The sequence below is a fragment of the Glycomyces xiaoerkulensis genome, assembly GCF_002798405.1.
GTDB classification, from domain to species: domain Bacteria; phylum Actinomycetota; class Actinomycetes; order Mycobacteriales; family Micromonosporaceae; genus Glycomyces; species Glycomyces xiaoerkulensis.
In genome coordinates this window covers 57,672-157,976 of the sequence record NZ_PGGV01000014.1, presented here as the reverse complement: position 1 = coordinate 157,976, position 100,305 = coordinate 57,672, and the positions used below count along the sequence as shown (strand labels likewise).

The following is a 100,305-nucleotide window of genomic DNA, read 5'->3' as shown; positions in this document are numbered from 1 at the left end:
GTGTCCATGCGCGCCACCGGGCCTACCGGTTCCGGTGCTACCCGACCCCGGGCCAGGCGGCGAACCTGGCCCGGACGTTCGGATGTGTGCGCCTGGTCTACAACAAGGCGCTCGACGCCCGCACCAAAGCGTGGTATCGGCGCAAGGCGCGGGTCACCTATGCCGACACCTCGGCGCTGCTGACCAAGTGGAAGCGGCGGAACGACCTCGCGTTCCTGGGCGAGGTCTCCTCGGTCCCGTTGCAGCAGGCCCTGCGACACCTCCAGAAAGGCTTCGCGAACTTCTTCGAGCAGCGCACCGGCTACCCGTGCTTCAAACGCAAGCGACACCTGGTCGGCTCGGCCGAGTACACCCGCTCGGCGTTCAAGTACACCGGCGGCGAGCTCACGCTCGCGAAGCACGATGCGCCGCTGCGCATCAAGTGGTCCCGGCCGCTGCCGCACGGGGCGGCCCCGTCGACGGTGACCGTCTCCCGCGACGCGGCCGGGCGCTGGTTCGTCTCGCTCCTGATCGCAGAGGACCTCCCGACCCTTCCAGAGAACGACACGGCGGTCGGGGTCGACGCCGGGATCACCAGCCTGCTGACGCTCTCGACCGGCGAGCACCTCACCAACCCGCGCCACGAGGCCCGCGACCGGGCCCGCATCAAGCGGCGGCAGCGTGAGCTGTCGCGCAAACAGCAAGGCTCCAACAACCGCAGGAAAGCCCAGGTTCGCCTGGCCCGCGCGCACGCGCGGGTGTCGGATCGGCGGCACGACCACCTGCACAAGCTCACCACTCGATTGGTTCGCGAAAACCAAACGATCGCGATCGAGGACCTGAGCGTGCGCGGGATGCTCTCGAACCACACCCTCGCCCGCGCCATAGCCGACGCCTCCTGGGCCGCCTTCCGCCGCATGATCGAGTACAAGGCCGGGTGGTACGGCCGGGGCCTGGTCGTCGTCGACCGGTTCCTGCCCTCGTCCAAGACCTGTTCGGCCTGCGGCACCATGAAACCTGCGATGCCGCTCGCCCAGCGGGTCTTCGAGTGCGCCGCCTGCGGCCACCGCGAGGACCGCGATGTGAACGCGGCGAAGAACATTCTGGCCGCCGGGCTGGCGGTTGCGGCCTGTGGAGCCGGTGTAAGACCTCAACGGAAACCTCCGGGCGGGCAGTCGGCAACGAAGCAGGAAACCCAGCCGGCGACGGCTGGAACCCCCTCCCTTTAAGGGAAGGGAGGAAGTCAAAGCGTTCCCGCCTGCTGATGTGGAACTTGCCTCGTATGCGGCGGCGTTGGCGGTACCGGACACCGGGTTCATCGTCCGACAAGACGATCGCGAAGTCGTGATGCGTACCTTCTCGCCTGTTGAAGAACTGGCAGTGCCTGCAGACGTCGCTGGCGGCCGGCGCCGTCCTCTCCTCGGAGTTGGAGGTGACCGCACGCACTCCGCTGGTGGTGCGGCACGAACAAGGCGAATCCCTGCTGGTCCACTGCGAGGCTGCGTGTGTCTGGGCGAGGCAGATGGGCGCCGGTGCACCGGTGCAGGAGACCATTCGAACTCCGGTCACGTTGCGCCCCTCGCTTGAGGAGTATCCCACCGCGACCGTCTTGAGGCAGGCGAGAGGCCGCATCCACCTCCACCTGCCGGACCCTCGAACCGTTGAGGCAGTCGACCTCGACCCGGAACAGGTACTCGCCGCCTGCCGGGAGACCGGTACGCACGGGGTCGTGCTCTGGTCGGCCGCAGGTGCTGGTCGGCTACGAGTCCGAGTCTTCACGACCTCACTCGGCGGAGCCGAAGACACCGCGACCGGTGGAGCGGTCCTCGGTGTGGCCCGGCTTCTCGGTGCCGACGGAGCCCGTGGCGAGTACCTGGCCCTGCAAGGCCCTGGGGACGTTGAGCGGCAGGGCCACCTCCGAATCCGTATCGGTGACGACGGAGTGCTCCTCGGCGGAGAGGTGCTCGCGTTGATGTCCGGTGAGCTGAGGGCGCAATGAGCTTCTTCGGGCTAGCCGGTGCGCACGGAGCCTGGTCGAAACCCGTCGAGGTGCAAAGCAACCCATTGGGAGACACTGGTTCTGCTTCGAATCCGCGCTGATTGCGTCGGCTCCGGGAAAGAGGGCCTCCGAATGCGGGCGGGGGGCTCGATTCGGAGCGAGCCTATCGATCGCGTGCACGGGGGTCATGCACGGCCTTCGTCGTCGCGGTCCTCGGCCTGCTCTCCCGGGCCGGGCCGCCACATGAGTACCGGGTCGCCGTCGGAGGCGGTGTGCAGGAAGATCGCGTCGATCTGCCCTGCGGCGGGGTCGGGCTCGTAGCCAAGGCGGTGGGCGTATTCCTCGACCGTGTAGCCGGACTCGGGCGCCGACCAGAAGTCCAGCAGCCGCCGGGCGTCCTCGGGGTCGGTCGTGACCGCCCACCGTTCGACCGCGCCGGAATGCGTGTCGGGTGGGGCCACGAGGTCGCCCCAGACGTCGGTGTCGTCGTATTCCTCGTCGTCGTCGGCGACCTCGTCCGGGGCCGGGGTGGGGAGCCCGATCGTCCACACCAGCAGCGGAGGACCCTCCTGGCCCGGCCGGGTGAATTCGGTGATGCTGTGGCGTCGGCCCTCGACGTGATCGGGCGGGTAGAGGCCGCGGCTCATGGCGTAGTCGGCCAGACCGAACGAATCCAATCGGCCGCGCTGGGCGTGCAGGTCGGCCAGCAGGCCGGGGTCGGTGGTGACGATGTAGCGGTCGAACTCCCTGCTCATTTCAATGCCTCTCCGGTCCCCTGGTAGGCATTGTGCCAGTGGTTGCCGCGTTCGTCGTGGACGTGAACATGGAGCGTGTACCCCTTTGGGAGGACTTTCGGGAGGTTTTCGTGGCAGCCGTTCGCATCGGGTCGCCCCGGGCCGCCGCAGGAGGGCACGTTCAGCCACAGCGCCATGGTCGGCGTCCGGGTCCGTCGCATGTAGGCGGCTACGCCGCCTTCGATGTGCCAGGAGGTCGCGACCTCGCGGGTCCGCCACCGGTCCTGCAGGTCCGGGGCGTGGTAGACCTTGTCGCCGCCGAGCGCTTTGAGCGGCCGGTGGAGGACGGGCCGGCCGCGGTCGTCGTACAGCAGACCGCGGGCCTTGATCCGGCCGGTGGCGTTCCTCGACCACCCGAATCGCTGGATCGCCTCCGCGTGCCCGGAATTATGGACGGTGGGGTCGTACGTGTTCGCTGCACGAGCCGACGGCACCGGCGGCGCCGCCCGGCCGCTCCCGGCTGATCGGCTCTCGACCAAGGCGATGTACTCCTCGCCTTTGCGGGCCCCGGACTCGAAGAGCGCGGCGGCTTCACTGAGTGCCCGGTCGCCCCGGCGCCAGTGCGCTAACGTCTCGCCGGGCAGGACGCTGCCGGTTCCTTCGGCGGCCGAGCCGACGCCTTCGGCCGCAGCCTCGGCCCGGGATCGAGCGGCTTCTGCGGACCGGCCGGCCTGCCGAGCCTGTTCGATGATCGTGCGCAGCCGGGTCACGAGTTCCGATGCGAGGGACATGGTGGGGGTGCTCCTCGAGATGGGGACCCCCTGAGATTAAGGGCTGTCGATACCGTTCGGTAGGAGTCTGTCGTCAGGTCGACAGCAGTCGTTCCCGGCTCACCGCCGCCGTGGGGGGACACGAGCGGACCGCGATCGAGCTCGGTCGGCTTCGGCCATTGCTCGCGATCTCGCTCGTGCCCCTCGCATGTCGCCGGTAACGAGACTGACGCCCGCTTGCCGGGTGGGCGCCCCGCCGGTGGGTGCGGCTCGCGTCGCCTCCGGGCGCTAGCGCGAATACTCGGGCTTCTCCGGTGCGACCTCCGCCTGCCGTGCTTGGGCCTGAGCGACGGTGACCGCCGCTGCGAGCACCGCCAAGACGGCGGCGGGTACACCCAGCAGGGTGATCGACAGCCAATCCTGGGACAGGCCGCCGAGCACGCCGCCGACCGCGACCCCGACGTAGATCGCGGAGGAATTCAGGCCGAACAGCAGCGGTGCGGAGGCGGGCGCGATCATCACCAGCCGATGTTGCTGCACCACCGAGGCCATGCCGTCCGTCGCTCCCCAGATCGCGGCCCAGACCGCGGCGAGGACCAGGTCGCTCACCGTCAATGGGCTGATGGCGAGCAGCACGGCGCCGCCGGCGAGCGCGGCCAAAGCGACCCCGAGCGACGGCAGCTTGTCCACCAGGTACCCGGCCATGAAGTTACCGGCCAGGACTCCGACGCCCCAGGCGAACAGGATCAGGGTGAGCGCCTGGGGGAACGATCCGGTCGTGGCGTCGTGGGTGACGGCGCCGATGTAGGTGTACACGGTGTAGTGGCCGGCCATCACCAGCACGGTGGCCGCCAGGATGGTGAGCACCTTGGACTGCCGCAGCGGCGCCAGGCGGGCGGTCAGGCTGGTCGCCGGCAGTGTCACCGGCGGCAACGACATCGAGATGCCGATCGCTGCGAGGACGCCGAGTCCGGCCACGGCCCACAGCGTGAGGCGCCAATCGATACCGCCGATCACGTTGCCCAGTGGCATGCCCAGCGCGGTCGACAGCGTCAATCCGCCGATGACCAGTGCTATCGCCCGGCCTCGGCGTCCGTCCGGTGTGATCGCGACGGCGGCGCTCGAGGCGGTGGAGGTGATCGTCGCGGCACCGAGAGCGGTGATGATCCGGGCCGCCAGCGCGAGCGGGTAGGTCGGGCTCAGTGCGGTCGCGACATTGCCGATGACGAACACGGCCAGCGCCAGATGCAGGGCCTTGCGACGATCCAGCGGGCTGAGCAGCCAGCTCAGCACCGGGGCCGCGACGGCGAGCGTCAGCGCGAACACCGTCACCAACTGCCCGGCCGCCGGGGTGCTCACGTCCAGGTCGGCACCGATGGCCGGCAGGAGGCCGGCGATCACGAACGCGTCGGTACCGACGGCGAAGGTGGCCAACGCCAGCGGCGCCAACGGCTTGACCATGGGTCGGGACTCGGCGGCCGATCCCTGCGGTTCCGGATCGGCGACGTCGGTGCGGGTCAAGATTCGCCTCCGCCCTCTTGGAAGAGGCTGAACTCCACACCCTGATCGTCGGTGCAGTGGGCGAAGACCCCGGACGGGATGGCGACCGGATCTTCCGTGGTGCCGCCGAGCTTGCGCACGCGTGCGACGGCGGCGTCGAGGTCCTCCACGGCGAAGTAGATCCGCGGGCGGGGCGACGATTCGTCGTGCGGTGCGCCGCCCATCGGCTCAGGGCCCTGGATCATCGAGTAGCCCGGGAAGTTGCCCTCGTAGAACGTCCAGCCGAACAGCTCGCTCCAGAACCGTTCGGTGGCTGCGATGTCGTTGCCGGGCACCTCGAAGTAGGTGACGTTGCCGCTCATTTCCGTTCCTTTCATGTCAGTGTGCTGACATCAAGCGTATGTCAGACTACTGACATGAAGCAAGAGACGGTCGGCGACCTGGAGCTATCACTGGGCTACGTCCTCAAGCAGGTGCACGCCTCGATGCGGACCGCGATGGACGAGGCGCTGCGGTCACTGGATCTGACCGTTCCCCAATACGCCTGCCTCGAACTGCTCGGCCAGGACCCCGGACTGTCGAACTCCGAACTCGCCCGCCGCGCCTTCATCACCCGCCAAACGATGAACCTGATCGTGCGCCGATTGCAGGAGCGCGGCCTGCTCACCCGGCCCGATCAGGCGCCCCGCGGACGGGCGCTGCCGACGGAGCTCACCCGGGACGGACGAACGCTGCTGCGCGAGGCCAGCGTCGCCGTCCGCGCCGTTGAGAGGCGGTTGTTCTCGCCGCTGTCCCCGGAGCGGCAACGCCGACTACGCCAGGACCTCGCCGCCTGCGTGGCCGCTGTCGCAGAATCGCCCGACGCCTGACGTGCCGCGCCGGGCATTGAGGGACCCGGAGGCTCGGGATCCCGCACGCGATCGGTTCCTCGTATACGCCGTGGGAGGTAGCCGTACTCGTTTCTCACATCCCCGAGACGATGCGCCGCTGGTGTTCTGCTCATTAGCGTGGGTCCGGCCTCCAACCAGGAAGGAAGCGGCCCATGACACAGGCCGAACAACGACCGGTGACTCGGAGCGATCGTCTCGCTCGCAACACGGTGGTGCTCGGAGCCCTGGCAGCGGCGGCGGCCATCACGGCGGCCGATGTGGCCAACCCGCAATTCGATTTCATCGCCGTCACCGCCAGCCGCTACGTGAACGGCAACGCCGGCTGGCTGATCCCGACCGCGCTCGTTCTCATCAGCGCCTCCTCAGCTCTGGTGGCCTGGCGGCCGGCGCCGACGCGGCCGAACCGGGCCGGGATCGCGGCGCTCCTGGTGTGTGCTGCCGGATTCGCGGTCGCCGCGGTGTTCCCAGCCGACCCGCCAGGGCAATGGGACCGACCCTCCACCGCCGAGATGGTGCACGGCCTGGCCGGATGGACGGCGTTCCTGGCCTTTCCCATCGCCGCGGTTCTCTCGGCACGGTCGGACCGCGCGGCGGCCGGTCCTCGTCGGGCCGTCCTGGCGGCCACCGGATTCTCCGTAGTGACCACGGCCGTATTCGCGGTGGTCCTCGTGGACACGATGGACGGCCCCTCGATTCGGTTCGGTTCAGCCGAGAGCCTGGTCGGGTTGTCCGAACGCCTTGCGCTGGGGGCCGACCTCGCATGGCTCGTCGTTGCGGCGACGGCGGCCCCCACGTTGCGTCGGGGCGGCGCCGAGCGCTCGTGAGCGACTTCTTGCATCCGATCGAAGCGAACTCAACGCACGGCGGTGTCGGGTCGGGCGGCCGACCCGCGAGGCCGCCCGATGAAGGCTCGATCGCCCGCTTCATCGGCTCATCCCGACAACGCCGGGGCCGGGAGCCTGCGGGCCGCGACTCCGACGGCGAGGGGCCCGCGGCGAAACCGCCGCGGACCCCTCCTCAGTTGTCGGTCGGATTAGTTGGGTGAGTGGACGGTGCCGTCGTCCCAGTTGCGGGTGGCGCCCCGCAGGAACCAGTCCGAACCGCTGTTGCCGGCGAAGTACTGCTCGATGGAGCCTTCGAACGGCGTGGTGGACACGTTGCCTCCGTAGGCGTCGGTGTAGACGGTGGTCGGACCGTTGGTCTGCACCAGGAAGTCGCCCGGCCGGTACTCACGCTCGGTCCCCTTGAACGGAGAGCGGGGGTCGTCCCAGTCCAGGCGCTCGCCGTTCCCGGCGTCGAGAGCCTCCTCGCAGTTGAAGCCGCCCAGGAGGTCGGGCTCGTAGCACAGGTCCAGCACCCGGCCCATGTTGTTGGGCTCGTTCGGGTCGTAGTAGCGCTGCGAGTCGACCACGTAGAACAGCGGCGAGATGCTGAAGTTCACTCCGGCGCCGTTGATCTGCGAGTTGCCGAACCAGAAGTCGTCCATGTCGGAGACGCTGAACGGCTGCGGTTCGGGGTAGAGCGGGTCGAAGTGGGTCTCGCCGTTGCGGATCGCGTCGATGCAACCCGACTCGGCGATCAGCCGGCCCAGGGTCTCGTACTCCGACGGCGAGTCCGCCGGGACCGGGGTCCCGACCTCGATGCGCTCGCCTCCGAAGCCCGGGCATTCGGACGGACTGAAGCCGCCGGCCTCGCCGAACGGAATCATCACGGCGATGTCGGCCTGAACGGTCTGCCCGTTCGCAGTGCACCTGATGTTGCTGATCAGCTCGTGGACGTTGTTCGTGAACGCGTCCGGCGAGTGCGTGCCCTGGTGGATCTTCAGCAGAATGTCGCAGTTGGCCAGGGAGTTGCCGTCGGGCGGGAAGAAGCTGGACCCGTCGTCGCCCTCGATGACGTCGCTGTTCTCGGCGAGCACCTTGTGCCCGACGTGGTCCTCGTGCCGCTGGCTCGACTCGGGCAGGCTGTCGGCCTGCACCTCGCTGACGTAGCCGAACGGCGGGAAGCCGCTCTCGTCGAACAGCGCCGAGTCCCGCGGGTCGTCGCCGTGCTCGTGCCCGAACGCGCAACCGCTGGGGTCCTGCGGCGGGTGCCAGGTCGGGTAGACCTTGCCGTCGGGGCCGTAGGCCCAGTACCGGGCGTGGACGTCGTTCGAGCACTCACCGGACCGCGGCTCGTAGCCCTTCGGGTCGGACTCCTGGATGAGCTCGTACGCCCTGCTGAGCTCGGCGTCGGCCGGCGGCGGACCCTCGCCCCATTCGGAGTTCGTCGGGGGCGGGTCCGTCGGACCGGGGTCGGTCGGCCCCGGGTCGGTCGGCCCGGGGCCGGTCGGGCCCGGATCGGTCTGGCCGTCGCAGACGTCGCCGTTGATGGAGATCTGGCTCGGGGCGGCGGTGGTGCCGCTGCCGACGAATCCGAACACCTCGCGGCTTTCGCCGGAGGCGATGGAGCCGTTCCAGCCGACGTCGTTGCCGGTGAAGGTGGATCCGCTCTGGCTCCAGTCGACGTTCCAGGCGCTGTCGACCGAGGCGCCCGAGGGGAAGTCCCACTGGATCTGCCAGCCGTCGATGGGCTCGTCGGCGGTGATGGTGATGTTGGCCTGGAAGCCGGAGCCCCATTCGTTGGTGACGTTGTAGTCGACTTCGCAGCCGTCCTCCGCGAAGGCCTGGTTCGCCGAGACGACCGTGAGGGCGCCCGCGCCGAGGGCGGCGACGGCCGCGCCGGCGATCGTCAGTCTTCTTCGCCTTCGATGTCCTTGCATAGCTAGGTGTCCTTTGCTGTTCGTGGTATCACCACTGCAGCGGTGCTCGAAGGGGCTCCATCGGGTGCCTTCGCCGGTGCGAAACCGGTGTGATGACCGTTTCGACGTGGAAAGCGCTCCCAATTAATATATTGATACTCTCCAATGTTTCGATAGATTGTCAAGGTTTTCGAGCTTTTTCCGGAAGTTTTTCATTAGCAAACGCTTGTTTTTTATGAAACCGCTCCCGCACCGTCGCCTCCCGAACCGGGCCCGATGCGTCCACGAACGACCCGGTTCCGAGGCGGACGAGGCCGGTGATTCCCCTGCGGCGCCGGTCGACCGGCCCGAGGGCGTTCGCCGGCGGCGAGGCTATCCTCAATGTACGGGACGGACCGTGGCGCCGCGGCGGCCCGTCCGGTGGAACCCTCCGGAAACGAACAGGATGGACCGTCATGCCAAGCTACGCCCAGGTGCCCCTGCCGCAGTCGGACGGACCGGAGGCGGTCATCGCGGGCATCGCCGACTGGATCGGCTCGGAGCCCGTGCGGGACCTGGCGGCGGCGTTCGGCGGCGCGCTCCCCGGCGGCACCGCGGCGAACCTGGACTACCTGGAGGCGTTCTCGGCCGCGCACTGGGACTTCCGGGCCGGGCGCGAGCGATTCGAGACCGGCGCCGAGCGGTTCGACCCGTCCACCGAGCGCCTCGTCCGCGAGGCGGCTCTCGCCCTCGGCCTCGGCGGCGAGCCGAAGCCCGGGCGGCAGCACTACACCCACGTCCTCATCCTCGGCGGCCTGGTCAGCTCCTGCCTGTTCCGCACCCGGTTCGCCGCCGACCTGCTCGCCGACTCCGTCGCGGCCGAACAGGTCACCGGCGTCGGCGGCTTCCGGCCGTTCAACCACAGGGACCGCGAGTTCGCCGAACTGACCGGCGTGGCCGCCGGCCGTTTCGAGGTGGACGCCATGGCGGCCGGCCTCGAACTCGCCTTCGAACCCAAAGGCGAGCCCGAAGTCGAACGGGGCGGCGACCCCGACCGCGACCCTAACCGGGCCTGGAAGATCACCGCCTACACGGCCGAAGCGCTGACCGTCCGGTCGGTGGCCGCGCCCTCCTCCGAACCCGAACAGCGCCGCGCCGACACCGCCGACACCTGCCGGTTCTGGGCCGACCACGTGGCCGACCTGGGAACCGGGGACAGCGTCCTGGTCGTCACCTCCTCGATCTTCATCCCCTTCCAGCACGGCGACGCGCTGTCCTACATGGGCCTGCCGTACGGATGCGAGGTCGACACCGTCGGAGTCGACACCACCACCCTGCCCGAGACCTACTTCCGCAAGGAGTACACCGCCAGCGGCTACCTGCAGGAGATCCGCTCGGCGATCCGCTCGATGCGCCGCCTGCACCGGGTCGCGGCGGCCGTGTAGCCGATACCGGGAGCCGGGACGCCTCCGCAGGCCCGCGTGCGGCCCGAGCTTGCTAGTTTGGAGACCTCCCACGCCTTCATCTATGGAGATGCTTATGCGCCAAGCAGTTCCCGTCACGATCGGCTCCGCCGAGCTCCTGGTGGAGACCGCCGAACCCTCTCAATCCTCGGAATCCGGCGGCGGGCTCACCCCCATCTCAGCACAGCAGGCCGATATGGACCAGACCTTCGACCGGGTCCGCGAAGCGATCGAGGCCGTCTCCGGGGAACTGGTGTCCGCCTGGGAGAAGTCCCGGCCGACCGAGGCGACCGTCGAATTCGGCATCGACGCCGACCTCAAGTCCGGCAAGCTCACCGGCATGCTGGTATCGGGCGGAGCCGCGGCCTCGCTCAAGGTCACCCTCAAGTGGGCCTCCGCTCCCGACGGCGAATGACGGGGCCGACCGAATGCCGACCGTCACCGTCGTCGAGGACGAGCGCCTCCATCCGTTCGCGCTCAAGACCTGCGCCGACGGCGCCGAGGAGGTCTTCCTCGGTTCGGGCTTCGTGGCCGCGCCCGGATTCGCCCTCACCTGCGCACACGTGGTCGCGGGCCTCCACGACCGAGCCCGGATCCGCGTCGTCTCCAGCATGCCGCAGCTCCGGGGCGCCCGGGCGGTCGTCCGCGCCCGCTCCCCGCTCCGAGCCGGACCCGACGGACTCTGGCCCTGGCCGGACCTGGCGATCCTCGAACTATGCGACGCCGAAGGGCGGCGGCTCACCGACCACCCCTGCCCCAGAGTCAGGATCGGATCGCCCCCGCCGCGCGGCCCGGAACCGCTCCGCGCCGTCGTCGCGGCCCGCCTGAACCCGGACGACGAACGGTCCGAAGTACACCTGCGCTCGGTCGGATTCCGGTGGGAGAGCGTGGACGACCACGGATTCTGGTGGCTCAAGGGCGGACACGCGCTCTCGGGCATGTCCGGGTCCATGCTCCTCGACGACGAGCACCGCGCCGTCGTCGGCGTGGTCAACAACAGCCGCAGCCGCTTCACCGACGTCGGGGCCGTCGCCGTCCCCCTGAACGCCCTGCTCGACCACGACCGCCACGACGACGACTTCGCTTCGGCGGCAGGCGAGCTGCGAGAAGCGATCCGGGACTCCGGGCGGCGCGCCAAGCCCGAATGGGACGGCGCCTTCACCCGCCGCGAACAGTTCGAATGGCGCGACTACTGGGCGCCCGACACCCGCGGCGACCACTTCGTCGGCCGCCGCGAAGAACTCGCCGAACTCGAAACCGCCCTGGAGCAATCCCACGGCATAGCCGTCGTGCAGTCGATCGCCGGCTTCGGCGGCGTCGGCAAGACCGCGCTCGCGGTCGCCTTCAGCGAACGGTCGCGCGGACGGTTCCCCGACGGCAGGGTCTTCCACGATTTCCACTCCTACCGCGGCGGACGCTCCGACACCGCCACCGAAGCGCTCGGTTCGATCCTCACCGCCATCGGCGCGGTCAGGGTCGACGAGGTCTCGAAGCTGAGCCATTCCGAACGAGTGCACCGCTGGCAGACGGTCACCGCGGGGCGACGACTGCTCATGGTCTGGGACAACGTCGACGACAAGGCGCAGCTCGACGGGCTCATCGTCGACGCCGAGGGATGCGCCACCATCGTCACCAGCCGCGACGCGGTCCTGGGCAAAGGCAGGAACCACCTGGCGCTCGACGTGCTCGACCCGGACGACGCGGTCGCCATGTTCTGCGAGATCGCCGGATACGACCACCCGCCGGAGCTGGTCGAACAACTGGTCGGACTCGATCTGTACGTGCCGGTCCTGATCCGGACCCACGCCACCGAGATCGCGAACGCCGTCAGCCGGCTCCGGGAGATCATCAACGACCTGCCCGAGCCCTCGCAGGCCCGCCACCGGTCCGACGCCGACCGCCAGCGTGACCTGTTCGGCCGCCTCCACGGCTCCTACCGCCGCCTGACCGACCAGGAGCGCCTGGCGTTCCGAGTCCTCGGCGCCCACCCCGGGTACCGGGCGACGACCGGCAGCCTCACCGCCGCGATGGGCTGCGATCCCGACCAGACCCGGCGGCGCATGGGCGCGCTGATCCGGGCCGGCCTGGCGACCAGCGACTACACCGACGACCACGACGAGCCGGAACTGTGCACCTACCGGGCGCACGACCTCATCCGCGCCTACGGCGCCCACCTGGCCGAGCACGAACCGGCCGCGGCCGCCGACGGCACCGCGGACACCGAACTGGCCCGCGTCCACACCGCACTGGTCGACTACTACTTCGAACACATCGGCGGGCCCACCCCGAGCAACCGGCGCGACTGGTTCAGCGTCGAGGCCGACAGCATCCGCGACCTCGTCCTGGCCGGCGACGGCGAACGAACCGGCCACCTGGCCCGCTTCCTCGGCTACCGCGGCATCGTCTTCAGCCGCTACGACGCGGCCGAAGCGGGCTTCCTGCACGCCAAGGCGATCGACGAGCGCCGCGGCGACACCGCCCGCACCGCGCACTGCCTCTGGGGCCTCGGCGAGATCGCGCGCCTGCGCAACGACCTCGACCTCGCCCGGCGGCGGTACGGCGAGGCGCGGGCGCTGTCACGCCGCGCCGACGACCCGGGCGGCATCGGCAACGCCGAACGCGGCCTGGCCGAAGTGGCGCAGTTCCGCGGCGACGCCGATGCCGCCCGGACCCACTACGAGGCCGCGATGGAGGTCTACCGGGCGGCGGACAACCGGCACCGCATCGTCTACGTGCAGCGGGGCCTGGCCCGGGTGGCCGAACTCAAGGGCGACCACGACCTCGCCCGCGACCTGTTCGAGACCGCCCTGGCCGGATCCCGGGAAGAGGGCGACACCGTCGGCGCCGCATCCGCCGAACGCGGCCTGGCCGACGTGGCGCTCGCGGCCGGCGACCTGCGCGAGGCCGAAGACCGCTACCGCGCCTCCCATGCGGGCTTCACCGATGCCGGCGACCCCGTCAGCGCCGCCCGGGCCACCCAAGGCGTCGGCAGGGCCGCCCTCGCCCGAGGCGACCGGGCCACCGCCCGCGCCCACTTCGAACAGGCCCGGGAGGTATTCGACTCCTACGACGCCACGATCTGGCTCCAGCAGGTCCAAACCGACCTCGACGGCCTCGATGCGCTGGAGCCCTAGCGGTGTCGACGCCCCGGAAGACCGCATTGGCTAAGATGGACCGCATGATGGTGACGCTCGATCACAGCGGGGGCCCGCATTGCTGAGCGCGCTTGTCCAGACCGCAGGCACCGTCATCGCGGCATTCATCACCCCGCTTTTAACAGTATGGCTGTCTCGCAAGGCCCTCCGAGGCGGCGATTCGAGCCGCCCCTGGAGCCGCGGCAAGGTCGCGCTCGTCCTGGCGGCACCGGCCACCGCCGTCACCGTGACGATCGCCCTCGCCGCCGGGTACTTCATCGGCGGCGGATTCGACGACCGCGGGCCGCTCATCACACCGTCCGAAACCGAGGCCCGCGGCCCGACCGCGGACCCGACCTCGAACTCCGAATGCGACCCGGACCGGTTCGAAATCCCCGCCGGGTACCTCGGAGTGGCCTCCTTGTGCGCGCTGACCCGCGCGCCCGAACAACTCGCCGAATGCGCCCCGCCCGGGGGCGCCACCGCGCTGGCGGTGGACGCGCACACCTTCTGCTATGAGGACGAAGAGGGGCACTACTCCGAACTCACGGTGGGCGTCTGGGACGTCAGCGGTGTGGTGCTCGACCCCGACGACCTCGAAGGCACCGCCGAGGCGACCGTTGCGGCCTGGGCCGACACCGCCGACTTCGAGCACGCCTCCGGACTGGAGATCGATTGGACCAGCACGAGGGCGACCCCCTTCGACGTCGACAAGACCGGGGTGATGAGCGCCGCGGGCTTCGAATGGGACGGTTCGACCCGAACCGACGACACCTTCGCCGTGGTCCAGGTCGTGATCGTCGAGCTCGATCGGTCCACCGCATGGATCGGCCTGATGAACCTCGCTGGGAGCCACTTCGATGAATTCCTCGACCCCGTCGGCGCCGCCATGGTCAACACCACCTTCGCCGAATAGGTCCCCGATGCGATGGTCCTCGAAGTACTGGCCGGTGGGGCTGGCCGTGGTCGCCATGACGGCGCTGGTGCTCGGTTCGGTCCTACTCGGGGCCTGGTGGGCCGCCGGAGGCGAGCCCGACCTCGGCATCACCACCAAGCGGCCCGGCGACCCCGGCACCGAGGCGGACAACCCCCGCCCCGGCGAGGGCGACCGCTGCGTGCCGTTCGAACCCGAGTACACCTGGCCCGAACTCGATTACGTCGACTGCGATTCGCAGGAGGCGTACTGGATCGTCTACGCCTCGCTCGACGACGCGGGCTTCGAGGTCGACGAGCACGGCGAACTCTACGACTACACCCCGGTCTACGAACTCTGCGGCGAGGACTACGGGGAGAATCTACCGGGTCAGACCTGGCACGAATCGGCGCAGGTCCGAAACGACGGGACCGTCGACCAGTTCTACTGCTACCGGGCCATCCCCGAACCCGACGAGGAGGGGCGCCTGCCGGTGCTGCCGACGGTGGGGGATTGCTTCAACGAGGATGAACTATGGACCGTTCCCTGCGACCATCCCGACGCGACCGGCGCGGTCACGGACGTGATCATCACGCCGAGGGGACCGGTGCTGTCCGACGACGACGTCCGAGTGCTGGCCGACTTCTGCGAAGGCGGCTGGTATCTGGAGATCGAGGGGATCGAGGGCGGGACCTCCTACCTCCTCTGCTTCGACCCCGTCTGACCGACGACCGGCCCGCGGGCTAATCCGGAGCCGCTCGGCGAGGGCGCGCGCGTCCTGGCTCCGATGTAGGACAGGCGCAGCCCGGAGGACGCCTCGGCGGTCCCCGTCTCGCTCTGCCAGAACCTCAATCCGTCCCGCGCCGCCCGGGTGTCCGGATGGTCGGGACCGAGCGCCCGGAGCCGGCCGTCGAGGACGGTCCCGAACGCCTCCACCGCCCGCTCGGCGTCCCCCGCGGCCGCGCGCCAGACCGCCTGGTCGTAGCAGGCTTCGAGCGTGTCGGGGTGGTCCGGCCCCAACAGGAACGCAGCCGTCTCGTAGAGGCGGCCGAAGTGGCCCGCCGCCATGGTGACCTGCCCGTGGGAGCCGAGGCTGTAGCCGGCCCGGAACAGCACCGGGTGGATCGCGGGCGTGAACAGGGCCTCGGACGCGTCGCGCTGCAGGTGGTCGAGGTTCGAGCGCAGCGCCGCGCTCGGGGCCGGACCGGTCTCGGACCGTGGCCAGACCTCGGCCACCGCATCGGCGGCGACCCGCGGCAGCAGCCTGCGGCGCGAACGGTCGAACCGGTCGACGACGGCCCGCTGGACCATCGGGTGGACGCGTATCCGGGCGCCGTCGAAGTCGAGCAGGCTCAACCGGTGCATGACGCCCAGCGTCCGCTCGACCACCGCCGGCGTCAGCGCGTGCGAGCGCCTCCGCCGCCCGGCCGACGTCTCGAGGGCCAGATGCTCGAGGACGGTGGCGCTGGTGAGCAGTTCGAGCGGGATGCCGCTGGGATCGAGCACGCCGGCCAGCCGCAGGATCGCCAGGGCCGCCCCTTGCGGCGAGCGCCGATCGGCCGACTCGGTCGCGAGCGACCAGGTCTCGGCCACCGTCCGCTCGTGACCGCCGGACGGATGGCCCTCGGCCCCTTCGGCCCGGCGCCGCGCGCGGTCCTCGAAGCGCCGTCGGTACGTTTCGCAGCTCAGGCCGGGCTGGTCGAGGAGATAGGCCGCCGCCTGAGACAGGGCGAGCGGCAGGTGGCCCAGGGATTCGGCGAGCGCCGCGGCCCCTTCGAGCTGCCGCGGACGGTGCCCGAGCCGCTCGGCCAGGTACCCGGCGGCCTCGGCCGCGGTGAAGCCTCCGACCTCGACGCGGTGCCGACCGGTCCCGTTCGGCGCGGCGTCGGGGTGCCGGGTGGTCACGATGGTGCGGCCGTTCGCGGTGTCCGGGGGCCACAGGCCGACCAGATCGGCGGGGTCGGCCAGGTCGTCGATCACGATCAGCCATCTGCGGCTTCCGGGGAGGGCCAGCCACGACAGCAGCCGGGTCGCCTTCTCCTCGTTGCCGCCCTCGGAGGGGTGCAGGAGTTCGTCGGCGGCCTCAGCGAACGCGGCGGTCACGTTGGCGCGGGTGGTCGCGTCGACCCACACCAGCAGATCGAGTTCGCGCCGTTCCCATCGCCGGCGGGCGTAGGCGGCCGCGGCCTGGGTCTTGCCCACTCCTGCGGCGCCGACCGGCTTCGGGCAGAGCACGGCCGTGCCGCCGCCGTGCAGCGCCGACGCGAGTTCGGCGTCGGCGGGCCGGTCCCGCCCGGCCCGCGCCGGCGGGGGAGGAGTGCCGACCTGCAGCGGCCGGTTCGCCGGTGCCGCGATGGGCGGTCCCCCGGGCGCGGGTTCCGGGGCCGGACGGCCGATGTGCGATGCCCGGCATCGGCTGCCGGGGCCGCCCGGCGGCGTCTGGAAGAGGCCCTGCCCGTATTCGACCACCCATCGGCGCAGCTTGGCCGCGGGCCGGATCCCCAGTTCGGCGGCGACCTGCCGGTAGGTGGCGCCGTTCGTATTCAGATACCGTTTGACCGCGCTGGACTTGAATTCGTCGGAGTGCTTCTTCGACACCGCATCCTCTTCGGTGCATCGCGGCGGCCGTCACCGGCGCCCGCTGCTGACAGTTCGGTATTCGACGGGCGGCGGTCCATCATGGATCGATGGAGGGCCGCGCGCCGCGGTTTCGTTCTGATCTGGTGTCCGGCTCCCGAGCGCGCCGAACGATGTGCCCCGTAGAGCGTCATAGTCTCACATAGCCGGATCTCCCGCTCACCGCCGAACGCCGCGGGGATCGGCGAGGTCACAGCAGCCCCGCCTGTCGGTGCCGGTGCGGGTCAGCCCCGGTGGGGCCCGGGGTCCGGCCGGGGCTCGTCGCGTTCGTCGTAGCGGCAGCGCTCGCCCAGCGGCGTCCCCGTGCGGTGGAGCGCGCGGCCGATCGCGTGCCCGGCCGCCGGGGCCGTCACCGCCAGGAGCCAGGCCGCCAGGGTCGCCTCGACGGCCGCGTACCAGCCGGGCTCGGACAGCCACGCGCCCGCGAGCACGAGGAACAGCGCCAGGGTGGCGGCCTTGGTGACCGCGTTGAGCCGCGAATACGCGTCCGGCAGGCGGACCAGGCCGATGGAGGCGATGGCGATGAGCAGGACGCCGAGGCCGAGGAAGACCCCCGACAGGACCGGCCACGCGTTCATCGCTCCTCCTCCCGGTCGAGCAGGCGCGCCCAGGACAGCGAGGAGAGGAAGCCGATCAGGGTCGCCACGAGCACCAGCGTCAGGAACGAGGTGCCCGGCAGCCGGACGCCGATGACCGCGGCGGTCGCCACGAACGCGAAGTAGGCCAGGTCGCCGGCCACGACCCGGTCGGCATCGGCCGGCCCGCGCACGATCCGGACGGCCGTGAACGCGAACGCGGCGGCCGCCACCGCCAAGGCGATGTCAAGCGGCTCCATCGCCGGCCTCCCGCTCCGCCGGCATGTCGCCGCGGAGGCGGACCGCCGCGAGCATCCGGTGCTCGAAACCGCGCAACTCCTCCCGGAAGGACTCGGGTTCGGGCGCGAACATGCCGTGTACGTACAGGACGGGCGGTTCGCGGCGGACCTCCAGCACCAGCATGCCCGGCGTCAACGAGATGAGATTCGCCAGCAGCGCGACCTCGAACGCGGTGCGGCAGCGCAGCGGGAAGCGGACCACCCCGGGCGTGACCCGGGTACTCGGGGTCATGATGTCCCAGGTGAGTGCGGCATTGGCGGCCAGCAGCTCCCAGGCGAAGTAGACGGCGAAGCCGGCCAGGCGCCCCGCCTGGAACAGCGCCGCGACCGTGCCTGGTCGGTTCGTCATGGACCGAGCACCGCCTCCACGTAGCCGGTCGGGTCGGCGAGGCCGCGCCCGGCGACGTCGCACAGCGCCAGCAGCCATTCGCCTCCCGGACCGAGTACCACCGTGACGGCGCCGAGAATCAGCGCCGGCGCCGCCAATCCGAATCCGACCGGTGCGACGGGTGCGCGGGCCCGCTCGGGGTCGGCGACGAAGGCCCGCTGCCAGATCTTGACCATGGCCGCGAGGGTGAGCAGGCTCGCGGCCACGGCGACGCCGGCCGCGAAGTGCCTGCCCTCGCTCATCGCGGCGCGCACCAGCGCGAATTTGGCGACGAAGCCCGAGAACGGCGGCATGCCGGCCAGGGACAGGGCCGGGACCAGGAACGCGAGCGCCACCACCGGTTCGCGCCGGGCCAGCCCGCCGAGCCCGGCGAGGCGGCCGGTCCGGTGACGGTGCTCGACCGCGCCGGCCGACAGGAACAGCGCGCCTTTGACAGCGACGTCGTTGAGCAGGTAGAAGATCCCGGCGGCGAGGCCGACCGGCGCCGAGAGCGCGGCGCCGAGGGCGATGTAGCCGTTGGTCGAGACCATGCTGAACGACAGGATCGGCCGCAGCTCGCCCGGGCCGAGGGCGGCGACCGCGCCGACGGCCATGGTCAGGGCGCACACTGCGACGGCGACCGGCCCGAAGGCCGGATCGCCGTCGAGCATGAGCGTGTAGACGCGGTAGATCGCGTAGAGGCCGACCTTGGTGTGGAGGACCGAGAACATGGCGGCGACCGCGGGCGAGGCGTACGGGTAGCTCTGGGCGAGCCAGCCGTGCATCGGGGCGAGGGCGGCCTTGACCGCCAGTGCGGTGAGCAGCACCGCGCCGGCGGCCCGGACCTCCGCGGGGACGAGCGCGGCGAGGTTGGTGGTGCCCGCGGTCCCGTAGGCGAGGGCGACGCCGCTGACGAAGAGGGTGGAGGCCAGCAGGCTCGCGGTGATGTACACGCGCGCGGCGGTCCGGCGGCGCCGGTCGTCCGACATCATTATGAGCACATAGGACGGCACGAGGGACACTTCGAGGAAGACGAAGAGATTGAACACGTCGCTGGTGGACAGCGCCCCGGCGACACCGGCGGTGAGAATGAGGACGAGTGGCGCGAACCAGCGGCGGTCGTCGTCGCCGGAGGCGGCGGCGAAGGCGGCGCACAGGAGGGTCGCCAGGGCGGTGGCGCTGAGCATGAGGGCGCTGAAGGCGTCGACGGCGAAGGTGATGGCGACCCCGCCGGGCCACCCGCCGACGGCGGTCGCGAGAACGGACCCGTCTGCGACGGCCGCCACCAGCGCGGCGTAGTAGATCGAGAGCGCCGACAGCACGCCGAACAGCACGGCGCGCCGCACGACCGGACGGCGCACGGGCATGAGCGCGGCGGCGGCCAGCAGCGGCACCGCGACCGCGAGCGGGAGGGTCGGCGCGCTCACGGGTCGTCCTCGGTGTCGTCGTCGCGGTCGGAGCGCGCCAGTGAGAGCAGGTAGACGGTGATGCCGAAGGAGATGACGATCGCGGTGAGGGCGAACGCCTGCGGCAGCGGGTCGGCGGTGTCGCCGGCCCCGGCGGTGCCCGGCAGCGGAGGGTCGCGCCGGGCCATGCCCCCGGAGGCGAGCAGGATGACGTTGGCCGCGTTGCTGAGCAGGACGAATCCGAGCGTCAGCCGCACCAGGCCGCGCTGGAGGACGAGGAAGACGCCGCCGGCGACGAGGACGGCGACCGCGACCGCGGCGCTCATCGGACCGGCTCCACGGCCCGCCGCGGACCGGGCGGGTCGGTCTCGTGGTACGCGAGGCGGTTGAGCGCGGCGGCGGTCGTACCGAGGACGATCAAATACACGCCGACGTCGAACACCACCGAGGTCGACAGCGACAGATGCGCCCCGGCGAAGTCGATCGCGGCGTGCAGCGGCGTGAGGAACGGTTCGGCCGCCGCCAGGGAGGCGAGACCCGTGCCGACGGCGACGGCGAGGCCGCCCGAGAGCAGCGGCGTCTCGACCGGAGGGAACTGCGGCCGGCCGGTGGGCGGGCGGGCCAGGCGGGCGAGGGCGAGCGCGCCGCCGGCGACGAGCCCGGCGATGAAGCCGCCGCCGGGCGCGTAGTGGCCGCGCACCAGCAGGTAGATCGAGGCGACGGCGAACACGGGGACCAGCAGGCGGCGGACTACCTCGAGGACGACGAGGCTGTCGCCGGTGCGGTGCTCCCCGCGCGGCCGGGTCCGCGGTCGGGCCTGGTCGGCGATGGCGGCGACGCCGAGTGCGGCCGCGGCGAGCACGGTGACCTCGCCGAGGGTGTCGAGGGCGCGGAAGTCGACCAGCACGGCGTTGACGGCGTTGGAGCCGCCGGTCTCGGGTTCGGTGTGCTCCAGCAGGTAGTCGGACACTTCGGACGGGCCGCGGCGGCCGGTCAGGTAGTAGACGCCCCCTCCGGCCGCGACTCCGGCGGCGACGGCGAGGGCCGCCGCTGCGGCGCCGCGGACCCGGCCGGTGCGGTGGAACCGGCGCGGCAGGGCACGCAGGACCATGACGGCGACGACGACGATCATGACCTCGAACAGGACCTGGGTGATCGCGAGATCGGGCGCGCCGGCGCGCAGGTACCACATGGCGACGGTGAGGCCGGACAGGCCGACGGCCGTGACCGCGGCCAGGCGGGAGCGCCGGGTGGTCGCGGCGGCCACGGTCACGGCCAGGACCGCGACCAGGATCCAGTCGGTGCCGCGGGTGACCGGTTCCGGCCGCTCGGGCGCGTCGACGCCGGTGAAGGCGAAGGCCGCGGCGATCGCGGCGACCGCGAGCAGCGGGACCGGCAGGTGCCGGACCGGCCTCCCGCGCTGGGTGAGCCCGGCCGTGCGCACCCCGGCGGCGGTGGCGGCGCCGTAGCAGCGGTTGAAGGCGCCGACGCCGTCGAAGGGCAGGCGGAGGCGCTGGAGGACGCGGTCGACCGGGTCGCGGGCCAGGAAGAGACCGGTGCCGACCGCGAAGGCCGCCGCAGTCATGGCCAGCGAGGGGGAGAGGCCGTGCCACAGGCTCAAGTGCACGGCGGCGGGCTCGGCGCGGGCGGCGACGGCGGCGCGCTCGATGAAGGGGCTCAGCGCGCTCGCGGTGAGGCCGAGTCCCAGGCCGGCGAGCGCCGCGACCGCGGCGGGCGCCAGGAACGCCGGGGACGGCTCGCGCAGGCGCCGCTGCTCGGTCGGACCGCCGAAGGCCCCGGAGACGATCCGGAGGCCGTAGGCGAAGGTGAGCGCGGCGGCGGCGACGCCCGCCGCCACGACGGCGGCGCCGACCCACTCGGGACCGGGCATCTGGGCGAATGCCCGGTACATCTGCTCCTTGCTGACGTAGCCGAGCAGCGGTGGGAGGCCCGCCAGCGACATGGCCGCCAGTCCGGTGACGGCGGCGGTGACCGGCATGGCCCGGCGCAGCCCGGTCAGCTCCCGGATGTCGCGGCTGCCCATCTGGTGGTCGATGACGCCCACGAGCATGAACAGGGTGGCCTTGAACAGGGCGTGGGCGAGAACGTGGACGGCGGCCGCCGCCAGCGCGGCGACGGTGCCGATTCCGGCGAGCGCCACCAGGAAGCCGAGCTGGCTGACGGTGGAGTAGGCGAGCAGGACCTTCAGGTCGTGATGCTGGAGGGCGAGCAGGGCGCCGACGATCGCGGTGGCGAGGCCGACGGTGATCAGGGTGCCGCTCCAGAGGGGATCGTCTGCGAACGCCTGTGCGCATCGCATCAGCAGGTAGACGCCGGCCTTGACCATCGCGGCGGCGTGAAGGTAGGCGCTCACCGGGGTGGCGGCGACCATGGCGTCGGGCAGCCAGAAGTGGAACGGGAGCTGGGCCGACTTGGTGGCGGCGGCGAACATGATGAGCGCGATCGCGGTCGTGGAGGCCGGGGAGCCGTCGGCCGCCGCCGGGTCGGCCAGGATGCCGCTGAGGCGGGTGGTGCCGGTGTGCACCGACAGCACGACGAGCCCGGCGAGGAGGCCGAGCCCGCCGACGGCGGTGGTGAGCAGGGCCCGGAAGGCCGCTGGCGCCGGGCCGGGGCGGGTGCCGCCGATGAGGAAGAACGAGCAGAGGGTCGTCAGCTCCCAGGCGGCGAACAGCAGCAGCACGTCGTCGGCGAGTACCAGCACCAGCATCGACAGTGCGAACAGCACCATCACCGTGTAGAACCACGCGTGCGGCCCCCGGCCGAAGTAGCGGGCGCAGTAGGCCATGACCAGCGCGCCGATGCCGAGGATCACGAGGGAGAACTGGAGCGACAGACCGTCCAGGCGCAACCGGAACGAGGCGTCGACGGAGTCCAGCCACGGCCAGGCGACCTCGATGGGGCCGCCGTCGGCGATCGCGGGGGCCTGGGCGGCGAACAGGACCGCCAGCACCAGGAAGACCGCGGCCAGCGGCCAGCCGGTGTCGCGGCCGAGGCGGCGGTGCAGCGCCGGGACCAGGGCGGCCAACGCCGCCAGCGCGAGCGGCGCGAAGGCGGGGAGCAAGGCGATCGGTCACCCCCTCCGACCGTCGTCACCTGCGGAAGCGTTTGAGCCTTCGGCGTGCGGGTACGTGGACCGCCATGAGCAGCCGCGACCGCATCGCCGAGCCGTGGGGGCCGCGTACCCCGTATGGCGCCGGGGAACCATGGCCCGTCCGGGTGGACTCGTACCTGGAGGGCGGTGCGGCCGAATCCGAGGTGGACCGATGGGTGCGGTCGGCGTCGGTCCTGCATTCGAACGGGGACGGGCTCGACATCGCCGTCAGGGACGGCCGCATCGTCGGAGTGCGCGGCCGCGCCACCGACCGGGTGAACCGCGGCCGGCTCGGCCCGAAGGACCTGTTCGGCTGGCAGGCCAACCACTCCGCCGACAGGCTCACCCGGCCGCTGATCCGGCGCGGCGGGCGGCTGGTGGAGACCGACTGGGACACCGCCATGGAGGCGGTGGCCGGTCGCACCAGGGAGCTGCTCCGGGACCGGGGTCCGAGCTCGATCGGCTTCTACACCAGCGGGCAACTGTTCCTGGAGGAGTACTACACGCTCGCGGTCCTCGGCCGCGGCGGCATCGGCACCAATCACATGGATGGCAACACCCGGCTGTGCACCGCGACCGCGGCCGCCGCGCTCAAGGAGACGTTCGCCTGCGACGGCCAACCGGGCTCCTACACCGACGTCGACCACGCCGACGTCATCGCGCTGTACGGCCACAACATGGCCGAGACCCAGTCGGTGCTGTGGAGCCGGGTCCTGGACCGCCTGGCCGGCCCCTCGCCGCCCCGCCTGGTGTGCGTCGACCCCCGGCGGACGCCGGTCGCCGCCGCCGCGGACGTGCACCTGGCCCCGCGGCCGGGCACCAACCTGATGCTGATGAACGCGCTGCTGCACGAGCTGATCGCGGCCGACCGGATCGACCGCGCCTACATCGACGAGCACACCGTCGGCTTCGGCGAGCTCGCCGAGCGGGTCGCCGACTGCGGCCCCGAGACCGCCGCCGGCGTCTGCGAGGTTCCGGCCGACCGCATCCGCGAGGCGGCCCGCCTCATCGGGGACGCCGAACGCCTGCTCTCCACGGTGCTGCAGGGCTTCTACCAGTCTCACCAGGCGACGGCCGCCGCCGTCCAGGTCAACAACGTCCACCTGATCCGCGGCATGCTCGGTGCGCCCGGCCGCGGGATCCTGCAGATGAACGGCCAGCCCACGGCCCAGAACACCCGCGAGTGCGGCGCCGACGGCGACCTGCCGGGCTTCCGCAACTGGGCCAACGGGGACCACGTGGCCGACCTGGCGCGGGTCTGGAACGTCGATCCGATGCGGATACCGCACTACAGCGCCCCCACGCACCTGATGAAGATCATGCGGTACGCCGAGGAGGGCTCGGTCCGCCTCCTGTACGTCAGCGGCACCAATCCGGCGGTGTCGCTGCCCGAGCTGGCCCGGGTCCGCGACATCCTCACCCAGGAGCGGCTGTTCCTGGTGGTGCAGGACATCTTCCCGTCCGAGACCGCCCTGCTGGCCGACGTGGTGCTGCCGGCCGCGACCTGGGGCGAGAAGACCGGCACCTTCACCAACACCGACCGAACCGTCCACCTGTCGGAGCGGGCGGTGGACCCGCCCGGCCGGGCCCGCCCGGACCTGGACATCTTCCTCGACTACGCCCGGCGCCTGGACCTGCGCGACCAGGACGGCTGGCCGCTGATCAAATGGGACGACCCCGAAGGGGCGTTCGAGGCGTGGAAGGAGTGCTCGGCCGGACGCCCGTGCGACTACACGGGCCTGTCGTACGCGCGCCTGCGCGAGCAGGGCGGCACGCAGTGGCCGTGCGACCACGAGCACCCCGACGGCACCGAACGCCTGTACACCGGCGGGCGGTTCTGGAGCCGCCCGCAGGACTGCGAGAGCTACGGCCGCGACCTGGTGACCGGGGCCCCGCTGGAGCCCGACGAGTACCGGTCGATGAACCCCGACGGCAAGGCGGTCATCAAGGCGGCCGCGTACTCCCCGCCGCACCAGGCGCCCGACGCCGAATTCCCGTTCACGCTGACGACCGGACGCACCCTCTACCACTTCCACACCCGCACCAAGACCGGCCGCGCGCCGCAACTCCAGGACGCCGCACCCGAGGTGTGGGTCGAGATGGCCGCGGCCGACGCCGACCGCGAAGGCTGGAGCGAGGGCGACCTGCTGCGGGTTACCACGCCGCGGGGACGCGTCGAGGCCCGCCTGCGGATCAGCGGCATCCGGCCCGGGGTGGTGTTCCTGCCCTTCCACTACGGCTACTGGGACGCGCCGAGCGGAGACGCCTCGGCGGGCGGACGCGAGCGCGCCGCGAACGAGCTGACGGTCACCGAGTGGGACCCGGCCTCGAAGCAACCGCTGTACAAGACCGCCGCCGCGCGACTCGAACGGGTCGCCACCGGCGGCGGCAGGCCCTCGCCGGCGCCCACCACCACCGCCTCCGAGCCGGTCGCCGGCGGGGTGCCCGGCACCCGGGGCGGCGGCGCGGCCATGGCGGACGACGACGCCACCGATGCCCGCGGAGGCGCCCGATGAAGCGCGTGGCCACGGCGATCGAGGAGCTGCACCGAGCGGAGAACGAGCTGGCCGAAGAGTTCATCGCCGTCTCCGACCGGTACCGGGCCGACCACGAGCTGTTCTACGTCGGCCGCGACCTCGCCCGCTGGTCGCAGCGGCACGCGCGCGACCTCGCCGAGACCGGCCGCGACCACGGCCTGCGCCTCGACCCCGAACCACCGGACGACGACACGATCCTGACCGCGGTCGGGCAGCGCGCCGCCGAATCGCTCGGGCGCCTCGGCGACCCCGGCATGCTGGTGCTGTGGGACCTGCGCCGACTCCACCGCGCGGCCGCCGGGGTGTCGCTGGACTGGGAGGTCATCGCCCAGGCCGCGCAGGCGCTCGGGGACCGGGACCTGCTGGCGCTGGCGGAGCGATGCCGCCCCGACACCCTCCGGCAGCTTCGATGGGCCGACGCCCAGTTGAAAGTGAACGCCCCGCAGATCATGACCGAGCGCTGACCGCCGCCCGATCCGGTCGGGACCGAGCGGCCGGAACCCTTGGCATGCTTCGGCAGCCGCGCTCCCGGCCGGGGCCGGTGCCGCGAGATTCCGTACCATCCCCTGTGAAGCCCTTCACATCCGAGAGGACGCCATGGGTCGGACCACCCCCGTCTTGAAGCTGTACAACCTCGCCCTCTCGCCCGCCCTGCGCTCCCGCGCCGACCCCGACGCCGCCTGGGACAAGGCGATCGCCGCGGCCGAGCGCACCGCGGGCCTCCGGGTCGGCGACGAGGACCGGTCCTGGATCGAGGATTTCCGCTTCTTGATCAACTGCGTCGCCGAGGTTCCCGGCCTCACCCCGATCGGCTGGATGACGACCACCATGGACGCCAAGCAGCGGCTGGTCAACCGGCTGCGGATCCGGAACCTGCACCGCCAGAACCCCGAGATCGGCGCCGAGGCGATCCGGCGCCCGATCTTCGTCGTCGGACTCCCGCGCACCGCGACCACCCTGGCCCACAACATCCTGGCCGTCTCGCCCCACCACCGCGGGCCGAAGCTGTGGGAGATGATGCACACCGACCTGCGGCGCGGCACCGAGGTCGAGCAGCGGCGCATCAAGGCCGTCCGGCGCCAGTTCAACACCACCCGCTTCGCCCCGGACTTCGACTTCATCCACCCGGTCGACGCCGAGAAGCCCGAAGAGAGCATGTTCCTGCTGCCGCAAGGGGCCTACCACCTGCTGTTCCACGCCCCGATGCCGCGCTACCGCGCCTGGTTGGACGAACGCGACCCGGTCGAGGACTACCGCTTCCTCAAGGAGGCCCTCCAGGTCCTCCAGTACGGCCGCCTCGCCGGGCGCTGGGTGCTGAAGTACCCGCTCGACCTCGCCCACATGGACACCATCCGCGAGGTCTTCCCCGACGCGACGTTCGTGTGGACCCACCGGGATCCGTCCACGGTGATGGGTTCACTGTGCTCCCTGGCCGACCTGGCCCAGAGCCTGTTCGTGCGCCGGGTCGACCGGGACGAACTCGGCGGGTTCGCCTTGGATCTGATGGCCGAGACCGTCGAACGCGGGCGCGGGTTCCGGCAACGCCACCGGGACGCGGTCATCGACGTGCCCTACCACCGGCTGGCCTCGGCCCCCGAGCGCTACGTCCCCGAACTGTACGAGCGGCTCGGCACCGCCTGGACCGACGCCGACGCCGAACACCTCGATCGCGCCGTGGGCAGACCCGTGCGCGACCGCAAGCACGAGTACTGCATCGGCGCCTACGGGCTGACCGAGGACCGGATCCAGCGGGCCTTCGGCGACTACGTCCGGATGGTCACCGCCGTCAACGGCTGACAGTGCCGCCCCGGCCCGCGGTCAGGCCTCGCGGCGGGCTCCGCGCCGGTTCGGCTCCTCGATCGGCGCGGCGTCGACGAACGTGCGGGCGCGGACGGCGTCATGTTCGTCGAGCGCCCAGAGCATGAGCCTGGCCGGCCCCTGCGGGGCCGCGACCCTGACGCCGACGGCCTCCGACAGCACGAACGGCTCGGCCTTGAACGGCGCGCTGACGTGATCGGCGCGCACCTCGGCGAGGCGGGACGGGGTGCCGCCGGGCACCCAGGCCGCGACCACACGCCCGGAGAGCAGCGCCGCCCCGTGGTGGGACACGTGCGCCTCGAGGGTGAACGGCTCGGCCGGCACCGGGATGTCGGCGCCGGCGGCGGCCGGAACCAGGTTCACCACGAGGACCGTCTCGCCGTTGACGTCGCTCGGATCCAGGCCGGCGATGTCCTTGGGCCGGCGCTCGGCGTCTACCAGGCCGGCCATCTCGTGCTCGACGTCGGCCAGTTCGGTGTAGACGTACCCGTTGAACCGGTCGTGCCGCCGGATCTCCTGGGTCTGCCAGCGCAGGTGCCAGCCGCGCTCCAGGCTGGTGAACCCGGCGCCGTACTCGCTGTTGAGGATCGGTACGCCGGTGCGCGGGAAGTCGTCCGAGCCGTAGAACGACTTGTCGACCACGAAGTCGGGGCCGAGCTTGACCGGGAAGTCCTCCCGGTCCCCGGAGGCGAGCGAGGCGAGGGTGTCGGCCCAGGTGCGCGGGTCCTCGTCGTAGTAGTGCCAGTCGACCAGGTCGCTCTTGACGTGCGCCCAGCCGGAGTTCTCGACGACGGGGCGGCTCCGGTCGAGCGCGCGCAGCGCGTCGTAGGCGGCGGCCGCGGCCCCGGCGCGCTCGGGGCTGCCGGGGATGTCCCAGTCGAGCCCCCATTCCTCGTTGTACAGACCCCAGACGACGATCGACGGGTGGTTCCGGTCGCGCTCCACCATCGGCGCGAGCTGGGCGGTGAACGCCGCCGCCGACCGCTCGGTGTAGCGGCTCGGGGCCGGCGGCTCGGCCCAGACGAGCATCCCGAGCGTGTCGGCCCGGTGCAGCCAGCGCGGGTCCTCGAGTTTGAGGTGCTTGCGCACCAGGTTGTAGCCCAGATCCCGCGCGAGTTCGAGGTCGGCCACCAGCCGGTCGTGGTCGGGCGCGGTGAGACCGGACCGGGGCCAGTAGCCCTGGTCGAGGACGCCGCGGACGTAGAGCCGCTCGCCGTTGAGGCGCAGGTGCTCGCCGTCGGTCTCGATCGAGCGGAGACCGCCGGTGACGGTGAGCCGGTCGGGTCGCGCGCCTTCGGCCGCGACGGCGACGTCGACGCGGTAGAGGTGGGGGTCGGCCGGCGACCAGGGGCGCGGGGCCTCCAGGCCGAGGCGGCCCGCGAAGCGGCCCGCGGCGTCGGCGGCCAGTTCGACCGCCTCGCCGGTTCCCCGGACCCGGAGGCGGACCGCGGCGCCGGCCGGCGCGTCCCCGGCCAGGCGGCCGGAGACGTCGAATCCGGTCAGCGACTCGCCGTCGAGGTGGATCTCGGTCACGTGGGTCCTGCCGCGCGCCTCGAGCCATACCGATTGCCAGATGCCCGAGGTCGGGGTGAAGGCCACGCCGTCGTAGTCGTCGCGGGGGATCGACCGCTGTTTGCCGTGGGCGATCTCGCGCTTGTCGGACGGGGCCGCGACTTCCACCCGGATCTCGGCGGTCGATCCGGGCGGGAGGGCGTCGGTGACGTCGAACTCGAACGAGGTGTGCCCGCCGGTGTGCTCGCCGATCGGCCTGCCGTCGACCAGGACGCGGGCGTGGTGGTGGACCGCGCCGAAGCACAGGAACGTCCGCGCACCGCCCCATTCGGGCGGTGCGGTCGCCGAGCGGCGGTAGGTCGCCCGTTCCAGCCAAGTGCGCCCCACCCCGGAGGCCGCGGTCTCCCAGGCGAAGGGGACCGTGATCGTGGCGCTCCCGTCGGCGCTCTCGAAGTCCCAGGGCCCGTCGAGCGGGATCCAGGCGTCGGACCGGTCCCGGTCGGGACGGGGGTAGTCGGGATGAGGCAGTGCGGTCACGTGAGGAACCTTTCGCATGGTGGTTCAGCCCTTCATGCTTCCGGCGAGGATGCCGTTGATGAAGTGCTTCTGGAGGAACACGAAGATGATCAGCAGCGGGATCATCGCCACCGAGACGGCGGCCAGGAGTTCACCGGTCACGGTCGCGTAGTCGGCGCCGATCCGGTTCCCGGTGATGTTCTGGGCGAGGGTCGACAGGACCACCTGGAGCGTGGCCATGCGTTCGGAGCTGGCGACCACGACCGGCCAGACGAAGTCGTTGTAGATGTTCATGACCGTGAGCACCGCGAGGCCCGCCATGGCGGGCTTGATGACCGGCAGGACGATCCGGGTGAAGATCCCGAATTCCCCGCAGCCGTCGATGCGGGCGGCGTCGAGGAGCTCGTCGGGGATCTCGGCGATGACCTGGCGCATCCAGAAGATCGCGAACGCGTCCACGGCGCCGGGCAGGATGAGCGCCTGGTAGGTGTTGACCCAGCCGAGCTCCTTCATCTCCAGCAGCAGCGGGATGATGAGCACGATGACCGGCAGCATCAGGGTGATCAGGACGGTGCCGAAGAGCAGGTTCCTGCCGGGGAACCGGTACTTCGCGAATGCGTACCCGGCGAGCGGGGCGCAGAACAGGGTGATCGAGCCCTTGGCCGCCAGGACGATCGCGGTGTTGACGAAGCCTTGCCCGATCGGCACGTCGGCGAACATCAGCTTGAAGTTGTCCCAGGTGAGGGTGCCGATGTCGAGCCCGAGCGGGTCGGAGACGATCGCGGTGGCGGGTTTGAACGCCGACACCACGGCCCAGACGACCGGCGCCAGGAACGCGACGGTGAGTACCCAGAGGAACGCCTGGGTTCCGGCGGTCCGGACGCCGGCGGTGACCCGGGGCGGGCGGGGACGGACGCGGACGCGGGTCGCTGCGGTCATCGGTCAGTCCTCCGTTCGGAGCAGCCGGACGAACAACAGGGACATGAGCATCACGACGATCACCAGGAGGAACGAGTTGGCGGCGCCGGTCCCGAGGTCGGCCCGGTTGATGTGGTCGTACAGGTACAGGCCCGCGGTCGTGGTCGAGCCGTACGGCCCGCCGTCGGTCACCACGTAGGGTTCGGCGAACATCTGGAACACCGCCAGCGTCTGCAGGACGACGACGAACAGCAGCGTGCGTTTGAGCAGCGGGACGGTGATCGACCACAGGCGGCGGAGGCGGTTCGCGCCGTCGATCTCGGCCGCGTCGTAGACGGACCGGTCGATCGCCTGCAGCCCCGAGAGCAGGATGATGACCACGAACCCGGTGGTCTTCCACAGGAACAGCAGCGCCAGCGTGGGCTTGGCCCACGCGCTGGTGGTGAGCCATCCGACGTCGGGCAGTCCGACCAGGCCCAGGAGTCCGTTGACCACGCCGTAGTCGCGGTCGAAGATCACCACCCAGATCTGCGCGACCGCGACCAGCGGCGTCACGAACGGCACGAGGAACGCCACCCGGTAGAAGCCGCGCAGGCGCAGTTTCGCGTTGTCGAGTGCGACGGCGATCAGCACGCCCAGGACCAGTTGGGCCGGGACGATGAGCAGCCACAGGACGCCGGAGTTGGCCATCGAGCCCCAGAAGGCCGGGTTGGTCAGCAGGTACGTGTAGTTGTCGATGCCGATCCAGGTCGCCGTCCCGGAGCCGCGCCAGTCGGTGAAGCTCAGCCGGAGGGTGAAGATCATCGGGTAGACGCCGAAGGCGGCGAACACGGCGATGAACGGCAGGATGAACGCGTAGGGCGCCAGCTGGCGCCGCAGCACGGCGCGGCGATGGCCGCGCTGCGGCGCCGGGTCGGCTGTGAGTGCGGTGGTCGTCAAGGGGTTTCCTCAATCGCGGTGGTGCGGCCGGCGGCTACTGGCGGTCGATCAGGTTCTCCTGGATGTCCTCGCTGGACTGGGCGAGGACCTCTTCGGGCGTCATGTCGCCGTCGAGCATCCGCTGGATGTTGACGCCGAGGTAGTCGACGGCGCCGTCCCACCACGCGGGGATGGGGGCGCCGCCCGGGATCTCCTCGCCGGCCTCGACGGCGGTCGACCACAGGTCCTGTCCGCCCATTGCCTCGATCGGCCCGAAGAGCGGGTCGTCGGGGTCGGCGGCCGGTTCGTAGGCGGGGATGGAGGTGTTGAGCCCGTCGGGGTAGATGTCGTTGGGGCCGTAGACCGCGGTGTAGCCGGCCTCGTCGTACATCAGGAATTCGTAGAACAGCCAGGCGAGGTCGGCGTTCTCGCCGTCCTTGGGCAGGACGAACGAGGAGCCGCCCATGGCGCCGCCGCGGGCGCCGCCTTCCTCCCACGCCGGCAGCGGCATGGCGCGCCAGTCGCCCCGGGTCTCGGTGAGCTGCTGCTGGGGCGCGAAGTTGAACCAGATCGCCCACGGGTAGAAGACCTGGTCGGTGGCCTCGAGCGCGCCGACGTCCGACGGTGAGAGGTATTCGGCGCGGGTGCCGAGCCCTTCGGATCGGACGGTGTCGAGCCATTCGAGGATGCGGAGGTACTCAGGGGTGTCGAGGCGCAGTTCCCCGTCGGCGTCGGCCAGGCTCGTGGCGAGCTGGCCGGCGAACATCTCGAGCTGGAGCTGGCCCAGGAACGCGCTCTGCTCCAGGTGGATGGGCCCGGAGCCGGGCTCGGCCTCCTGGTATTCGCGGGCGGCATCGAGCAGGTCGTCGTAGGTCTCGATCGAGGTGGCGTCGACGCCCGCCTCGCTCAGGGCGGCGTCGTTGTAGAACAGCAGGCCGGGGTTGAGGTCGAACGGCACGCCGTAGATCGAGCCGTCGAGGCTGTTCACGTCCACTTTCTGCGGCGCTATGTCCTCGAGGTAGGGGTCGAGGACCTCCCGCAGGTCCCACAGGTAGTCGGCGTAGCCGCCGACCTTGGCGTCGTCGAGGAAGACCCCGTCGGGCACGTCGCTGCCGGTGATGAGCGTGTTCTGCAGCTTGGCGTCGATGTCCACCGTCTGGTGGTCGACCTCGATGTCAGGGTAGACCTCGTTGAAGTCGTCGATCGCGGCGTCGAAGACGTTGTACAGGTCGCCCGAGCGGTTCCAGATGGTGATCTCTCCGGACGGGGAGTCCTCGGAGGGCGCCTGCAGGGCGTCGCCGGCGTTCTCCTCCTTGCCGTCGCCGCCGTCGATCGACGGCCCGCAGGCCGCGAGGACCAGGCCCGCCGACAGTGCCCCGGTCGCCAGTACCAGGCGGTGTCGTGGTGTGCGTCGCATGAACACTCCTTCGTGTTGAGGGGCTCGACCCCGGTCGTCGAGTGACGGCCGGGTTTTCCATCGTGTGCAAAACGTACCCCACGTTTGCACACGATGCAAGGATCCACTCGCAGGCGATATGCTACTCGCGTCGAGAGGAGATTCGATGGCAACCACGCTGCGGGACGTCGCCGAGCACGCCCAGGTCTCGGTGCGGACCGTGTCCAACGTCGTGAGCGGATACCCGCACGTGAGCGAGAAGATGCGCGCGCGGGTCGAGGCCGCGATCGAGGCCCTCGACTACCGGCCGAACCCGGTCGCGCAGCGGCTGCGCACCGGACGCACCGGCGTACTCGCCCTCGTCGTTCCCGAGATCGACCTGCCCTATTTCTCCGCGCTGGCCCGCGAGGTGATCGACGCCGCCGCGCTGATGGGCTACCGGGTCATGATCGACCAGACCGGCCACGACCACGAGCGCGAGCGCCAGCTCCTCACCGGCGGCGAGCGCACGATGCTGTTCGACGGCATTCTGTTCAGCCCGCTGGTGACCAAGTCCGAGCTACTCGAAATGGAGCGACGCTCGACCATTCCGCTGGTCCTGCTCGGCGAGTACTCCTTCGACGGCCGGTTCGACCACGTCGCCATCGACAACGAGGGCGCGGCGCACGACGCCGCCGCCCACCTGGCCTCGCTGGGGCGGAGGCGCATCGCGGCCATCGGCGCCCAGCCGGCCGAGACCTACGCGACGCCGCAGGAGCGGACGGCCGGGTACCTGCGCGCGGTGGACGAGGCCGGACTGGACCGGGACGAGTCGATGATCCGGCCCGCCGCCAGCTACCGCCGTGCCGACGGGCACGCCGCCGCCACCGAGCTGCTCCGGTCGGCCGAGCCGCCGGACGCGATCTTCTGCTTCACGGACCTGCTCGCCCTGGGCGCGATGCGCGCCGTGTTCGACGCCGGTCTGAGCGTCCCCGAGGACGTGGCGATCATCGGCATGGACGACCTCGAGGAGGGCCGCTACGCCCGCCCGAGTCTGACCACGGTCTCGCTCGACACTCCCGACCTGGCGCGGCAGGCCGTAGAGCGGCTCCACGCGCGGATCACGGACCCGGAATCTCCCGCGGCCGAGGTGACCGTGCCCCACCGGGTGATCCCCCGCGAAAGCACCGGCGGCCACTGAGGGCTTGCAACGTATGCAAATCTCGGGCATCCTGAGTTTGCCATCGTGTGCAAGTGCACACCCCTCTTTGCGTCGAAGGAGCCGCAATGAACCGAACCAGACCAGCGAGGCTCGCCCTCGCGCTGCTCACAGCGCTGGGCCTGCTCATAGGCACCGGCGCGGCCCTCACCGCGCCGGCCGCCGCGGCCGGTCCCGGCGAAGTCCTCTACTCACCCGGAGCCTCCGGAACCGCCGGCTACCCCCGCGCGATCCGACTCGACCACGACGGATCGCCCGACCCGACCATGCTCGCCACGTTCGCCCGGAGCGGCCACGGCCAGCCGGGCGACCTCCCCGTCTACCGCAGCACCGACGGCGGCCAGTCGTGGGCCCACCTCTCGACGGTCACCTCGAACACGCCCGGCTGGGATCTCGAGGCCCCGACCCTCTTCGAGGTCCCCAGGTCGATCCCGGGCCTGAACCAGGGCGACCTGCTCGCCTCGGGCACCGCCTGGGACGTCGGCGACTACACCGCCCAGAAGGTCGAGGTGTTCAAGAGCACCGACGGCGGACTGACCTGGCAGTACCTGTCGAACTGCACCGAGACCTCCGGCATGCCGGACACGTGGGGCCACGGCATCTGGGAGCCGGTCTTCCGAGTCGGCGATGACGATTCGCTCGCCTGCTTCATCTCCGACGAGCGCCCCGAGAACAGCCCCACGAACAACCAGATCATCGGCCACTACACGTCGGCCGACGGCGGACAGACCTGGAACTCCCAGATCACGCACGACGTCGCCTTCCCCGGCGACCCGTACGCCCGCCCGGGGATGCAGACCTTCGCCGACCTGCCCGACGGGTCGGTGGTCATGGCCTACGAGCGGTGCCGCGACGCGACCGATCCCGATCACGCCTGCGAGGTCTGGGTGAAGAAGAGCCCGGACGGGATCGACTGGTCTCCGGCCGATGATCCGGGCACATTGGTGACCACCGCCGACGACCGCGAACTGCTCCACACTCCGTACGTGTCGTGGGTTCCGGGCGGCGGTCCGAACGGCACCGTGCTCATCTCCGGCCAGCGGGTCGTCTCCGGACCCACCGGCGACAAGACCGTGCTCTCGGAGTCGGGGACCGTCCTGTTCGCTAACACGAACCTCGGCGACGGGCCGTGGACCGAGCACGCCGCGCCCGTGACCGTCGACCCCACCGGCGGCTACAACTCCGGCGAACCGTCCTGCCCGGGCTATTCCACCCCCGCGATCCCGCGCGAGGGCGGCGGCTACCTCTACCTAGCCGCGACCTGGCTCGGCGACGGCAACCGGTGCGAGGTCCGGTTCGGCATCGGGCAGGCGCCCGGACCGACCGGCCAGGTGCCCGGCCCGGGCGGCAAGTGCCTCGACGTGGACACGAACACCGCCGACCGGGGGAACGCCGTGCAACTGTGGACCTGCGGGGACGCCACCGGCCAGCGCTGGGAGCTCGCTCCCGATGGGACGGTCCGGGCGTTCGGCAAGTGCCTCGACATCGACGGCAACGGCACGGCCAATTTCACCCCGGTGATCCTCTGGGACTGCAACGGCGTCGGAGGCCAGCAATGGGAGGTCCAATCCGACGGCTCGCTCCGCAACCCGCAGTCGGGCCGCTGCCTGGACGCCCCGGAGGGGCGAACCGACGACGGCACGCAACTGCAGATCTACGACTGCAACGGCCTGTGGACCCAACAGTGGACCTGGCCGTCCTGACCCGGTGAGCGACCGGCGGTCCCGTGCAGCCTCCGCTGTGCGGGACCGCCACCCGGATAGCTACAGCGCGGCCCTCCGAGTCGGGACGTGGTGTGGTGGCGCCTGAGCCTGGGGAGTTCGGTATTGGTGGTGGGTGTGTGGGCGGGGTGTCGCGCCGGGATGGCCCCGGTGTGCTGGGGCGGCGACGTAGGCGGGGTCGGCCGGTCGGGGTGGTCGTTCGGGGCCGGGTGGCGCGGTGCCGGTGAGGGATCCTCGTGTCCGGTTGTGTCGCAGGGTGTCCGGTGGCGAACGTGAGTGTTTTCTCCCCCTTTCGGGTGATGCCGAACGGGTGCTGCGCTGGAACCATGGATATATAGCACGAACAAGCCGAAACCGGTGGTTTGTTCGAACCGAGCGGCGCAGCGGGGGTGCGAGGGTATGGCCGGTGGCGACGACCGGGAGCGGTCCGAGCGGGCCCATGCGACCCGGGCCCGCCTGACCGAGGCCGCGGCCGCGGTCAACGCCTTCCACGCCCGGGCCCTGGCGGCGGTGATCGACGCCCAGACCGGGCGCCTCCACCGCGAGGCCGACGGGTTCTCCGGGCTGCGGGACTGGTTGCAGGCGAAGTTCGACTTCCATGCCCGGGTCGCGGCCGACCTGGCCGCGGTCGCCCGCTGCGCCAAGAAGTTCCCCGCCTTGGCCGAGGCGGCGGTCTCGGGGGCGGCGCGGATCGATCCGGTGGCGGCCACCGTCCGCCGCCTGGAACGCACCCGGGCCCTCCGGGTGTACGCCAAGACCCCCTACCGGACCCCCGAACCGTCCCCGTTCGACCCCGAGGCCCACTGCGCCACCCCCGAGGAGCTGATCGGGCAGTACTGCCGCCACGCCCCCGAACGGCTCACCGCCCACCTGGAGGAGCTGGAGGCGGCCCTCGACGACGGTGAGGCGCTCCTGGACGGGCTGGCCGAGCAGTCCCTCCAGCGCCTCGATCTGGTCGAGCTCGAGGGCGGCATGTGGGCCGTCTCGGGGATGCTCGCCTCCGAGACCGGGGCGATGTTCGCCAAGCTGCTGACCACGGCCGCGCCCCCGCCCCGCCAGGACCAGGCCGACGAGGACGGGCTGCTGCCGGCGGCGGCCAACGACCGCGCCGAGGCCCTCCACCACATGCTGGCCGTCTACGGCACCGACCCGGCCGCCGCGACCCGGCACGGGCACACCACCCTGCTGCACCTGACCGCCGACCTCGACACCCTCCGCGGGGTCGACACGGGGCGGGTGCCGACCCTGGAGGGCCGCCCGGTCAGTCTCGAGTCGGCCCGCCGGGCCGCCTGCCAAGCGATCGTGGTGCCCAGCGTGTTCGACTACGGCACCGGCGAGTCGCTCGAGCAGGGCCGCCCGGTCCGGGTGCCGGGTGCGGCCCTGCGCCGCAAGCTCGAGCTCGAGCAGCCGGGCGGGTGCGCCTGGCACGGGTGTACGCGGCCGGTGCACTGGTGCGAGGCCCACCACATCGTCCACTTCGTCGACGGCGGCCCCACCGAAGCGTCGAATCTGATCCTCCTGTGCCGATTCCATCATGGACGGGTCCACACGCCTGGATGGTCGGTGGCCAAGACCGGCCCCGGGCAGGCCCTGATCGTCCACCACGACCCGGCCTGCACGGCCGGGGACGTCACCGCCTGCGGCTGCGCCGACCACCGGACCGACACTGATCTGGAGGCCGGCTTCGCGCACGATGTGCAGAACCTCTTCCCCACCGGGCTGTATCCCCAGGAGTGGTCCGAGCGGTACCGGGAGGAGCTGGACGGGTGGGCCGAGCAGATCAGTCTCGAGGCCGACCTGGCCGCGGCCCGAGCCGCCCGCCGGCGGGCCCGCGCCCGCTACCGGAGCGAGACCGGCCCCCAGGCCACCGGCGGACCCGAACCGACCCCGCCCGCACCCACCGAGCCGGAGCCGACCGGTTCGGCCCCACCGGAGACCGCGCCACCAGCCATCACACCACCACCGGCCGCCGCCGTCACCGTCGCGGCACCGCCGCCGGATATCAAGGGCGAGTTGCACTCAAAGCACGATCCGATCCCGTTCTTAGCCGGCCCGCCGCGGGCGACCGCGGCGGGGAGGAGCGAACCGATACAGGCGAGCCCGAACCGGAAGCGGCCGGTCGGGCACCTCCCCATGCCCACCCGCACCCACTACCTCCTCAGTCGCAACCGCCCCCGTTCACCGCCACAGCCCGGCCACCACGGCCACACGCCCACCCGATCGGGACCCGGCCACGAACACCCGCCCCACCGGCCTCCCACCTCTTCATCGCCGCCATAGCGCACCGCGACCGGCCACCAGACTCCGCACCCGCCCACCCACGCGCAGCCATTGCCGGGCCCACCAGGCGGACCCGGTCAGACCGTTTCGATCGCCTCGGCGACCGCCTCGACCGCCAGGGCACGGACGACGTCGGACGACGCCTCCACATCACCGGTCGCGGCGGGAGTCCGCTGAGTGCCCGACCGGGGCCGACACCGGGGACCCGGCCGCAGGAGCGGTCCCTGAGATCGCTTCAGCTGTCTCCCGGAACCGAGGGTGGGTCGGCCGTGCTGCCCTCTTGCATATAGGCCGGGCACGTGGCCTCGTCTGCGTCAGGCAACGAATCCTCGAAGTGCGAGCGTCGATCCTCGATGTCGTCGCCGCGGACAACCCCGGGGGCCTCGTCGTTGCGTTCGTACACCAGCAGCAGTAGGTGCTCTCCAGGCGTGAGCGGGTCGATCTCATCGGCCACGACGGGATCGAGAAATTCGAGTTCGACGATTCCGGACGCCTCGGCGGGCGCGATGGCATCCTGCACGTCGAAGGTCACGACGATCCGGTCCGGGGTATCGGACTGCTCCACCGCGACGATTTCGCCTTCGGCGATGAGGTCGGAGCATGCGATCACCTCGGCGGTGGACAGGGCATCGCTCGCCTCATCGTTGCCATTGTCGTCCAGGTCGGTAGCGATGAGGCCGAAGATCAGCAAGCCGAGCGCCAGTGTGGCCGCGGCACCGGCCAGTGTCGGGCCGATCCTGAGGCGTCGACCACTGCCAGTGCGGTTGCTCGGTGCTGGCGAAGCATTGGAGCGGCTGGCTTCGTCGCCGATCGTCGTCGGTGCTCGGCGAAGCCGTTCCTCGTTCGGTTCGGTCGGCTGTGCCATCGTCAGATCACCTTCTCATCGTCCATACGGGTGCGAAGCGCGGACGGTGCCGAGTGCAAGCGGCTCTCGACGCTGTCTCTCCCACCTCTTCATCGCCGCCGTAGCGCACCGCGATCGGCCACGGTCCCCGCACCCGCCAACGCACGCGCAGCCATTGCCGGGCTCACCAGGCGTCTCGGTCGCACTCTCAGCGGCAGCGGATCGACACCGGGGTTACTGTTCGGCGCCGTCGAAGTCGGACCGGCTCTGCCGGATGTCGTCGGCGTTGTCGCGGATCCAATCGAACATGGCCGCCAGCGGTTCGCAGACGCCCCGGCCGAGATCGGTCAGGCCATAGGTCACCTTCGGCGGGATGGTCGGCTCCACCCGGCGCCAGACCAGGCCGTCGCGGACCAGGTGGCGCAGGGTCTGGGACAGCATCTTCTCGCTGATGCCCTGGATGCGCTCGCGCAGCTCGAAGAACCGCAGATCGTCCTCCCGCAACCCGATCAGGACCCACACGCCCCAGCGGCTGGTGACGTGGTCGAGCACTTGCCTGGCCGGGCAGTTGGAGTGAAACACCTCACGACCGTCCGGCGGTCCCCATGCGGCGACCTGATTTCCTTCCGCCATGCCCTGAGCTTACTTCGGGGTACGTACTTCTCGAACGTGTAAGTCCGGTTCCTAGCTTTGGTTCCGCAGCCGAAGCGAAAGGAACCGATCATGATCGTCGTTACCGGCTCCACCGGCAACGTGGGCCGACCGCTCGTCGAGAAACTCACCGCCGCAGGCGAATCCGTCGTCTCCGTCGCCCGCGGTGCCGAGGGCCGCGCCGGTGCGGAGCATCGGCCGGCCGACCTCACCCGGGCCGAGACCCTCAAGCCCGCCTTCGCCGGCGGGAAGGAACTGTTCCTGCTCACCGGTGATCCCGGGCTCGACCTCGCGCCGGTCCTGGAGGAGGCGGCGTCGGCAGGGATCGGCCGGGTGGTGCTGCTGTCCTCGATCCGGGTCGCCACTCGGCCCGAGGAAGGGCTCGGCGGCTTCGAGGACGCCGTCAGAGAGTCGGGTCTGGAGTGGACCATACTGCGGCCCGGCGGCTTCTTCTCCAACGCGCTGCTGTGGGCCGAATCCGTCCGCGCCGAGCGGTCGATCGCGGCCCCGTTCGGCGATGTCGGTCTGCCCCATATCGATCCGGCGGACGTCGCTGAGGTCGCCGCGCGGGCGCTCCTGGAGCCCGCCTACGAGGGCGGGACCTACGACCTGACGGGCCCGGCGCTGGTCACCCCGCGCGAGCAGGCGCGGGCGGTGGCCGAAGCGCTGGGCGAACCGGTCGATTTCGTCGAGCTGACCCGGGAACAGGCCCTGACCGAGTTCTCGAAGGTCTGGTCCGTGCTGGTCGTCGAAGGCGCGCTGAAGGCGCTGGGCGAGCCCAACGAGGCTGAACTTCGCATCAGCGCCGAGGTCGAGCGGATCACCGGCCGACCGGCTCGGAGCTTCGCAGACTGGGCCCGGCGAAACGCCGGGGCCTTCCGGTGAGGCCCGATCGGCGGGACCGAGGCCGACTGGAATACTGAGCCGGATTCGAGGTGCGCGCATGGCGCGTACCGGGACCGTTGGGCGCGATCGGTGGTGAACAGACCACTGACGTGTGCAACGGTTCGCAATCCACATCTGTCCGACAGTTCCCTTGGATCTGTCATAATGCGGCGATGCCCGGCGTATAGTCGGCATTCGGCCGCGGTCGAGTCGCGGCGACCACCGTTGCGGTGTCGGCCCTCAACCGGTTTCGATTCGTTATGTGAGTGGAGCGCTCCCTCTCCATGTGATCGATAAAATATGTCGTGTAGTGAACGCTAACATGTCGACAGTGGACATGACCCCTCGCCATCGATCACTCCCGAAAGGCGGCAGAACAGTGGTGAAGCGACCCCTGGCGACCATCGCGACCGCCCTACTCGTACTGTCATCGGCCGCTTGCGGACTCCGCGGCGGAAACGACCACGATTTCGGCGGCACCGACGACCGCCCCGTAGTGGGATTCGTCCAAGTGGGATCCGAATCCGCCTGGCGCAAGGCCAACTCCGACTCGATCCAGGTCGCGGCGGTCGACGACGACCGTATCGCCTACCTCCAGTTCGCCAACGCCGAGCAGGATCAGCAGCGCCAGATCGAAGCGATCCGCGAACTCATCGAGGACGAGGTCGACGTCATCGTCCTGGCGCCGGTGGTCGAGTCCGGATGGACCGAAGTGCTCACCGAGGCCGACCGCGCCGGCATCCCCGTGATCCTCGCCGACCGCGCCATCGACGAAGCGGACGAGCACCTGTACGAGACCCGCCTGGGCTCCGATTTCGTCGAGGAGGGCCGCAAGGCCGCCCGGTGGACGGTCGAGACCTTCGCCGGTGAGAACGCCGGCCTGGTCGAAATCGGCGGCACACCCGGCTCGGCGGCCGCCGAAGGCCGCAACGTCGGATACTTCGAAGTGCTTGAGGACGAAGACCTGGACTACGAACTGGTCGACTCCGAGTTCTCCGACTTCACCGTCGAAGGCGGCAAGGAGGTCATGGAGGGTTTCATCGACGAACACGGCCTTGACCGGATCGACCTGCTGTTCGCCCACAACGACGAGATGGGCATCGGCGCCGCCGACGCCATCGAGGCCGCCGGCTACGATCCGGGCGACGACGTCCAGATCATCATCGTCGACGGGTCCCGGGCCGGGTTCGAGGCGGGCGTGGCCGGCCGGCTCAACTACATCGTCGAATGCAACCCCTCGTTCGGCCCGCAACTGATGGACCTCGTCGTGGACGTCCTGGACGGCAAGGATGTCGACAAGTTCACCCCGGTAGAGGAGGGCGCCTTCGGCCCCGAGGACTTCGAGGACGAAGTCAACCACCGCGACTTCTGAGCCGGGCCGGGCCGGCCTCAGTACGTGGCGCGCCCGCCGCTGATGTCGTAGACGGCGCCGGTCGAGAAGCTCACCCGGTCGGAGCCGAGGTAGGCGACCAGTTCGGCGACCTCCTCGGGACGACCGACGCGCCCCATCGGGATCAGGCTCGTGAGGTGGGCGAGCACCTCGGGCGAGGTGTTCTCGTTCATGGGGGTGGCGATGACGGCCGGCGCGACGGCGTTGACGAGCACGCCGCTGGTGGCCAGCTCCTTGCCGGCGGACTTGGTCAGGGCGATGACGGCGGCCTTGGAGGCGGAGTAGATCGACAGGTTCGGGTTCCCGTCCTTGCCGGCGATGCTCGCGAAGTTGACCACGCGGCCCCAGCCGCGCTCGCGCATCCCGGGGACGAACCACCGCATCGTGTTGACCGTACCGACCACGTTGACGTCGAGGACGCGCCGCCACTGCTCGGGCTCGGTCTCGGTCAGCGGCCGGTTGGGGCCGATCAGGCCGGCCGAGTTGACCAGCACGTCGACCGGGCCGATCGTCTCGGCCGCCTCCCGCAGCGCCCGGTCGTCGGTCACGTCGATGTCGACGTCGGCGCCTTCGAGGTCGAGTGTGGTCACCTGCAGGCCGTCGGCTCGGAGCCGTTCGGCCACGGCCGCTCCCAGTCCGCCGGCGCCGCCGGTCACGAGTGCCCTCTCGGCGGTCATGTCATCGCTCCTGTCGGTCGTGGTCGGGGGTCAATGCGATTCACGGTGCACTTCCGAGCCGCTCGATCCGGTCAGGAAGTCCAGGTCGGCGCCGGTGTCGGCCTGGCGCACGCGGTCGACGTAGAGCCGCTCCCAGCCGCGGGCCGGTGCGGCGAATCCGGCGACGGTCGCCTCGTCGGGCGTGCGCCGGGCCAGTTCCTCCTCGGGCACTTCCAGCTCGATCCGGCGGGCCGGCACGTCGAGGGCGACCGTGTCGCCGGTGCGCACCAGCGCGAGCGGTCCGCCGGCGGCGGCCTCGGGCGCCACGTGCAGGACGACGGTGCCGTAGGCGGTGCCGCTCATGCGGCCGTCGCAGATGCGGACCATGTCCCGGACGCCCTCGGCGAGCAGTTTCTTGGGCAGCGGCATGTTCGACACCTCGGGCATGCCCGGGTAGCCCTTGGGGCCGCAGCCGCGCAGGACCAGGACCGAGTCGGCGTCGACCTCGAGGTCGGGGTCGTCGATGCGGTCCCGGAAGTCCTCGATCGAGTCGAACACGACCGCCCGGCCGCGGTGCCGCAGCAGGTGCTCCGAGGCCGCGGCGGGCTTGATGACCGCCCCGTCGGGCGCGAGGTTGCCGCGCAGGACCGCGATGCCGCCCTCGGCGACCAGCGGTTCGTCCCGGCCGCGGATGACCTCGCGGTCCCAGATCCGGGCGTCGTCGAGGTGGTCGGCCAGCGGTCGGCCGGTGACGGTGAGGGCCTCGGGGTCGAGCAGGTCGCGGACCTCCCGCAGCACCGCGTGGAATCCTCCGGCGCGGTGGAGGTCCTCCATGAGGAAGCGGCCGGCCGGTTGGAGGTCGACCAGGGCCGGGACGCGGGAGCCGATGCGGTCGAAGTCGTCGAGCGTCAGCTCGACGCCCAGGCGCCCGGCGATCGCCAGGAGGTGGACGACCGCGTTGGTCGACCCGCCGATGGCCGCCAGCGCCACGATCGCGTTCCGGAACGACGACTCGGTGAGGAAGGTGCTCGGCCTGCGGTCGGCTCCGACCATGTCCACCGCCAGCCTGCCGGTGCCGTGGGCGGCCTCCAGCAGGCGGCTGTCGGGGGCCGGGGTGCCGGCGAGGCCGGGGGTGACCATGCCGAGGGCCTCGGCGACCAGTGCCATCGTGGAGGCGGTGCCCATCGTGTTGCAGTGGCCGCGGCTGCGGATCATCGCCGATTCGGACCGGGCGAACTGCTCGGGGGTGAGGGTGCCGGCCCGCATCTCCTCGGAGAGCCTCCATACGCCGGTGCCGCACCCGAGCGGCTCGCCCCGGAAGGTGCCGTTGAGCATGGGGCCGCCCGGGACGACCACGGCCGGCAGGTCCACCGAGGCGGCGGCCATGAGCAGTGCGGGGATGGTCTTGTCGCAGCCGCCGAGCAGGACGACGCCGTCGACGGGGTTGGCGCGGAACATCTCCTCGGCCTCCATCGCGGCCAGGTTCCGCCACAGCATCGCGGTGGGCCGCACCTGCGTCTCGCCCAGCGACATCACCGGCAGTTCGAGGGGGACGCCGCCGGCCTCGTAAACGCCGTCGCGCACCGACGAGGCCACTTCGGACAGGTGCCGGTTGCAGGGGCTCAGGTCCGAGGCGGTGTTGGCGATGGCGATCTGCGCTCGCCCGTCGAAGGCGTCGCCGGGGACGCCGCGGCGCATCCAGGCCCGGTGGATGTAGGCGTTGCGGTCCCGCCCGGCGTACCAGTGGTCGCTGCGGAGCTTCACGGGCGCCTCCCTGTTCACGTAGGTTGTCCGCTCCAATCTACGGGCGAGGTCGGCCCGGAGGCGAACGCCTCCGGGCCGACCGGTGCTACGGCTCGCTCAGGCGGCCGCGCGTGACCAGTGCTGGTTCGCACTGCCGCTGACGCACGGCCATTGGACCAGGTCGCCGCCGTTGTCGGTCGACCAGTTGTAGACGTCCAGGCACTGGCCGCTGTGCCGGGCTCGGAGTTGCCCGTAGCCGTCGCCGACGTCGACCCACTCCCATTGCTGGTTCTGGGCGTCGGAGATGCATGCCCACTGGAAGACGTTGGCGCCGTCGGCCGTGGAGCCGCCCTCGACGTCGAGGCACTTGCCGCTGTTCCGGTTCACGATGTTGAAGTAGCCGCTGCCGGCGTCCTGGAACTGCCACTGCTGGTTCTCGCCGGACAGGTACTCCCATTGGTGCACGTTCGCGCCGTCAGAGGTGGAGACGCCCTCCACGTCGACCGAGAGGCCGCTGTGCCGGCTGAGGATGCGCTCCCAGTCGCCGCTCGGGGGCGGTGGCGGCGGTGTCGTGCCGCCGTCGGACAGCGTGATGCTGTCCAGCTCGGCGTAGCCGACGCCGCCGTCGAAGTTGGGCGATCCCTTGGCGAGTCGGATCGTGTTGTAGCCGGAGTCGAGGTCCACCGACACCTCGGTCGAGTCGAACTGGCCCCAGTCGCCGGTGGGCGGGTAGGTGACCGACTGCCATGCGCCGCCGTTGTAGGCGAGCCCGTGCGTCGCGTCCGACCCGTCGCCGTTCGCGTAGCGGATGGCCATGGTGTATGTGCCGGAGCTGGGGACTTCGACGAGGAAGTCGACGAAGCTGTGCGTCCGCATGTCGGTGTCGTTGTCGATCTGACCGACGTAGTAGCCGTTCGAGGCACTGCCCGAGGAGAGCGTCTCCGCGAAGTTCACGTTCGCGCTCTCCGCCTCGTACGTCCGCTGCCAGGAGGGCGCGCCGGAGGCGGGCGTGATGAGCAGTTGGTAGGCCGTCTCCGCGTCCATGTCCGGCACGGCCACGTCGATGCTTCCGCCCGAAACGGTGTAGTCCTGGGTCGACACCACGATGTTGTTCGGCTGGTTGGTGTGCCGGCCGGTGTCGTTCGTGCGCGAAAGCTGCACGCTCACTTGACCGCCGAGTTCGCCCAGACCGTCGACCCGGACGTTGTTGGTCCCGCTGTCGCCGCCGAAGATGACGTTGACCCGTTCCCTGCTGGCGTCGTAGGAGGCGACGCCGTCGAGCCAGGACTCGGGGACGGTCTGCACGATCCGGCCCGACATGTCGGCGTACCAGCGGTAGACCCAGTAGGACGCGGTCGGCTGGCCGTTGTGGAACAGGCCGTTGAACGTGCCGGCCTCGAACCAATAGGGCCGCATCGCGTCCTGCACACCGTGCCGTTCGAGAACGGACAGGTAGTGCACGGCGATGCTGGGGATGTCGACCTGATCGGACGAGGCGTACTCGTTGATCGAGATCGGCAGCGGGCTGATGCCCAGTTCGTTCTCCAGGGCCCGGTAGTCGTCGACCTCGGAACCGAGATCGTTGTACGAGTGCTCGCCCAGACTGTGCCAGACCATGACGTCCGGCAGGGTGTCGGTGTCGCGCGCGTGGATGAGGAAGTCCCGCATCTTGCCGTTCTCGTACCACGCCCAGCTCGGGCCGGCGATCGGCGTCGTCGAGTCCAGGCTGCGAATGACGTTGTGCGTCTGCGTCCAGAACTGGTTGAACGTCATGCCGCGGTCGGAGTCCCAGTTGAGCTCCGGCTCGTTCCACAGCTCCCAGCCGGCGATGTTCGTCGTGCCGGTGGCGTCGAGGCGGTCCTGCACCATGTCGCGGACCTTCGCCTCCCAGTCCGCCCAGCCGTCCCACGGGTAGGGGAACGACGGGTAGATGTCGGGCATGCGGATGTACTGCTTGGCGCCGGCGTTGGTGATGTCGTCGGCGACCTCGAGCGAATCGCAGCACGGTTCGGTCGCGCCGTTGCCGAGGTGCGGCGTGTCGGGCGCCGGCTGCACGAACGCCGTGGGCCGCAGCGCGCGAAGCTGTTCGAGCGAGGGCGACCCGGAGTCCACGCCGTAGAGTCCTCCGGACGCGACGTGCGTGACGGGCCTGACGGTGTCGCCGACGTTGACGGTGAGGGTGTTGCCGGCGGCGCTGGCCGGGGCGGAGGACCCGATCACCGCCATGCCCAGGGTGAGTATCAGGACGCTCAGGCGCGCGAGCGTCCGTTTGAATGTGAGATGCATAGCGTCTCCTCGATGAGATTACGAACCGGTTCGATGATCCGATTCACTCGGGACGTTAGCTTCGAACGCCGTTCGATGCAAGATCTTCGATATATGTACCCGTTCAACAGGTGAAACTCTTGCAAACCGAACTTGCGTCTCCGGATTCGGCACGCTATGCTTCGAACCGGTTCGAACGTTCGCGGTCGAAGAAGGAGGACCCCTTGGCCACCATCGGAGACGTCGCCCGCGCCGCCGGCGTAGCGCGCTCGACCGCGTCGTACGCCCTCAGCGGCCGGCGATCGGTCTCGGACGAGGTGCGCGAGCGGGTCCGCCGGGCCGCACGCGAACTCGGCTACACCCCCAACGCCGGAGCCCGCACGCTCGCCACCTCCCAGACGATGGTCATCGCCCTGCTCGCCCGCTTCCTGCCCGACGAGTTCGCCCCGGCCATGCTGCAGTACATCCAGGGCGTCTCCGACAGCGCGCTCGAGGCCGGCTACGACATCCTGCTCAGCTCCGACCCCTACGGGCCGGCCGCGCTCAAGCGCATCACCGACTCCCGCATGGCCGACGGCGTCGTCCTGCTCAACGTCGCCGAACAAGACGACCGCCTGCCGGTCCTGCGGTCGGCGCCCCAACCCGGCGCCCTGGTCGGCCTGCCCGGCGACTGCACCGGCGTCGACGTGTTCGACCTGGACTTCGAAGAGGCCGGCCGCGCCATGGTCGAGCACCTCGACGCGCTCGGCCACCGCGAACTGATCCTCGTCTCCCAGCCCGAGCACGTCATCGAGCGCGGCGGCGCCTACGTGTGGCGCCTCCAGAACGCCGCCCTGGAGACCGCCGCCGCGCGCGGGGTCACCCTCCACGCCGCCTACGGCTCCTCGTCGCAACCCGACATCGGGCGCGAACTGCACGCCCTGCTCGAGGCCCACCCCGGGGCCACCGGCCTGCTGCTCAACAACGAGGCCGCCGCCGCGGCACTGCCCACCGTCATGCACGAGCGGGCCCTGTCGGCCCCCGCCGACCTCTCGGTCGTCGGCCGCTACTCCGACGAGTTCGCCCGCTCCTTCTCGCTCCCGTTCTCCTCGATCGACGCCGCGCCCCACCGGCTCGGCCGCATGGCCGTCCGCCAGCTCGTACGCCGCATCGAGCACCAGCCCACCGCCGACGGCCCCCACGTCGTCCGGCTCATCACCCCCGAACTCCTGGACCGGGGCAGCACCGCCCCGCCACCCGACCGGCAATGACCAATCCCTCACCCCGGCCGGCAACACCGCCGACCGGGTCCCGTTCAAGGAGGAACAACCAATGAAGCACCGCAGAGGCAAGCCCCTCGCCCGGTCCGCCGCGGCGGGCCTGGCCGCCGCCTCGCTCGCGCTGGCCGCGGCCTGCTCGTCGGGAGACGACGGCGAAGGCGCCGACACCTACACCTGGTGGGACCCGTACCCCCAGCACGAGGCCGACTCCGACTGGGCCGACCGCGTCGACGCCTGCGGCGACGAGGCCGGAGTGACCATCGAACGCACCGCCTCCGACACCACCGACCTGACCAACCGGGCCCTGCTGGCCGCCCAGGAGGGCACCAGCCCCGACATCATCCTGCTCGACAACCCGGCGGTGTCCACCCTCGCCGAGACCGAGATGCTGACCACCGTCGACGAGCTCGGCCTCGACGTGTCCGGCGTCGACCAGAACCTGCTCGCCGCCGGCGTCGTCGACGACACCGCCTACGGCATCCCGATCGGGGCCAACACGCTGGCGATCTACTACAACGCCGAAGTCCTCGACGCCGCCGGCGTCGACCCGGCCTCGATCGGCGACTGGGACTCGCTGACGTCCGCGCTCGAACAAGTTACCGATAACGGCGATCAGGGCATCACCTTCGCCGCCATCGGCACCGAAGAAGGCTCGTTCCAGTTCCTGCCCTGGTTCTGGGGCGCCGGCGCCGACCTGCGCGAGCTCGACTCGCCCGAGGCCGTCGAGGCCCTCGAACTGTGGACCGGCTGGCTCGAGGACGGCTACGCCCCGAACTCGGTGCTCACCAACTCCCAGAACACCACCTGGGAAGAGTTCCTCACCGGCGAGTACGGCTTCGCCGTCAACGGCACCTGGCAGGTCAACAGCGCCGCCGAGGCCGACTTCGAAACCGGCGTCGTCCAGATCCCGGCCCGCGGCGGCGGCCCCGCGCCCGCACCCACCGGCGGGGAGTTCATCATCGCGCCCGTGCAGTCCGACACCGAACGCTACGACGTCACCCGCCAGATCGTGGAGTGCATGACCACCCCCGAGGGCTTCGTCGAGACCGCCACGACCTTCGCCTACTACATCCCGCCCACCGCCGACGGACAGGAAGCGCTGCTGGAGGAGCAGCCCGAGCTGGAACCGTGGGTCGAGGCCGTCCGCGAGGCCAAGGGCCGCACCAGCGACAACCTCGGCACCGACTACCCGCTCATCTCCGAACAGCTCTGGACCGCCGTCCAGAACGCGCTGTCCGGCTCCGCCACGCCCTCCGAGGCGCTGGAGCAAGCACAGGCCGACGCCGAATCCGCCCTGGAGTAGCCCGCTCATGACCACGACTTCGGTCGGCGCGACCGGGCGTGCGTCCGACAGCGGCGCGGCGGGCCACCGGCCCGCCGCGCCGCCCCCGGACCGGCACCGGCGCCGCGGCGTTCCCGGCTCCGCCCGGCAGTGGACCGCGCTCGGCTTCGCCGCGCCCCTACTGGCCTACCTGCTGCTGTTCTACGCCTACCCGCTCTGGCGCAACCTCGACCTGAGCCTGCACGACTACACCGTGCGCGCCTTCGTCCAAGGCGACCCCGACTTCGCCGGATTCGCCAACTACGCCGAAGTGTTCGCCTCCGACTCCTTCGGCACCGCCCTGCTCAACACCGCCCTGTTCACCATCGTCTCCATCCTGTTCCAGTACGCGATCGGGCTGGCGCTGGCGGTGTTCTTCCACTCGAACTTCCGCCTCTCGGGCGTGCTGCGCGCACTGTTCCTCGTGCCCTGGCTCCTGCCGCTCATCGTCTCGGCCTCGACCTGGTCGTGGATGCTCAACAGCGAACACGGGATCATCAACTCCGTCATCCAGGCCTTCGGCGGGGATCAGATCAACTGGCTGACCTCGCCCGGCACCGCACTGGTCGCGGTCATCATCGCCAACATCTGGCTGGGCATCCCGTTCAACCTGGTCATCCTCTACGCCGGGCTGCAGCAGATCCCCGGCGAGCTCTACGAGGCCGCCGCCATCGACGGCGCGGGCGCCCGCGCCCGGTTCTGGCGCATCACCTTCCCGCTGCTGCGCCCGGTCTCGGCGATCACGCTGCTGCTGGGCTTCATCTATACGCTCAAAGTGGTCGACGTCGTCTGGATCATGACCACCGGCGGACCCGGCGACGCCTCCCTCACCCTCGCGGTGTGGTCCTACCGGGAGGCCTTCGGCACCGGCCAGCCGGACTTCTCGCCGGCCGCCGCGATCGGCAACCTGCTCATCGTCATCGCGCTCGTGTTCGGATTCATCCACCTGCGGATGCAGCGCTCCTGGGAGAAGTCATGACCGGCAGGCCCTTGTGGAAGACCGCGCTCGGCGTGGCGCTCACCGCGCTCATGCTGTTCCCCGTCTACTGGATGGTGAACGTCTCGCTGACCGACGCCGGCGACCTGCGCCGCAGCGACCCCAACTGGTTCCCGTCCGACCCGACCTTCGACGGCTACGAGGCCGCCCTGTCGCAGCAACTGCCCTCGCTCGGCACGAGCCTGGTCATCGGCTTCGGCTCGATCGCCCTGACCGTCGCCATCGCCGCCCCGGCCGGCTACGCACTGGCCGTCCTCCACCTGCGCGGCGGCCGGACGCTCAACTTCCTGCTCCTGGTGGCCCAGATGATCCCGGCCGTGGTCATGGCGATGGGCTTCTATGCGATCTATGTGCGCCTGGACCTGCTCAACACCGTGTGGGGGCTGATCGTGGCCGACTCCACGATCGCCGTCCCGTTCGGCGTGCTGCTGTACGCCACCTTCATGGCCGGAATCCCGCGCGAACTGGTGCACGCCGCGCGCATCGACGGCGCCGGATCCTGGCGCATCTTCACCAAGATCGTCATGCCGGTGAGCCGGAACTCCACCCTGACGGTGGCCCTGTTCGCCTTCCTGTGGGCGTGGTCGGACTTCATCTTCGCCTCCACACTCAACCGCGCCGGGGAGTACATCCCGATCACCCTCGGCATCTACCAGTACATCGGCAACAACACCACCCAGTGGAACGCGATCATGGCCACCGCCGCGATCGCCTCCCTCCCCGCGGCGATCCTGCTGGTCGTCGCGCAGCGCTATGTGGCAGCCGGAGTGACCGCCGGCGCCGTGAAGGATTGACACGTGGAAGACAGCACCGCCCCCCGCCCCGTGCCGGTCGCCCCGCCCGCCGGCCCGCGCCGAGGACTCGGACTCGACGAGATCCGCCTGACCGGCGGCTTCTGGGAACGCCTCCAGCGGTCGAACTCGGACGCCACCCTGCGCCACTGCCTGGAGTGGATGGAGCGCCTGGGATGGATCGCGAACTTCGACCGCGTCGCCGACGGCTCCACCGGCGGCGGGCGGCCCGGCTGGCAGTTCTCCGACTCCGAGATCTACAAGCTGGTCGAGGCCCTCGCCTGGGAGTACGGCCGCACCGGGCGGGCGTGGGCGAACGAGACCCTCGAGGCGCTGGTCGACCGGATCGCCGCGGCCCAGGACGAGGACGGCTACCTCAACACCTGCTACGGGCACCCCGGCCAGGAGCCGCGGTACTCGGACCTGCCGTCGGGGCACGAGCTGTACTGCACCGGGCACCTGCTGCAGGCGGCGGTAGCCCGCGCGCGGACGGTCGGACCGGACAAGCTCGTCGAGATCGCGCGGCGGGCCGCCGACCACGTGTGCCGCGAGTTCGGCGACGACGGACGCGCGGGCCTGTGCGGGCATCCCGAGATCGAGGTCGGCCTGGCCGAACTCGGCCGCGCCCTCGGCGAGCGGCGGTACACCGAGCAGGCGGCCCGGTTCGTCGACCGGCGCGGGCACGGCACGCTGCGGCCGGTCGCACTGCTGGACGCCACCTACTTCCAGGACGACCTGCCGGTGCGGGAGGCCGAAGCCTGGCGCGGGCACGCGGTGCGCGCCCTCTACCTGGCCGCGGGCGCGATCGACGTCGCCGTCGACACCGGCGACGCGGGCCTGCTGGGGGCCGTCGCGCGGCAGTGGGACCGCAGCGTCGAACGCCGGACCTACCTGACCGGCGGCATGGGCTCCCGGCACCAGGACGAGGGCTTCGGCGAGGACTGGGAGCTGCCGCCCGACCGCGCCTACTGCGAGACGTGCGCCGGCATCGGATCGGTGATGGTCTCGTGGCGGCTCTACCTCGCCACCGGCGACGTCCGGTACGCCGACCTGATCGAGCGCACCCTCTACAACGTGGTAGCAGCCTCGCCGAGCGAGGACGGCTGCTCCTTCTTCTACGCCAACCCGCTGCACCAGCGCACCGCCGCCGCCGATGTCAAGCCAGGCGAGGTCAACCCGCGCGCCGAAGGCGGCGTCCGGGCGCCCTGGTTCGACGTCTCGTGTTGCCCGACCAACCTCGCCCGCACCCTCGCCTCCTGGCAGACCTACGCCGCCTCGGTCGAGGGGGAGACCGTCTCGCTGCTGCAGTACGCCCCCGGCGAGGTGCGCCTCGCGCTTGCCACGGGCGGCCTGGCGCTGCGCATCGAGACCGACTACCCGCACGAGGGGACCGTTCGCGTCGAGGTCCTCGAGGCGCCCGGCCACCCGGTCGACCTGCGGATGCGGGTGCCGCACTGGGCCGACGGGGCCACGGTCGCCGACCGCTCCGGCGAGCGCACCGCCGGACCGGGCTGGGCGACGGCGCGCGGGCTCGGCCGCGGCGACGTCGTCGTCCTCGACCTGCCGGTGGCGCCCCGGCTGACCTGGCCCGACGATCGCATCGACGCCGTGCGCGGGTGCGCGGCGGTCGAGCGCGGGCCGCTGGTGCTGTGCGTCGAGTCGCTCGACCTGCCGCAAGGCTGGTCGCTCGAGGACGCCCGCCTCGACCCGACCGAGCCGCCGCGGCCCGAGGGCGACGGCGCCGTGGTGCGGATGAGGTCGGCCGCCGCCGAGCCGGGCGCTTCGGGCCGCGTGCCCTACCGCTCGACCGCGCCGGAGGGGCTGCCGCCGGGGGAGCCGGGCCGCGCGGTCCGCCTGGTGCCGTACCACCGGTGGGCCCGGAGGGGGAGCGCGGCGATGCGGGTGTTCCTGCCGACGAGCTGAACCGGGGACCGAGCCGACGCCCGCGGAACCCGGTCCCGACCTGATCGCCCGGCGCGGCGGCGAGACGTCCGTCATCCGGGCCCGGGGCCGTGGTCCGCCCGGCTTCCGCTCCCGTGGCAGGATCGCCCGATGCTGAAATTCACCGACTTCATCATCGACTGCCCTGACACGATGGCGCTCGCGGACTTCTACGCCAAGGTCGTCGACCGCGAGATCGCGGAGGGCAGCGACGAGATGTGGGCCAGCATTCGCTTCGGCGACCTCTACCTCGCCTTCCAGCGGGTGGAGCACTACCGGCCCCCGACCTGGCCCGGCGACGAACACCCCAAGCAGTACCACCTCGACTTCGAGGTCGACGAGTTCGAGCCCGAGCAGCGCCGCGTCGTCGAACTCGGCGCGACGCTGCAAAAGAACTTCATCGGGCCCGAGGGATACGGGTGGCAGGTCTACACCGACCCGGTGGGACATCCCTTCTGCCTGTGCCGCAACAAAGGGTTCGACTGGAGCTGAGAGGGCGATCGGCGCCGGTGCCCGGTAGCGGACCCGGTGCGCCCGGTCCGCGGTTCCCGACCGCGCGGGTGCCTCAGGCCGGGTACCACTTCTGGTTCTCGCCGCCGTGGCGCTCCCACATGATCAGGTCGGTGCCGTCGGACGAGTCCCAGCCTGCCACGTCGATGCACTTGCCCGACTGCGGATTGACCAGCTCGTTCGCGTCGGTGAGGACCCATTGCTGGGCGCCGGTGCCGTTGGGGGTCCACAGTTGCACCTTGGCGCCGTTGGCGGTCGAGCCGCCGGCGACGTCGAGGCACTTGCCGAGGGCCCGGATGGTGCCGTCCTCGTGGAAGGTCCACTCCTGCGCCGCGGTCCCGTTGCGGGTGTAGAGCTGCACCGGCGTGCCGTCGGCGCTGCCGCCGCCCTCGACGTCCATGCACTTGCCGGCGTAGCCGATGATGGGACCGCTCGCGGAGCCGCTGGCGGAGCCGCCGCCGACGGTCAGGGTCAGGCGGCCCGGTTCGGGGTCGAAGGCCGCGCCGGACTGGTCGGGCGCGTCGTCGGGCGTCACGTCGTCGTAGGGGAAGGCGTAGCCGATGGGGGAGTTGGCGTGCACCACCCGCGAGTAGTGGTTCGTCACCGGGTGCTGGTAGAACTCCTCGACCGCGGCGCCGTTCGGCTGGTCGGCGTGGCTGAGGATCGTGCTGCGGTTGAACGCCGCCGCCAGCCGCGCCAGCGCGCCCTTCCGCTCGGGGGAGTCGGAGGGATTGTTCGCGAACGGCCCGCCGTCGCAGGTGAAGATGTCCCAGTCGTTCGGCTTGCCGAACGTCGAGCCGTCGTCGAAGACCAACCGGTCGCCCTGGACGCGGCCGGTGAGCACGCCGCGCCCGCCCTGGAGGTCGACCCGCAGGTCGTTGTGCCGGTAGTGCTCCCAGACCTGGTCGGCGTAGTCGCTCCAGTAGCCCTCGAACGGCATGTCCGGCTGGCCGAGCCGGGTCGCCATGATGTTCTGCGGCGACATCACCCGCAGGACCCGGTCGTCGTCGCCGCGCATGACCAGCTCGTCCCACGGCTGCCCGTCCGAGGAGGCCTGGGAGTTCAGATCCGCGGCGATGGCCTCGACCGCGCCGGCCGGGAGCGGCGCGACACTGTGGTCGCCGTTGCCCTGCAGGCGGATGCCGATCGGCAGGGCGGTGACCAGGTCGACGTAGCTGAGGTTGATGTAGAGCTGGAAGTCGTTGAAGGTGAACTCGCAGAACGAGACGATCTTCTCGTAGTTGGAGTCCTCGGCGTTGTGCAGCGCGGGCTCGACCAGCGCCGGTCCGGGGTTGACGTAGAAGTCGATGGTGTCCTCGCGGACGAAGTAGACCCGTGAGCCGTACATGCGCGGCAGGGTGATCACGACCGGGTCGGCGCCGGGGGCGTTGAGGGGGATCGCGGCGTCGACCGGCAGCGGCGTGTCCGGTCCCGGCGGCTCCTCGATGTAGTACGGGCCGTCGGGGCGCAGGACCATCATCCGGTCGGTGCCGAACTCGCGGCCGGTGACGTAGGCGTTGACCGCGGAGGTGTCGGTGCGGTTGGCGAGCGCGAGCTCGCATGTGGCCGGCGTGGCTTCGGCCTCGGTTCCGGCCATGCGGTGCCACCAGGGGGCGCTGGCGGCGACGACGCCGGTGGCGGCGGTGGCGGTGATCATCTTTCTTCGCGAGAGCATGGTCACGATCGGTCCTCTCATTCCAGGAGACTGAGAGCGCTCTCGTGTTTCTGGACCTGGTCCATATACGCGAGAGAGAGCGCTCTCTCAAGTTCGTCCTACTTTTTCTAGCACATACATAGACCTACGTCAATTACTTGACAGCCGGATGCGGCCTCACTCGGAGTTGCCGAACGCCGTTCAGAGCCGCCAGGCCCCGTTGGTCTTCAGCATCATCGAATACACCGAGTTCGTCGCGCACACGAACAGGCGATTGCGCTTCGGGCCCCCGAAGACCAGGTTGGAGACCGCCGGCTGCGGAATCGGCAGCCTCGCCAGCCGCGTGCCGTCGGGGTCGAAGCAGTTCACGTCCGCCGCAGCGGCCCAGACCCGGCCGGCGACGTCGACCCGCATGCCGTCGAGGTTCCCGCCGGGCGAGGCCGCGAAGACCTCCCCGCCCGACAGGCCGCCGCCGTCGACGCCGAAGACCCGGATGTGACCGGCGCTCGTGTCGGAGACGTAGAGGCGCGACTCGTCGGGGGAGAAGGCGAGCCCGTTGGGGCGCTGGAAGTCGTCGGCGACCCGCGCCACCGCACCCGAGGCGGGGTCGATGCGGTAGACGTGGCAGCCGTCGATCTCCGGCTCGGCCGCATGGCCCTCGTAGTCGCTGTCGATCCCGTACTGCGGATCGGTGAACCAGACCGCGCCGTCCGAGGAGACCACCACGTCGTTGGGGCTGTTGAACCGGCCGCCCTCCCAGCGGTCGGCCAGGACCGCGACCGAGCCGTCCAGTTCGGTCCGCGTCACCCGCCGCTCGCCGTGCTCGCACGAGACCAGCCGCCCCCGCCGGTCGAGCGTGTTCCCGTTGGCATAACCGGCCGGGAACCTGAAGACGCTCACCGAACCGTCGGTCTCGTCCCAGCGCATCAACCGGTCGTTCGGGATGTCGCTGAACAGCAGGTACCGCCCCGACGGCACGTACACCGGCCCCTCGGTCCACCTGGCGTCCGAGAACAGGCATTCGAGATAGTTGTCGCCGCCGACATTGAAGCGACCGTCGAAGACCTCGAAACTCACTGGCGTGCCGCCCATGGGGGATCCTTCCGTCGGAGACCTCGACGGCGAATCTACCGCCTCGACCGGAGAGCCCGAATGGGGCGTCACTCAGCACCGGAGGGGCCCGAGGCTCACGGCGGGACGATTGGGATCATGGAGTCGTGACTGAAGCGGGGGCTTGGCGGCCGCGGGAACCGGTGTTGAGTTGGGTGCCGGCGAACGAGGTCGATGTACTGACGGGGGAACAGGTTCGGGACCGGCTGCGCGCCGAGATACGAGCGATCGAGGAAGCAGGCGGACCGGCCGACTCACCGGAGCGTTTGGAGGGACTCCTCCACGACGTGCGCGCGGTCATCCGCGACGGCGGCCCGCCGAGCAGGGGGCTCATCATCGTCGCCTCGTGGCTCGTCGGGCTCCGCGAGTCGGGTGTGGACCGGGTGCCGGTGCGGACGCTCACCGCGCTGGCCGACGCGATCGACGTCGGGATCATCGCCTGGAAGGACATGCACTGACACCCGCCGGTCGGAACACCGGTGTCAGTCCGGCGGGGGAGCGGTCGAGTCGCGGACGACGAGTTTGGTGGGCAGGGAGATGTGCGCCCCGCCCCGCGGCTCCTCCTCGCCCATATCGGCCGCGGCGTACTGGAGCAGCAGGTCGATCGCGGCGGTCCCGGCGTCGGGGGTCGGGACGATGAGCGTGGTCAGGCTCGGCCTCGCCAGCCGGGCGAGCACGGTGTCGTCGATGCCGATGACGCTGACCTGTCCGGGCACGTCCACGCCGAGGCTGTGCAGGCCCTCCATGAGTCCGATGGCGAGCAGGTCGTTGTAGGCCAGCACCGCGGTGATGCCGCTGCTGGCGACCTGCTCGGCGACCGCGAGCCCGGCGTCCTCGTTCGGGGTGTTCGGGCCGAGGACGGTCACCTCCGCCCGGTCGTCGGCCGTGGAGGTCACCGAGCGGCGGATCTGGGAGTTGGTCCACGACTGGCGCGGGCCCGAGACGTAGGCGATCTTGCGGTGCCCGAGTTCGAGCAGGTGCTCGATCGCCACCTGCGAGCCGTCCACGACGTCCATCGTCACCGAGGGGATGCCGGTCATCTTGCGGTTGACCAGCGCGATCGGGATGGTCTCGTTGAGCCGCTCGATTTTCGCGTTCGATACGCGCGGCGCGCACAGCACCACGCCGTCGACCTGCTTGGCCAGGGCGTCCACCAGTTCGGCCTCTATGGCCGGGTCCTCCGAGGCGTCGGCCACGAACAGGTGGTAGTCGCGGGCGCGGGCGGTGTGCTCAGCGGCCTTGATCATGGGAGGGAAGAACGGGTTGGCGATGTCGGCGACGATGAAGCCGATATTGTGGGTGCGGCCGGTGGTGAGCGCCCTGGCCACCCGGCTGGGCCGGTATCCGAGGCGCCGGGCGGCCTCCATGATCCTGGTCCGGGTCTCGGGGCGCACCCGGTGCGGCACGGAGAAGGCGCGCGAGACGGTGGACATGTGCACCTGCGCCTCACGGGCGACATCCTTGATGGTCGCGGCCACTGGAGGGGTCCCCTGTCGTCTCGCTGAGATCATTGATCGGCTCTTTAAATTACGCAAACGATTGTAGGCCGGTCAAGGGCGGTGCCGAAACGGCCCGGGGCGAATCCCGGCGATCCGATTCGGATCCGACCCGACCGGGACGAACCCGGATACCGGAATCCGGCTGAGCCCGGACGGGGCCAAGACCCGGCGACGCAGTTCGCCGGGGTCGGCCGGATCGACCGAGGCCGCGGCGTCAGCCCGGCGTCGGCCGACGCCGGTGCGTCTCCCGCATCCGGACCGCCGCGAACGCGCCCGACAGGGCCGTCAGCGCCGCGACGGCGGCGATGGCCACCGGGATGCTCCAGGCGTCGGCGAGCAGACCGGCCACGAGCGCGCCCACGGCGAACCCGGCGTCGCGCCAGAGCCGGTAGACGCCGACCGAGCGCGCCCGCCACGTCGGATGGGCGGTGTCGCCGATCGCGGCCAGCAGCGTCGGATAGACCATCGCGGTGCCGATCCCCAGCAGCACGGCCGCGCCCGCCCACACCGCGAAGCCGTCCGCTCCGGCGAACACCGCCAGGCCGACCGCCTGCACGAACATGCCCCACACGACGAAGCCTTTGCGGCCCAGCCGGTCCGAGGCCGGACCGGTGGCGAGCTGGCCGAGGCCCCACACGGCCGGGTAGATCGCCGCGATCAGGCCGACGTCGGCCACGCCGAGCCCGTCGGCGGCGAGCAGGACCGGCAGCAGCCCCCAAGCGAGCCCGTCGTTGAGGTTGTTGACCAGGCCCGCCTGGCTGACCGCCGACAGGGTCGGATCGGTCAGGCTCGTGCGGGTGAAGACCTCCCGAGAGGACAGCCCGGCCTCGCCGCCGACGTGGCCGGCCGCCTCGAGCCGCACGTGCCCGGCGGTCTCGCGGACCGCGAAGACCGACAGCCCCAGAGCGATGGCCACATAGGCGGCGCCCAGCGCGAATGCGCCCGGCTGCCAGCCGTATTCGGCCGCCAGCCGGCCGGTCGCCATCGAGGTGACGGCGACCGCGAAGTACCCGGCGGCCTCGTTGAGCCCCATCGCCAGGCCGCGCCGCTCCGGGCCGGCCAGGTCGATCTTCATGACCACCGTGGTCGACCACGTCAGGCCCTGGTTGACGCCCAGCAGCACGTTCGCGGCGATGACCCACGACCAGTCGGGCGCGGCCATGAGCATCAGCGGCACCGGGACCGCCACCAGCCATCCGGCGACGAGCACCGGCTTGCGCCCGTAGCGGTCGCACAGGCCCCCGGCGAAGAAGTTCACCCCGGCCTTGGTAGCGCCGAACACGGCGATGAACAGCAGCGCCGAGGTGTAGGAGGTGATCCCGAAGGTCTCCTCGCCGAAGGCGGTGAGGATCCGCTCCTGGCCGAGCAGCCCGCCGACCAGGGCGTTGACGACGACGAGGAGGCTGAACTGGCCCAGGTTGGCGGCCAGGCCCAGGCGGGGCGGGGCGGCCGGTCTCATCGGCCGTCCGCCAGAGGCAGGTCCGCCGCCTCGGCCAGCTCGTCCGGACCGCCGGCCAGCACCGACACCCGCGCCCCGCGCCGCGCCGCCAGGCTCGCGCCGGTCATGGCCCGCTCGCCGTGCCCGCACATCGACAGCAGCGGCCCGGACGGCAGGTCCGCCTCGCCGAGGCCGCCGAGTTCGATGCCGACCGCCCCGGGCACGTGCCCGGCGACGTACTCGGACTCCTGCCGCACGTCGAGCACCGTGGCGCCCTCGCCGGCGGCCTCGGCCGGGTCCAGCACCGGGATGGCCGCGGCGGGGCCGTCCCAGGCGTCGACGCCCCCGGCCAGCTCGCCGGCGAGTTCGTAGCCGACCTTGGCGGCCTGCCAGGCGATCTCGGCCGGGTCCTGGCCGGGGTCGCGGACGATCACCACCGGGGTGCCGAACTCGACCACCCAGCCGAGCCAGGTGGCGAACTGGCCGCGCAGCGGGATGGAGACCGAGCCGGGGACGTGGGCCGGGCCGAAGTCGCGGACCGGCCGCGCGTCGACCACGGCCGCGCCGTCGGCCTGGAGGCGCCGCACCCGCTCGGCGCTCAGCGGCTCGAGCGTCGGCGGTTCGGCCACGACCGCCGGCCCGGACCGGTTGACCTCCGAGAGGTGGTCGAAGTAGGACGGATAGGAGCCGAGGCCGCCGAGCAGCCGCTCCACGAACTCGTCCTCGTCGGCCGCGGCCAGCAGCGGGTTGCCGGCCTTCTCGGCGCCGATGGTGGAGGTCCGCTCGGCCCCGGGCGGGGCCGAGCAGAACGAGCCGGCGCCGTGGGTCGGCCACACCGCTACCTCGTCGGGCAGCTCGAGCAGCCGCTGTAGCGACCGGAACTGGCGCCGGGCCAGTTCCTCGGCGCGGTCGGGGTCGACCAGGTCGGTGCGGGCGGCGGCGCCCACCAGCAGCGAACCCCCGGTGAAGACCCCCAGCGGCCGCGTGCCGTCGAGGATCAGGTAGCTCAGGTGCTCCTCGGTGTGTCCGGGCGTGCCGAGCGCGCGCAGCGTCAGGCCGCCGAGGTCGACCTCGTCGCCCTCGCCCAGGCCCCGGTGCGGGAAGGCCCGGCCCCCGGCGCCGGAGGCCAGGATCTCCACCCGGTCGCGCGAGCGCAACTGGAGCGCCCCGGAGACGAAGTCGGCGTGCAGGTGGGTCTCGGCGACCAGCCGGGGCCGCAGACCGGTGCGGTCGGCGGCGGCGCGGACGGTGCGCAGGTCGCGCGCGGGATCGACCGCCAGCGCGCTCCCGTCCCCGAGGTCGAGGAGGTAGGCGGTGTTGCCCAGGCCCTCGTCGACCAGGGCCGTCGGTTCGATGTCGGTCATCGCGGTCTCCTTCTCTTCTCGGGGGGCGGGTACCCCGAGACCAGTGATACAGTATTCCAAAGAATGATGGAATACAAGTCGAGGGGGAGCGATGGGCGATCCGGAGAAGAAGACGGCGCTGTTCGACCAGCTCGCGCGCGTCGGCAAGGCGCTCGGCAACGGCCGGCGCCTCGAACTGCTCGACCTGCTCGCCCAGTCCGAGCGCTCGGTCGAGGTCCTCGCCGACGCCTCGGGCCTGGGGCTGACCACCGTCTCGGCCCACCTCCAGACCCTCAAGGCCGCCGGCCTGGTCGCCGCCCGCCGCGAGGGCCAGAAGATCCACTACTCGCTCGCGGGCGAGGACGTGGCCGAGCTCTACCGCCTCGCCCGGGACACCGCCGCCACGCGCATCGCCGACGCCGAGCGCGCCGCCGCCGACTACCTCGGGGACCGGCCGCGGCAGGTCGGCCGCGACGAACTGCTCGCCGGCCTCGAGCGGGGCGAGTTCACCGTCCTGGACGTGCGCCCGGCCGAGGAGTACGCCGCCGGCCACCTGCCCGGCGCGATCGGCATCCCCGTCGACGAACTGCCCGACCGGCTCGACGAGGTCCCCGCCGAGGCGAAGGTCGTGGCCTACTGCCGCGGCGCGCTCTGCGTGTTCGCCCACGACGCGGTCGAGCTCCTCGCCGCGTCCGGAAGGGACGCCGCCCGGCTCGAGGACGGCCTCCTCGAATGGCGCCTCGCCGAGCTCCCCACAGAGACCGCGAGCTGACGGAGAGTGCGTCCACTGAGATCAATGTGACCGCTGTGGTGACCGAGATGTCGGGGATCGCAGTTTTTTGCCTTGAGGGGTTGCGGGCGAGCGCATACACAGGGTTAGCTGTACAGACTGGGCCACATGTGAAACATCCCCCCACAATGTCGTGCGCGGGCCGGTCTGACGCCCAGCCCCACAGCGGGCGCCACCCCCACGGGCGGCGCGACCGGCCGCGCCGCCCGAAAAACCGGGCCGCCACCGCGGCTCCGCATACGAGATCCGTCCCGATCCCCGCTGACCCTCGGAACACCGATCACATGCGACCTGCGAAAGGGCCATGAACCGACCCCAGGAAACCCCGCCCGGCGACGCCGGCGGCGACCAGAACCCCGACCGTCCCCGGATCCGCTGGCAGAGTCCGGCGTCCAAAAAACCGGATACCGAGCTCACCGACGAACTCGTCCTCTGCTGCCTGGACCCCACGACCTGGCGGCCGATCGTCAGGCCCCGCATCATCGGCCTCGGCCTCGCCGCCTGCGTGGTCGGACAGCTCATCGCCTTCGGCAAAGTGAACCTGGTCGACAAGTCGCTCGTCCTGTCCTACACGGCCCAACCGCCGAACACCGTGCTCATGCTCGAGGTGTGGGAGGCGGTCAAGGCCGAACACACCGCCCAGCCGGTGAAGACCTGGCTGCAGTACCTCGCCGAACAGGGCATGGGCTCGGGCGGGATCTTCGCCCGCGTCGCCGAGCGCATGGCCTCGCGCGGGCTCGTCACGATCGAACGCCAGGGCATCCTCGGGCGCCGTCTCGCCTACGCGCCGACGAACCCGTCGGCCGCGGCGTGGCCTTTCGTACGTCTCCGCCAGGGGCTCAACCGCGAAGACCTGACAGGACCGAACGGGCGCGACGCGTTCCTGATCGGCCTGCTGTCGCGGATGGGCCTCGAACCGCGGCTCGCCGACGCCGACCTCGGCCGACACCGGCTCGAGGCGGTCGACCGCGGGCTCGAACCCCCCATTCGGAAACTCCTCGGCCACCTCGACGTGGTGGTCGGCGAGGCCGCCATGACACAGCGGTCTTGATCCTTCCGGAACCGTCCGAACAGGTAAATGAAGGGATTCTCTGTGTCCACCGCCCCACCACCCCAGATCGGCTCCATCGCCGATCGGCTCGCCGCCGACCGACTCGGCGTCATGGGCCTGCTCCACTTCTCGCTCACCGCCGCCACCCCGCTGACGGTCATCGCCGGCGTCACCGTGACCGGCTGGGCCATGACCGGCCAGATCGGCATCCCGGTCGCCTTCGCGGCCATCGGCGCGGTCCTGGTGCTGTTCTCGATCGGCTACACCACCATGGCCCGCCACATCTCCAACGCCGGCGCCTTCTACGCCTTCGCCGCCAAGGGCGTCTCGCCCTCGGCCGGTGTCGGCGCCTCCCTGGTCGCCCTGGTGGCCTACACCGCCCTGTCGATCGGCCTGTACGGGCTGCTCGGCGTGGCCACGACGCCGCTGCTCGAATCCTGGTTCGGCTGGGACGTCCAATGGTGGATACCGGCCGGCGTCCTGTGGCTGCTGGTCGCCGTCCTCGGCACCCGCGCGGTCGACCTCAACAGCAGGTTCCTGGCCGTCCTGCTGAGCCTGGAGATGGCCATCATCGTCGTGTTCAGCTTCTCCAACCTCGGCAGCCCCTCCGAGGCCGGCTACACCGTCGAAGCGCTCGACCCGACCCTGCTGTTCACCTCCATATCCGGGGCCCTGCTGGTGCTCGGCTTCCTCGGCATGGTCGGTGTGGAGATGCCCACCGTGTACGCCGAGGAGACCAAGAACCCCAGGAAGACCGTACGGATCGCCACCGTGCTCGCGATCTGCATCCTCGCGGTGTTCTACACCCTCGCCTCCTGGTCGATCACCGTCGCCGTCGGCACCGAGGGCCTGGTCGAGGCCGCCCGCGAGATGGACATCGGACTGTTCTTCTTCCTCATCGAAGAGCAGATGGGCGCCACCGTGGCCACCGCCGCGGAAGTGCTGCTGGTAACCAGCGTCGTCGCCGCCGCGATCTCGTTCCACAACACCGTCTCCCGCTACGCCTTCGCCCTCGGCCGCGAGCACGTGCTGCCGGCCTCGCTGGGCCGCACCTCCGCCCGCACCGGCGCGCCCCTGCGGTCCTCGCTGCTCCAGTCGGCGATCGTGCTCATCGTGCTGGTGATCTACGCCGCCGCCGGCCTCGACCCGATGGAGGAGCTGTTCTACCTGTTCGGCACCTCCGGCGGCTTCGGCGTCCTGGTCCTGGTGACCGTCGCCTCGGCCGCGGTGATGGCCTTCTTCGCCCGCGACCGGCGCGGCGAGACCGCCTGGAGCACCCGCTGGGCGCCGGCGCTGGCGACCGTGCTGCTCGGCGCGGTCACGGTGATGGCGATCGTGGCGTTCGGCGACCTGCTCGGCACCCCCGCCGGCTCCCCGCTGCCGACCGCGATCCTGCTGGTCTACCTCGCCGTCGCCGTCGTCGGCGTCGTCTGGGGCCTGATCCTGCGCGGCTCCAAGCCGGAGCTGTACCGGCGGATCGGCTCGGGGCCGCAGGCGGTGATCGGCGAGCCGGAGGACGAGCCCGAACCGGTCGGGGACCGCTCATGAAGGGCGTGATCCTCGAAGAGGGCCACGCCGGTCCCGTCCGGCCGGTGGCCGAGCGCATCGCGAGCGCCTTCAAGTACCTCGCGGTCGCCGACTGGCTGGTGCCCGACGACATCGAGACGCGGGCCCGCCTGATGGCCGGCCAGTTCGAGATGCTCGCCGCCCCGGCCCTCGAGGGGCACGGACGCGTGGACGCCGCGCTCGACGACGGCGGCGACCTGGCCGGCGTCGCGGTGTGGCTCGACTTCACCGGCGACCCGTTCGGCGGGCCGCCGGACTACGCCGAGCGCATGGCCGAACTGTGCGGCGAGCACCTCCCGCGCTTCCAGGCCCTGGACGAGGCCTTCGAGCGCCACCACCCGGACCCGGCCGAGCGGCCCCACCTGCACCTGGTGTTCTGCGCGGTCGACCCCGACCGGCAGCGCCAGGGCATCGGCCGCATGCTGCTTGAGGCGGGCCTGAACCACCTCGACCGGACCGGGACCGCCGGCTACCTGGAGGCGGCGAACGTGCCGCTGACCGAGTGGTACGGCAAGCACGGCTTCGAGAGCCTGGGGCCGCCGCTGCGGCTCCCCGAAGGCCCCAGCATGTATCCGATGTGGAGAAAACCGAGGTAACCCCGAACGCACCGGCGCGCCCCGTCAGGCCCACCGCTCGTACGGGGCGCGCCGATGCGTGTCCGGAGGCGGTCGCCCGCCGCACCCTCGGGGGAGCCGGTGCAGCGGGCCCGTGCGCACTCGAATAGATTTGCCGCCGTACGAGTCAACGAACGCTGCGGAGGAAACGGTGCTCGACATCAGCGCGCTCACCTGGGCCGCCACCATCGGCCTGATCGTCGTCTTGCTGGCGGTCGACCTGGTGCTGGCGGCGATCCGCCCGCACACGGTCGGCTTCCGCGAGGCCACCGCCTGGTCGGTGTTCTACATCCTGGTCGCCGTCGCATTCGGAATCTGGTTCGGGCTCTGGTACGGCGGCGACTACGGCACCGAGTACTTCGCCGGCTACATCATCGAGAAGAGCCTGTCGGTCGACAACCTGTTCGTGTTCGTCATCATCATGACCACCTTCGCCGTCCCCTCCAAGCACCAGCACAAGGTCCTCACCTTCGGGATCGTGCTGGCACTGGTCATGCGCGCTGCCTTCATCGCCGTCGGCGCGGCGCTGCTGAACCTGTTCTCGTTCATGTTCCTGCTGTTCGGGCTGCTGCTGCTCTACACGGCCGTGCAGTTGTTCCGGCACCGCGACGAGGACCCCGACATCGAGGACAACGCCGTCGTCCGGGCCACCCGCCGGTTCCTGCCGGTCAGCGACGACTACGTCGGCGGGCGGCTGTTCGCCCGCGTCGGCGGCCGCAGGGTCGTGACCCCGCTGTTCATCGTGCTCATCGCCATCGGCAGCGTGGACCTGCTGTTCGCGCTCGACTCCATCCCGGCGGTCTTCGGCGTCACCGAGGTGCCCTACATCGTGTTCACCGCCAACGCCTTCGCGCTGCTCGGCCTGCGCGCCCTCTACTTCCTGGTGAAGGGCCTGCTGGACCGGCTGGTGTACCTGTCGACCGGCCTGGCGATCATCCTGGCGTTCATCGGCGTCAAGCTCATGCTGCACTGGATCCACGTCGACATCGACGAGCGGATGCCCGAGATCCCGACCATGGTGAGCCTCGGCGTGGTCGTCGCCGTCCTCGCGGTCGTCACCGTCGCGAGCCTGGTCAAGACCCGCCGCGACCCGGACGTGAAGGCCCACTCCGGCGCACTCAAGGCGAGCTCGTCGAAGCACGATCGCACGGCCTGATTCCGGAGGCTCCCCGGACCGGGCCGCCGACGAAATCAGGGCTGCTCGCGCCCGTTTCGTCGTCCGCTCACGCTGACGGCGAGGATCGATCACGCTGCGGTGCGCCCCCTCGCGCGGCCGCCGGAAGATAGGTTAGCCTTGCCTACGTGTTGGATGACGTGGGACTGCGCGGGAGCGCCCTGGAGCTCGCCTATTACGGCGAGACCGTTGTGCACCAAGCGGACATCGAGCTCACCGCCGGCCGCGTCACTGCCCTGCTGGGACCGAACGGCAGCGGCAAGTCCACCCTCCTGCGCGCCCTCGCCCGGCTCCACCGCCCCGAAAGCGGCGAACTCGCCCTCGGCGACGGCACCGCCCTCGCCGCACTGAGCCCGAAGGCCTTCGCCCGCCGCGTCGCCCTGCTCGCGCAGTCCCGGCCGGTCCCCGGCGGCGTCCGCGTCAGCGACGTCGTCGGCTACGGCCGCCACCCCTACCGGGGCCGCTGGCGCGCCGGCGACGAAGCCGGCCCGGCCGCCGTCGAGCGAGCCATGGCCATCTGCGGCGTCACCGACATGGCCGACCGCGGCGTCGACACCCTCTCCGGCGGCGAGCGCCAGCGCGTCTGGCTCGCCTCCTGCCTCGCCCAGGACACCGGCGTGCTGCTGCTCGACGAGCCTACCAACCATCTCGACCTGCGCTACCAGGTCGAGATCCTCGACCTCATCCGCGACCTCGCCGACGAGCACGGCACCGCCGTCGGCGTGGTCCTCCACGACCTCGACCAGGCCGCCGCGGTCGCCGACCGCGCGGTCCTGCTCAGCGCCGGAAGCGTCCTCGCCTCCGGCGACCCGGCCGAGGTGCTCACCGCCGAGCATCTCACCGCCGCCTACGGCATCGACATCGAAGTCGACACCGATCCCGTCACCGGTCTGCTCGCGTGCCGCCCCCTCGGCCGGCACAACCGCCGCGCCGTGGCCGCGCCGACCGTCAACCAGTAAAGGAACGCAATGCGAATCCACCCACGCGCTCTCATCGCCCTGCCCGCTGCCGCCGCCGTCCTGGCCGCGGCCGCCTGCGGGACCACCGAGGACGGCCCCGACGAGGGCGAGGAGACCACCGCCGAGGCCGGACCGGTCTCGGTCGTCGACGCCACCGACACCACCGTCGAGCTCGACGCCCCGGCCACCGACGTCGTCGCGCTCGAATGGGCCGAAGCCGAAATGGCCGCCAGCCTCGGGGTCATGCCCGTCGGCGTCGCCGACGTCGAGGGCTACCACACCTGGGTAGGCGCCTCCGTCCCGCTCGACGACTCGGTCGAGGACGTCGGCACCCGCGCCGAGCCCTCCGTGGACTCGATCGCCGCCCTCAGCCCCGACCTGGTCATCACCGAGAACCGCGACGAGGGCGTCATCGAGCAGCTCCGCGAGTTCGCGCCCGTCGCGGTCGCCGCCGGATCCTCCGAAGAGGACAACCTGCAGCGCATGGAGGACGACCTGTTCATGATCGCCGCGCTCCTGGGCAAGACCGAGGAGGCCGGTGCCCTCATGGACGACTTCCAGTCCAAGGTCGACGAGGTCGCCGACGCCATCGCCGAAGCCGGTACCGCCGACGTCCCCTACCTGTGGGTCGACGGCTGGGAGGACGGCGGCACCGTCGCCATCCGCATGTTCGGCCCCTCCTCCCAGGTCGGCAACCTCGCCACCGAGGTCGGCCTCACCAACGCCTGGGACGGCGAGACCGACGGCCAGTGGGGCCTGGGCCAGAACGACCTCGAAGGCATGAGCGAATACGCCGACACCGACCTGCGCCTGATCTACAACGAGTCCGACAACAGCGGCCTGTTCGCCGAGACCCTGCCCGGCAACGACCTCTGGGCGGGCCTCGGGTTCGTCGAGGACGGCCACACCTACCAGCTCACCGAGGGCGCCTGGACCTTCGGCGGACCCGAGTCCAGCAAGGTCCTGCTCGACTTCTTCGCCGAGGTCTACACCTCTTGAGCACCACCCAGGCCCCGCCGGCGCGACCAGCGGCCCCGATCGGCACCCGGACGCGATTCCTTCCTGCCGCGTCCGTGTTCACTGTCACCGTCGGGGTCCTGGTCGCGCTGGCGGCCGTCCATCTCACCCAGGGCTCGTCGTCGCTCGGCGCGGCAGAACTGGTGCGGCTGCTGACCGGCGGGGCCGACCCGACCACCCTCGACGTCTTCACCGAGTCCCGGCTGCCGCGGCTGGCCGCCGCGGTCTTGGTCGGGACCGCCCTCGGCGGCTCCGGGGCGCTCCTGCAGTCGATCGCCCGCAACCCGCTGGCCAGCCCCGACACGCTCGCGGTCACCGGCGGCGCCTACCTCGCCGTGGCCGCCTTCGCCGTCTTCGGCCTCACGCTGCCGGTCCTGTCGGGTGTCGGCGTCGCCTTCCTGGGCGCGCTCGCCACCGCCGCGCTGGTACTGGCCGTCTCCGCCGGCGGCGGCGCCTCCACCACCCGGCTCATCCTCGCCGGCTCCGCGGTCACCCTGGCCACCAACGCCCTGGTGACACTCCTGCTGATCCTGTTCCAGGAGCGGACCATCAGCCTTTTCGCCTGGGGCTCGGGCAGCCTCAGCGTCGTCGGGTTCGGCTCCCTCACCCCGACCGCGCCGCTGGTCGCGGCCTGCCTGGTCGCCGCGGTCGTCCTCGGTCCGCGCCTGGACGTGCTGCGCCTGGGCGACGACACCGCCGCCGGCCTCGGCGTCGGCGTCCGCCGGACCCGCCTGGCCGCCGTCCTCTGCTCCCTGCTGCTGGCCGCCTGCGCGGTGGCCGTGGCCGGACCGATCGGCTTCGTCGGCCTCGCCGCGCCCGTCATCGCCCGCATCATCGCCGAACGCCTGCCCCACCTGCTGAAGCACCGGGTCCTGATCCCGTTCAGCGCCCTGTGCGGGGCGATAGTCCTCATCGGATCCGACCTGGTCGTGCGCGCCGTCCTCGGCGGCGCCGCCGGGTACATAATCCCGGTCGGCGTCACCACCACCGTGTTCGGCGCCGGCATCATGGTGTGGCTGGCCCGCCGCGTCACCGACTCCGGCGCCGCCGGCCGGCCCGCGATGCTGCACGGCGCCGGCGGCCGGACCCGCGCCGGATACGCCCTCATCACCGCCGTCCTGGCCGCCGGCCTCGGCGCCGCCCTGGTCGCCGGAATGCTCTCGGGCGACACCATGCTCCTGGCCGGCGACGTCTGGAACCGGTTCACCGGCCGCACCGGCGCGGCCTACACCTGGATCATCGACCAGCGCTACCCGCGCGTGCTCGCCGCGGTCCTGGCCGGGGCCGCGCTCGCGGCAGCCGGGGCGGTGACCCAGCCGGTGTGCCGGAACCCGCTGGCCGAGCCGGGCATCCTCGGCGTCACCGGTGGGGCCGGCGTAGGAGCAGTGACACTCATCACCTGGTTCCCCGGCGCCGGTCCGTGGGCGGTCACCGCCTGCGCCGCAGCCGGAGCCCTGGCGGCGTTCGCAGTGGTCTACGGCCTGGCCTGGAAAGGCGGACTCGACACCGCGCGCCTGGTGCTCATCGGCATCGGCGTCTCGGCCATCGCCACCGCGCTCATCACCCTCCTGATCATCTACGCCGACCCCTGGAACACGCCCAAGGCCATGACCTGGCTGTCCGGGTCGACCTACGGACGCACCGCCGTCCGGCTCGTTCCGGTGGCGGCGGCACTGGCGCTGCTGGTGCCGTTCATCGCCGTGCACCGCCGGGAGATGGACCTGCTGGCGCTCGACGACGACACCCCGCGCACCCTCGGGGTGCGGCTGGAACGCGTCCGCCTGCTGCTGCTCGGCGCGGCCGTGCTCCTGACCGCCGCGGCGGTCGCGGTGGTCGGCGTCGTCTCATTCGTGGGCCTGGTGGCCCCGCACCTGGCGCGGGCCCTGGTCGGCTCCCGCGCCTCCCGCGCGCTGCCGACGGCGATCCTGCTCGGCGCGCTCCTGGTGAGCGTCGCCGACACCTTGGGGCGGACGGTCATCGCGCCCGCCCAGATCCCGGCGGGCCTGGTGTGCGCCCTGATCGGCACCCCGTACTTCGTGTGGCTCCTGTGGCGGACCCGCCGGGCGGTCGCCTGACCGCGAGCGGTCCAGGGCGCCCGCTCAACGGCGACGCCGGGGACGCAGGCGCCCGCCCGGGAGCGGCGGGGCCGGAATGCGCGCCCCGTCGTGGCCGGCGACCGCGCCGAACCGCGTCTGATCCGGGTCCTCCCACGCCTCCCTGGCCGCGACGACGTCCTCGTGGTCGCGGCCCACGAAGTTCCACCACATCACCAGCTCCTCGCCGAACGGCTCGCCGCCGAGCAGGAACACCGTCGCGCCGCCCGACGAGACCAGCGGCAACTCCTCCCGGCCGGTCCCCAGGTACAGCAGCGGTCCCGGCTCCAGGGCCGTGCCCGCCGCCTCGACCGCCCCCTCGATCACCAGCACCGCGTGCTCGAAATCCGGCCGCAGCGGCACCGCCCCGCCCGCACCCGGCGCGACCTCCAGTTGGGCGCCCAGCAGCGGCGTGTACGCGCTCGCGGGCGAGGCGGCCCCGTCCAGCTCCCCGATCACCACGATCCCGCGCACCCGGTCGCCCTCGTACCGCGGCAGGTCCGCGTGCTGCTCGAAATCCGGCCGCGCCGCCGTCCCGCCCCCGGGCAGCGCCACCCACAACTGCAGCCCGTGGACCATCGGCTCCCGGCCGAGCGTGAACTCCGAATGCGCGATGCCCGGACCGCTGGTCATCAGGTTGAGCTGCTCGGGCTTGACCGCCACGTCCGACCCCAGGCTGTCCCGGTGCCGGATCTCGCCCCGGATCGGCCAGGTCACCGTCTGCAGCCCCGCGTGCGGATGCGGCAGCACCCGCATGTCGGTGCGCTCGGGACCAAAACAGTCCAAAAAGCACCACGCGCCCACCGTCGGGACGGTCCGCTGCGGCAGCGTGCGACCGACCTCCATCGCCCGCAGGCCGCCCAGCGGCACCCGCCGCGACTCCAGCAGCCGCACCTCCCCGCCGACGCCCTCCGGGGCCCGGCACGGCGTCTCCTCGGGGCGGGGCTCCAGATTGCTCATACCCACCAGGCTAAGGCGCCGCCGGGCGGTGGCGGGCGACGATCGCGGCCGCGCTCGCCGGGGACGGCACCGCCCCGAAGTTCAGACCCCGGCCCGGTCCCAGTCGCGAGGCGCAGAAGAAGTCGGCCACCGCCGGCGGGGCGTGCCGGACCAGCAGGCTCGCCTGGAGCGCCAACCCCAGGTCCTCGGTCAGGCGCCTCGCCCCCGCCTGCTCCACGCCCCCGGCGAGCGCCCCCTTCAGGTTCGCCACGTGCGCGTCCAGGTGCCCGTTCGCTCCCTCGGCCCGCTCCACTTCGGCCACGAACGCCTCGCCCGACTCCGGCGAGGTCGCGAGCGCCCGCAGCACGTCCAGGCAGATCACGTTCCCCGATCCCTCCCAGATCGACAGCAGCGGCTGCTCCCGGTACCGCCGCGCCAGCGGCGCCTCCTCCACGTAGCCGTTGCCGCCCAGGCATTCGAGCGCCTCCGCGGCGTGGACGGGCCCGCGCTTGCAGACCCAGTACTTGGCGACCGCGGTCGCCAGGCGCCGGAACGCCGCCTCGGCGGGGGAGTCGTAGGCCGAAGCCAGCCGCATCATGGTGGCCGTGGCCGCCTCGGATTCGACGCAGAGGTCGGCCAGGACCTGCCTCATCAGCGGCTGCTCGACCAGCGGTGCTCCGAAGGCCTCGCGGTGCTCGGCGTGCCAGAGGGCCTCGGCGGTGCTCTGCCGCATCCCGGCCGCGCTGGCGGTGACGCAGTCGAGCCGGGTGTGGCCGACCATCTCGATGATCGTGGCCACGCCCCGGCCCTCCTCGCCCACCGGGTGGGCGACCGCGTCGGCCAGCTCGATCTCGGCCGAGGCGTTCGACCGGTTCCCCAGTTTGTCCTTCAAGCGCTGCAAACGGATCGCGTTGCGAGTCCCGTCGGGCAGCACGCGGGGGAGCAGGAAGCACGACAGCCCGCCGGGAGCCTGCGCGAGCACCAGGAAGGCGTCGTTCATCGGCGCCGAGCAGAACCACTTGTGGCCGCGCAGCACGTAGGTGCCGTCGCCGGCGGGGGTGGCGGTGGTCGAGCCCGCCCGCACGTCCGAGCCGCCCTGCTTCTCGGTCATCGCCATGCCGACCAGCACGCCCGCCTTGTCCGCCGGCGGCCGCAGCCCCGGATCGTACGAAGTGGAGGTGATCCTCGGTTCCCATTCGGACGCCAGTTCGGCGTTCGCCCGCAGCGCGGGCACCGCCGCGTAGGTCATCGAGATCGGGCAGCAGTGGCCGGGCTCGACCTGCGCCAGCAGCGACAGCAGCACCGCCCGGGCGGCGTGGGCGCCGGGGCCGGCGCCGGTCCACGGCATCGCGTGCGCTCCGTTCGATACGGCCAGGTCCATGAAGCGGTGCCAGGACGGGTGGAAGTCGACCTCGTCGATCCGGTGCCCGTAGCGGTCGTGGGTGCGCAGCACCGGCGGGTACCGGTGGGCCTCCTCGGCCCACCGGGCGGCCTCGGCGCCGCCGAGGAGCTCGCCCATTTCGCTCGCTTGTTCGGCGATCCAGCCGGCTCCGGCGCGTTCGGCGGCCTCCCGAAGCGGGGTGTTCTGCTCGAACAGTTCGCCGGTCAGGGGCGGGGGCTGGTTGACCACGTCGTGGGTCCGGGCCGGATCGGTCATCGCGCGCTCCCTCTAACTCGATGGGGCCGTCCATTTTAGGGCCGCGCGCGATCGGACGAGGGACGCAGGGGCGGGCGGCCCCCGGCCGGAGTGGCCCGTGGCCGGGGACCGCCTCGGTCAGGGCGCTATCGGTACCATTTCTGGTTCTCTCCGCCGTGGCACTCCCACATGATGAGGTCGGTGCCGTCGTCGGAGTTCCAACCGGCGACGTCGACGCACTTGTTGGCCTGCGGGTTGACCAGGTCGTTGGCTCCGCTCAGGGTCCACTGCTGGGCCCCGGTGCCGTTGCAGGTCCACAGTTGGACTTCGGCGCCGTTGGCGGTCGAGCCGCCGGAGACGTCCAGGCATTTGCCGAGGGCGCGGACGGTGCCGTCGTCGTGGAAGGTCCACTGCTGGGCGTCGGTGCCGTTGCAGGTGTAGAGCTGGACCGGGGTGCCGTCGGCGCTGTTGGCCGCCTCGACGTCCATGCACTTGCCGGCGTAGCCGGTGACCGGGCCGGTCGAGCCGTCGCCGCCACCGCCGCCGTCGCCTTGGGTGTAGACGCGGACGTAGTCGACCGTGAGGCTCTGCGGGAACTGGGTGGTCTCGTCGGGGCAGCCGGGCCATTCGCCGCAGACGGCGACGTTCATGATCATGAAGAACGGGTGGTCGTACACCCATTCATTGCCGCCGACGTCGGCCGGGGTCTTGGTGGAGAACTCGTTGCCGTCGACCGACCAGGTGATGTAGTCCGGGCCCCAGTCGACCGCGAAGGTGTGGAAGCCGTCGGTGAAGCGCTCGCCGTTCGGGAGCGTGTAGCTCTCGCCGATGCCGCCGCCGCCGGAGTATCCGGGGCCGTGGATGGTGCCGTGCACGGTGCTGGGCTCGTGGCCGACGTTCTCCATGATGTCGATCTCGCCGGTCTGCGGCCAGCCGACGTCGCGGAAGTCGTCGCCGAGCATCCAGAACGCCGGCCAGACCCCCTGGCCGGTGGGGATCTGCATGCGGGCTTCGAACCGGCCGTACTGCTGGGTGAACGTCTCCTCGGTGAGCAGGCGGGCCGAGGTGTATTCGCAGGTGCCGTACCAGCACTGGTAGCCGGCGGGGTTGTCCTGCCGGGCGGTGATGACCAGGTTGCCGTTGCCGTCGTGGACGGCGTTGTCGGTGCTGTCGGTGTAGTACTGGTGCTCGCCGTTGCCCCAGCCCTCGCCGCCGATCTCGTGGCGCCACTTGGCCGGGTCGGGCGGCGAGCCGGCCGGCTGGTTGAACTCGTCGCTCCAGGTCAACTGCATCGTCTGGTCCTGGGCCTCGGCTTCGGTGCCTCCGGCGAGCGTGTTGAGGCCGACCGCGCCGGCGGCGACGGCCGCGCAGGCGAGCGCCAGGAGCCGCCAGGATTTCCGGTGCCGTCGGCGCGGCCCGGCTTGACGGGGTTCTCGGGGTGATCTCACGGGTGCGTCCTCTCGTCGCAGTGAGAAGAGAGCGCTCTCCAATGATGGAGGCTGGATTAGGGCCAAGATGAGAGAGCGCTCTCTCTTATCGGTCCCTTGTTTCTACCATCGAGCATCGACTACTGTCAATGCCGCTCGCGGATCGGCCGCCCGCGAGGCGGCCTCAGACCGCCGTGTACCGGCCGAGCACCTGCAGGGCCGCCCGCAACTCGGCGGTCTTGCCCGCTTTCCCGAGCCGCTCGTACTCGGCCAGGGCCGCCCGCAGTTCGGCCACCTCCGATCGCAGCACCGCCGCGATGCCGTCCTCGCCGAGTTCGCGCCGTGCGACGTCCCCGCCGAGCCCGGCCTCGCCCATCGGCCGGTCCGGATCGGCCTCGACCGCCGCCACCGCCTCGGCGTTGTCGATGGCCGCCAGCGCCGACTTGAGCGTCGAGGCGGCGGTCCGGTCCCGGTCCTTCACGGCCTGCTTGAGGTCCTGCTTTAGAGCTTGGCGCACTGACATGTCGGAGAGCCTATGCCTTGGGAGCGGGCCCGTTCAATCGATGTCGATCCCGCCCAGTTGGGGCGGCACGGGCCGGGCGTGGACGACGGTGAGGCGGGTGACGGCCCGAGTGAGGGCGACGTAGAGATGCCGGAGGCCGACTCCTGCGACGGTGGCGCCGCCGGTGGCCGGGGCGGCGATGATCTCGGCCGGCTCGGCGACGACGACGTGGTCGTACTCCAGGCCCTTGGCCAGGGTCGCCGGGACCAGGTCGACCCGGTCGGTCCGGGGCAGGGCCGCCCGCAGCTCGCTCAGGCGCTCGTCGGCGGCGATGACGCCGACCATGCCCTCCTCGGCGAGCGCCTTCCCGACCGCCTCGGCCACTCCCGCGGCCAGATCGGCGACCTCGATCCGGTCGAGGGCGCCGTCGGAGCGGATGGAGCGGGCGGGGGCGACCTCGACGCCCAGGTGCGGGAGCAGCCGGTTGGCCAGGCCGATGATGACCCCGGGCACGCGGAAGCCGGCGGTCAGGTCGGTGTACTCGACGCCGGTCCGGCCCAGGTGCCCCATCTGCGTGCGCCAGTCGGCGGCGGCCCACGGGGTGGTGCCCTGGGCGAGGTCGCCGAGGACGGTGAGCGCCCCGGTCCCGCCGCGCCGGGCGATGACGCGGCACTGCATCGGCGAGAGATCCTGGGCCTCGTCGATCACGATGTGGCCGAAGGAGTCGGAGGGCTTCGGCAGCTTCAGCAGCGAAGTGATCTCGTCGAGGACTAGCAGGTCGGCGGCGCTGTGCTTCACCGTCCGGCCGCGGGCGGCGAGCAGTTCGGCCTCTTCGGAGGCGAGGAGCCCGGCGGTGGCGTCGCTCCGGAAACCGGGGTCGAGGTAGAGCTTGCGGAGGACCGCCTTGGCGCTGAGCTTGGGCCAGACGGCGTCGAGGAAGTCCCTGAACGCCGGCTGCTTCTTGAGCCTGGTGGCCCACTTGGAGTCCGGTGCCATGCCGGCGCGGATCTCGGCCTGGCGGCGGGCGCCGTGCACCATCGCGTCCTCGAGGGCCTTCCGGCCGGCCTCCCAGGTGCGGGTGTGCTTCCGGGCGCTCTGGATCGCCTCGGTGAGGTAGCGGAGTCCGAGCCGCCAGCGCCAGCCGCCGTCGCCCACTTCCAGGGGCCGGTCGGCGGTGACGCCGCCGTCCTCGGGGCGGCCGAGGTGCCCCCATACGGCGCGCTCGCACACCGCCGCCATGCGGGCGTCGTGCTTGACCATCGCCGCTTCGTGGGAGTCGGTGCCCCGGGCGGTGTCGGCGCCGGTGAGCCGGTCGACGGTGACCTGCCGGACCGAGGACTCGCCGAGGGTGGGGAGCACCCCGGCGATGTAGGCGAGGAAGCCCTCGTTGGGGCCGATCACGAGCAGCCCGGATTTTTCGAGCTGCTCGGGGTAGTTGTAGAGCAGCCAGGCGGCGCGGTGGAGGCCGACGGCGGTCTTGCCGGTGCCCGGAGCGCCCTGGACGCACAGCGTGGTGGCCGCGTCGCGGCGGATGAGCTCGTCCTGCTCGGGCTGGATGGTGGCGACGATGTCCCGCATGGGGCCGGTTCGGGGGCGCTCGATCTCGGCGGTGAGGATGTCGGAGACGACCTCCTCGCCGAGGCGCAGGTCCTCGTCCTCGAAGCCGGTGATGGCCCCACCGCGGAAACCGAAGCGGCGACGCTTGGCCACCCCGTGCCGGTCGTGCGCGGAGGCCCGGTAGTAGTGCTGCGACACCGGTGCGCGCCAGTCGAGGACCAGCGGGGAGGCCGAGTCGTCGCGGACGTGCCGACGTCCGATGTGGTAGTCCTCGCCGGAGTCGAACCACAGGCGCCCGAAGAACAGCGCGACCTCCCGGACGGCCAGGTCGGCCATGCGGTCGGCGCCGAAGTTGGCCATGGAGAACCCGAGGTGCTTGTCCGGGCCCTTGTCGCCTTCGAAGCGGTTCTGCTTGCCCTCTTCGAACTCGGACTCGAAGCCCTCGATGAGACCGGCGGTGTCGCGGTGCATGCTGGTCATCGCCTCGCGGACCCGTTCGTGGTGGGCGATCTCGGCGCGCAGTTCGGCTTCGGACACGGGTCCTCCCGTCGGCGGATCATGGTCGGGCTCGATGCGCCCGGAGCGGGGCGATCCCGAGGGGCGGGCGGCCGCCGCGCGGGCGCGCAACCTTGCCGACTTTACCGGAGGCCGGGGTTCAGTGCACTGTGACGGAGGCGACGGTCGCCGCGGCGGGCGCTCAGGGCCGTGCGGTGAGGGCGACGGCGGCCGGGATCGCGGCGTGGACCTCCTCGAGCACGGTCGGCAGCGGCCGGTCGGTGCCGCGTTTGCGGCCCGAGACCCAGAGCCGGGCGGTGGTGCGCCAGACGGCGAATCCGGTCTCGACCGCCAGTCGCAGCACGGGGTCGTTGTCGTCGGTGCCGAGGCGGGGGGCGAGGCGTGCGGCCAGGTCCCGCTGGGCCTCGTCGGCCGCCCGCAGGCTCTCGGCGCGCACCGACCGGTTGAATGCGACCAGCCTCCGGCACAGGAAGAACCGCTCGGGCCAGTCGGCGGGCATGAGGTCGAGGGCCTCGGTCAGCGCCCGCCGGATCAGGTCGACCACGGTGGTCCCGGCGGGCTCGGCCTCGGCGAGGCGGTCGCCGACGGCCTCCCAGAGATCGAGCTCCGGCGCCACCGCCACGGCCTCCTTGGAGTCGAAGTAGCGGAAGAAAGTCCGCTTGGAGACCTCGACGGCGTCGGCGACGGCCTCGACGGTGGTCGCCTCGAAGCCGTCCCGGTCGAACTTCGTGGCGGCGGCGGACGCCAGATCGGCCCGCGTCCGCCGCTTCTTCCGTTCGCGCAGGCCGAGCGGCGCCTCAGTCTCGTGCTGCATGCGAGGTCCCTTCCCCGGTCGGCGGCTCTTGAACACCGCGGTGACCGCCATCATACATCATTGTCACTTGACGCCATTTGGCACGTGGTGACAAAATATTGGGCATGACCGCACTCGGAACCCGGCCGACGGCGAATCCCTCGCTCGCCACCCGGCTCACGCTCATCGCCACCGGACTGATGACCATCCTCGCCGGGGCCACCATCGCCCCAGCCATCCCCGAAATCCGCGAGGTCTTCGCCGACCACGACCGCGTCCGGCTCCTGTCGGCCATGGTCCTGTCCACCCACGCCATCGCCATCGTCGCGGTCTCACCGCCGGCCGGAATCCTGGTCGACCGCTGGGGCCGGAAACCGATGCTCCTGACCGGCCTGGCCCTCATCGCCCTCGGCGGATCCTCGGGCGCCTGGCTCCCCAACCTCGAGGCCATCCTCGCCGGACGGCTCGTCCTCGGGGCGGGCGTCGCCTTCGTGATGACCAGCGCGACCACCCTCATCGCCGACCTGTTCGACGGCGAGGCCCGCCAGCGCCTGATGGGCCAGCAGCTCGCCGCCTCCACCGTCGGCGGCATGGCCTTCATCCTCGGCGGCGGCGCGCTGGCCGCCCTCCAGTGGCGGGTCGCCTTCCTCATCTACCTGGTGGCCGCGGTCCTCCTGATCGCGGCCGCAGTCACCGTCCCCATCGTCCGGACCGGCGCGGGGCGGGACACCGCGGCCGAACCCGGTCCGGCCCGGCTCCGGCCGCTGCTGCTGGCGCCGCTGGCGGCGGCCCTGCTGAGCCAGGCCGTCTTCTACACCATCCCCACCCAGTTGCCGAGCTTCCTGGCCGGCCGGTTCGGATTCAACCCGTTCGAGGCGGCGCTCGTCCTCACCGTCACCTCGGCGGTGTCGCTGCCGATCGCGCTCAACTTCCACCGCGTCCGGCGCCTGCTCGGGCCGGTCGGCGTCACCGTCTTCGCCTTCGCGAGCATGGCGACCGGCCTGCTCGTCCTCTCCCGGGCCGCGGCGGTGTGGGTCGTCGTCCTGGCGCTCGTGTGCTTCGCACTCGGCATGAGCACCCTCATGCCGAACCTCAACAGCTGGACCGCCGCCCTCGCCGACGGCCCGGTGCGCGGCAGGGCCATGGGGCTGCTCGGCTCCACCCTCTTCGCGGGCCAATTCCTCTCCCCGATCGCCACGCAGCCGGTCATCGACCGCATCGGGCTCCAACCGACCCTGGCCGCCCTCGCGGCCGCCGCGGCGCTGGTCGGCGCCGCCTACGCGACCGCCCGCCGCCGCCTCGCTCCGGCGCCCTGAAGCGCCCGTTCACCCTGTACCGCACGGTGAACGGGACCGCCGGCACAGCCGCACGAGTCGACCGCGCGGCCGGCCCGGGGAAACTGCGAGAATCGACGCGTGGGAATCGAGACGCAACTGCGGCGGGCCATCACCGTCTTCCGCTTCGTCTCCCTGGGCTACCCGGTGGTGATGTGCGCGGTCCTCTACGAGCACCTCGCCCAGCCGCTGGTCGCGCCGGCGCTGGTGGCGGGCATGGCGGTCTGGACCGCCGCAGCCAGCGGCAGCTACGTCAAACACGGCTTCCTCCGGTCCATCATGTACACCGATCTGGCCGTCACCGCCGGTGCGGTCGTGGCCTCCACCTGGGCGCTGGCCCTGACCGACCGGAGCGTCCCGATCTCGGTCGGGCCGTGGCTGGCCGGGGCGGTCCTGATCTGGGCGGTCGCCGGCGGGCGCCGCCGCGGCGTCATCGCCGGCGCGGTCGTGGCCGCTTTCGGCATGGCTTTCCGCGGCGGCCCCACCGAGCACACCTTCAGCGAGGCGATCCTGCTGATCCTCACCGGCCTCATGGTGGGGCACTTCACCCGCCTCGGCGTGGAAGCCGAGCAGCGGCTGCGGGAGGCCGCCGCGCGCAGCGCCGCCAACCGCGAGCGCGAGCGCCTGGCCCGCGACATCCACGACTCGGTCCTCCAGGTGCTGGCGCTGGTGCAGCGGCGCGGCAACGCCATCGGCGGCGAGGCCGCCGAACTGGGCCGCCTCGCCGGGGAGCAGGAAGCGGCATTGCGGTCGCTGATCTCCTCCGATTCCTACCGGCACCCCTTCGACGGCCAGCGGGACGTGCGCGAACTGCTGGGCCGCCTCGCCGGGGACGCGGTCACCGTCGCCGCCCCGGCCGCGCCGGTCCGGCTGCCCTCCCGCACCGCCGGCCAGCTCGCCGCCGCGGTGACCAGCGCCCTGGACAACGTCCGCGACCACTGCCCGGACGGCACCCGGGCGTGGCTGCTGCTCGAGGACCAGAGCGACGAGGTCGCGGTGACCGTGCGCGACAACGGCACCGGCATCGAACCGGGCCGCCTGACCGAGGCCGCCGCCGACGGCCGCCTCGGCGTCGCCCAGTCGATCGAGGGCCGCATCCGGGAGCTGGGCGGCAAGACCATCATCACCTCCACCCCTGACCAGGGGACCGAAGTCGAGATGCGGGTGCCGCGCCCGCGTCGGAAAGCAGGGAGCAATGGCGACGCTCGTCGTGATCGATGACCATCCGATCTGGAGGGACGCGCTCAGCCGCGACCTCACCGAGGCCGGACACGAGGTCCTCGCCTGCGTGGGCGACGCCCGCGGCGCCCTGACCGCGATCGGGCAGATGCGCCCGGAGGTGGCCATCCTCGACCTCCAACTGCCCGACCGGTCCGGCGTGGCGGTCCTGCGCGAGCTCGGCGAGGACACCGCGACCGAGGTCCTGGTGCTCTCGGCCAGCGGCGAATCCGACGACGTGCTGGAGGCGGTCAAGGCCGGCGCCCGCGGCTACCTGGTGAAGTCGGCCGGTACGGCCGAGCTGCTCGAGGCGGTCGAGCGGGTCGCCGCCGGGGACGCCGTCTTCACGCCCGGCCTGGCGGGCCTGGTGCTGGGGGAGTACCGCCGCCTGGCCACGGCAGGCGCCGACGAGCGGCGCCCGAGCCTGTCCGAACGCGAGACCGAGGTGCTGCGGCTGGTCGCGACCGGACTGACCTACAAGGAGATCGCCGCCCGGCTGTACCTCTCGCACCGGACCGTGCAGAACCACGTCCAGCGGACCCTCAGCAAGCTCCAGCTCCACAACCGCGCCCAACTGGTCCGGTACGCGATCGAGCACGGCATCGACGAGGACGCCTGAGTACTTCAGCCCCGGCGACCTGAGTATTACGCGCCGGTAATTTAAGTTGCGCTCCCGATGCGGCCCGGCCCGGGGTGTGGCCGAATTGGAGCATGCCGCTCACCAGTCCCAGTCCGCCGCGATCGGCGCTCGCCGTCCGCCTCGAGGCCGTCCTCGGCGACCGCCGCCTGCCCGGCCGGACCGGCGCCGTCGTGACCGACCTCGCCACCGGCGCCGCCCTCTACGAGCGCCGGCCCCGGGAACCGATCGAGCCCGCCTCCGCGGTCAAACTCGTGACCGCCATCGCCGCCGCCGACCGCCTCGGGCCCGACCACCGCGTCCCCACCAGCGTCGTCGACGCCGGATCGGACGCGGTCGCGCTCGTCGGCGGCGGCGACGTCACCCTGAGCCGCAAAGGCACCGGGCACTATCCCGGCGCGGCGAGCGTGGCCGAGCTCGCCCGCGCGGCACTCGCCGCCCGCGGCGGCAGGCCCCCGCGGACCCTCATCGTCGACCCCGTCGCCGGACCCGGACCCCGTGCGCCCGGCACCGGTCCCGACGACCTGCGCCACGCCACCGCCGCGATGGCCCCGCTGATGCTCGACGGCGGACGGCTCCGGTCGGGACACGACCGGCGCCGCCGCGCCCCCGGCGTCACCGCGACCCGCCGTCTCGCCCGCCTCCTCGGCGTCCGGCGCATCGTCAAAGGCCGCCTGCCGCACCGGGCCCCGGTCCTGGCGACGGTCTGGTCCCCGCTCCTTTCGGACCTCGTCGGACGCTTCCTGGGGGAGTCCGACAACACCCTCGCCGACATGGTCGCGCTCCGTCTGGCCCACGCCGTGACCGGCGAACTGACCTGGTCGGCGGTCGGCCGCACCCTCACCACCGCCTGGAGCGACCTCGGCGCCGACACCGCCGAGGTGAGCATCGTGGACGGATCCGGCCTGTCGCGCGCCAACCGGTGCACCGCCGCCGCCCTCACCGGACTGCTCACCGCCGCCTGGACCCGGCCGCACCTGCGGCCGGTCCTCGACCACCTGCCCGTGGCCGGCCGCACCGGAACCCTCCGCGACCGCTTCCAGCACGCCCCGGCGGCCGTCGGCGCCGTCCGCGCCAAGACCGGAACCCTCAACGGCGTCTCCAGTCTCACCGGACTCGCTTTCGGACCGCGACCGGTGGCGTTCGCATTCCTGACCAGCGGCAACCCCGACCACGGTGCCGCCCGCGCCGCACTCGACGAGGCCGCCGCCGCGGCCGTGACCGAACAGGACTGAGCCCATGACCGAAACCGCCTTCATCACCGCCGCCGGCGCTTACCTGCCGGGCGAACCGGTCGGCAACGACCGGATCGCCGACCGGCTCGGCGGCGTCGACGAACGCGGCGACCGCCTGCGCCGCCGCATCCTGGCCGCCAACGGCATCACCTCCCGCCACTACGCCCTCGACGACGAGGGCCGCACCACCGAACTCAACGAGGAACTCGCCGCCGCGGCCGTCGGCGCCGCCCTCGCCGACCGCGACCTGCCCGCCTCCGGCCTCGACATGCTCGCCACCGCCACCACCCAAGGCGACCTGCTCGTCCCCGGATTCGCCTCGATGGTCCACGGCCGCCTCGGCGGCGGCCCGATGCACCTGCTCTCAGCCGGCGGCGTGTGCGCCTCCGGCCTCGCCGCGCTCGACGCCGCCGTCGCCAAGATCCGCCTCGGCGACCACCGCCGCGCCGCCGTGGTCGGCTCCGAACTGGCCAGCCGCTGGCTGCGGCGCTCCCGCCTCGACGGCGCCGAAGCCGACGCCGCCTTCCTGCGCTGGATGCTCTCCGACGGCGCCGGAGCCGTCGTCGTCGAACCCGCCCCGCGCCCCGGCCGGCCCTCGCTCCGCGTCGACTGGATCCGCCACGTCTCCCTGGCCCACGACCACCCGGTGTGCATGCGCGCCGGCATGGGCGACGGACCCGGCCCCCGCGCCGGCGACACCTGGCAGGACCCCGACACCGCCGCCGCGGCCGAGAAGGCCGGGATGATGCGGCTGCGCCAGGACACCGGCATGCTCGGCGACCTCGCCGAGGCCGGCCTGCAGGAGTTCCAGCGCCTCGCCCGAGCCGGGACGGTCGACCTCGCCCGCCTCGACCACGTGCTGTGCCACTACAGCACCCACGCCTTCCGCGACATCGTCTTCGACCGCCTCACGCGGGCCGGTGCCGCGCTCAAACCCGAGAAATGGTTCTCCAACCTCGCCGAACGCGGCAACACCGGCGCGGCGTCCATCTACATCGCTCTCGAGGAGTGCTGGCGCACCGGCCGATTCGAACCCGGGCAGACCATCCTGCTCGCCGTCCCCGAATCCGGCCGGTTCTCCTTCGCGTTCGCGCACCTCACCTGCGTCCCCGCCGAACCGACCGCCCCGACCCCGCCACCCGAGGAGGCACCGAAACCCATGCAGCGCGACATCCACGCCCGACTCGACGCCGTCTGGCGGGACTTCGAGGACCGCCTCGACGACGTCCCGGTCCTGCGCCGACTCAACGAGGGCACCGCCACCCTCGACGACTACCGCCGACTGCTGTACAACCTGCGCCAGCAGGTCGCCGACGGCGCCCGCTGGATCTCCCGGGCCGCCTCCAACTTCTCGGTCGAGAACTTCGACCTGCGCAGCGCCGCCATCGGCCACGCCGCCGAGGAGCACCGCGACTTCATGATGCTCGAAGCCGACTACACCGCCTGCGGCGGATCGATCGAGCACATCCGCTCCGGCGAGAAGAACATCGGCTCCGAAGCCCTCTCGGCCTACATGTTCGACACCGCGAGCCGGCCCGACCCGGTCGGCCTGCTCGGCGCCATGTTCATCATCGAGGGCCTGGGCACCGGCAAGGCCGGCGAATGGGCCGCCCGCTTCAGGGAACTGCTGGACCTGGGCGAGCGGCAGGTGAGCTTCCTCGCCTACCACGGCGAGGCCGACGACGACCACTTCGCCAAACTCCAGGCGATCCTCGGCTCTGACCGGATCGACGCCGCCGCGGCCGACCGGATCGTCAAGACCGCCAAGGTCGTCGCCCGCCTCTACATCCTCCAGCTCGAGGAGCTCGACCATGTCTGACCCGTCGCTGTGGGACGCGGTCGAAGCCGACCCGGCCATGCCGCTCGACCCCCGTGTGGCCCGGCAGATCGTCGACGACCAGCGACGGTGGACCCGCACCTGGCTCTACCCGATCGCCAGACCGATCTCCCGGATCGCCGTCGTCCTGATCGTGATGAGCAAGCGACTCTTCCCGATCCGCTGGACCGCGCACGCGGTCATGGACCGGCTGTGCCTGTGGTTCCTGCGCCGCTTCGTCTCCCCGCACGCGGTGGAGCTGCTCGTCCGCCACTTCGTGATCGAGACCAACCTGCTCAACTTCATCGTCCGCAACGCCGAAGCACCGGGCCTGAGGCCGGTGTCACTGCGGCCCACCGACCTCGCCGGACTAGGCGACCGGGCCGTGATCGAGCACGACATCAACGTCTACGACGTCCTGGCCGCACTCGGCCCCGGCCCTGTCCGGCCCCGCGAACCGGACCTCTCCGGGCTCGACGTCCCGCCGCTCGACCCCGAACCGCACCGGCGACGCCTGATCAACCTGGACATCCAGACCGCCCTGTGCCTGATGAACCTGCCGTTCGCCCTCTGCCTCACCCCCGAGGAGTACCGCCGTGCCGTCCACTCCATGCGCTTCGACGACTCGATCCTGTCCATCCTGGCCGACCTCACCGGTGACCCGACCTTCCTGCGCTGGCAGACCGGCGATCCGGCCGTCCGCGTCGACTCCAACACCGACGTGCCCGCCGCGGTCTACCGGCACGCGGTCGTCTGCGAATACGCCCACGCCCACCTGGCCCGCCTGGCGGAAGACTCATGAGCCGTTGCGGTCCTCCCACAGCCGGTCCATCGACACGATGTAGAGCCGGTCGTCGATGCGGTAGCTCCGCCGCCCGAGATTGAGCAGGACTCCCGCGGTGAAGTCGCCGCCGAGCCGATCGCGCATGAGCCGGAGGCCGGTGAGGTCGGACTCCTTGACGGTGGTCGACGCCTTGACCTCCACCCCGGCCACGGCGCCGTCGCGGGCCTCCACCACGAGGTCGACCTCCTTCTGGTCGGCGGTGCGCAGGTGGGAGAAACCCACCGACGTCTCGGACCATCCGGCCTGCTTCAGGATCTCGTTGACCGCGAAGGTCTCCACGATGTGGCCGAACTCGGTCATCGTCGCGGGCCTCCGCAGTTCCAGCCGACGCCGATTGACACCGAGCAGTCGAGCGGCGATGCCGCTGTCGATCATGTGGACCTTCGGGCTCTTGGCGATCCTGGCCCCGAGCGTCCGACCGAAGGCCGGAAGCCGATGCACCAGGAACACCGATTCAAGCAGCTCCAAGTAGTCGCCGAGCGTCCGCGCCTCATGTCCTGTCTGGCGCGCGATCGAGGCCACGTTCAGCACCTGTCCGGTCCTGGCCGCCAGATGCCTGGTGAGGTCCTGAAGTACCCCGCGCCGCCGCACCGCGCGTATGTCGAGGACGTCTCGGAGGACGATCATGTCCACCAGGTCGTCGAAGTACCGCCCGCGCGCACCCTCGGTCGGCGCCGACACGGCGATGGGCATCCCACCGGCGAGGATCGCATCCGTGTACGCCTCGCGCGTGGTCGGACTCTCCTGCACCGACCGGAACCGCTCGGGTTCCTCCATCAGCGTGTCGAGAAACGTTTCGCGCGTCCCCCGCAGTTCGCCCTGGGAAAGCGGCCAGATCGTCATCACGTGGGCTCGGCCGGTGAGCGCCTGGGCCGCCCGAGGGAGCATGCTGTACCTCGTCGAGCCGGTGAGCAGGTAGCGACCGTAGCGGAAGTCCTCGTTCAGCTCGCTCTTGATCCCGTACAGCAGGTCCGCATCGTGTTGGAATTCGTCGATGCAGACCGGTTCCGGCGCGTCCCCGAGGAAGAGGGAGGGGTCGGCCTGCACCTGGGCGAGCGTCTCTCGGTCATCGAGATCGATCACGGGCACGTCGTGGTGCCGCGAGCAGGATTGCAGCAGGGTGCTCTTGCCGACCGTCCGGATACCGGTCAGCACGACCACCGGTGACTCCTTCAGCCGCTGGGCGACTACCGGCTTCAAGTGGCGGTCGACGATCGAATCGGGTTCTTGCAACATCCGCGGGCACATCTCCGAAAATCTGAGATTCCATGTCTGAAAATCAGAGAAATTATAACTGAAAATCGGAGATTTCATGGCGGATTTGCAAGAGGCATCCTCGTGATCGGCGGGACCGTGCGGCCCCTCCGCGCTCGCGGAGGGGCCGCACGGTGGAGAGTCAGTCCCCGCTGAGGGTCCAGCCGTCCGGCTCCAACCGGGACCGGTCGCGCGGTCTCGACGACTCGAACACGACCCTCCTGCCCTCCCGGATCTTGATCTTGTCGACGTAGACCCCGCGGCCCTGGTAGTACGAATCGCTCACGTACGACCAGCGCACGTACCGCGTGCCGGCGGGCAGGTCGGCCTCCGCGTCGATCCACCGCCGCCCCGAGAAGCCGGAGAAGGCCCCCGCGCTCGACCACCGGTGCGCCCCGGTGCCGAACTCGACCGCGACCGTCTCCCACTCCTCGCCGTCGGCGCTGGCCCGCACCGAGCCGAGGTCGGTCGGCTCGGTGTCGTACCAGACCGCGAACTGGGCCGTGCCGCGCTCGACCGGCGAATCCAGGGCGGCCGTCAAGGTCGCCTCGGTGCCGTCGGCCTGGCCGGAGTACCATGACTGGCGCCCGGTGCGCGGCTTCACCGGCACCGCTCGGGCGACCGGCCGGTGGGCGGCGCGGCGGTAGGAACTGACGGTGCCCCGGTTGCGGGTCGGGTGGACCCGGTTGGTCAGCAGCACCGCCATCGATCCCGACAGCGGGTCGAGCACCAGCGAGGTACCGGTGTAGCCGGTGTGCCCGGCGGTGATCGGGGAGGTCATCGCGTCCATGTACCAGCGCTGGTGCAACTGCCAGCCCAGGCCGCGGGCCGCTCCCGCGCCCAGGCGGGGGTTGGCGTCGGTGAACACCAGCCGCGCGGTCTCCTCGCCGAGGACCCGGGCCTCGCCGTAGGCGCCGCCGTTGAGGATCATCTGCCCGAACACCGCCAGGTCCGCGGCGGTGGCGAACACGCCGGCGTGACCGGCCACGCCGCCGAAGGACCAGGCGTTCTCGTCGTGGACCGAGCCGCGGATCATGCCGCGCCCGGTCCACGGCTGGTACTCGGTGGCCGCGATCCGGCCCCGGTGCTCCGGCGGCGGGTTGTAGCCGGTGTCGGCCATGCCCAGCGGACCGGTGATGTACTCGGCGACCAGGTCGTCCAGTCCCGAGCCGGTGACGCGCTCCATCGCCTCGGCCAGCACGATCAGGTTCAGGTCGGAGTACCCGTAGCCGCTGCCCGGTTCGCGGAGCAGCGGCTCGGCGAAGATCCGCCGCATGCGGGCCTCGTCGTCGGGCTCCTCGTAGAGGTCGACCCACGCGATCTGCCCGGAGGTGTGGGACAGCAGTTGCCCCATGGTGATCGTGCTCTTGGCCGGGTCGAGGGCGCCGAACTCCGGCAGATGGTCGACCACCGTAGCCTCGAAGTCGATCCGGCCCAGTTCATGGAGGCGGCCGGCGACGGTGGCGGTGAACAGCTTCGAGACCGAGGCGAGGTCGAAGATCGTGTCCTCGCTCATCGGCTCCCACCGGTCCTCCGGCAGCTCGACCGCCGTCCCCGACTCCTCGTCCCAGCTTTCGTAGCGCAGCCGGTGGCCGACCGCCCGGTGCTCGGCGATCACCCCGTTGCGCGAGGCCAGGACCACGAAGCCGGGGAACGACGGAGCCGATCCCTCCATATGGGCCGAAACCGCGGGCACGATCCGCTCCACGTGCTCGGCGACCAGTCCGGCCTCGGCGGCCGAGCCGGGCCGCAGCGGGTGCGGGACGTCGGGGAACACCGCGTCGCCGGGCCCGGCGGCCGGCGGTCCGGTCGGCTCGGCCATCGCGGGCAGCTCCTCGGCGGCGGCCGGGGCGCCGCCGGTCATCGCGGCCAGCGCCGTCGCCGCCGCGCCGCTGAACATCATCCGTCGTCTCATGATGCCTCCTCACCGGCCGTTGCGGCGGTAGATCAGGTGCGACTCGCGAAGGTCGGCGAACGAGGCCAGCCCGTCCGCCCACACCGCCGCCACTTCGTCGATGCCGGCGCCGTCCTCGATGGCCAGCCGGATCGCCCGGTCGCCGGTGAGGTTGTCGAGCCAGTAGGAGGTCGGGCCGTCCCGGTCGCGCCAGCCGTACTGGTCGAAGGCCCGGCGCTGCTCGATGATCATCGCCAGCCCGGTGCGGATCGGGTCGAATTCGTCCCGGTCGGTGACCTGGAGTTCGACGCCGCCGCAGACGGTGCCGGCCCATTTGGAGAACGTCGGGTCGAAGTAGGCCTCGCGGAACCGCGCTCCCGGCAGAGCGGCGGCGTTCAGCGCCTCCTCCCAGCCGTGGTCGATCCCGGGGGCGCCGAGCAGCTCGAACGGTTTCGTGGTGCCGCGGCCCTCCGAGAGCGCGGTCGCCTCGAACAGGCACGTCCCGGGGTAGGCCACGGCGGTGCCGACGGTCGGCATGTTCGGGGACGGGGCGACCCACGGCAGCCCGGTGTCCTCGAAGTACATGCGGCCGTGCCAGCCGTCCATCTCGATCACGGTCAGGTCGACCGCGGTGCCGGTCGCTTCGGGGACGAACTCGGCGTTGAACAGGCTCGCCAGCTCCCCGACGGTCATGCCGTGGCGCTGGGCGATCGGTTTGAGCCCCACGAAGCTCGAGTGCTCGGGGCGCAGCACCGGACCGGACGCCTCCCGCCCGGAGATCGGGTTGGGCCGGTCGAGGACCACGAACCGCAGTCCGAGGGAGGCGGCGGCCTCCATGGCCAGGTACATCGTCCAGATGTAGGTGTAGAAGCGGGAACCGACGTCCTGGATGTCGAACACGAGCGTCTCGACGCCGGCCTCGTCCAGCAGTTCGGTCATGCGGTCTTTGTTGTTGTAGGCGTTGTAGACCGGGACGCCGGTCCTGGGGTCGAGGAAGAAGTCCTCGCCCTCGCCGGCCTGCGAGGTGCCGCGGAAGCCGTGCTCGGGTCCGAAGACCCCGACGATGTCGACCGCGCCGCTGGAGTGCATGAGGTCGACCTCGTGCCCGAGGTCGGGCAGGACGCCGGTGGGGTTGGAGATCACGCCCACCGCCTGCCCGTCCAGGGCGGCGAAGCCGTCCTCGGCGAGCACTTCGATGCCGGGCTTGACCCGCCTGCGGCGGCCCGGGCGGGCCCTGGCCGGCGACGAGCCGGCCAGGGTGGCGGCGCCGAGCGCGGCGGCGGTGCCGCCGAAGAGCCTTCTGCGGTCGATCATCGGTACCCCAATCCGTGTCCGAATTCGAACAGCGCCGTGCCGGGGTCGCCGGCGGCCGGGATGTCGACCGGCAGCCGCCCTTCGGGCTCGTGTTCGCCGACGACGGCCTTCACCGCCGATTCGAGCTGCGCCGCGCCGTAGGAGTAGGTGGCGAGGTAGGCGTCGGCGTGGTCGAGGTAGTGGGCGATGTCGTAGGGGTTGCGCACGCCCATCGCGACGACGGTGGCGCCGCTCCGGTCCAGGGCGGCGACGAGTTCGGCCTGGGGCGATCCGGCGGTGACGCCGTTGGTGGTGACCACGACGAGGTCCCTGCCTTCGGCGGCCGCGACCGCGGCGTCGATGTCGGCCGGTCCGGGGGCGGCCCCGGTGACGAGGTTCTCGGCGTCCCAGCCGCGCCGGTCCAGTTCGGCTGCGACGGTGCCGGTGGTGGACACGCCCCAGCCGGTGACGAGGGCGTCGCCGGGTTCGGACGCCGGGAGCACGCCGTCGTCGGTCACCAGCGTCGTGGTCCGGTCGGAGAGGTCCTGCGCGGTGGCCAGGTGCTCGCTCGCGCCGACGACGTCGTCGACGCGGTCGGGGTCGGCGTACGGGTCGTCGAACAGGCCCAGTTCGTACTTGAGGTTCAGCACGCGCGTGACCGATGCTTCGAGCCGTTTCCTGGAGATCTCGCCGGTCTCGACCGCGTCGAGGACGGCGTTGTAGGCCAGGTCGATGTCCGGCGGCATCAGGAGCATGTCGGCTCCGGCCTGGAGGGCCATGACCGGGACGCGGTCGTCGCCGTATTCGTCTCGGACGCCCTGCATGCCGAGCGCGTCGGTGACCACGACGCCGTCGTAGTCGAGCTCGTCGCGCAGCAGTCCGGTCAGGATCGGTTCGGACAGGGTGGCGGGTTTGAGCGAGTCGTCGAGAGCGGGGAACTGGATGTGGGCGGTCATGACCGTGTCCACGTCGGCGTCGATCGCGGCCTGGAACGGCGGGGCGTCGAGCCGCTTCCACTCCTCATAGGTGTGGGTGATGAGCGGTACGCCGATGTGGCTGTCGGTGTCGGTGTCGCCGTGGCCGGGGAAGTGCTTCACGGTGGCGGCGAGGTCGTCGCCGGACTGGTAGCCGGCGACCTGCGAGGCGACCATGTCGGCGGCGTGCTCGGGGTCGGAGGAGAAGGAGCGGACCCCGATGACGGGGTTGCCGGGGTTGACGTTGACGTCGGCGACCGGGGCGAAGTTCTGGTTGATGCCGAGGGCCCGCAGTTCCCGGCCGCCGATCCGGGCCGCGGTGTAGGCGGCGTCGCGGTCGTGGGTGGCGCCGAGGGCCATCGCGCCGGGGAACTGGGTCGCGGGCGGGCCCACGCGGGTGACGATGCCGTGCTCCTGGTCGGTGGCGAGCAGCAGGGGCGTGCCGCCGGAGTCGACCGCGGTCTCCTGGAGGCCGTTGGAGAGCCCGGCGATCTGGTGCGGGTCGTTCACGTTGTCGGACCAGGAGAAGTAGATGACGCCGCCGAGGTGGTAGGTCTCCAGCAGTTCGTCGGCGTTGTCGACGCCGTGGTCGGCCTGATTGCGGGCCACGTCGTCGGGGTCGGTGGTGTCGCCGGTCTCGCCGTAGGCGTAGGTGACGAACAACTGCCCGACCTGCTCCTCGAGGCTCATGCCTTTGAGGTGGTGCTTGACGAACAGTTTCTGCTTGATCCGGTCCCAGGGGGGAGCGGAGGTGCCGGTTTCGTCGGGGGCCGATGGCTCGATCTGCGCGCCGGCCGGCGCCGCGAGCAGCGCGGTCGCGAGCGCGGCGGCGAGGCCGATCGCCCACGGTCGCTTGGATGTCGTCCTGTGGCTCAGCTTCATGTTGCAGACTCCCGCCTGGACAGGGCTTCGGGTGCCGCGGTCGCCGGTCGGCGGCCGGGCGGTTTGTGAGGGATCGTGCCCCACCCGCCTTATCCTGGCAGAAAACTTCATAACAAAGCAATAACCTGAAGCGAACTTTCATGCGGGATCCTCCTCGAGGGCCGCGTTCGTCGTAGCCTGTGGCCGTATCATTCGTTATATATCGGAAACGGTGTATTCAGTCTCGCCCTCGACACCGTCCCCGACCCGGCGTTCGTGTACCGAGTTCGACCAGGAAATTGGTTACCTTGGTGGGGTGAGAGGGGGTATCCCCATGGGACGGTTCGACGACCGCGCCAGGGCCGATCGGCTCCGCGCCGACTACCTCGCCGCGTACGGCGACGGCGACCCCGAGACCGCCTACCGGATCGGGGTGGAGGAGCTGCTTCCGCTCTCGGAGGCGCTCGCCGCCGAGGACGAGGACTTCCTCGATCCGCTGGCGACGACCCAGCGGAACCTCTCGCTCATCGGCCACCGGCTCGGGCGCCGCGTCGGTCCCTTCCACTACATGCAGCGGGCCTTCGAGGGGGCGATGCTGCTCGACGAGCGCGGCCTGCCGATGCACCGCAGCCTCGCCTCCACCGCGAGCGAGACCGCCGATCTCGCCGAGGAGATCGCCGGCGGCCACGTACCGGACCCACTGCCGGACTGCGAGCGCGCGATGCTGGGCCCGGCCGCCTCGCTCCTGCCGCGGTCGATCGACGCGATGGGCCGCCTCGAGGTGTTCCCCTGGGCCGCTCGGCTGCGCGTCTGCGCGAGCGGGCTGCGAGCACTCGATCCCTCCGACCTCGAGCTGGCCGACCACGAGACCCGCTCGATGGTGTGGGTCGCCCGCGTCGGCTTCGAGCAGGGGAACCGGGAGTTCGCGATCGCCGAGGTCCGCGAGGCCCTCGATCTGTGGATCGCCGAACTCGGAAGCGGCGAGCGGTACTGGTCCGAGCGGCTCGGCGGGACCTGGATGGCCGCCGCGCAACTGCTGGACGCGATGGAGCTGCGGCGGTGCGCCGAAGTGCTCATGCGCACCTGCGAGTGGGCCGCGCTCAACCGGGGGTCGGACCCGCAGGCACGGGCCCTGGAGCTGCGCGAGTGCTACCGTGCCGCGCTGGCGGCCCTGCCATGACGGGCCGCCCCGGGTCGTAGGCACCGGAAGTGCTTCGGAAGTTTCGGAACATCTGTGCTAGAACCGTGGTCGCATGCAGCGCTTTATATCGAGTAACATCAATGTTATTCGGCATGTTGACGCGATCCACCTGCTGTAATACTGAGAACCAGGATGATCCCCTGCCGATAATTTACTGAAAATGTTCCGGAAGTTGTTGACAGCGCTCGCGGGTTCACTCATACTGATGCGACCAATGCACATAGACGGCTGTCGATTCCGTCCGTACGGCCCGCGGCAGCCCACCGGTCGTCGATAGCCAGTCGACCGGCCGATCTCGTCGCGTTGTACGACGTCGACGTGCGGTGCCCCTCACCCTGGCCACCGCCGGCCCCGTCGGGGCCAAGCAATGCGGCTGGCGCCCGCCAGCCTTCACAAGGAGGAAGCATGACCAGGGACCTCGAACCCAATTTCCCGTTCAGTCGTAGGAGCGTCCTGCTCGGCGGAGGCGCCGCGCTGGCAATCGGCGGCGGTCTGATGGTGCCGGGCTCGGCCAACGCCCAGCAGACCATCACCAGCAACCAAGAGGGCACCCACGACGGCTACTACTACTCATTCTGGACCGACTCCGAGGGCTCGGTCTCCATGACCATGGGGTCCGGAGGCAACTACAGCACCCAGTGGAGCAACACCGGCAACTTCGTCTGCGGCAAGGGCTGGTCGAACGGCGGCCGCCGGACCATCAACTACGACGGCTGGGTCGACCACGGCAGCAACGGCTACCTGGCGCTCTACGGCTGGACCGCGAACCCGCTGGTGGAGTACTACATCGTCGAGTCCCACGGGCCCTACAACCCGAGCAGTGGCGCCGACCAGCTCGGCTCCGTCTACGACGACGGAAGCGAATACACCATCCTGCGGTCCACGCGGAACAACAAGCCGTCGGTGGAAGGCACCGCGACCTTCGACCAGTACTGGAGCGTCCGGCAGAACCACCGGAGCAGCGGCACCATCAACACCGGCACCCACTTCGACGCGTGGGCGAACGTGGGACTGAACCTCGGCTCGTTCGACTACTACATGATCATGGCGACCGAGGGCTACCAGTCCAGTGGCAGCTCCGACATCACCGTCGACAGCTCCGGCGGCGGCAATGACGACGGCGGCGGCAACGATGACGGCGGCGGCAACGACGACGGCGGCGGCGGGGGCTCCTGCTACGCGACGCTGTCGGGCGGCCAGCAGTGGAGCGACCGCTACAACCTGAGCTGCACCGTCTCGGGCAAGAGCGACTGGGAGGTCATCATGGACGTCCCGGAACCGGCCAAGATCATCGCCACCTGGAGCTGCGACCGCTACTGGCCGACCGCCCAGCGGATGGTCGCCTCGCCCAACGGCAGCGGCAACACCTTCGGCGTCACCATCCAGCACAACGGCAACTGGACGTGGCCGTCGGTCTCCTGCAGTTAGTCCGCGAACCACGACCCGATACCCCCGACAGGCGCGGCGGCCGATGGCCGCCGCGCCGAAACGCGCCCGCTGTCGGATCGGCGTGGCACAGTGAGGCCATGACTACCTTGGCCCAGCTTCGCAAGACCGCGCTCTCCCACCCCGAGGCGACCGAAGGCGGCGCCCGCGGGGCACCCGTGTTCGCCGCAGGCGGCGAGGAGTTCGCCTCGCTGGACTCGGACGGCGCCGTGCGGCTGCGACTGCCCGCCGCCGAGGCCGAGGACATGGTCTCCCAGCATCCGACCGCCCGGCGGAACGGCGACTTCGTCCGCCTGCCCATCAAGGACATCAACGGCCAGGCCCTCAACTACTGGGTGCGCCGCGCCTGGCTCTCATGCGCGCCCGGCGAACTCGCCGAGCGGGCGGCCGCGGCCGACCGCGCCGACGCCGGCGGCGTCGGCGACCTGCCGAAGGCGATCGGGCGACCGGCCACCCGCGCGCTGGCGAACGCCGGCATCACCACGCTCGACCAGGTCGCCGAGCTCTCGGACGCGGATCTGGGCGCGATGCACGGTGTCGGGCCGAAGGCCGTTCGCATCCTCCGGGAGGCCCTCGAGAATCGCTGACGGTCGCGGCCCGGAGCCTCAGGCGGGGGAACAGGGGACGGTCTCGGGCAGGTCGGGTTCCCCCTTGCTGCGGCCGGTGAAGCCGGGATCGGTGGTCTCGCCGGGGTCGAGGTCGCCGTTGGTCCAGCCGTTGCCGTAGCGGTCGCCTTCGATGCGGGTCAGGCCCCAGGTGGTCTTGACCTCCACGTTCTCGAAGTCGAGGACGACCTCCCAGCCGTCGATGGGCTCCTCGCCGGAGTTGGCGACCTCGACGTCCACCGAGACGTTGTTGCCCCACTCCCGCTCGAGCGCAAGCGAGGCGGCGCATTCGGGTCCGGACGGCTCCGGCTCCGACGACGCGTCCCCGTCGGCCGCCGGGCTCGGCGACCCGCTCTCCGCGTCCGGGCTCGGTTCGTCCGATTCGGCCGCGGCGGTCGGGCTCGACGCGGCCGTCGCCTCCGCGACCTCGCCGAGCGAGCCGCCCGCCGGCCCGTCGGCCAACGGGTCTTGGCCGCCCAGCTCGGGGAAGGCGGACTCGTCCTCGTCCACCAGGAGCGCGAACTGCCAGGCCGCGATCACCGCGGCCGTCGCCGCGACCGCGCCGAGCGCCTTGAGCGCTCGCCCATGCAGGCGTCCACGAAGCAGCCGCCGGTTCTTCCAGGCGCGCATCGCATCCTCTTCCGAAATGGAGAAAACGGGGGGTTGGTGTGACGCATGGTCCGGTGCCGTTCGAGTGAGGTGCGTCAATGGTGAAGCGTACTAGGGGGCGGACGGTGCCCGGCAGGCCGCCGGGACGCGCGCCGATCCGCCCATCGCGCCGGCAGTGCGCCCGACTCCGGATAGGATTGCCATCTGACGGAGGAGGCCTCGATGCGCATCGTGATTCCCGGCGGCACCGGGCAGGTCGGGACGATTCTCTACCGCGCCCTGACCGCCGCCGGGCACGACGTCGTGGTGTTGACCAGGCAGTCGCAGGCCTCCCACGAGGTCTCTTGGGACGGCGAGTCGCTGGGGCCGTGGGCCGAGGCCATCGACGGCAGCGACGTGGTGATCAACCTGGCCGGTCGGAGCGTCAACTGCCGCTACACCACCGCCAACCTGCGCGAGATGCTCTCCTCCCGGGTCCGCTCGGCCCGCTTGGTCGGCGAGGCGATCGGCGCGGCCGCCGATCCGCCGCGCCTGTGGCTCCAGATGAGCACCGCCACCATCTACGCCCACCGCTTCGACGCGCCCAACGACGAGGATTCGGGACTCGTCGGCGGCGACGAGCCCGGCGTGCCCGACTACTGGCGCTTCAGCGTCCGCATCGCCCGCCAGTGGGAGCGGGCGCAGCGGGAGGCCGCCACGCCGCGGACCCGCAAGGTCGCCATGCGCACCGCGATGGTGATGAGCCCCGACCGCGGCGGCGCCTTCGAGATCATGCTCCGGATGGTCCGGCTGGGCCTCGGCGGCCCGATCGGTGGCGGCGCCCAGTACGTGTCGTGGATCCACGACCAGGACTTCGCCCGCGCCGTCGAGTTCCTCATCGAGCGCGAAGAACTGGCCGGGCCGGTGAACCTGGCCGCCCCGAACCCGCTGCCGCAGCGGGAGTTCATGCGCCGGATGCGGCGGGCCTGGGGCACGCCGGTGGCGCTGCCGGCGACCAGGTGGATGGCCGAGATCGGTGCGTTCGCGATCCGCTCGGACACCGAGCTGCTGCTCAAGAGCCGCCGGGTGGTCCCGACCCGGCTGCTCGAGGCGGGATTCGAGTTCGCCTATCCCGACTGGACGAACGCCGCCGCCGATCTGGTCGAGCGGCTGCGGCGCCGCAAGAGCTAGCGCCAGTACGCCATCGAGTGGACCCGCTGCTTGGGGACGCCCAGTTCCTTGCGCGCGAAGGCCGTCAGTTCGCGCGTGGTCGACCCGTAGGCGGTGATCCACACGTAAGCGCGCTCCGGCTCGGCGACCAGTCCGGGCAGGGACTCGCGGACCTCGGCGACCAGGCGCTCGCCGCGGCCCTCGCGGGGCACCAGGCGCAGGTCGTGCCGGTCGGGGTCGGTCCGGAACGGCAGCTCGGCCTCCGAGGAGTCGGCGGTCTCGAACCAGATCGTGGCCGGCACCTGCGGCAGCGCCTCCAGCAGCGAGTTGATCGCCGGGAGCGCGGCGGCGTCGCCGACGACGAACATCCTGCCCGGCAGCGGATCGGGTTCGGTCCAGGCGGTGCCGTAGAGCGTCCCCTCGATCGTGTCGCCGGGCTGCGCCGTGCGGCACCAGTCGCTGGCCGCGCCCTCGTGCAGCGCGAACTCCAGACTGAAGGTGCCTGCCTCCGGATCGGGGTCGACCAGGGTGTAGGCGCGCTGGTGCGGCTTGCCGGCGTTGTCGAACCACAGCCGCACCCACATCGTCGGGTGGACGCCGCTCATCGCCAGCATGCCGCCGTCGGTGAAGTGCAGGCGCCGGTAGCGTTCGGCGACCTCCTCCGCGCCGGTCACCGTGAATACGAAGTCCTTGGCGCGCAAGAGCTTCAGGACCGCACCCTCCCAGCCGTGCCCCATCGGGCCTCCTCTCCTCCCGGCCGCTTCCGCAGCGGACGAGTCATATGACAGAATCTCGGGTTAGGTTAACCTACCCTAATTACCGAAAGTCGAGGCGGGATGGAGTTCGCAAGCCACCGGGACGACTGGGGCGTCCCGCACCTGCGGGCCGCGACCGCCCGCGGCCTGGCCTTCGCCCAGGGCTGGAACGCCGCGGCCGACCGGCCCCGCCAGCTCGAGATCGCCCGCCGCCGCGCCGAGGGCACCTCGGCCGCGCTGCTCGGGACCGAAGCGGTGGCCTGGGACCGGTTCGCCCGGCAGGCCCTGATCGCCGACACCGCCCGGCGCTGCTTCGAGGCCCTCGACCCCGATACCGCGGCCTGGGTCGCCGCCTACGTCGACGGCGTCGACCAGGCCGGCCCCGAGCACTGGGAACCGTGGGTCCCGCTGTCGATCTGGCTGGCCGAGCACCTGCTGTTCGGCGCCGGCTTCCCGGCCAAACTCTGGCGCCACCTCGCCGTCGCCGCCTACGGGGAGGACGCCGCGCGGCTGTTCGCGATCGACGGCCCCGCCTCACCGGGCAGCAACGCCTGGCTCGTGACCGGCGACCGGACCGCCTCCGGCGCGCCGATCCTGGCCGGCGACCCGCACCGCGTCCTCGAGTTCCCCGGCATCTACCAGCAGATCCACCTGGCCTGCGACGAGTTCGACGTGGTCGGCCTGGCCGTCCCCGGCGTACCCGGAATTGCCCACTTCGGACATACCGGTTCGGTGGCGTGGGGCATCACCAACGCCATGGCCGACCACCAGGACCTCTACGAGGAGCACCTGGGCTCGGTGCCGGTGACCGAGCGCACCGAGACGATCGAAGTCGCCGGAGCCGCACCCGAGACCGTCACCGTCGCCGAGACCGAGCGCGGCCCCCTGATCGCCGCCTGCGCCGGCCGCGGCACGAGCCTGCGGTACCCGGCGCGGGTCCTGGGCGACCTCGGTTTCGCCGCGCTCCCGGCCCTGCTGCGGTCCCGCACCGTGGCCGATGTGGACGCCGCCCTCGACCGCTGGGTCGCCCCGGTGAACGTCGTCCTCGCCGCCGACGACTCCGGAGGCACCCTGCACCGGGTCGCCGGCCGCGTACCCGACCGCGACCCGGCGGGCCGACTGCGACCGCAGCCGGCCCGCTCGCCCGCGAGCGCCTGGCACGGCTGGCTCCCGATGCCGCGCGCCGATGTGGACACGATCGCGGTGGCGGCCAACGAGCGCGGCCTGGCCGGACCCCTCGGCGTCGAGTTCGCCCCGCCGCACCGCGCCGACCGCATCCGGGAGCTGCTGGAGCTGTCGAACGCCTGGACCCCGGAGGCCATGGCCTGCATCCACACCGACACCCTCCTCGGATCGGCCGGGCCCCTGCTGGAGGAGCTGTCGAAGCCGCGCCGCCTGAGCCCCGCCGCCGCGCGGATGCGCGTCCGGCTCGTCCACTGGGACCGCCGCATGGAGGCCCACAGCGTCGAAGCCGCCGAGTACGCCGCCCTCCGCGCCGCGGTCGCGCGGTCCCTGGCCGAGCATCCGAAGCTGGCGCCGATGAGCGAATGGCACGAGTGGTACCCCGAGGTGTTCGCGCCCTGGTTCGACGCCCGCGCCCGAATCGGATTCGCGCTCGAACACCTGCTGCGCCACGAGGGCTTCCGGCTCCTGGTGCCCCAATCTGACCTGGACGAGATCGTCCGCGACGCCGCCGAGGAGGTCGCCGCCACCGCGACCGGCGCCCCCTGGGGCGAGGTCCACCTGCTGGCGCCCTGGGACCCCCGCCCTCCCGGCTCGCCCGGTCCCGGACCGTGGCCCGGCGTCGCCGGCGACCACGACTGCGTCCTGTCCACCGGCACCGCCCCCGACGGCCGTTGCGTCCGCGGCCCGGCCGCCCGCTGGGTCTGGGACCTGGCCGACCGCGGTGCCAGCCGGTGGATCGTCCCCTTCGGAGCGGCCGAAGGGGACGGCCACCCGCACGCCCGCGACCAGTTGCCGCTGTGGCGTGCCGGCGAGCTCGCCCCCGTCGTCACCGACTGGAACCGACTGACCGAGGAGCACCGCGTGAGCCGAGCCGTCGACCCCGCCGACCGCGCCGCCGTCCACGACCGAGCCCTCGAGCGCTTCGGCCGCGTCCGGCTCGTCCCGGTCGACCCCGGGGCCGACCTCGACCTCGTCCACGGCTGGGTCACCGAGGAGCGCGCCCGCTTCTGGGGGATGACCGGGTACGACCGCGAGCGGGTCAGGCAGATCTACGAGTTCCTCGACTCACTGCCCACCCACCACGCCTACCTGGTCCTGCGGGACCGGGTCCCGGTCGCCCTCTTCCAGACCTACGAGCCCGACGCCGACCCGGTGGGGGAGTGCTACGACGCCCGGCCCGGCGACATCGGCGTCCACCTGCTGGTCGCCCGCCCCGACCGCGACCGGTCCCAGGCCGGCTTCACGGCGGCGCTGATGTCGGCCCTGCTCGGCTTCGCATTCAAGGACCCGTCCCGGCGGCGCGTCGTCGTCGAGCCCGACGCCCGCAACGCCCAGGCCCGCGCCCGCATGCTCCGCTCCGGCTTCACGCTCGGGCCCGAGATCGACCTGCCCGACAAGCGGGCCCAGTTGGCGTTCCTCGAACGCGAGGCCTGGGAGCGCGGCTGATCCCCGGCCGGTTCGAACCGCCGATTCGGGCACCGGCACCCTGAAACCACGAGACAATCGCACCGCGTCTGACGCCCGAGTCGAAGGAGCATGCCGTGTACGCCGTGATCGCCACCGACTTCAACACCGAACCCCGGCTCGCCGAACTGCCGGTGCCCGAGCCCGGCCCGGGGGAGGTCCTGGTCCGCCTCGCCGCGGCCGGGGTCAACCCGTTCGACTCCAAGGTGGTCGAAGGTATCCTGAAAGGCCAGGTCGAGCACGCGTTCCCCATGGTGCTCGGCGCCGACGGCGCCGGGATCGTCGAGCTCACCGGCCCCGGGGTCACCGCCTTCGCGCCCGGCGACCGGGTCTTCGGCCAGTTCATGGACATCGAGCGCGGGCGCGGCTCCTACGCCGAGTACGCGGTCGCGCCGGCCGAAGGCAAGCTCGCGCTCCTGCCCGAGGAGCTGCCCTACGACCTGGCCGCGGCCATCCCGACCGCCTGCGCGGGCGCCCACGACTTCGTGGCGGGCACCGGGGTCGGGTCAGGAGACACACTGCTCATCAACGGAGCCTCCGGTGGCGTCGGGCAGGTGGCGATCCAACTGGCCGACGCCAAGGACGTGCGGGTCCTGGCCACGACCCCGCCCGACACCGCCGACTACCTGCGCGAGCTCGGCGCGGTCGAGACCTACGACTTCACCGCCGGCCCGGTCTCCCGGCAGGTGCGCGCGGCCCACCCCGACGGGATCGACGCCGTGCTGGACCTGTTCTCCGGTGGTACCGGTGAGACCGGCGAGATCGCGGACGTGCTGCGGCCCGGCGGGACCGTCGTCAGCTCGAACACCGCCGTCGACCCCGAAGCGATGGCGGCCCGTGGCCTGCGCGGCCTCAACCTCTACGGAGCGGCCACCCCCGAGACCCTCGATCTCCTGGCCGAGGCGGTGCGCCGCGAGGAACTGAAGGTCCACATCGACCACCGGGCGGGGCTGGCCGAGGCCTGGGACGCGCTGGAGCGGCTGCGCCTCGGCAAGGCCCGCGGCAAGACCGTGCTGACCGTGCAGGACCGGTGGTGAGATCGTTCAGGCGGCGGCCGGCAGGTGATACGAGACGCCGGTGAGCTCCTCCGAGACCGACCACAGCCTCGCGGCCAGTTCGGGGTCGTTCGCCTCGGACTTGGTCGGGACGAGCATCGGGTAGCCGTTGATCTCCTGCTTGCCGTCGGGGCCGAAGTACTCGCCGCTCCGCGCCTCCGGGGCGGTGGCCGCGTGCAACTGCGGCAGGGCCCCGAGATCGGCCGACTGCGCGCGGGTACTCACCACGAACTTCGCGATCGGTTTGAGCAGGAGCGGAAAGCTCTTGGTGAGCGAGGTCGAGGCGACGCCGGGGTGGGCCATGAGGCTGCGCACCGGACTTTCGGCCCGCCGGAGCCGGCGGTCGAGTTCCAGGCCGAACACGATGTTGGCGAACTTCGACTGCGCGTAGTACTTCAGCGGGCCGTAGCCGTGCTCGCCGGTCAGGTCGTCGAAATGGATCCGTCCCCTGTGGTGGTAATTGGAGCTGACGGTGACCACGCGCGGTTCCCGGCCCCCTTCGAGGGCTTCGAGCAGGAGGCCGGTGAGCGCGAAGTGGCCGAGGTGGTTGGCGGCGAACTGGAGTTCGTGGCCCTGGGCGCTCAGGGTGCGGGGCGGGCCCATGACGCCGGCGTTGTTGATCAGGACGTCGGGGTCGAGGCCGTCGGCCAGGATCCGGTCGGCGAAGGCCCGTACCGAGTCGAGGTCGGCCAGGTCGAGTCGGCGGACTTCGAGGTCGGCGCCGGGCGCGGAAGCACCGATCGCCTCCGCGGCCGCCCGCCCTTTGGCCTCGTCGCGCACGGCCATGACCACGCGTGCGCCCTTGGAGGCGAGTTCCCGGGCGCTGACGAGTCCGAGCCCGCTGTTGGCCCCGGTGACGATGACGACTCGCCCGCTCTGGTCGGGGATGTCGGCGGCGGTCCACTGGGTGCTCATGTCGACTCCTTGCCTCTCGTAAAATGAATATGGATTCAATATAATCATGAATCATGATTCACCTTATCGCAAGGGTGCGCCCGGCTAAGCTCTACGGTGAGGTGGAAGGAGACCCCATGCCCCGAGCCCGGACGCTGCGCGCCGACGCCGCCCGCAACCGCGCCAAGATCCTCGAGGCCGCCAACGACCTGATAGTCGAGCACGGTCCCGACGTCCCGATGGAGTCGATCGCGGCGGCGGCGGGCGTGGCCGTGGGCACCCTCTACCGCCACTACCCGACCAAGCGCGCCCTGGTCGGGGCCGTCATCGAGTCGCACTT

Annotated in this window: 84 protein-coding genes and 1 pseudogene (1 of these 85 cut by a window edge); 45 read left to right on the top strand and 40 right to left on the bottom strand. The window is 71.4% G+C overall.

What is annotated here, in order from left to right:
* The coding region (locus CUT39_RS04800; RefSeq protein ID WP_100444842.1) for an RNA-guided endonuclease InsQ/TnpB family protein at positions 1-1,208 on the top strand (1,208 nt) is incomplete at its 5' end.
* A 137-nt stretch (positions 1,209-1,345) separates the two neighbouring features.
* Positions 1,346-1,978 carry a PhzF family phenazine biosynthesis protein gene (locus CUT39_RS04795; protein ID WP_100444829.1) on the top strand — a complete coding sequence of 211 codons (633 nt, stop codon included), beginning with the start codon at positions 1,346-1,348 and terminating at the stop codon, positions 1,976-1,978.
* 185 nt (positions 1,979-2,163) lie between these two features.
* On the opposite strand, the gene CUT39_RS20145 is transcribed toward CUT39_RS04795, so the two are convergent.
* The 4 genes from CUT39_RS20145 to CUT39_RS04775 all read right to left on the bottom strand — a co-directional run bounded on the left by CUT39_RS20145 (position 2,164) and on the right by CUT39_RS04775 (position 5,344).
* Positions 2,164-2,733: a hypothetical protein gene (locus CUT39_RS20145; protein ID WP_157930482.1), complete on the bottom strand. Its 570-nt coding sequence runs from the start codon at positions 2,731-2,733 to the stop codon at positions 2,164-2,166.
* A complete protein-coding gene (locus CUT39_RS04785) occupies positions 2,730-3,503 on the bottom strand; it encodes a DddA-like double-stranded DNA deaminase toxin (RefSeq protein WP_100444827.1) in 774 nt (257 codons plus the stop codon). Before CUT39_RS04785 ends, CUT39_RS20145 begins: the two co-directional genes overlap by 4 nt.
* Positions 3,504-3,770: 267 nt before the next feature.
* Positions 3,771-5,003, bottom strand: a complete 1,233-nt coding sequence (locus CUT39_RS04780) for an MFS transporter (protein ID WP_100444826.1) — start codon at positions 5,001-5,003, stop codon at positions 3,771-3,773.
* On the bottom strand, positions 5,000-5,344 hold the full coding sequence (locus tag CUT39_RS04775) for a VOC family protein (protein ID WP_100444825.1): 345 nt from the start codon (positions 5,342-5,344) through the stop codon (positions 5,000-5,002). Before CUT39_RS04775 ends, CUT39_RS04780 begins: the two co-directional genes overlap by 4 nt.
* A gap of 54 nt (positions 5,345-5,398) precedes the next feature.
* Here CUT39_RS04775 and CUT39_RS04770 point away from each other — a divergent pair, with 54 nt between their 5' ends.
* Both CUT39_RS04770 and CUT39_RS04765 read left to right on the top strand, forming a co-directional pair.
* The gene (locus CUT39_RS04770; protein WP_100444824.1) at positions 5,399-5,851 is read left to right on the top strand and encodes a MarR family winged helix-turn-helix transcriptional regulator; all 453 of its coding nucleotides are present in this window, start codon (positions 5,399-5,401) and stop codon (positions 5,849-5,851) included.
* A 173-nt stretch (positions 5,852-6,024) separates the two neighbouring features.
* Positions 6,025-6,696: a DUF998 domain-containing protein gene (locus tag CUT39_RS04765; RefSeq protein ID WP_100444823.1), complete on the top strand. Its 672-nt coding sequence runs from the start codon at positions 6,025-6,027 to the stop codon at positions 6,694-6,696.
* Positions 6,697-6,905: 209 nt separating this feature from the next.
* Here the strand turns inward: CUT39_RS04765 and CUT39_RS04760 are convergent, their stop codons facing one another.
* Entirely contained in the window at positions 6,906-8,633 is a 1,728-nt protein-coding gene (locus tag CUT39_RS04760; RefSeq protein ID WP_100444822.1) for a cellulose-binding domain-containing protein, read from the bottom strand.
* A gap of 434 nt (positions 8,634-9,067) precedes the next feature.
* Between CUT39_RS04760 and CUT39_RS04755 the strand changes: the two genes are divergently transcribed.
* The 5 genes from CUT39_RS04755 to CUT39_RS04735 all read left to right on the top strand — a co-directional run bounded on the left by CUT39_RS04755 (position 9,068) and on the right by CUT39_RS04735 (position 14,825).
* Positions 9,068-10,036, top strand: a complete 969-nt coding sequence (locus tag CUT39_RS04755; RefSeq protein WP_100444821.1) for a hypothetical protein — start codon at positions 9,068-9,070, stop codon at positions 10,034-10,036.
* A 94-nt stretch (positions 10,037-10,130) separates the two neighbouring features.
* Positions 10,131-10,469, top strand: coding sequence for a CU044_2847 family protein (locus CUT39_RS04750; protein WP_100444820.1), 339 nt, complete (start codon positions 10,131-10,133; stop codon positions 10,467-10,469).
* A 13-nt stretch (positions 10,470-10,482) separates the two neighbouring features.
* On the top strand, positions 10,483-13,188 hold the full coding sequence (locus CUT39_RS04745; RefSeq protein WP_100444819.1) for a tetratricopeptide repeat protein: 2,706 nt from the start codon (positions 10,483-10,485) through the stop codon (positions 13,186-13,188).
* 79 nt (positions 13,189-13,267) lie between these two features.
* Positions 13,268-14,104 carry a hypothetical protein gene (locus CUT39_RS04740; protein WP_100444818.1) on the top strand — a complete coding sequence of 279 codons (837 nt, stop codon included), beginning with the start codon at positions 13,268-13,270 and terminating at the stop codon, positions 14,102-14,104.
* 7 nt (positions 14,105-14,111) lie between these two features.
* A complete protein-coding gene (locus CUT39_RS04735) occupies positions 14,112-14,825 on the top strand; it encodes a hypothetical protein (protein WP_100444817.1) in 714 nt (237 codons plus the stop codon).
* Here the strand turns inward: CUT39_RS04735 and CUT39_RS04730 are convergent.
* The 7 genes from CUT39_RS04730 to mbhE all read right to left on the bottom strand — a co-directional run bounded on the left by CUT39_RS04730 (position 14,798) and on the right by mbhE (position 22,467).
* Complete coding sequence (locus CUT39_RS04730; protein WP_100444816.1) at positions 14,798-16,699, bottom strand: transposase; 1,902 nt, start codon at positions 16,697-16,699, stop codon at positions 14,798-14,800. The genes CUT39_RS04735 and CUT39_RS04730 overlap by 28 nt on opposite strands.
* A gap of 263 nt (positions 16,700-16,962) precedes the next feature.
* Positions 16,963-17,316, bottom strand: coding sequence for a monovalent cation/H(+) antiporter subunit G (mnhG, locus tag CUT39_RS04725; RefSeq protein ID WP_100444815.1), 354 nt, complete (start codon positions 17,314-17,316; stop codon positions 16,963-16,965).
* Positions 17,313-17,573 carry a monovalent cation/H+ antiporter complex subunit F gene (locus CUT39_RS04720; protein ID WP_100444814.1) on the bottom strand — a complete coding sequence of 87 codons (261 nt, stop codon included), beginning with the start codon at positions 17,571-17,573 and terminating at the stop codon, positions 17,313-17,315. Before CUT39_RS04720 ends, mnhG begins: the two co-directional genes overlap by 4 nt.
* Positions 17,560-17,961, bottom strand: coding sequence for a Na+/H+ antiporter subunit E (locus tag CUT39_RS04715; protein WP_198586884.1), 402 nt, complete (start codon positions 17,959-17,961; stop codon positions 17,560-17,562). The genes CUT39_RS04720 and CUT39_RS04715 overlap by 14 nt, the downstream gene beginning before the upstream one ends.
* Positions 17,958-19,406, bottom strand: a complete 1,449-nt coding sequence (locus CUT39_RS04710) for a proton-conducting transporter transmembrane domain-containing protein (protein WP_100444812.1) — start codon at positions 19,404-19,406, stop codon at positions 17,958-17,960. Before CUT39_RS04710 ends, CUT39_RS04715 begins: the two co-directional genes overlap by 4 nt.
* Positions 19,403-19,711: a sodium:proton antiporter gene (locus tag CUT39_RS04705; protein ID WP_100444811.1), complete on the bottom strand. Its 309-nt coding sequence runs from the start codon at positions 19,709-19,711 to the stop codon at positions 19,403-19,405. Before CUT39_RS04705 ends, CUT39_RS04710 begins: the two co-directional genes overlap by 4 nt.
* Positions 19,708-22,467: a hydrogen gas-evolving membrane-bound hydrogenase subunit E gene (gene mbhE / locus CUT39_RS04700; protein WP_100444810.1), complete on the bottom strand. Its 2,760-nt coding sequence runs from the start codon at positions 22,465-22,467 to the stop codon at positions 19,708-19,710. Before mbhE ends, CUT39_RS04705 begins: the two co-directional genes overlap by 4 nt.
* Positions 22,468-22,544: 77 nt before the next feature.
* On the opposite strand from mbhE, the gene CUT39_RS04695 reads away from it, so the two are divergent.
* From CUT39_RS04695 to CUT39_RS04685, 3 genes are all read left to right on the top strand, one after another.
* Positions 22,545-25,013 (top strand): molybdopterin oxidoreductase family protein, encoded by a 2,469-nt coding sequence (locus CUT39_RS04695; protein ID WP_100444809.1) that lies wholly within the window; start codon positions 22,545-22,547, stop codon positions 25,011-25,013.
* The gene (locus CUT39_RS04690; RefSeq protein ID WP_100444808.1) at positions 25,010-25,498 is read left to right on the top strand and encodes a hypothetical protein; all 489 of its coding nucleotides are present in this window, start codon (positions 25,010-25,012) and stop codon (positions 25,496-25,498) included. Before CUT39_RS04695 ends, CUT39_RS04690 begins: the two co-directional genes overlap by 4 nt.
* 154 nt (positions 25,499-25,652) lie before the next feature.
* The gene (locus CUT39_RS04685; protein WP_157930481.1) at positions 25,653-26,831 is read left to right on the top strand and encodes a sulfotransferase family protein; all 1,179 of its coding nucleotides are present in this window, start codon (positions 25,653-25,655) and stop codon (positions 26,829-26,831) included.
* A gap of 21 nt (positions 26,832-26,852) precedes the next feature.
* Here CUT39_RS04685 and CUT39_RS04680 read toward each other — a convergent pair whose 3' ends face one another.
* Genes CUT39_RS04680 through CUT39_RS04665 form a run of 4 tightly spaced genes read right to left on the bottom strand, consistent with a single transcriptional unit; the run spans position 26,853 to position 32,133 of the window.
* Positions 26,853-28,901, bottom strand: a complete 2,049-nt coding sequence (locus CUT39_RS04680; protein ID WP_232805586.1) for a glycoside hydrolase family 2 protein — start codon at positions 28,899-28,901, stop codon at positions 26,853-26,855.
* A gap of 24 nt (positions 28,902-28,925) precedes the next feature.
* Positions 28,926-29,819, bottom strand: coding sequence for a carbohydrate ABC transporter permease (locus tag CUT39_RS04675; RefSeq protein ID WP_100444805.1), 894 nt, complete (start codon positions 29,817-29,819; stop codon positions 28,926-28,928).
* Positions 29,820-29,822: 3 nt separating this feature from the next.
* Positions 29,823-30,737: a carbohydrate ABC transporter permease gene (locus tag CUT39_RS04670; protein ID WP_232805584.1), complete on the bottom strand. Its 915-nt coding sequence runs from the start codon at positions 30,735-30,737 to the stop codon at positions 29,823-29,825.
* A 34-nt stretch (positions 30,738-30,771) separates the two neighbouring features.
* Entirely contained in the window at positions 30,772-32,133 is a 1,362-nt protein-coding gene (locus tag CUT39_RS04665; protein ID WP_100444804.1) for an ABC transporter substrate-binding protein, read from the bottom strand.
* A gap of 145 nt (positions 32,134-32,278) precedes the next feature.
* On the opposite strand from CUT39_RS04665, the gene CUT39_RS04660 reads away from it, so the two are divergent.
* The 3 genes from CUT39_RS04660 (at position 32,279) to CUT39_RS04650 (ending at position 37,311) form a co-directional block, all read left to right on the top strand.
* The gene (locus tag CUT39_RS04660; RefSeq protein ID WP_100444803.1) at positions 32,279-33,292 is read left to right on the top strand and encodes a LacI family DNA-binding transcriptional regulator; all 1,014 of its coding nucleotides are present in this window, start codon (positions 32,279-32,281) and stop codon (positions 33,290-33,292) included.
* A gap of 86 nt (positions 33,293-33,378) precedes the next feature.
* Complete coding sequence (locus CUT39_RS04655; protein ID WP_100444802.1) at positions 33,379-35,013, top strand: sialidase family protein; 1,635 nt, start codon at positions 33,379-33,381, stop codon at positions 35,011-35,013.
* A 417-nt stretch (positions 35,014-35,430) separates the two neighbouring features.
* Positions 35,431-37,311 carry an HNH endonuclease signature motif containing protein gene (locus tag CUT39_RS04650; RefSeq protein WP_100444801.1) on the top strand — a complete coding sequence of 627 codons (1,881 nt, stop codon included), beginning with the start codon at positions 35,431-35,433 and terminating at the stop codon, positions 37,309-37,311.
* Positions 37,312-37,546: 235 nt separating this feature from the next.
* Here the strand turns inward: CUT39_RS04650 and CUT39_RS04645 are convergent, their stop codons facing one another.
* Positions 37,547-38,176, bottom strand: a complete 630-nt coding sequence (locus tag CUT39_RS04645) for a hypothetical protein (RefSeq protein WP_157930480.1) — start codon at positions 38,174-38,176, stop codon at positions 37,547-37,549.
* A 213-nt stretch (positions 38,177-38,389) separates the two neighbouring features.
* Positions 38,390-38,788, bottom strand: a complete 399-nt coding sequence (locus CUT39_RS04640) for a winged helix-turn-helix transcriptional regulator (protein ID WP_100444799.1) — start codon at positions 38,786-38,788, stop codon at positions 38,390-38,392.
* Positions 38,789-38,878: 90 nt separating this feature from the next.
* Here CUT39_RS04640 and CUT39_RS04635 point away from each other — a divergent pair, with 90 nt between their 5' ends.
* A complete protein-coding gene (locus CUT39_RS04635; RefSeq protein WP_100444798.1) occupies positions 38,879-39,691 on the top strand; it encodes an SDR family oxidoreductase in 813 nt (270 codons plus the stop codon).
* 379 nt (positions 39,692-40,070) lie between these two features.
* Complete coding sequence (locus CUT39_RS04630; RefSeq protein WP_198586883.1) at positions 40,071-41,063, top strand: ABC transporter substrate-binding protein; 993 nt, start codon at positions 40,071-40,073, stop codon at positions 41,061-41,063.
* Positions 41,064-41,080: 17 nt separating this feature from the next.
* Here the strand turns inward: CUT39_RS04630 and CUT39_RS04625 are convergent, their stop codons facing one another.
* From CUT39_RS04625 to CUT39_RS04615, 3 genes are all read right to left on the bottom strand, one after another.
* Positions 41,081-41,758 (bottom strand): SDR family NAD(P)-dependent oxidoreductase, encoded by a 678-nt coding sequence (locus CUT39_RS04625; protein WP_100444797.1) that lies wholly within the window; start codon positions 41,756-41,758, stop codon positions 41,081-41,083.
* 30 nt (positions 41,759-41,788) lie between these two features.
* Entirely contained in the window at positions 41,789-43,501 is a 1,713-nt protein-coding gene (locus CUT39_RS04620; protein WP_100444796.1) for an IlvD/Edd family dehydratase, read from the bottom strand.
* Positions 43,502-43,597: 96 nt separating this feature from the next.
* A complete protein-coding gene (locus tag CUT39_RS04615) occupies positions 43,598-45,766 on the bottom strand; it encodes an RICIN domain-containing protein (protein ID WP_157930479.1) in 2,169 nt (722 codons plus the stop codon).
* A gap of 203 nt (positions 45,767-45,969) precedes the next feature.
* On the opposite strand from CUT39_RS04615, the gene CUT39_RS04610 reads away from it, so the two are divergent.
* The 6 genes from CUT39_RS04610 to CUT39_RS04585 all read left to right on the top strand — a co-directional run bounded on the left by CUT39_RS04610 (position 45,970) and on the right by CUT39_RS04585 (position 52,546).
* On the top strand, positions 45,970-46,995 hold the full coding sequence (locus tag CUT39_RS04610; RefSeq protein WP_100444795.1) for a LacI family DNA-binding transcriptional regulator: 1,026 nt from the start codon (positions 45,970-45,972) through the stop codon (positions 46,993-46,995).
* 61 nt (positions 46,996-47,056) lie between these two features.
* A complete protein-coding gene (locus CUT39_RS04605; protein ID WP_100444794.1) occupies positions 47,057-48,307 on the top strand; it encodes a sugar ABC transporter substrate-binding protein in 1,251 nt (416 codons plus the stop codon).
* Positions 48,308-48,314: 7 nt separating this feature from the next.
* Positions 48,315-49,304 (top strand): carbohydrate ABC transporter permease, encoded by a 990-nt coding sequence (locus tag CUT39_RS04600; RefSeq protein WP_100444793.1) that lies wholly within the window; start codon positions 48,315-48,317, stop codon positions 49,302-49,304.
* Positions 49,301-50,116, top strand: a complete 816-nt coding sequence (locus CUT39_RS04595) for a carbohydrate ABC transporter permease (protein WP_100444792.1) — start codon at positions 49,301-49,303, stop codon at positions 50,114-50,116. The genes CUT39_RS04600 and CUT39_RS04595 overlap by 4 nt, the downstream gene beginning before the upstream one ends.
* Before the next feature lie 3 nt (positions 50,117-50,119).
* On the top strand, positions 50,120-52,036 hold the full coding sequence (locus CUT39_RS04590; RefSeq protein WP_198586881.1) for a glycoside hydrolase family 127 protein: 1,917 nt from the start codon (positions 50,120-50,122) through the stop codon (positions 52,034-52,036).
* 129 nt (positions 52,037-52,165) lie between these two features.
* Positions 52,166-52,546 carry a VOC family protein gene (locus tag CUT39_RS04585; RefSeq protein ID WP_100444791.1) on the top strand — a complete coding sequence of 127 codons (381 nt, stop codon included), beginning with the start codon at positions 52,166-52,168 and terminating at the stop codon, positions 52,544-52,546.
* 73 nt (positions 52,547-52,619) lie between these two features.
* Here CUT39_RS04585 and CUT39_RS21660 read toward each other — a convergent pair whose 3' ends face one another.
* The 3 genes and pseudogenes from CUT39_RS21660 to CUT39_RS04575 all read right to left on the bottom strand — a co-directional run bounded on the left by CUT39_RS21660 (position 52,620) and on the right by CUT39_RS04575 (position 55,310).
* Positions 52,620-52,985, bottom strand: coding sequence for an RICIN domain-containing protein (locus CUT39_RS21660; RefSeq protein ID WP_408611107.1), 366 nt, complete (start codon positions 52,983-52,985; stop codon positions 52,620-52,622).
* A gap of 36 nt (positions 52,986-53,021) precedes the next feature.
* Positions 53,022-54,239: pseudogene (locus CUT39_RS04580) on the bottom strand (glycoside hydrolase family 64 protein); the annotation flags it as partial.
* A 180-nt stretch (positions 54,240-54,419) separates the two neighbouring features.
* Positions 54,420-55,310 (bottom strand): SMP-30/gluconolactonase/LRE family protein, encoded by an 891-nt coding sequence (locus tag CUT39_RS04575; RefSeq protein WP_100444789.1) that lies wholly within the window; start codon positions 55,308-55,310, stop codon positions 54,420-54,422.
* 125 nt (positions 55,311-55,435) lie between these two features.
* Between CUT39_RS04575 and CUT39_RS04570 the strand changes: the two genes are divergently transcribed.
* Positions 55,436-55,786 (top strand): hypothetical protein, encoded by a 351-nt coding sequence (locus tag CUT39_RS04570; RefSeq protein WP_157930478.1) that lies wholly within the window; start codon positions 55,436-55,438, stop codon positions 55,784-55,786.
* Between the two features lie 24 nt (positions 55,787-55,810).
* On the opposite strand, the gene CUT39_RS04565 is transcribed toward CUT39_RS04570, so the two are convergent.
* The 3 genes from CUT39_RS04565 to CUT39_RS04555 all read right to left on the bottom strand — a co-directional run bounded on the left by CUT39_RS04565 (position 55,811) and on the right by CUT39_RS04555 (position 59,629).
* Positions 55,811-56,806, bottom strand: coding sequence for a LacI family DNA-binding transcriptional regulator (locus CUT39_RS04565; protein WP_100444787.1), 996 nt, complete (start codon positions 56,804-56,806; stop codon positions 55,811-55,813).
* A 235-nt stretch (positions 56,807-57,041) separates the two neighbouring features.
* Positions 57,042-58,286: an MFS transporter gene (locus CUT39_RS04560; RefSeq protein ID WP_100444786.1), complete on the bottom strand. Its 1,245-nt coding sequence runs from the start codon at positions 58,284-58,286 to the stop codon at positions 57,042-57,044.
* Positions 58,283-59,629 carry an MBL fold metallo-hydrolase gene (locus CUT39_RS04555; protein ID WP_100444785.1) on the bottom strand — a complete coding sequence of 449 codons (1,347 nt, stop codon included), beginning with the start codon at positions 59,627-59,629 and terminating at the stop codon, positions 58,283-58,285. The genes CUT39_RS04560 and CUT39_RS04555 overlap by 4 nt, the downstream gene beginning before the upstream one ends.
* Positions 59,630-59,720: 91 nt before the next feature.
* Between CUT39_RS04555 and CUT39_RS04550 the strand changes: the two genes are divergently transcribed.
* The 8 genes from CUT39_RS04550 to CUT39_RS04515 all read left to right on the top strand — a co-directional run bounded on the left by CUT39_RS04550 (position 59,721) and on the right by CUT39_RS04515 (position 68,854).
* Complete coding sequence (locus tag CUT39_RS04550) at positions 59,721-60,380, top strand: ArsR/SmtB family transcription factor (RefSeq protein WP_100444784.1); 660 nt, start codon at positions 59,721-59,723, stop codon at positions 60,378-60,380.
* Between the two features lie 322 nt (positions 60,381-60,702).
* The gene (locus tag CUT39_RS04545; protein WP_100444783.1) at positions 60,703-61,449 is read left to right on the top strand and encodes a GOLPH3/VPS74 family protein; all 747 of its coding nucleotides are present in this window, start codon (positions 60,703-60,705) and stop codon (positions 61,447-61,449) included.
* Between the two features lie 42 nt (positions 61,450-61,491).
* Positions 61,492-62,997, top strand: a complete 1,506-nt coding sequence (locus CUT39_RS04540) for an APC family permease (RefSeq protein WP_198586880.1) — start codon at positions 61,492-61,494, stop codon at positions 62,995-62,997.
* A complete protein-coding gene (locus CUT39_RS04535) occupies positions 62,994-63,611 on the top strand; it encodes a GNAT family N-acetyltransferase (RefSeq protein ID WP_100444781.1) in 618 nt (205 codons plus the stop codon). Before CUT39_RS04540 ends, CUT39_RS04535 begins: the two co-directional genes overlap by 4 nt.
* 169 nt (positions 63,612-63,780) lie before the next feature.
* Positions 63,781-64,785 (top strand): TerC/Alx family metal homeostasis membrane protein, encoded by a 1,005-nt coding sequence (locus CUT39_RS04530; protein ID WP_100444780.1) that lies wholly within the window; start codon positions 63,781-63,783, stop codon positions 64,783-64,785.
* A 146-nt stretch (positions 64,786-64,931) separates the two neighbouring features.
* Positions 64,932-65,762, top strand: coding sequence for an ABC transporter ATP-binding protein (locus CUT39_RS04525; protein ID WP_198586879.1), 831 nt, complete (start codon positions 64,932-64,934; stop codon positions 65,760-65,762).
* A 9-nt stretch (positions 65,763-65,771) separates the two neighbouring features.
* Positions 65,772-66,761 (top strand): ABC transporter substrate-binding protein, encoded by a 990-nt coding sequence (locus CUT39_RS04520; RefSeq protein WP_100444778.1) that lies wholly within the window; start codon positions 65,772-65,774, stop codon positions 66,759-66,761.
* Positions 66,758-68,854 (top strand): iron ABC transporter permease, encoded by a 2,097-nt coding sequence (locus CUT39_RS04515; RefSeq protein ID WP_269799140.1) that lies wholly within the window; start codon positions 66,758-66,760, stop codon positions 68,852-68,854. The genes CUT39_RS04520 and CUT39_RS04515 overlap by 4 nt, the downstream gene beginning before the upstream one ends.
* A 24-nt stretch (positions 68,855-68,878) precedes the next feature.
* Here CUT39_RS04515 and CUT39_RS04510 read toward each other — a convergent pair whose 3' ends face one another.
* From CUT39_RS04510 to CUT39_RS04485, 6 genes are all read right to left on the bottom strand, one after another.
* Entirely contained in the window at positions 68,879-69,832 is a 954-nt protein-coding gene (locus CUT39_RS04510; RefSeq protein ID WP_100444777.1) for a pirin family protein, read from the bottom strand.
* A 10-nt stretch (positions 69,833-69,842) separates the two neighbouring features.
* Positions 69,843-71,468, bottom strand: a complete 1,626-nt coding sequence (locus CUT39_RS04505; protein WP_100444776.1) for an acyl-CoA dehydrogenase family protein — start codon at positions 71,466-71,468, stop codon at positions 69,843-69,845.
* A gap of 125 nt (positions 71,469-71,593) precedes the next feature.
* Positions 71,594-72,895 (bottom strand): glycoside hydrolase family 16 protein, encoded by a 1,302-nt coding sequence (locus CUT39_RS04500; RefSeq protein ID WP_198586877.1) that lies wholly within the window; start codon positions 72,893-72,895, stop codon positions 71,594-71,596.
* 163 nt (positions 72,896-73,058) lie between these two features.
* Positions 73,059-73,397 (bottom strand): GatB/YqeY domain-containing protein, encoded by a 339-nt coding sequence (locus tag CUT39_RS04495; protein ID WP_157930477.1) that lies wholly within the window; start codon positions 73,395-73,397, stop codon positions 73,059-73,061.
* A gap of 33 nt (positions 73,398-73,430) precedes the next feature.
* The gene (locus CUT39_RS04490) at positions 73,431-75,413 is read right to left on the bottom strand and encodes a HelD family protein (RefSeq protein ID WP_408611106.1); all 1,983 of its coding nucleotides are present in this window, start codon (positions 75,411-75,413) and stop codon (positions 73,431-73,433) included.
* A 217-nt stretch (positions 75,414-75,630) separates the two neighbouring features.
* Entirely contained in the window at positions 75,631-76,263 is a 633-nt protein-coding gene (locus tag CUT39_RS04485; protein WP_198586876.1) for a TetR/AcrR family transcriptional regulator, read from the bottom strand.
* Positions 76,264-76,367: 104 nt separating this feature from the next.
* Between CUT39_RS04485 and CUT39_RS04480 the strand changes: the two genes are divergently transcribed.
* The 6 genes from CUT39_RS04480 to CUT39_RS04455 all read left to right on the top strand — a co-directional run bounded on the left by CUT39_RS04480 (position 76,368) and on the right by CUT39_RS04455 (position 83,284).
* Positions 76,368-77,558: an MFS transporter gene (locus CUT39_RS04480; RefSeq protein ID WP_100444772.1), complete on the top strand. Its 1,191-nt coding sequence runs from the start codon at positions 76,368-76,370 to the stop codon at positions 77,556-77,558.
* A 99-nt stretch (positions 77,559-77,657) separates the two neighbouring features.
* Positions 77,658-78,797 carry a MacS family sensor histidine kinase gene (gene macS, locus CUT39_RS04475; protein WP_100444771.1) on the top strand — a complete coding sequence of 380 codons (1,140 nt, stop codon included), beginning with the start codon at positions 77,658-77,660 and terminating at the stop codon, positions 78,795-78,797.
* Positions 78,772-79,413, top strand: a complete 642-nt coding sequence (locus CUT39_RS04470) for a response regulator transcription factor (protein WP_100444770.1) — start codon at positions 78,772-78,774, stop codon at positions 79,411-79,413. The genes macS and CUT39_RS04470 overlap by 26 nt, the downstream gene beginning before the upstream one ends.
* A 92-nt stretch (positions 79,414-79,505) precedes the next feature.
* The gene (gene dacB, locus CUT39_RS04465; RefSeq protein ID WP_100444769.1) at positions 79,506-80,666 is read left to right on the top strand and encodes a D-alanyl-D-alanine carboxypeptidase/D-alanyl-D-alanine endopeptidase; all 1,161 of its coding nucleotides are present in this window, start codon (positions 79,506-79,508) and stop codon (positions 80,664-80,666) included.
* A gap of 4 nt (positions 80,667-80,670) precedes the next feature.
* Positions 80,671-82,485: a 3-oxoacyl-[acyl-carrier-protein] synthase III C-terminal domain-containing protein gene (locus CUT39_RS04460; protein WP_100444768.1), complete on the top strand. Its 1,815-nt coding sequence runs from the start codon at positions 80,671-80,673 to the stop codon at positions 82,483-82,485.
* Positions 82,478-83,284: a DUF6999 family protein gene (locus CUT39_RS04455; RefSeq protein ID WP_100444767.1), complete on the top strand. Its 807-nt coding sequence runs from the start codon at positions 82,478-82,480 to the stop codon at positions 83,282-83,284. The genes CUT39_RS04460 and CUT39_RS04455 overlap by 8 nt, the downstream gene beginning before the upstream one ends.
* Here CUT39_RS04455 and CUT39_RS04450 read toward each other — a convergent pair.
* The 4 genes from CUT39_RS04450 to CUT39_RS04435 all read right to left on the bottom strand — a co-directional run bounded on the left by CUT39_RS04450 (position 83,279) and on the right by CUT39_RS04435 (position 89,623).
* Entirely contained in the window at positions 83,279-84,562 is a 1,284-nt protein-coding gene (locus CUT39_RS04450) for an ATP-binding protein (RefSeq protein ID WP_100444766.1), read from the bottom strand. The genes CUT39_RS04455 and CUT39_RS04450 overlap by 6 nt on opposite strands.
* Before the next feature lie 160 nt (positions 84,563-84,722).
* On the bottom strand, positions 84,723-86,495 hold the full coding sequence (locus CUT39_RS04445) for a serine hydrolase domain-containing protein (RefSeq protein ID WP_100444765.1): 1,773 nt from the start codon (positions 86,493-86,495) through the stop codon (positions 84,723-84,725).
* A 9-nt stretch (positions 86,496-86,504) separates the two neighbouring features.
* Complete coding sequence (locus CUT39_RS04440; RefSeq protein ID WP_100444764.1) at positions 86,505-87,788, bottom strand: exo-beta-N-acetylmuramidase NamZ family protein; 1,284 nt, start codon at positions 87,786-87,788, stop codon at positions 86,505-86,507.
* Positions 87,785-89,623, bottom strand: a complete 1,839-nt coding sequence (locus CUT39_RS04435; protein WP_100444763.1) for a glycoside hydrolase family 3 protein — start codon at positions 89,621-89,623, stop codon at positions 87,785-87,787. Before CUT39_RS04435 ends, CUT39_RS04440 begins: the two co-directional genes overlap by 4 nt.
* Before the next feature lie 313 nt (positions 89,624-89,936).
* Between CUT39_RS04435 and CUT39_RS04430 the strand changes: the two genes are divergently transcribed.
* The 3 genes from CUT39_RS04430 (at position 89,937) to CUT39_RS04420 (ending at position 92,836) form a co-directional block, all read left to right on the top strand.
* On the top strand, positions 89,937-90,782 hold the full coding sequence (locus CUT39_RS04430) for a hypothetical protein (RefSeq protein ID WP_100444762.1): 846 nt from the start codon (positions 89,937-89,939) through the stop codon (positions 90,780-90,782).
* Positions 90,783-91,208: 426 nt separating this feature from the next.
* The gene (locus tag CUT39_RS04425; RefSeq protein ID WP_100444761.1) at positions 91,209-92,231 is read left to right on the top strand and encodes a glycoside hydrolase family 11 protein; all 1,023 of its coding nucleotides are present in this window, start codon (positions 91,209-91,211) and stop codon (positions 92,229-92,231) included.
* Between the two features lie 98 nt (positions 92,232-92,329).
* Positions 92,330-92,836 (top strand): helix-hairpin-helix domain-containing protein, encoded by a 507-nt coding sequence (locus tag CUT39_RS04420; protein ID WP_100444760.1) that lies wholly within the window; start codon positions 92,330-92,332, stop codon positions 92,834-92,836.
* An 18-nt stretch (positions 92,837-92,854) separates the two neighbouring features.
* Here CUT39_RS04420 and CUT39_RS04415 read toward each other — a convergent pair whose 3' ends face one another.
* A complete protein-coding gene (locus CUT39_RS04415; RefSeq protein WP_100444759.1) occupies positions 92,855-93,484 on the bottom strand; it encodes a cellulose binding domain-containing protein in 630 nt (209 codons plus the stop codon).
* A 201-nt stretch (positions 93,485-93,685) separates the two neighbouring features.
* Between CUT39_RS04415 and CUT39_RS04410 the strand changes: the two genes are divergently transcribed.
* On the top strand, positions 93,686-94,633 hold the full coding sequence (locus tag CUT39_RS04410; RefSeq protein WP_100444758.1) for a TIGR01777 family oxidoreductase: 948 nt from the start codon (positions 93,686-93,688) through the stop codon (positions 94,631-94,633).
* Here the strand turns inward: CUT39_RS04410 and CUT39_RS04405 are convergent.
* On the bottom strand, positions 94,630-95,349 hold the full coding sequence (locus CUT39_RS04405; RefSeq protein WP_100444757.1) for a siderophore-interacting protein: 720 nt from the start codon (positions 95,347-95,349) through the stop codon (positions 94,630-94,632). The genes CUT39_RS04410 and CUT39_RS04405 overlap by 4 nt on opposite strands.
* A 99-nt stretch (positions 95,350-95,448) precedes the next feature.
* Between CUT39_RS04405 and CUT39_RS04400 the strand changes: the two genes are divergently transcribed.
* Both CUT39_RS04400 and CUT39_RS04395 read left to right on the top strand, forming a co-directional pair.
* Positions 95,449-97,998, top strand: coding sequence for a GNAT family N-acetyltransferase (locus CUT39_RS04400; RefSeq protein ID WP_100444756.1), 2,550 nt, complete (start codon positions 95,449-95,451; stop codon positions 97,996-97,998).
* 95 nt (positions 97,999-98,093) lie between these two features.
* Entirely contained in the window at positions 98,094-99,053 is a 960-nt protein-coding gene (locus CUT39_RS04395) for an NADP-dependent oxidoreductase (RefSeq protein WP_198586875.1), read from the top strand.
* 6 nt (positions 99,054-99,059) lie between these two features.
* Here CUT39_RS04395 and CUT39_RS04390 read toward each other — a convergent pair whose 3' ends face one another.
* Entirely contained in the window at positions 99,060-99,986 is a 927-nt protein-coding gene (locus tag CUT39_RS04390; RefSeq protein ID WP_100444755.1) for an oxidoreductase, read from the bottom strand.
* A 116-nt stretch (positions 99,987-100,102) separates the two neighbouring features.
* Between CUT39_RS04390 and CUT39_RS04385 the strand changes: the two genes are divergently transcribed.
* Positions 100,103-100,305, top strand: the beginning of a protein-coding gene (locus CUT39_RS04385) for a TetR/AcrR family transcriptional regulator (RefSeq protein ID WP_100444754.1). The gene runs 367 nt beyond the window's last position; 203 of the gene's 570 nt are visible here — the first part of the coding sequence; its start codon is at positions 100,103-100,105; its stop codon lies off the right edge, out of view.

What these genes read in the sequence shown, in the direction of transcription:
- CUT39_RS20145 (WP_157930482.1), bottom strand. Translation starts at nt 2,733, where the DNA reads ATGAGCAGGGAGTTCGACCGCTACATCGTCACCACCGACCCCGGCCTG.
- CUT39_RS04785 (WP_100444827.1), bottom strand. Translation starts at nt 3,503, where the DNA reads ATGTCCCTCGCATCGGAACTCGTGACCCGGCTGCGCACGATCATCGAA.
- CUT39_RS04775 (WP_100444825.1), bottom strand. Translation starts at nt 5,344, where the DNA reads ATGAGCGGCAACGTCACCTACTTCGAGGTGCCCGGCAACGACATCGCA.
- CUT39_RS04770 (WP_100444824.1), top strand. Translation starts at nt 5,399, where the DNA reads ATGAAGCAAGAGACGGTCGGCGACCTGGAGCTATCACTGGGCTACGTC.
- CUT39_RS04765 (WP_100444823.1), top strand. Translation starts at nt 6,025, where the DNA reads ATGACACAGGCCGAACAACGACCGGTGACTCGGAGCGATCGTCTCGCT.
- CUT39_RS04760 (WP_100444822.1), bottom strand. Translation starts at nt 8,633, where the DNA reads ATGCAAGGACATCGAAGGCGAAGAAGACTGACGATCGCCGGCGCGGCC.
- CUT39_RS04755 (WP_100444821.1), top strand. Translation starts at nt 9,068, where the DNA reads ATGCCAAGCTACGCCCAGGTGCCCCTGCCGCAGTCGGACGGACCGGAG.
- CUT39_RS04750 (WP_100444820.1), top strand. Translation starts at nt 10,131, where the DNA reads ATGCGCCAAGCAGTTCCCGTCACGATCGGCTCCGCCGAGCTCCTGGTG.
- CUT39_RS04745 (WP_100444819.1), top strand. Translation starts at nt 10,483, where the DNA reads ATGCCGACCGTCACCGTCGTCGAGGACGAGCGCCTCCATCCGTTCGCG.
- CUT39_RS04735 (WP_100444817.1), top strand. Translation starts at nt 14,112, where the DNA reads ATGCGATGGTCCTCGAAGTACTGGCCGGTGGGGCTGGCCGTGGTCGCC.
- mnhG (WP_100444815.1), bottom strand. Translation starts at nt 17,316, where the DNA reads ATGAACGCGTGGCCGGTCCTGTCGGGGGTCTTCCTCGGCCTCGGCGTC.
- CUT39_RS04720 (WP_100444814.1), bottom strand. Translation starts at nt 17,573, where the DNA reads ATGGAGCCGCTTGACATCGCCTTGGCGGTGGCGGCCGCCGCGTTCGCG.
- CUT39_RS04715 (WP_198586884.1), bottom strand. Translation starts at nt 17,961, where the DNA reads ATGACGAACCGACCAGGCACGGTCGCGGCGCTGTTCCAGGCGGGGCGC.
- CUT39_RS04705 (WP_100444811.1), bottom strand. Translation starts at nt 19,711, where the DNA reads ATGAGCGCCGCGGTCGCGGTCGCCGTCCTCGTCGCCGGCGGCGTCTTC.
- CUT39_RS04695 (WP_100444809.1), top strand. Translation starts at nt 22,545, where the DNA reads ATGAGCAGCCGCGACCGCATCGCCGAGCCGTGGGGGCCGCGTACCCCG.
- CUT39_RS04690 (WP_100444808.1), top strand. Translation starts at nt 25,010, where the DNA reads ATGAAGCGCGTGGCCACGGCGATCGAGGAGCTGCACCGAGCGGAGAAC.
- CUT39_RS04675 (WP_100444805.1), bottom strand. Translation starts at nt 29,819, where the DNA reads ATGACCGCAGCGACCCGCGTCCGCGTCCGTCCCCGCCCGCCCCGGGTC.
- CUT39_RS04665 (WP_100444804.1), bottom strand. Translation starts at nt 32,133, where the DNA reads ATGCGACGCACACCACGACACCGCCTGGTACTGGCGACCGGGGCACTG.
- CUT39_RS04660 (WP_100444803.1), top strand. Translation starts at nt 32,279, where the DNA reads ATGGCAACCACGCTGCGGGACGTCGCCGAGCACGCCCAGGTCTCGGTG.
- CUT39_RS04655 (WP_100444802.1), top strand. Translation starts at nt 33,379, where the DNA reads ATGAACCGAACCAGACCAGCGAGGCTCGCCCTCGCGCTGCTCACAGCG.
- CUT39_RS04650 (WP_100444801.1), top strand. Translation starts at nt 35,431, where the DNA reads ATGGCCGGTGGCGACGACCGGGAGCGGTCCGAGCGGGCCCATGCGACC.
- CUT39_RS04645 (WP_157930480.1), bottom strand. Translation starts at nt 38,176, where the DNA reads ATGGCACAGCCGACCGAACCGAACGAGGAACGGCTTCGCCGAGCACCG.
- CUT39_RS04640 (WP_100444799.1), bottom strand. Translation starts at nt 38,788, where the DNA reads ATGGCGGAAGGAAATCAGGTCGCCGCATGGGGACCGCCGGACGGTCGT.
- CUT39_RS04635 (WP_100444798.1), top strand. Translation starts at nt 38,879, where the DNA reads ATGATCGTCGTTACCGGCTCCACCGGCAACGTGGGCCGACCGCTCGTC.
- CUT39_RS04625 (WP_100444797.1), bottom strand. Translation starts at nt 41,758, where the DNA reads ATGACCGCCGAGAGGGCACTCGTGACCGGCGGCGCCGGCGGACTGGGA.
- CUT39_RS04615 (WP_157930479.1), bottom strand. Translation starts at nt 45,766, where the DNA reads ATGCATCTCACATTCAAACGGACGCTCGCGCGCCTGAGCGTCCTGATA.
- CUT39_RS04605 (WP_100444794.1), top strand. Translation starts at nt 47,057, where the DNA reads ATGAAGCACCGCAGAGGCAAGCCCCTCGCCCGGTCCGCCGCGGCGGGC.
- CUT39_RS04600 (WP_100444793.1), top strand. Translation starts at nt 48,315, where the DNA reads ATGACCACGACTTCGGTCGGCGCGACCGGGCGTGCGTCCGACAGCGGC.
- CUT39_RS04595 (WP_100444792.1), top strand. Translation starts at nt 49,301, where the DNA reads ATGACCGGCAGGCCCTTGTGGAAGACCGCGCTCGGCGTGGCGCTCACC.
- CUT39_RS04585 (WP_100444791.1), top strand. Translation starts at nt 52,166, where the DNA reads ATGCTGAAATTCACCGACTTCATCATCGACTGCCCTGACACGATGGCG.
- CUT39_RS04575 (WP_100444789.1), bottom strand. Translation starts at nt 55,310, where the DNA reads ATGGGCGGCACGCCAGTGAGTTTCGAGGTCTTCGACGGTCGCTTCAAT.
- CUT39_RS04560 (WP_100444786.1), bottom strand. Translation starts at nt 58,286, where the DNA reads ATGAGACCGGCCGCCCCGCCCCGCCTGGGCCTGGCCGCCAACCTGGGC.
- CUT39_RS04555 (WP_100444785.1), bottom strand. Translation starts at nt 59,629, where the DNA reads ATGACCGACATCGAACCGACGGCCCTGGTCGACGAGGGCCTGGGCAAC.
- CUT39_RS04550 (WP_100444784.1), top strand. Translation starts at nt 59,721, where the DNA reads ATGGGCGATCCGGAGAAGAAGACGGCGCTGTTCGACCAGCTCGCGCGC.
- CUT39_RS04545 (WP_100444783.1), top strand. Translation starts at nt 60,703, where the DNA reads ATGAACCGACCCCAGGAAACCCCGCCCGGCGACGCCGGCGGCGACCAG.
- CUT39_RS04535 (WP_100444781.1), top strand. Translation starts at nt 62,994, where the DNA reads ATGAAGGGCGTGATCCTCGAAGAGGGCCACGCCGGTCCCGTCCGGCCG.
- CUT39_RS04520 (WP_100444778.1), top strand. Translation starts at nt 65,772, where the DNA reads ATGCGAATCCACCCACGCGCTCTCATCGCCCTGCCCGCTGCCGCCGCC.
- CUT39_RS04510 (WP_100444777.1), bottom strand. Translation starts at nt 69,832, where the DNA reads ATGAGCAATCTGGAGCCCCGCCCCGAGGAGACGCCGTGCCGGGCCCCG.
- CUT39_RS04505 (WP_100444776.1), bottom strand. Translation starts at nt 71,468, where the DNA reads ATGACCGATCCGGCCCGGACCCACGACGTGGTCAACCAGCCCCCGCCC.
- CUT39_RS04495 (WP_157930477.1), bottom strand. Translation starts at nt 73,397, where the DNA reads ATGTCAGTGCGCCAAGCTCTAAAGCAGGACCTCAAGCAGGCCGTGAAG.
- CUT39_RS04490 (WP_408611106.1), bottom strand. Translation starts at nt 75,413, where the DNA reads ATGACCAGCATGCACCGCGACACCGCCGGTCTCATCGAGGGCTTCGAG.
- CUT39_RS04485 (WP_198586876.1), bottom strand. Translation starts at nt 76,263, where the DNA reads ATGCAGCACGAGACTGAGGCGCCGCTCGGCCTGCGCGAACGGAAGAAG.
- CUT39_RS04480 (WP_100444772.1), top strand. Translation starts at nt 76,368, where the DNA reads ATGACCGCACTCGGAACCCGGCCGACGGCGAATCCCTCGCTCGCCACC.
- CUT39_RS04470 (WP_100444770.1), top strand. Translation starts at nt 78,772, where the DNA reads ATGGCGACGCTCGTCGTGATCGATGACCATCCGATCTGGAGGGACGCG.
- dacB (WP_100444769.1), top strand. Translation starts at nt 79,506, where the DNA reads ATGCCGCTCACCAGTCCCAGTCCGCCGCGATCGGCGCTCGCCGTCCGC.
- CUT39_RS04460 (WP_100444768.1), top strand. Translation starts at nt 80,671, where the DNA reads ATGACCGAAACCGCCTTCATCACCGCCGCCGGCGCTTACCTGCCGGGC.
- CUT39_RS04455 (WP_100444767.1), top strand. Translation starts at nt 82,478, where the DNA reads ATGTCTGACCCGTCGCTGTGGGACGCGGTCGAAGCCGACCCGGCCATG.
- CUT39_RS04450 (WP_100444766.1), bottom strand. Translation starts at nt 84,562, where the DNA reads ATGTTGCAAGAACCCGATTCGATCGTCGACCGCCACTTGAAGCCGGTA.
- CUT39_RS04445 (WP_100444765.1), bottom strand. Translation starts at nt 86,495, where the DNA reads ATGAGACGACGGATGATGTTCAGCGGCGCGGCGGCGACGGCGCTGGCC.
- CUT39_RS04440 (WP_100444764.1), bottom strand. Translation starts at nt 87,788, where the DNA reads ATGATCGACCGCAGAAGGCTCTTCGGCGGCACCGCCGCCGCGCTCGGC.
- CUT39_RS04435 (WP_100444763.1), bottom strand. Translation starts at nt 89,623, where the DNA reads ATGAAGCTGAGCCACAGGACGACATCCAAGCGACCGTGGGCGATCGGC.
- CUT39_RS04430 (WP_100444762.1), top strand. Translation starts at nt 89,937, where the DNA reads ATGGGACGGTTCGACGACCGCGCCAGGGCCGATCGGCTCCGCGCCGAC.
- CUT39_RS04425 (WP_100444761.1), top strand. Translation starts at nt 91,209, where the DNA reads ATGACCAGGGACCTCGAACCCAATTTCCCGTTCAGTCGTAGGAGCGTC.
- CUT39_RS04420 (WP_100444760.1), top strand. Translation starts at nt 92,330, where the DNA reads ATGACTACCTTGGCCCAGCTTCGCAAGACCGCGCTCTCCCACCCCGAG.
- CUT39_RS04415 (WP_100444759.1), bottom strand. Translation starts at nt 93,484, where the DNA reads ATGCGCGCCTGGAAGAACCGGCGGCTGCTTCGTGGACGCCTGCATGGG.
- CUT39_RS04410 (WP_100444758.1), top strand. Translation starts at nt 93,686, where the DNA reads ATGCGCATCGTGATTCCCGGCGGCACCGGGCAGGTCGGGACGATTCTC.
- CUT39_RS04405 (WP_100444757.1), bottom strand. Translation starts at nt 95,349, where the DNA reads ATGGGGCACGGCTGGGAGGGTGCGGTCCTGAAGCTCTTGCGCGCCAAG.
- CUT39_RS04400 (WP_100444756.1), top strand. Translation starts at nt 95,449, where the DNA reads ATGGAGTTCGCAAGCCACCGGGACGACTGGGGCGTCCCGCACCTGCGG.
- CUT39_RS04390 (WP_100444755.1), bottom strand. Translation starts at nt 99,986, where the DNA reads ATGAGCACCCAGTGGACCGCCGCCGACATCCCCGACCAGAGCGGGCGA.